This window comes from Frondihabitans sp. VKM Ac-2883 (assembly GCF_015350875.1).
In the GTDB taxonomy this organism is placed as follows: domain Bacteria; phylum Actinomycetota; class Actinomycetes; order Actinomycetales; family Microbacteriaceae; genus Frondihabitans.
This window is the reverse complement of record NZ_JADKSF010000009.1, coordinates 1-113,709: the sequence shown is the minus strand read 5'-3', so window position 1 is coordinate 113,709 and position 113,709 is coordinate 1. Positions and strand designations below refer to the sequence as shown.

The following is a 113,709-nucleotide window of genomic DNA, read 5'->3' as shown; positions in this document are numbered from 1 at the left end:
TGGGCGTCGTCCGGGGCGGTGTCTTCCGGGGTGTCCGTGGTGAGGTCGGGGTCGATGTTCGGGGAGTCGCTCATGGCGCGTTCTCTTTCAATTGGGGGTGGTGCGGGTGGTTATTCTGGGTCTCCGCCGGACGTGGTGTCACTGTCCTGGTTCGGGTCCTCGGTGGCGTTCCCCGTGGGGGATCCGTCGCTGCGTTCGTCGGTGCGTTTTCTGCTCGTCGGAGAAATTCGTGGAACCATCCGGAGTGGAATACAAACATGAGACCAAGACGACAAAGCAAGACGCCCTGGGGCCTTATGACCCACCGGTGACACCCCCGCCGATGAGACGTCTCTAAACAGTTAGTTTTGCGAGACGTAGTTCTGTCACCGGAGTGGTGAGGTACTACGCGTCTATGGGTTGGGAATGAATGCGGCGACGTGCAGGAGGTCATCTTTCGTAGAGGTGCAGACAGTGCCGTCGCCGGCGCCGGCGCCTTTGATAAAGATGGACGTTTTGTTTCCGGGCGGGTAGACGCGGAACCCGTCCGGTTGGACGGGTTTGCATTCGGCGGAGTTAAACACGGCGGAGTCTTTAATGGTGATGTAGGCCTGGGCGGAGGTGCCGTGGCGGAGGGTGACGGTGGGGTGGGGTGTGCCCCGGTCAAGGGTTGCTGCGGCGCCAATCTGGGTACCGTTGTTGTTGCCCACGAACGAGACGCCGGGCCAGCCCTGCAGGGTGCAGGCGGTGCTGCTGGTGTTGGTAAGGATGACGGAGAGGCGCTGCTGGCTCATCCCAGACCCGGAGCCGCCGGGTTGGCCGTCTCGTTGCCCGATACCCCCGGCCAGTTGCGAGGCAGCGCACGCGCTTGTGCGGGTCCCAGGGCTCGAGGTCGACGTGCTGGTGCCCGCCTTAGTAGAGCTAGTCCCGGTGCCTGGCGTTGATGTCCCGCTGGTGGGTATCGCTGTGGGGGAGGGGGTGGGGGTCGAGGTGGTGCCGCGAGTTGGTGTCGAGGTCGAGGTCGAGGTCGAGGTCGGTGTTGATGTCCCGGTCAGGGTCGTGTCGGTGAAGCTGGCTTTGGAGGCGCACCCGGTCAAACCGAGGGCCGCAACTGTAAGGGCGGCGGCGGTGAGGTGTCGTGAAGTGTGGTGGTTCATGGTGCCACTGTGCTCCGGGGTAGATGAGGAGAACATGAGGTTCTTGGAAGGGGTGACTTCATCTGTTTCTCACGTGCGTGCTGTCAGAGTGGAAAGATGACGCGGGAGAGAACAGTGTGAAGTTGTTGCTGCTTGAGGACGACTTCGACCTTGCCACACGTCTCGTGCAGGATTTGCGGCGCTCGGGTTTCGCGGTCGATCACGTCACCACGATCGCTGCGTCGGATGAGGCAGTCGCGGTCACCCCCTATGACTGCGTGGTTTTGGACCGGACTGTCCCCGACGGGGATTCGCTTACGTTGCTGCAGTCCTGGCGTAGGTCAAAGGTGCAGGTTCCCGTGTTGGTCTTGACGGCCCGGGACACGGTCGCAGACCGGGTCGACGGGTTCCATTTCGGTGCCGACGACTACCTCGTCAAACCGTTCGCCTTTGCCGAACTCGAGGTGAGAATCCGAGCACTTGTCCGTCGCCAAACTGTCGATCGGGACCCGGTCCTGCGTGCCGGGCCGATCGAGATGGATGTGCCCCGTCACACGGTCACCCAGGACGGGGTGCTGTTAAGCGTGACGGCGAAAGAGTTCGGCGTCCTAGAAATGCTCCTTCGCGCTCATGGTGCCGTGCTGACTCGCACGGACTTGTTCGAGGGATGCTGGGATGAACGCACCGACCCCACCTCCAACGTTGTCGACGTCGTCATCGGACAACTCCGCAAACGGCTCGGTGACGCCGCTTTGATCGAGACGGTTCGCGGTGTCGGTTACCGGATCGCATGATGGCGGCGCACCCGATCGACCTGTCAGGGTCCCGGCCGAATGTTCCGGCCAGAAGACGCCTTCGCCGGATCCGATGGACCATGACCCTATTTTTTGCACTCACGACCGCTGGATGTCTCATTGTCTTGGGTGTCTTCGCCGCTAGCGCGGACTCGGGAGTGAGACACCGCACCGACCAGGGCCTCCTTGCGCAGGCGAAACTGTTCTCCATCGGAGTCGAAACGGACGGGCAGGGCTTCAGGTTCCAGTACGGCACCTCGTCCGCATCCGGCACTGGTTTATCAGCGATTGGTTCTGTCCCGGCGGGGTTCATCGACTCCCAGGGCATCGCATACGCCACCCCGTCCCAGGCCGCGTTGCCAAGCTCCAAAGTCATCGACCAGCTCTACGCATCGGCCGCGCGCAACCATACGGCCGTCTACACAACGGCGGACGCAGATCACGGCCGGTCATATCGGTGGATCGCTCGCCCCATCGGTACAGCCGGTACCGCCGTAGTGCTCGTGGGTGCACCCGCCACCACCTCGTTCAGCCACGGCACTCTCGTGGGAGGTCTGGTTTTGGCCGTGGCCGTTCTGGTGCTTCTTGCAACTATCGCTGGGCATGTGTTGTCGGGTCGGGTGATGAGACCGGCCCTTCGGCAAGTGGAACAGCAAGAACAGTTCCTCCGCGAGGCCGCCCACGAAATACGTACGCCCCTGACTACCCTCAGCCTGATAGCCGAATCCGGGCTGCGGAACCCCGACACCGCCCGTGACTCCCTCCAGGGCATTCTGGATCGGCTGGCGAGAATGAACACGGTCGTCAGCACACTCCTCCTTCGAGCAGGAACAGGCACAGGCGCCTACGAGGTAGACAAGCGGCCCCTTCGTCTTGATCAGCTTATCGAGGTCACGATCGGCGACTTGAACTGTGGAGACCGGGTCACAGTCACCGCCACCCCTACCGTGATCACTGGAAACAGCGAGCTGCTGGGCCAGGCCATCCGAAACCTGGTCGAGAACGCGATCCGCCACGGTGACAACAGCCCCGTACACGTCACCGTGAACGAGCAGTCTTTGACAGTTACCGATTCCGGCCCAGGGCTGCCAGTTAGCGAAGAGGACGCGTTCGACGAACCTAGATTCCGATCGACAGCCGGAACCGGCACCGGATTGGCCATTGTGGCGTGGGTTGCCGAAATTCACGCCGCTGATTTCTACCTCACGCAAACAGCCGGCGGCGGAGTTCAAGCGGGCCTCCACTTCGCCACTACAAAGAGCTAGACGGCGAGACGGCTTTTTGGACGTGCCTGCCGACCGGTTTGGGACGTCCCGATAGCCGGTCGATGACCGGGACTCTGTTCCCATCGAGTGACGCGGCCGGCTGGCACAGAAAGCTAGGGCCACTTACCGAGATGCCCGTCCCGCAAATCTGAATGGCCGTGGTGCCCTAGTAGGGACTCGGCTGTTCTCGAAATCGATCCATTTTGGACAACGATGGGTGAACTAGCTGCCGTGGCATAGAGCCGGGGGAGTGCTCTTCTCGAATTTTGTGTCCGCAATTATTGTCAGGTCAGCACCGTTTTTGAGGTGCCTTGAAAGGTGTCTCGGTGTTGGGGCCGTAGGTGTCTCTATGCGGCGAGTTGGACCTGGTCGGGGTGGGGGATTGTAAGCCAGAGGTCGACCTCGTCGTCGGCGTCGAGGCCGAGGGCGGCGGCTGTTTCGTCGGGGGTAGACGCGACGATGGTGATGGCAGTGTCGGAGTCGGGTTGCCCGGTTCGGATGACTATGCGAGATGACCTGACGGGTTCGAGTTGCCGGGCCACATCGTCGAGAATTGCGTTCAGGACCACGTGTGAGATGCCGTCGAGTCCGCCGTCGTCGAGGACTTGAACGAGGGTGCCGCGACGGCGATGGCCGGAGACGACTTGGCGGATGGCGGGGTTGAGGAGGGCGCGGCCGCGGATCTCGTCCCGGAGGGCTTGTTCGAGGACCCGGCACTCAGTGCGGGAGGCGTTGTCGAGTTCTGCGTTGCTGTCGAGTATTTGTCGAAGCATGGGGGCGGCGGTGCCGTTGGCGTGCTGAAGTCGTTGTTGGCGTTCGTTGTTGAATGCGTCGAGCTCTGCTTGCCGAATGGTGAGGTCGTGGTGCTTTTGGGCCGCGAGCTCGGCCGCGGCAGCGATTTCTCGCAGGGCACGGTGAATGAGAAGGCCCGCCATCGCGATGACGATTTCCCCGGCAAGGCCTAGCCGGATGACACCTTCGGGTCCGGCCCAGAGGGTGATTTGGGTGACGAGGGCGGTGACGATAATGAGAGGTCCGAGGCGGCGGCCAGCCATCCACGCCATGGCGGCGCCGGCGAGGACGCCGCAGGTGAGTTTGGCGGCAGAAGCAGAGTCGAAGTTGGCAGGGTTCAGACCGATATTCGCGATGCTGCACAGCACGACGCCAACACTGGTGGTGACCCACGCCGCCCTGTTGGTCATGCTGCCTTGTTTAGCTCCCTGGATGAGGGTGGGAAGGACGGCAAGTCCCAGGGCGGAGGAGACGGCAGTGGTGTACTGGTGGGTATTAACGAACGCTTCCGCGAAAGCGATGAGGACCGCGATGATGATTAGCGCCCCAAGCACTCGGTAAAGGAGTCGTCGGGGGATGATGCTCAGCAGTGCTTGGCCTGGTCGACGAGTTGGTGCCGATTGTGGTGGGTCGGGTCGCCAGTTAAGGGTCACGGTCGTCCCTTTCCCGGGCGCCGAGCGGATGTGCGCGGTGCCCCCGATGTGCTGGACGCGCTCCAGGATCGACACCCGCACCCCAAGTCGTTCCTCCGGGACCTGGTCCAGGTCGAACCCTGCCCCGTTGTCAGACACGGTGATGTGAATACCACCGTCTTTGAGGCGGGTCCCGGTCACTGAACGGGTGGCAGCTGCGCCGGCGTGTTTGGCACTGTTCGTGAGGGCCTGCACGGTGGCTGACATGAGCGCGTCCGCCACTTCGGATGGAACCTCGAGGGTGCCAAAAGCGAGGTCAAAGGTGACCATGCCCCGAAACGGCGCGAGCTCAGCACTTGGCGCGAAGAAGAACGCTCCGACGGAAACAGATCCCGGCTGGGTTCCTGGGTCGTTGCTGGTTGAGGAGACGAGGTCAAGGGCTGCCCGGGCCATGCTGGTGGCGCGTTCTGGTGCGTGGTTCCCGGCCGCGGCGAGGAAGGCGGCAAGGACGGTGTCGTGAAGGAGCGCGTCCGTCCGCACTCGTTCCGCCTCGGTGGCTAGGAGTCGTTGCTGGTCTTCGAACAGCAGTTGCGCTTGCTGTTCTGCCGTGTCGGCTTTGTCGGCCCTGCGCCGGAGCGCCCGCACACCGACGATCAGGGCTACTGCGAGGAGGAACAGGCCGAAGAACGTGATGAAGGTGTTGCTGGCAGTGAGCGGTCCGACATACACACTGATGAGTGCTGCGGTGATTCCGGCGCACAGGATCCCCGCGCGCCACGGGTTCACCTCGGCTAGCGCTGTGCAACCGAACGTGATCAGCGACAGCCCGAGAAGCCAGGGAGCTGACCCGGTAGGGAGCGGGTTTCGGAGCGTGAACGGTTCCAAAAGAAGAAGCCCGACGTAGGCGGCTACCGGAATCCATAGCCAGAATCGGGCGGGTTCTGTGTGGAGGATGAGGGCCAGTGGGAGGGCCGCGACCATCAACCCTGCGAGAATCAAGGACACGACCATGAACGCAAATTGGTCCGGTCGGTGCGTCGTCACAAAGGCCGGCAATGCGAGCAGCAGCAGCATGACGGCCACCACGGCCAGGGTTGCTGCCATGCCCCGTTCGACTCCAACCCGGAGTGGGGCCGAACCGCCTGAGAGGCGTCGTGCCAGCGTGCGGGACTCGCGAGCATGTTCGCTCGTGATCCGGGGCCCGTCGACGACCGTAGGGTTGACAGGTCCGTTGGGCACTTACCCACGGTAAGACGGACTAAGTCGAGGCACGACTCCCCAGAAGGGGTTGCGAATCCGTCTGGCATTCCTAATTCCCATGGCTTTTGGCACATTTCAGTATTGGGACACGTGGGTGTACTGACGGGAACGCTTAGCGCTCATCCCTCGCCGTCATCGCGGCTAAGCCATCCGCCAGAGCTCGAATTGCCTCGGCGAGGGCCTAGATTCCTTGATGCTCAGGCGAGTGCCGGGCTCCGAGACCGAAGGGTTTTGCGTAGAGATCGATGGCCTTCTGTGCGCTCTCCGAGGCTGATCGAAAGGACAGATTGGCGTCATTGCTAGTCATAGCGTCAGCTTTTCATGATTCGTGAGGGGACGCCGAAGGCGGTCGCGTTCCATGAATGAAGCCGGACGTTCCCAGAGCCGGCCAGGTTGGCAGGTCTCTGCATGCCTGGAGATCCGGGCGACGTACGTTTACCCCGGGCGGTCGTAACGGGCGATGACCGGGCGACATACGCCCGGCGTTTTTGGTCGTCGGCCGCAGTGTCGAGGAAATCCCGTCCATCCAAGCTATGCCTTAGCTGGACGTAAAGGGTGGACTGTTAGAGCGTGGGTCTGGGGCCGATCCAGTTCGTTGACCGTTGCGTGCCGCCGTGTTTATGAGCCCAACGTGACGTGGCCTCGGCCACCGACATGACGAAAGCCCAGGCCGGGTAGGTCTGGGCTTTCGTGGTTGTCGGGGCTACGCGACTTCGAGTTCTTCTTTTGCGTCCGCGAGCTCGAGCTCCGCGGGGGCGGTCTCGTCGACGGGTGCTGTGGCGGCTACTCCCGCGACCTGCGCGAGTTCAGCGCCATTCGTGGCACCGGGCCAGCCAATGGCTTCGTCGGCGCCGCGGAGGTTGCGGAGCCACCAGGCCCAGTCCTCGGGAACGAGGCTGAACGGGTCGGCGTAGCCGAGGAGGCGCGCGGCGTACACGGGCCAGTGGGCATTCGCGAGGGCCGGGCGGCCGAGGTAGACCAGGTCGAGCAGTTCGCCTTCGATCACGCGGTTGGCGATCTCGGGCTGGCCGAGGTTCCAGCTCGTGGCGACCGGGATACCCACCTCCTCCTTCACGCGGGTGGCGTTCTTGACCATGCCGCCGAGGGTGCCGATGGGGATGTCCCCGCGCATGTCGTCGGTGTTGAAGCCGATGCTGAGGTCGGCGAGGTCGAGGCCGTGCTCCTTCATCCAGCCGATGGCGGTGATCGACTCGTCGACGGTGGCGCCGCCCGGGTGCAGGTCGTCGATGCCGAGCCGCATCGTCAGCGGGATGGGGTCGGGCAGAACGGCGCGGACGGCGTCGAGCGCCTCCAGGTGGAATCGGGTGCGGTTCTCGAGGCTGCCGCCGTACTGGTCGGTGCGCTGGTTGGCGAGCGGCGAGAAGAACTCGCTGCCGAGGTAGCCGTGAGCGAAGTGCATCTCGACCCACTCGTAGCCGGCCTCGACGGCACGGCGAGCCGTGTCGGCGTAATCCTGCATGAGCTGTGCGATCTCCTCGACGGTGAGCGCGCGCGGCACGTAGGGCATCGACCCGCCGTAGGCGATGGCGGAGGGAGCGCGGGTCTGCCAGCCGGCCTCGTGCTCCGGGGGAAGCATGTGGCCGCCCTCCCACGGGGTGACGAGGCTGCCCTTGCGGCCGGTGTGGCCGAGCTGGATGCCCGCGACGCCGCCCATCGACTTGATCATGTCAAGGCGAACACGACCCAGCCCACCGCGACGACACCGCCCACCACCAGAAGGGTCCAGCCAAAGATCGACCGGAGCCGGTACGGTGGCGCTTCCGATGCGAGGGCGACACGGACGGCCAGGCGGTTACGGATGTCTCCTAACATGACGGCCGCCTGCGACTCGGCCGGCAGCTGATCGGTCAGTGCCGTGAACCGCTCGAGTTTCCGCAGCTCGCCACGGTCCCGGAGGATGTTCCACCCGACTGTCACGATGCCTGCGGCACCCGTCAAAAGAGGTGCCCACACCGTGACGGACGCGGTCACTTGTCCACCGCAGCATGCGCGTCGGCAGCCAAGGGCGTCGCCGTCACGGTGGTGTGGTGCCGGTAGAGAGTCGCCCGGCTCCACCCGACCAGGGCTGCCGCCTCGGTCGCGGTGCGTCCCTCGGCACGGGCCTGGGCGACGATCGCGAGTTTCGGGCCGACCACGGCCGGGTCGCTTCTGGGCCGGCCGAACCGGGTGCCAGCTTCCTGGGCAACCGCGACCCCCGCGCGGACGCGTTCCACGATGAGCTCCCGCTCGTATTCCGCAAGAGTGGCCAGCATGTTCAGCATCAGCCGGCCCGTCGCCGTCGCCGGATCAATGCCATCAGAGATCGACCGCACCTGAATCCCCCTGTCACGAAGTCCGGTCACCGTGTTCAACACGTCAAGCAACGACCGGCCTAACCGGTCAATGCGCCAGACCACGATCGTGTCGCCCGAGACGGCATGCTCGAGCAGCTTCTGCATCCCGAGCCGATCGGTGGCGGTTTTCCGTCCTGACATGACGTCGGAGAAGATGTCCCGTTTCTGCACCCCTATAGAGAGGAGTGAGTCGATCTGCAGTTGGGGGTCTTGGTTGCTGGTGCTGACCCTGGTGTACCCGAGAAGCCTCATGATCTCATCGTGTCTCACAAAACCCTCAAGGCGCCATTCGACACGGAAATATTGTGATACAACTTTCTAAGACTGTCGGCGCGGCCGGGTTTGCGGGCCTTTTAGCAAGATGCCTCTTGCGCTCTGAGACGTTTCGAAAAACTTCAGATTTTCGAGACGTACTCGTGGGAGCGTCCGATCGGCCTCCGCGGCCATCCCCCAGTTGTCCGGGCTGGTGTCGGGGTTAGGACGGGGCCGGGTCGTAAATGTGTTTTTGGATGCGGAGGGCGAGGGTTCTGAGGGTGTCGGCGTCGTTGTCGGTGAAGGGGGTGGGCCGGGTGTCCATGAGGCAGAGGGCTCCGATGCGGTGTCCTTGGGGGTCTTGGAGGGGGTAGCCGGCGTAGAAGCGGATGTGGTGGGGGCCGGTGACGAGGGTGTAGTCGGCGTATCGGTTGTCGAGGGTGGCGTCGTGGATGACGAGGTGTCCGGTTCTGCGGATGGTGACGTCGCAAAACGACTCCGCCCGGGGCAGCTCAGATATCGTTGTCCCGGCGACGGAGCGCATTGTTTCGGTGTCGCTTCTGACGAAGGTGATCGCAGCGATCTCGGTGCCGAAAATGTTCTTCGCCTGCTGAGTAAAGCTCTCCAGATCGAGGGCACGTTCCCGGCTAATGGTTTCGAACCGCTGCAGGGCATCTTGTCGGTCTTGTTCGTCGGTTTCTTCGGTGGATCGGGTTTTCGGGCGGGCGGGGTCGAGGTTGCTGGCGATCCGGGATGCTAGTTCTTCTGCCCATTGCCGGTAGAGGTGGGCGCCTTCGAATTCGAAAGCGTGGTCGTGGGATTCGGGAACGAACACCATTTCCGAATATGCCTTCATCAGCCGGAGAGTCGCAGTGTTGAGGCGCTGCCCGTGCGCGTCCACGACTCGCGCTAACGATTTGGGGAAGTGCGGGTTGATCCCGAACGCGGGGATCGCGAGAACGAACACTTTCGTCGACGCAGGTGCGCGGGTGAGGACGTCGAGGAGAATGTTTTCGAAGCAGTGGGTCCAGGTGCGGGTGGGCATGAGGTCGAGGGTTTCGTTGGCCCCGAACGACAGGATGATGATGTCGAACCGGAACAGGTCCAGCCCTGCGAGGGTAGGCAGTCCGGTGCGGATGGTCATTGACCCGTCGACGGCGAGGTCGACGTCGGCGGCCCGGTTGGTGCGGGTCGAGAGGCTGCGGGCGAGGTAACCGGGCAGGCCGAGGTCGTGGGTGCGGACCCCGCGGCCGGTCGCTGCCCCGTCACCGATGATCAGAATCCGGTCGGGGTTGGTGCCACGGGCGTGGACATGGGGGGAGTCCGTCGCGACCGGGTGCCGGTTCCACGAATACTGGCTTGTTGCCAACCAGGCGGACACGAGTGGGCGAACAAAGAGATGGGCTGCACGGTTGAGCACGGCGACGTCCTAAACGACACGGGTGCCGGCACAATGGTCGGCGCGGGAAGGAATTCCCGCTACACGGTCAGCGGTTGGAAGTCGGAACAACGCAACTGCACTGCAACTTAGGCTCAGACGCGTCGTGCGGTGCGTTTAGCCCGGGGGCTTGACATAGCCACGGTGGAGGTGACGGAAGCACCGCGTTCCTTTTGGGCCGGGTTTCACCTGTTCCCGCCTTTAGACGTTTGAGTGCCACCGTCGGTGAGATCTTGCCTCACGCTTGTCGCCAAAGGACCTTGTCAGCCGTGGGTGCTGGTGTGGTCGGCGAGGTGTTTGCCCCAGATTTTGTAGGTGTTGGTGTAGCGGCGTTCTTCGGATTCCGGCCGCCACATGGAGTGCGTCAGCTCGGGCGGAAAAGTGACAACGCTCACGTGCGGGTATTCCGCGACCACGGTTCGGGTACGGCTGTTAAGGGTTTTCCCGTGAAGTCCTGCCGCCATGCGGGCAGGTTTTGACAGGGTTCCTGCGTTATTCAGCGGCGGGATCTCACCAACCAGGATGCGGACATCCGCGGGTGTCTTCTCGGTGAGGACGTCTAGGGTTGCCCGAAGGTGTTTGTCCCAGGTGGCCGCTGTTGTGACGGTGAGAGTGTCCGTAATCCCGGCCAGGAGGACGACGATGTCCGCACGATCGATAAAGCTTTGGTTGCCGCCAATTGTTTTTGGGGCGTCGCGGAGCAGGGCGGTGCGGATGGGTGCAATGCTCCAGATGGTTCCTCGGCCGGTGCGCTGGCTGTGGTTTCGGGCGCAGAACGCCGGCAGGGAAAGGTCGTGCGTGCGCACCCCGAGGGTGAGTTCCCCGGGTTCCCCGAGGAACACAACACGGTCAGGGTCAGGCCCTGGAACGGCGCCGGTGCTGTCGTCGTTGGGGTAGATGTCCCCGGCGGTGTCTTTGCGTCGGAAAAAGAACTCGATCAACCGTGTGTAACGCCAGGCATGAGTGAGTAGCCGTCGAAGGTGCAATGGGTTGCGATCGGGCACAGTGATTCCTTGGCCCGCTAATGCGGGCGTTTCGGGCCGCATCCCAGCGAGCGACGATGTGACCTTATTGAACCGCATGCACCAGGCCGAGGGCTGATCTTGCGGTGAACGACGCATCTCCAGTTCGCCCGTCGAGGCAGAAGGTAAGCGGGAACTGCTCAGCCGCCGGTTCGTCTCGCAGCTTGCTATCTCGACGTGTAGACCGAAGGATCCCGCAAGCGCGTCCCGCTTAGCAGGCGCTGGCATTGCACGCCGTCCGTTAAACGGTCGTTCATCGGGACACTCGCGAGCGGTCGATTTGGACGCACGAGGTGAAGCGAACGACCTTAATACCGAAGTTCCCCTAGCCGAGGCTTTCGACACCCTTGTCGCTCTGATCGGTGAGCAAAACTTCGATCTGTACGAAGGGCTCGACGGACACGTCAGCAAGGCTTAACCCCCTTCGACCGTCCGCTGACCGATCGATGTACATGCGTGCTCGCGGGTGCGTCGGGTTGACGCGCCGTCGGTTCCATGTTGTTCCAGAGGCCGAGTGGGACTACTTCCCGCTTCCGTGTGGGGGAGGGGTGGCGTAGTCGTAGATTCCGATGAGGCGATCGAGAAAGCTTTCGATGACTGCCCGGTCGGTGTCGGTCAGTGATTCGATGAGGACTTCGACGTCCTCGATGAGAGGTGTCACGTAGTCGTGAGCGCGCCCGCTTGAACTGTCGCTGGCGCTGATCATCAGCTTCCGTCGATCGGAGGGATGGGGACCTCGGATGATGTGCCCTGCTGTTTCGAGCCGGTTCAACACGAGGGTCATCGCCGCGGTCGAGATCCCGAGGTGCTGAGCAATCTGAGTCGGGGTTGTGGGCCCAACCGAGATCAGATAGTCCATCGTCTCGAGGCCCGCCCGGTCCACGTCGAGCTCGGCGGCAAGGTGGCGCTCGAAGCGCTGCTGCCGAACCGCGATCTGCTGAACCCGTGCGCGGAGATCTCCGTCGGGCAGCGGTCGACCGTCCCGACGAGCTGCGGTCCTGTCCTCACGGTCCGACCGAGGGGGTGCTGGAGAGCTGGCCTGCGCTGAGTTGACTTCCATGGTCACAACACTAATACTCGAAGTTGCCAATCTGATTGATTACCAACGAGTGGAGCGACATGGGTGAGACAACGAAAGCCACCGCGGGTCGGTGGCGGTGGCTGATCCTCGGGGTAATGCTTGCTGCGGAGATCATGGATCTGCTCGATTCCACAATCGTCAACGTCGCTGGCCCAGACCTTGAAAAGTCGTTGGGGTCATCGGCGTTGGGGCTGCAGTGGGTGATCGGCGGCTATGCGCTGACCCTCGGTGCCGGCCTCATCCTGGGTGGTCGCCTCGGCGATCGCTTCGGCCGTCGACGCATGTTTCTCGTCGGCCTCGCAGCCTTCACGGCGGCGTCCCTGCTGTGCGCGGTCGCCCCGACCATCGGGATCCTGATCGCTGTCCGCTTGGTTCAGGGCCTGGCTGGCGCGATGCTCCTGCCCCAGGGCCTCGGCCTGCTGCGCGAGAACTTCTCCGGCCCGGAGCTGGCGAAGGTGTTCGGGGTGTTCGGCCCCGTCCTCGGGCTCGGCGGCATCCTCGGCCCGCTGATCGGAGGTGGCCTCATCGAGGCGAACCTGTTCGGACTCGGCTGGCGGGCCGTGTTCCTAGTGAACGGGCCCATCGGCATCGCGGCCCTCGTCATCGCGTGGCGCATCTTGCCCCGCAAAGCCGGTGTCGCTTCGATCGGTGTCGATGTCGCGGGCGCGACGATCATCGTCGCTTCCTCGGCCCTGCTGGTGCTGCCGCTCAACCTCGGACAGGAACAGGGCTGGCCGGCCTGGACGTACGTCAGCATCGTCGCCGGCCTTGCAGGGTTCGTTCTGTTCGCTCGCCAGCAGCGCCGTGCGAACGCCGCCGGCCGGACGCCGCTCGTTGTCCCGACCATCTTCAGTCAGCCCGCGTACACCCTCGGCCTTGCCGGCATCGCCTTGTTCTTCACCGCCCTGATCGGCACCCAGCTGATCCTGACGCTGTTCCTCCAGATCGGGCAGGGCTTCACCGCGGGCCAGGCCGGTCTCGGAAACCTTCCGGTCGCCCTCGGCACCGCAGTCGGTGGCGCCATCAGTGGCGCCTTCCTCGCGGAGAAGCTCGGCCGCGCCGTCCTGCAGATCGGAGCGCTCGTGCAGATCGCCGGGTCGGTGCTGCTGTGGCTGGAATTGCAGTCGACCGACGGTTTCTCGATCTGGAGCATCGTGCCGGGTATCGCCCTTGCCGGGGTCGGGTCGGGGCTTGTGATTGCGGCCCTGTTCAGCATCATCCTCGCCGCAGTGAAGGACGAAGAGATCGGCTCGGCCTCCGGCGTCCTCACCGCCGTGCAATCCATCGCCAGCTCCATCGGCGTTGCCGTGTTCGGGTCGACCTTCTTCACCCAGATCAAGGGAGGTACCGCCGAGCACGCGTTCCAGCAGACCCTGTACATCCAGGCCGCCCTGCTTGTGGTGTTCCTTGGGCTGACGTTCCTGTTTCCGAAGAAGGGCCGCCCCGACGAATTCACCAACACCGCCACCTCCGCGACAGAAGCCTCGGTCACCGCGTGACTGCATCTCCTTCTACCGAAGCTGGTGGCCACCTCAGTGGCCGAGCGACCGCAATCCTCCATTCCCTCCTCGCACAGGAATCTGCGACTTACACCGACCTGGCTTCCCGGTTGGGCTGCTCCACCCTGGACGTCCACAACGCCCTCTGGGAGCTGCACTGCGCGCACCAAATCAACTTCCAGCTCAGCAGGCGCGGTCAGATGACCAACGTCACCGTTCGCCAACACCCCGCCAACCACACTCCGCCAACCCGATAGAGGAACACCCGTGACCGACACCAAGACTGTCTTGATCTCTGGGGCCAGCATCGCCGGCCCCGCCCTGGCCTACTGGCTGGCCGAGTACGGGTGGAACGTCACCATCGTTGAACGCGCCAACGAGCTTCGAGACGGCGAGCAGAACATCGACGTCCGCGGTGCTGGCCGCACCGTCGCCCGTCGCATGAACCTCGAAGATGCCATCCGCGGCGCCACGACCGGTGAACTCGGCACCGAGTTCGTCCGCTCCGACGGCAGCGCCATCGCTCGGTTCCCGGCCAGCACTTCGGACACCAGTGGAGCAACGGCCGAGCTGGAAATTCTTCGCGGCGACCTCGCGCGCCTGCTCGTGGATGCAACCCCCGACACAGTCGAGTACGTGTTCGGGAACAGCATCACCGCAATCGACGATCAGCCTGACCACGTCCGGGTGTCGTTCGACCACGGAGACGACCGCGCCTTCGACCTTCTCGTGATCGTGGACGGCATGAACTCCCGCACTCGCCGCCTCGTTTTCGGCACCGCCCCCACCATTCGACCGCTTGGGCTCAACACCTCATATTTGACGATCCCGCGGACCTCCGCGGACAGTGACTGGGCAAAGTGGTTCAACGCCCCCGGTGGGCGCACGATGACCCTCCGGCCAGACACCAAGGGCACGATTCGGGCCACGATGTCATTCCTCTCGCCCCCCGGCGCCCACGACGCGCTCACCCCCGACCAGCAGAAGAACCTGCTGCGGGACAAGTTCGCCCATGCCGGCTGGGAAGCACAGCGTATCCTCGACAGCCTCGACCAAAAGGAGGATCTGTACTTCGAGCACATCGGCCAGGTCAAAGCGCCCACCTGGGCCTCGGGACGTGTGGCACTTCTCGGTGACGCGGCGTACTGCGCCTCCCCGATCAGTGGCATGGGCACCAGCCTCGCCCTCGTCGGCGCCTACGTTCTCGCCGGCGAGATCGCAGCGCACGTCGACCACCGAGACGCGTTCCGCGGCTATGAGCGCATCATGCGCCCCTATGTCAACCAGGCCCAGCAACTCCCGCCCGGAGCCCCCCGCATCGCCAACCCGAGAACACGCATCGGCATCGTCGCTCTGAACGCGGCCGCGAAGATCGGCGCGAGCCGGGCCTTCAGCGCGATCGGCGGAAAGTTTTTCTCGCCCCCTGCCGACAAGATCGACCTGCCCGACTATTCCCACCTCGTCCACTGATAACAGCTACGCGAACGGCAGTCAGGTAGTCCGCCCGATAGCCGGTCGTTCATCGGGACACTCTTCGCGGGCTGCTTTCCTCCGGTCAAGGTGTGACTTTGTCTTTGCCGTGGCGGGTTTTTAGAGTTTCAGAATGGCGGTATTGCCGAGGCCGCAAGGCGGGTCTGTCAATCGAGACCGGGTTTTATGGTGGTCCGCTCGGTACTGTTGGTGAGAGGGAAGACGTGCCCCGCTGGTGGCTTCGGGCCCTGGGCCGCAGGGGAAGCGACCGGTGTCTACCGCACCGGCGATAACCTGCTGCTCGTCGACGACAACGGGGAATCAAACATCTCCGGCGCCGACCTCGGCAAGGCTGTCGTCGAAGAGATCGCGACGGCGGCGCATCAGGGCCGCCGCTTCACCGTCGCGTACTGAGCGACCGCAATGAAAAGGGGCTCGCTGCGCTCGACGACGGGTCCCTTTTCCGCAGGCAAACGGTTCTGGCTCATCGGGGCGGGGTCAGAGCGAACAACACCGGTTAAGTTCCGGTTCGCGGCTCGAAGTGTTGGCCCGTTTTGGGGCTCGTCACTGATCAGGCTGTGGCTTAACGTCAAAGTCGTGGCGGATAGGCAGAAGCAGGCGTGGCATCGCATCCGGGGAATCTTCCCCGGGGATGTGCTCACGCCGCCGCCGCCGCGTCTGGATGGGCAGTCCGTTCTGCGGATCGGAATTGAGCGGGGAATGGCGGCGACCCTCACGGTGATAGCTCCGCTGTTGGTGTTGCTGGCTTTGCCCGGGTACATGGGTGACCACGAAAACGCGCCCGTCGTTTTGGTTGCGATCGCGTGGTGTCTTGCTGGGTGCATGGCCGCTGCGCTGCCACTAACATTGGCCCAGCCCGAGGTGCGCGGGTGGGTGTGGATGTGGGTGGCGGTGGCCTGTTTTGTGGGTCTGGCCGTGTTGGAACCTTTTACCCTGCAACGGCCCCTTCCGGAGGGTGCGTCCCCCTGGCTTTTGGCCCTGTCGTACGCGGGCACAAGCTGCGTGGCTGTCGCGGCGATCAACCCCATCCGCGCGGCACTGCTCTGCGCGGGTATCGACGCGGCCGTGAGCGTCATCTACATGGGGGAATTGCCCGCCAGTCACACGATCCTCAACGCGGCCGGCCTCGCATTGAGCTCGGCCGTGTGTATCGTCACGATCCGGCTGCGGCGCTTCCAAGTCGATCGCGTCGACACCGCAGAACGGCACGCAAAACGTCGACACGAAAATGAGCACCTCGAGGCGGCACTGGAAGCAGAACGCGTCCGCACGGATGCCCTCATCCACGATTCCGTCCTGGCGACCCTTCTCGCCGCCGGGCAGCAAAGCCCCGGCACGGCTGCGGTCATGGCGCGAACCGCCCTGAATGTGGTGACTCAGACCAGCCCGCATTTACATGCCCGGCCACCACAGATTAGCCTGTCGAAAGCATTCGCCGACGCAGAACCGAGCCTGCTTTGGCCGCAGCACGCAGTCCATCCTGACCTCAGCCAAATCCATGGGATCGACCTGCCAACAGACGTCGCTGACGCTTTCGTGGCTGCGACCCTGCAAGCCGTGTCCAACAGCCTAAAGCACGCCGGCCACAACGTGCGCCGCACCGTCACCGCGACACGCACCAGCTTCGACGGTATCCGGATCACCATCGCGGACACCGGGGCCGGGTTTGACATGCAAAAGGTCGGGCACGAGCGGCTTGGCGTCCGAGTGTCGATCGTGGAACGCATCGAGCAGGTAGGGGGCACGGTCATTGTGCTCACGTCCCCGGGGAAGGGCACCGTAATCCACCTCGACTGGACGCCCATGAACGAGGCGCCGCTGAAAAAACTGGCGTCGTTCGGCCTGAGCATGAAACTTATCCCAAGACGTCAGCTCTACCGGCTTCTGGGCGTGTTCATCATCGTTGCAGGTCTGACTGCGATCGCCGAGGCTGTTCTCATCACCCGCGCCCCAGGCCCGATCATCGCCGCGACCCTCGGTCTCATCATCTTCCCGGCCCTTACTCGCGGCGCAAAAACCGGGACCATGCGCCGCCGAACCGCCTGGATCATCGCAGCAGTCGGCTGCATGCTTTGCTGTACTGCGACGACCGGCCTCGATCCCACCACCGTGGATGCCGGCTCGATCTACTGGTACCCCTGCGGCATCCTAGCCGGCGCCGTCATGGTCTGGATGGCAGGCCACAAGGCGCCACCTCTGATCGCGGTCGGTTTCCTCGCCGCCCAAATGACCCTGTGGGCAGGGCCCACCGGAACCATCCGTCTCGGGCTGGCCGCCGAGATCGTTTTGGTCGCTGCCGGCTTCCTGATGTACCGGGCGATCAGTCGGGTCACCGCCGCGGCCGATGTCGCCGCCCAGCGGCACCGCGAACTGACCGCCCTCCGAAGCGAGCAAAACGCCTTCCACCTCGAACGGCAGCGGCGCCTTGAACATGCCCGAATCACCGCCGCCCCCATGCTCCACCACATCCTGGACAGCGGCGGCAGCCTGGATGAAAACGCGCGAGCAGAATGCCGAGTCCTGGAACAAGCCCTCCGGGATGAGATCCGCGGACGCCGGCTGCTCAACGATGCCATCCGGAAAGTCGTCACTGCTCACCGCCGTCGGGGAGCACACGTGCAAGTTCTCGACGACGGCGGACTCGACGACATGCCCTTAGATCTCCTCGAGCCGCTACTCGACGACGTTGCTCGCCGCCTCGCACCTCTTCACGCCAGTCGGATTGTTATTCGCACCGGTCAACCCGACTCGAATACGGCCGTCACCCTAGTCGCCACCACCCCCGACGAAACCGCCGCCGCACTCGGCCTCGATTCCGACGAAGACGACATCGAACTCTGGGAGAACATAGCCCGGCCGATGATATCCCCTCTCGCCGCCTAACAATGCGCCTGCCCGCTTTGATGGTCGGGTCCGTCATCGCTCTTCACCATAAGGAGGTTCGCCGACGATGTCATCGAAAGACGGTGTCGGGGCGACGTGGACGGTGCCGGGGTCGATGGGGGTGTTCGCGAACTGGGTAGCGGTGCGTTCGTAACTGGCGGCCGGTTCCGCGGTGACGGGGAAGTGAGCGGGATCCGTCGTGGCGGCAGGCGCTGGGGAGTCCGACTTCGCGTCGGCCGCCAGCGCCTTCGTCAGGCGCCCGGCAAGAAGGCCAGCTCCAGCGGCGATCGCGATGAACGTTCCCGGCTTCTGGGCGGCGAATTGCTTGACCTCATCCACGAGCGAACCCGGGTCGCGGCCATCAAGCCATGATGCCGCCGATCCGGCACGGCCGGAGAGCTTCCGCACCAGTTCGGACGCTAGCCCGTTCCCGTCCGATTTCCTCGCCATCGACGACAGCTCGTCCGAGACTGAACGCAGCCCCTAGGACACGTTCTGCGACTGGGTGCCGGCCTGCTCTTTCAGCTGGGACGTCGCCTGCCCGTAAAGGTCCTTCGCCTGGCTCGTTACCTCAGAAGCGACCTGCCCGGCCTGCTCCTTCGCGGTCCCGGCAACATTGGTGGCGGCCTCTTTCGCGTCACCGGCGACCTGCGTCGCCTGCTCCTTCGCCGCACCGGCCTTGGCAGTAGCGGCGTCTTTGGCCGACGAATCGGTGTCGGAAGAATTGATGCCGGCGGCATGGGCTCCCGCGGCGGGTGTCAACGGCGGTTCGAAGCCGCTTTGGTCATACAACGGCGAACCGGAAGGCTCGTTCGGAGGAACGGTGCTCATGACGGGTCCATTCTGTTGTCCTGCGCGTGAATACCCATTAGTAGGCGGGTTCCGTGCCATTGCCTCATCGCTGCAGAATCAGCAACTAACCGCCTTGGCCGAAAGCTGCTCTCAGGGAGTCGAACGGTGACAGCTCACGACTGGTGAGCACCACTGAAAGGAAATCACTATGGGACTTCTGGATAACGCGAAGGACGCCATGAACAGCGACAAGGGCGAGCAGGTCAGCGACACCGGAATCGACAAAGCCGAAGATGCTATTTCGGACAAGACCGGTGGAAAATTCGACGACAAGACCGACAAAAGCCGGGGACATCGCCGACAGCAAGATTGGCAACGCCTAGCTCTTCATCCCCCGTTGCGAGTGTGGTGAGACGAAGATCCCGGCCCTTTGCGGGTCGGGGTTCTTCTGTGTGGATGTCAGTTATTGGCGCCGCGACAACCGGCGAGGCGGTGCCAGACCCCCCTACATTAGGCTCGCGAAGCATTATTTGAGATAATATAGATTATCGGATTTCGAGATGACCGGTGAGGGATTTGTCTAGTAGTGCTTTCTGTTGGCACAGAGAACACCTGCGAGATTTGTCCGGGTGTGTTCGGAAAGCCCGAATATCTGAGGTTCCATTCGACGCACCTGACCTCCGAATGATCCGGGAGTCATTTAGGGCCAATATGATCGAGTGGCCCCTGTTTGGGTGCCGGCAACAGGGCGGACGCGTAGGCTAAATCCACCTTGAGGTTGAGTGTTGCCGTGTAGTTGTTTGAGTTGGGGGAACCCGAATTTTTCCCACCGAACCGGCCACCCCTGAAGTTGTCACTCCTGGCAATGGAGACGTGAGTAACGCCGCTCTGACCCGAGTCCGGTATGGCTTTCTCGCCCAAGAAAATTGGAAGCATGCATGACCGCCAAGTCCCTTTTGTCCGTTCCACTTAACAAGGAAAAAGCGTCTTCGTCAGTGCGCGGAAGACTTAGGGTCCTTCCGATTCTCGCCAGCGTCGTTGCTGCCGCTGCCCTGACTTTCGGTACGACGCAGGTGGCCCAGGCCGCCGTCGTCTCTGACCCGATCACCAATGTCACGGTCACTCCGGCTGACCCTGCCCAGTACAGCCAGCTGACCACCACCATCGACTTCTGTGTTCCTAACGGAACCCAGAAGGGCGATACGTTTACTCTCACGCTCAGCCAGTACCTGACTGACCTTCCGACCGGTTTTAGTCTCAATGATCCGAGGACGAATGCGGTCGTCGCGACTGCGGCGTTGTCGGAGACCACTCCCGCCGTCATCACCTTCACCATGACCTCGTATGCCGCGACGCACCTCGACACTTGTGGCACCGCGTTCGTGAAGTCGAACTTCAACAACTCCGAGGTGCCGGCGGGTACGACAGTGCCCTTCACGTCAACCACCGAGTTCGGCAAGTCCTTCACCTCGCAAGTCACCCCAACCGGCGTAATTGGCAACCGCGCGAACCCTAACAAATACGGCATCTTTACCCGCTCGGACGAGGGCCGCACCAACGCGACCGATTTCTTGACTTACCACATCAAAACGGCCGACGGCCCGTTCAATTCCTCGGTCTTCACCGACGTCGTCCCCGCGGGCGAAAAGTGGACGTTCGACTGCGCGACACTTCGGTTCGCGAACGTTGCCACCGACGCGTCGTACAACTACGCGTCGCAGACCCCCGTGACACCGATCTCGCAGAACTGCACCCCGACGAGTTTCACCGTTTACTGGGGCCCGCAGGCCGACCTGCACCATTTCGAAGCGCTCATCTCGGTAAGCCTTCCCGCAGCGACCGGGCCCGCCGCCGAGCCGGCCACGTTTAAAAACCTTGCGAACATCACCACGGTCGTCGGTACCGTCTCGTCGAACTACGCGGCCTCGGCATCGAACGTGCAGTCGGCCGCGGGAGGCTCAGGATCCGGCACCGCCGTCCCGGTTTCACCGGCCCCATCGGTGTCTCCTAGCCCGTCTGCTTCTCCGGCCCCGTCGGCATTTCCTCCCCCGCAGACCAGCCCCGCCGCCTCGGCAACTCCCATCGCCGAAGCCGCCACCAACTCCGGTTCGGTCGATACCGAGCTCGCCTACACCGGTACCAATTTGGCCCCCGCCGCTGGTATCGCCGCAGGCGTCGTCATCCTCGGCGCTGCGCTCGTGCTCATCGACTCTCGCCGCCGTCGCTTTAGCTGAGCGAAACACCAGCCTGCCTGGCTTGGGTTGAGGCAGCTGCGTTTGGCACAATAAGAATGCTGGGTGGCGCCCTGAATCGACCTGACCGTGGCGCCGCCCGGTTCATTTCTGGGTGCTTTGTCGCCCGGGTGACGAGGGCAAGACTTTCAGGACGCGGCTGGTTCCCTGGGGCTCGATGCCGTCGTCAGTGTCGAGGTTAGGAAGTATTTATCCGAGATGGCCAACCAGGGACGCGTGGCCCGGGTGCGAGTGGTGCTCGACGGTCGAAGCATTGTGCGCTTAGTTCTGTTTCCGGACCGTAATGGCCGCCCGGGCGATACCCGTCTTTGGTTCCACGTCGGACACATCGCGGCTTCTGCACGGTTGGGATCTGCGGCCGAGACTCTCACAGTGACGTCTTCAACCTGCTGGTCGAGGTCAACCTCGAAGGTTCACCCCTGCAACGGGCACGGCTTGCAGCATCTCATGCCGACGAAGAGACCGGCCGTCTCTAGAATTTGTTCCCCGGTTCTTGGGCGGGGTGCTGTGGACTCTGGCATGTCCCCTTCTTTGGGGACCATCAACGTCGCCCGTGCTGAGTAGCCTGGCAACCAAGGGTCGCTTGCAGTTGCAGCGGGTCTCTCGTATCTCCTGACCCGACAGGATCGCTTGTGTTCTTACGTCTGAATGCACGGCATAGGGCTCGCTTGCAGTCGTTCATCGTCGTGACCGTTACTGTCGCCATGTTTGGCGTCGTTTTGGCGTCTGTTGGTTTGCGACCGGGCCGAGCTGAGGCCCAACCGGCGGCATCATCGTACGCAGCAGAGTCTTTTACGGGGCCGGCTGTCGGCGACGCTGAGTCGTGGACTAAGCCAATGCTTGCCGCCCGCGATGCCGCCGATAACCAGGCGTGCCTGACTGCAAGTGGAGACGTCACGCAGGCGGGTGTGCCGGGGTGTGGGTCAGCGGCGGATGCGCCAGGGAGGGGGGTGCTTCGGCTGACGCCTTCCGGGTACAACCAGTCTGGAGGGCTCGCTGCAGTCAAAGCAGCTCCCCTGGCGCAGGGTTTGGACGTGACTTTTCACAGCCACCAGTACGGAGGCTCCGGCGCCGACGGAATTGCGTTCTATCTCGCAGCAGTCGACCCTTTCCAGCCGGCTGTGACGAAAGCAATTGGCGCCCCGGGCGGTTCCCTTGGGTACAGCGCCAGCGGTCAAACGCCCGGACTTCCTAACGGGTATCTCGGGATCGGGCTGGATGCGTACGGGAATTTCCGTAACCAAGCCTCCCAGGGCAGCGGTTGCACTGGTCCGTCGGTGTCTGTGGTTCCTAGCGTCTCCGTTCGCGGACCCGGCAATGAGACGCAGGGTTATTGCCTATTGAGCACAAACGAAGTGCAGCCGAATCAGCTTCGAGGTGCGGACCGTGACGCATCTAGCGTGCCGGTCGAGATTGTCGTCAACCGTTCTTCCGAACCGGCAAACTCTCGCGGTCTGAGCGACGCGGACGGGACTGTCATTGGTGTACACACAATCGCACCAACATCCTTCGCAGTCTTCTACCGGCTCGCTGGCTCATCGACCGTTAGTTTCCTCAATGGAGAACTTCCGAGGGTCATGCCGGGGTCCTCTGGGTACGACGCCCGTTACTACGACGCCGAGGGTTACCCCTACAAGCTGACGTATGGGTGGGTCGCCTCAACCGGCGGATCAACCGACGTCCATGAAGTCGACCAGTTCCAGATGCGGTCTCTCAGCGGGCCCGCCCCAACGCTCGGAGTTGTTGAGGGCGGGCCCCTGACTACGACCACCGGGACCCGCGGGACCTATACGGTGACCCCGCAAACGGCATCGGCTGGCGACGACCATGGGGAAAAGATTCAGGTGACGACGACCTTCCCTCCGGGGCTGACACCCCACAGCGGCACACCAGCGACTGCTTGGACTTGCTTGGAGGACGGCCAACACAGCGTGTGCACGTCTGCCGACAACGCCAGGTCCCCGGCCGCGGCAAACATCCCGGCGTTGCTGGTGCCGTACACAGCCGACGCTGATGCCTCTCCAGCTCCCCTCACAATCTCGTCGAGCATCCGCTCCTCCTCGACAACAAACACCGTGTACACCTCCACTCGGGTGACCGTCATCCCACGAGCCACCAGCACCACCCTGCACACCTCCTCCCAGGAGAGCGTCTACGGGGACCCGGTCACACTCACGGCGCTCATTTCTTCTGAGGACGAACGAGAGCTTGCGGGCCCCGTCACCTTCACGGACAACCTCGGGAACACCCTCTGCACCGTGCCGGTCAAATCCAACGCCGCTTCGTGTACCACTGGTGCACTCGAGGTTGGTGATCGACTCGTCGTTGCTCACTACGCAGGCCAAACCAACGACGGCCCCTCGGACTCGGCCCAAGAACCGGTGCTTGTGACCCGGATACCGTCGGCATTGGTTGCCACAGTTTCCCCCGCACGATCGGAATACGGCACCCCAATTGCCTTCAATGCAACTGGCCCCACCGCCGGAAGCACGGGAACCATCACGTTCATCGACACCGAAACAGACACTGCTCTTTGCCACGTGAAAGCCGCCGGCAGCAACGTTGTTGCGTGCTCACCTACAGCTCCTCCGGGGGTGGGAGAGCATGCCTTTCGCGCCGTCTACACCCCTACGGATGCCGTCCATATAGCTCCGACAACGACACCCGACATCCCGTATCAAGTCGACCGGGTGACCTTGGCAGCAACCACCCTGATCAACGGAAACCGAACTGCAACGGCCACGTATGGTGCGCCCGTGCCGTTGAGCATCTCCGGTCTCCCAGCAACGGCAACTGGAAGTGTCAACTTCACCGAGGGTGGGTCGCTACTGTGCGTGGCCGATCTCCCGGCCAGCCATTGCACGCCCTCGAGCCGTCTCCCGACCGGAGACCACATAGTTCAGGCGTCCTATAGCGGTGACTTTGACTACGCGCCCGTTGCCGCCGCCAGCGCCACCCTCGCCGTCACCAAACAGTCCATCTCGACACCCACCGTGAGAGTGAACGCCGCCGAAACCTACGGCCAACGAACCCGCTTCGACCTCGCAGACAGCACCATTCCTACCGATGCGACCGGCACGGTGACGTATCTGCTCGACAACACCACGCCTCTTTGCTCAGTCGCCTTACCCGCCACTGCCTGCGTTGCAGCTATCCCGGTCGGGGTGGGAGTGCACGGAGCCACTGCGTTCTACAGCGGTGACGGCAACCACGAAAAAGCCACCAGCCCAACTCGATTGTTCCGCATCACGAAAGTAGCGACGGTTCTTGCCATCACCGGGACACCGACAACAGCATGGGGAACACGCTCCCACGTGGCCATCAGCGGCCTACCCCAAAAGGCCACCGGGACCATCACGGTGGCGCAGGGCAAGGAGACCCTGTGCACGGTGCACCTTCCCGACAGCACCTGCACCATTGACTCGATCGAACCAGGCACGGCCACAATCAAGGGCACCTACTCCGGAGACTCCACTTACGCCGGCTCTAGCGCAGCAACGCACGTGACCGTGACCTCCACACACACCCACAACAACAAACCCCAGGAGTCACACGATCCCAATGCGGCGGTAGCAACTTGGCCTGCGGTCCGCGGAGCCGACATGTACATGGTCAACGTATACGCCGACGCTCGACAGCGCGTTCTGCTGCGAACGGTCACCATCCCCGCGCCGCGAACATCGACCACCATCGACCAGCTTCGACCGAGTGCGTCGTATTGGTACCGAATAACGACATTTTCCGAAACTGGTGTTGTTCTTTCCATGCACGACGCCTTCCTGCGCACCGCCGACTCACCCACGCCCGTGGTCGAGAAACTCGCTGAAACGGGACCGAAGTATGAACCCAAAACGCTCGGACTGAGCCTGCTAATCCTGTTCGGAGTCGGGGGTTTTCTGCTTTACCGAAGCAAATTGCGCTTGAAGAACACGACGCGGAGGTAACCGACTTCACCCGCCAACTTGGAGGGCAGGTGCAGGTCGACCCCGCGGGCAGGTTATGGCGCCTGCTGCGTGGTGATTTGGGAACATCTGACCAGCGCTATCAACCCCTCCCGTCGTGGGAGTGGGACTGCGCGTCGCGTCGTACGGTTGAGCCGTGTTCCAATGCGATTCCTTTCACATCTTCGAGGAGATGCCCTACCAATGCGCCCTCTACCCCCACAGCCCCGAGGGCTCGCATCACATTGCTCTCACGAAGACTCCCGCCGTGGAAAGTGCGGGCGGTGAACGGTGGGGTCTTCTCACGTGGACGACGGAGATGGCGGATCGGGGTTTCGACCGGTAACTAGCTCGAAATAAGACCGGTGTTGATTATTCAAGGCGAAAGCCTCGGACCTGAATGTGGACCGGTGCAATCTCGAACGGCAGCTATGGCCGGCTTTGGGTGAAAGGGGATGCGGGGCGGCAGGCGGTGCGACTGCAGAAAGGTGGCGGTCCCCAGAAGAGGACTGGGACTTCCAATATTGGTGTCTTGCTCGGCGCCCAACTTTTTACTCCTCGCGTCGGCCGCTCTGTGTGGGCGGGAGCGGACGCGGCAGAGGAACATGGGGGTGTTCGGAGTAGGAAGAGAGGGCACTCGTGGTGGCAGAGCATTCGCCGGAAGAGCGAGACCTCGTTGAGGAAGAACTGCAGGCTCTTTTGACCGGTGATGTTTGGGACCCGACCGTTCGGGGGTCACGGGTGGAGCCGGTACGGTTTGAGGCCTGTCCGCATCCGACCCTCCATGCAGTCGTCGCTGCCCGACACGGGGACCAGATTCGCAAGCGGGTGTATTACCCGCAGCTGGACGAAATGGATGTCACTCTCGTCGACGGGAGAACGATTAAGTACAACCACGCCGGCGACGTCCTCTGTGTCACCTACCCAGGTACTCGAGGCCTCTTCCAGAAGATGTGGGCCCGCTTGACCCGACGCCGGTAAGCAAAGCGATTGTGGCCAGGCGGCTTTTCAAGCAAAGTGTCGGGACAGCAAGATCATGCGCCGCACTTCCGTCACTGCGTCGGGATGGTGCTGCCGGGTGGTGCCGTGACCCACTTTGCCGTTGCACCACCCGGTCTGCCACTTGCCAGCCTCGACGCCAAGTGCTTCAAGGCCGGCAGAGGTGTCCTACTTTGGTCCGCCCGGGATGGACGCAGCGAACAAGAGGGACGGGCGTAAGCCTGAGGCCGTAGTTTAAGGCGGTTGACTCAGGGCTTACTTGTGATCGAGATTGGTGTGCTGGCCTTAGTCTGCACGTAGTAGCCCTGTTTTGTGCCGGTCACTCGGAGGACAAGTTTGGTGCCGCGGTCTGCATCCCGAAGCGTGTAGTTGGAGCTAGTGGCGCTTCGGATAACGTGGCCGTCCCGGTACCATTGGTACGTCAGCCGGACAGCTTCTGGTCCCCAGGTTCCGGCGTGGCCAATGAGCTTCGTGTTCATTTTCTTGCTGCCGGTGACGGTAGGGGTGCTGGTGGTGAGTGCCTTGAGGAGCGTGATGCCGGTGCTTCGCAGGTCGAGCGAGTCAAACCCGTAGTTCTTTATGGTTTGACCGGCGGTGATGGTGTGGCTGGCGTCCTTCGGGGTGAGCTGATAGGTGGTGTCTGTGGCGCCGTGGATGGCGTGACCGTCGCGGTACCACTGGTAGCTCTCAAACGCTCCGGTCGGCCCGTACTGGGCCCCGATGAGGGTGAGGGTGCGGCCCATTCCGGGCGTCCCGGAGATGCGGGGGGCACGGTTGACGATGAACTGGTCGGTGATGGTCTGGGGTGAGCTGCTGGTGGTGATGGCGGTGTAGCCGGGTTTCGTGATGGTCGCCAGAACGCTTACCTCAGAGCCGGCATCGTACCAGCGGGTCAGGAACGTCTGCTTCGTGGCCCCAAAGACGGGCTCTCCATCGACGAGCCACTGGTAGGTGACCTCGGTGTCGACGGGGGCGTTAGCCAGGGTAGCTCGAAGGGTTTGTCGGGGTCGGGGTGTACCAGACAGTCTGGCCTTGAGGTTCGACGCGGTGAGATTGGCGGCTTGGATCGGGTCGCCGGTGGGGAGCCGCAGTGTTTCAGTGCGAAAGGTGTCGGTCCAGAGGGGTCTGCTGCCGGTGACTTCGGCCGTGATGACGTGTCCGAGATCGGCGGCGGCCACGGCGTAGTCAGGAGAATCTGGTGCTTTGGGAATAATGACGCCGTCGCGCATCCAGGTGTAGTGGAAGGTGAGGTTGGCGGGGGTCCAGTCGGCACCGGGGGTGGCGTGAAGTGTCTGGTCGACCATGGGGGTTCCTGTTAGCAACCCCTGTGATCCGGCTCCGACGGTGTTGCCGAGCACGACGGCCGTCGCCTGGCTTTCCACGGTTGCCGAACCGTACGTGTCGATGACATCGGTCGTCGCGGCGCTGATGGTGGTTCCCACGTCTAAGTCGGTGAGCGTGTACGTCGCACCGGTAGCTCCATCAATTGGTTGGCCGTTACGTTTCCACTGATAGGTGATCGTGCCTTGATTGCTCGGTGCCCACCGGTACAGATTCGGATCGTCCAGCGACAAGACGTCACCGGTGTGCGGTGTTGTCAGGGCGTGCTCTGAGTTTGAGTTTTTGAAGGTCACGGCTGCGGGGGTGATTGTGCCGCCCTGCACAACGCCTAGGCGTACCTCTTTCACTGTCGTGGAGCTGTTGTTGTCGATCCTCTTGCTGACGTAGGCCCGAATCTGGTAGCCCTGATCCGCTGTGGTCACATCGCGAGTAAGGGTTGTTGTGCTTTTAGCGCCGGTGCCGTACCCGCCAGCTCCCACGAGAAAGACCGTGTAGACCGACGTATCGATTGATGAATCGAATGTGAAAGTCGCAATCACCCTGGAGCCGGGCGTGGCGCTTCCGGTCAAAGTGATGCCGATGCCGGCACCAGGGTCAGGCGTCGAGGCGACCGCGCCCGACGAGCTGTCTGAGCCAGTGGCGGTCTCAGCAAACGCAGCAGAACCAAAGCCAAGGGACCCGCCCACCAAGCATGTGGTGAGGAGGACGCCCACAAGGCGCAAACGGGGAGCGAGGAGCGGCATAAGGGTGTGCTTTCTGAGTCAAGGGGCCGGCTGTCACGACCACACGCACACAAACTAAGTCCTTCAGGTCCTCATGATAAAGACCGAACCAACCCCCCTTTCGGGACGACCAAATTAATTTCGTTCGTAATCTGATCAGCATTTTTCCTATCAGGGGCTCGGTTTCCGTTTCGGTCCTCATAGCGGTCGAACCGTAGAACCAGAGCAGATGCTGCCTTGACCTGCAATACCACTGAACGGCCGAATTGAGCATTCGGCAGCTCAAACGAACTTGAATGCGGCTTGTAGGTTCGGCCGATAAGACCGTGTGGTCAGCAGATCCGGAAAGGTTCGTCAGCTTGTCCACCCGGCTGTGGTGGCGCTGGCCTTGCTGGGCAGCGAGCCGCCGCGACACCGGCGGACGCTGCGACCATGATCGAGCTATGACGCCGACTATTGCCCAGCCTCTCAGACTAGCCTCCGACCGCCCGCTGGCTAGGTGGTCGCCTTGATGTTTTCCTCGATTGCACCAGTACCCGGGCTGATTACGATGCCGGCTGTCCGGCTGTATGGACTTCTCTCGTGCCGTGCCTTTCTAGCGCGCGGTAAACCGTTGCTCGCCCGACGTGGAAAGCTTGTCAAGCTCGGCAACTAAGTGGGTGCCAGCGCGGTACAGCCTGGCTAAATATTTCTGTGTCACGCCGGGCAGTCTCACGTAGGGTCCCGGTCCCGGGAGCCTACTTCGGACGCAATTACAGACGCCAAACCGGCTCAGCTTTCCGGGCGTTTCGAAACCGCAGGGAGTCGCCGGAGTCGCCGGTTATACATCGCATGACCCCCCATTGGGGGCCAAAATGTGATCTTTTCATGAAACTCCTGACTAATACGGTTAGAAAATTGACAGCTAGCACTGTCCATCGTCTCGCCCATGGGGGCAAGGAATGCTTCCGTACGAGTGATGTCGCGCGCGGCGGCGAGGTCCATTGCACCCCAAGGAGAGAGGCTCGTCGGCTTCCGTCGTTCCCGTCACCGCGATCACCGAGTAGCAGAAATATCTCCCCAAGGGCTTGCCGGGACTTCAACCGCGCGCTGTTCTATATCCATCCGCTGAGTGTTTTACCCGTCGTCTTCGACGCTTAATTGGGAGAATTACCCCGCGTTTGCCCGATGGCAGATTGGCTTGCGCCGACGTTAGACCTCGCGTCCGGGGGCAGGCGACATGCCATGTGGGCCGAATAGCTTGTCGAGCTTTTGGTGTCTCATTTTGTCGGTCGATTTGAACCCGTACCCGGTGATGACGACGTAGCTGTCGCCATTGATGTCCTCGCGAACGACACCTGCGCCAAGCCCCCCGGTGTCGACCTCCTCGTCAAGGAAACAAGAAGCTGCCCGACCCAGTCCTCGGCATCTTCTGACCCTGCGAAGAGCCACGGCATGGGCAAACCCGACGAGGGCATATTGACCCGAACATGGGCGTTCAAAGAACCCCGGGTCAAGTGCACGTGGACTATCCCATCCACGGCGGAGATCACGCGCAAGGAATATCCGCTGTGGGGACGGTCAAGGCTTTGACCAGCTGTCGGCTGGAGTGCCTTCAAGATGTCGGCGTCATCAATCGTGATCTGAGTATCCCTGATCGAGTGACGCCAACAGCTGATGGTCGCCCGCCTCCGGCTGCGTCGTATTTTCTGCGCTGCGCGCTTTCTCGCCTGGAAGCCTGCGGCAGCATACGGGCCTCCGTCGTTCACGCAAGCGGCAAGCCGCTGCCTCCTCCGACCTTGCCGGCACGCGGTCGCTGCGCTCCCTCATTTCGCGCCGTCAATCTCTCCTCCGCCACCCTCCGGGGTGCCCTCCCGTCTGCGGCCCTGCCGGTACTTCGTACCTTCCAGGCGAAAAAGGCGTGGCGGAGGGAGTGACAGTCAGGACCAACTCGAGTCCTCGTTTCGGCTTGACAAACCTGATTGAGAATCACGGCAAAAAACGTGGAGAGGATGAGGAGCAAGAACATCACGACCATCGACACCGACACCGCGCAGGCTTTCGCAGACACGTTCAATGACGGGCTACTCATGAACCACGTTGGGCCACGGCTCACGTGCACCGAGGTGGAAGCCCTCGCCGGGATGCTCCGCACCATTGGAGCAGGCCACGCCGCAGACCGATGGGTCACCGCTCACGCAGTCGGGGACGAGGAGGGCGATGTGCACTACGAGGGTGCCGCGCCCGGGTATGTCTGCAAGACGTGTGGCGGTCCTTCTCCGGTGGGAGTCGGATACGTCAGCAATGAGCCTGGAGCAGCAGAGGCCTCCGCGGGACTGACCCAGTGCCGGTGCGGTCAAGGCCAGCTCGCCACAGAAACCAACTAATAAGCGCCTAGTCTTTTCACCTCACAGGCAAGAGGAGGCACTGCTGTTACCAAATCGAAGGACAACGAAGGGGGCCTTGATCGTTATTACCGTTTACTCCAAACCGGACTGCATGCAGTGCAAGAGGACCTATCGGGCGTTCGAGGCCAGGGGCCGCGCTTATGACGTGGTCGACGTGACCGAGAGCGACGCCGCTCTCGAATACGTCAAGGAGCTGGGCTACCTCACCGCCCCCGTCATCGTCGTTTCCGAGCACGACCATTGGGGAGGATTCCGCCCCGACCAGATTGACCGGGTGGCTGCTGGGGGAGCGGGCGACGACGAGACCGTGGGAGCGTGAATGATGGACTCGACCTCATGGGCGGAAGAGGACCCCCCCGCCACCGACTGACGCGGACGCACCCGCAGAGCACGAAGATCCCGCCGAGGGGATCGATCCGTGGGAACTCACCGAGCACGAACGGCACATCTACGAGGCCGGCTTCATGGCCGGGTACTTCACCCGCGACCCGGAAGTCGCCCAGCTCGACCGTGAAGCCGATTGGCTTTACCGGGCCGCGTTCAATCACCGCAACTGAGCGTGCTGGAAAGGGCACCGCGGCATCATCCCCAACGGCAATCCCTGGTCGACAACGGAGAACCGGTAGAGCGCACGAGGAACCCGACTCGCTATAGGTAGCCGTGTCGGTCAGCGGGCCCGCCCGTCCGCCGTCGACGGGTGGAGCCAGGGGGTTAGCGGGCGAGTGCTGCAGCTCGCTTGGCGACGGCGGCCCAGTCGTAGTCGGCGGGGTCGTCAGGGCTGAGGAACTTCACCCGTGTCCGCAACGGCAGCTCCGTCTCGATGAACAGGGCATTGCCCGTCGCCTCGACCATCGCCCCGTAGGCGTCCAGCAGCTCGAGAGTCCCGTCGACGTCCTGGTTGCTGATCTTGGCAGAGGCCGACTTGACGGCCTTTCCTAGATCTCTCGGGGCTGTCACGCCTGGCCACTGCGCGGCGAGATCGTGAAGGCCGGCGAGAAAAGCGGACGCTTCCGCGAAGGCCTCGGGGTCTTTCTTCGCAATGCGGGTGTACCGGTTCGCTTCCATCTCCACCAACCCCCAGGCGTTCAGCCGGGCGATGGCCTCCCTGATCGGAGTCCGGGACACACCAAGCCATTTGACGAGCTCGTCGTCGTTCAGGCGTTCGCCCGGTTCTAGCGTGCCATCCATGATGGCCGCCACCATCTTGTCGAACACGACATCGCGAAGGAGGCGGCGCGGCGAGGAATCTTCTACAGGCAAAGGAACTGGCATGTGAAAAGCATATACCAATGCAGTTTTGTCCACCGGTAATTCGCTAAGAGGTCTGCCGATTCGTTTCCCATGAACGGTAGAGAGAGCGCAGTAGGGCGACAACGGGCGGGGAGGCCCCGAGTTGCGGGCGATATATGTCGGGAAGGTCTTTCCTAGGACATCTCAGGCCAGTCCGCGTGTTCGGGTGGCCACACCACTGCGAAGTACTCGAAAACGATCTCATCGAGTTCTGACCAGTCGGCGCCGCGCGTGGCGCTCGTCCGTTCCCAATACAGCCGGTGCTGGATCTGCCAGCTCCTTAGGCTGCGATCGTCTTCTCCCTCTGTGTAGGCGAATGCGGCGTCGGCCCCGTCGAACGTGTCGATCCGCAGCTGCGTGCTTCGGATCACGATGCGAGGGACGCCGGCCCCGTCGCAGGCGATCCAGTGCGACCCGATGCGGGGGAGGGGGTCGCCTCGGTGGGTGAATTCGGACACGAGCTCAGAGGTGGCTCTCTTGGTTCCGGAGAGGACGATCTGCAGCAGTTCGTCGGCGAGCTTCGCGGTGTCGCCGAAGTGTTCCACCGTGTAGTCGGAGTCCACGGCGTCCTGGTGCCGTCGCGACTGTCAATAGTCCGACCACATGGCCGTCGCAGCTGCGAGGTCGGGGGCTGCTGCAGGGGTTGCAAGAGGAGTCTTGGCCATGGACTCGATCGTGTCAGAGAATTCGGCAGTGGCAACTTCAGCCAATGGGCGGTGAGGTTCTGGGCGGCGGAGAAGTCGGCGGCAGTGTTGTGGCCGTGCGGACCATGGAGACGGGGTGGCACGGACCCGAACCGGTACCACCCCGTCGTGAGCTGCCCTGGAGGGGTACAACCCGCTCCAGGAGAAGATCTCGACCGGAGTGGCGATAAACATAGACCGCTTCGACTCGGCATGTTCATATCTGTCTTGATTTCGACACGTTTCCGAAGTTCGAGGCGGTTTCAGGCCAGGCGTGTCCATGTCGACTCTCTTTTCTTGCGGAGTGCTACACCCAGAACGGGGGTCGACGGGCGGGGGCTTGGTGTACGTACGGTGAAGATGCTTCAGTCCTCGGTACGAAGGTCCCGAGGGAACACCCTGGCCCGAATCCGGTGAGTTCCTGGCCGGGACAGGAGCCAGCGCCTCTTCTGGAGGATTCACCCGCAGAGTCCTGCGACAGCTCGGCAACCGGATTGCGTCGGCGTCGCAGGACTCTAGGCGCCACCGCTTCGAGACGGGCCGACGAGTCGCAGCCACACACATCTGCACAAGCCTTGTTTCTAGTGGGCTGTCTGCGCTGTGCGGGCCGCGATCCTGGTCTGCCGCTTACCTCGGTGCGGACGACTTGCTCGAACGGAGCGGGGCCCGTCAGGGGATTCCGCGACAGTCTCTCGCGGGCTAAAACTTAGGGTGGCTGTTTTTTGCTGCGGTGTTGAGGGTCCCTGTGATGTTGTCGAGCTGGGAGAGAATCGCGGTGAGTGACCCATCGGTGTCTGCTTCACCGAGTACCTGCCGGTAACCGGTCCTCATTCTCGTGAGTGTTTCGTGCCCAGCGTTGGTAAGTTCCAGAGCTGCCGGTTGCGACGGGGCGGTGTTGGTGATGCGGCGGAGGAGTCCTGCGTCTTCAAGGTTGTCGATGAGCGCTTTCGTGTTGCCGTCGCCAATAGAGAGGTCGGCAGCGAGAGCGCTCGGGCTGATACCGGGGCTGGTCGCGATGATCAGAAGGCCGGTCAGCTCGGTGGGTGTCATGGCGAGGCTTCGGGCGACGTGACCGCGGAACCGTCGGTGTGCCTCGTCGAGCCGGTGCAATGTTTGCGACAGGGGTGCTACCTCGTCGTACGTTCTGCTTTCGGTCTGGGTGGTCATGGTGTGCTCCTTCGGACCGGGTGATGAGGGGTCGATGTAGGACGGTTGGTGTGGTCAGGATGGTCAGTGCTGCGCGGGCCGGTTGGTAGGAGTTGGCGCCGGTGTCGGCGGCGGGTTTTCGTACCGGCGGAGTTCCGTTTCCGCTTGCACGGCAAGCATTTTCAGAGCGTCCATGGAAATAGTTTCTGCAGCTTTAGGGGAGCTGTTGAACAGGCAGAAGGTGCCAATGGTTTCCCCTTCTGTGGAGGTGAGGGGATGTCCGGCGTAGAAGTCCATACCGGTGATATCGATGAACGCGTTGCCTCTAAACCGCGGGTCCCTTTGAGCGTCCTCGACCAGCAGGGGCGCTTGCTGCTGCACGACGGTGTTGCAGTACACGAGTTCAGCGGGGGCGGACTTGGGGAGTACCGCGGTGTTGACCGCGAACCAGACCCGGTCGCCATCGATCAGTGACACCCCGGCGAGGTCTACCGAGAAGGTGTTCATGGCCAGAGCGGCGAGGCGCTGCAACTCAGCGGACCCACCGTCCTCGGCCTGGTGGATGAGAGTTTCCGTCCCGGACCAGGCGTGTTGCTCGCGCGCTAATGGTTCACGGGGCACGGAATGGAGAGACCGTGCCATGTCCAGTGCGGGCAGCAGATACGCAGCAATGTCTGCCGCCCACGATCGGTACATGGACGATGACCCGAGGGGCATCCGTGGGTCCATGACCGGTTCCGGGAGGCGGAAGTAGGTAAGGGCCGAAAAGTCCGCGGCGATGTCTTCCAGGATTTTATTCATCCGGCCGCCGTGGAACGCCGCCACATTCCCCAACGGTTTGTTGAACGGGATGACGGAGCGGACAGGTTGCAACCCCACGACCACCATCGGTGTGCCGGGGGTGGTCTGCTCGGTCAAGAACTCGAGGAGGGCCCGGTAGTGCTCATCCCATTTTTTCAAAGGGGTCAGCCGAACAGCGTCGTTCATCCCCAGAACAGTCACGACGGCGTCGTATTGGGTGAGGTCGTGGTCGCCGATCCATGCCCGGGTCGACGCGATCGTCATTGCCTCATCGCCGATGTAGTGAACCGTGCAGGGGCGACCTGTTTCTGCCTGCGTTCCGTAGGCGAGGTGCCCTGTGATGCTTAACTGGTGGGTGAGGACGCCCCACCCGTGGAGTGGACCATTGCCGATGAGGAGAACCTTGTCCGCGTCGGGTTGTTTAGCAACGACCGTGGGGCTGTCGAGGGGTTTCGGGGAGGACCTCCCGGCGGCGATCTCTCGGGCGTACCAGGCTTTCATCACTGGTCGTAGAAGCTCGTACATGGACTTATTCCCTGGTCTTTCGGGTGGCAGGCTCACTTTGGGGCTCCAGCATGAAGCCGAAACGGTGCACCCTTCCGACCATTTTTGCCCGGACCGTGAAGCGGTGGAACCCCCAGAACGCGCGCCGTCAGGCCCGGGAATGGTGTTGGAGCCGAAATGCGGTGGTAGTCCGTGTGCCCAGCAGGGCCGGAAAACGCAAAGACCGTCTTGTGCGCCCGGGGAACGAAAAAATGGGTGCGCTGGTTGGTAACCAGCGAAGGCCATAGCCAGGAGACTCCACTGATCCGGTCTCTTCTCTGGGATGGCCGCGGGTCTCCTTGCCCGGGCGAGGAGACCCGCACTCACCTTCCCACCCGCCGGAGGTGCAACCGGGCGTTGCGCGCAATGTCCAGACACGAAGGCACGGGAACAGTCCGGCCCACCGAGTCAATCGACCCTCAATGGCACCAGCCAGAACCTTGGGCGTTGATCCCACGCCCGCTCGAGGCGTGCCGTTAGTGGGTGCCGGCGAGAGCGAAAGGTCAAAAAACGCATTCGGCACGGAGGTGTCAGGAGTTGCCGGAGCACGGTTGGATAATGCTGCTAAGGCGCCAATTTACGGTGGCGCTAGGGCCTTGATTCACGGCAGGACCCGACAGAGAATGTTCCCTCAGGTGGTGCAGGCCGCCGGAATCGAGATGAACGATGCTAGACCTCTATCTCTCACACCAGCGGGATCGAAGCCGCGTACACGTCTTCTTTGCCACCTCGACGATGGGCCTCACCAGCTCCCTGAATACGGGTACCCGGGGTATCCGGACGGTCACCGCGTGAGTCTTTATCTTCCCCATCCTGAGGCGAAGCCGATCCGAATTGCGGCCTACCCTAAACGTCGCCATCACCCCGACGACAGGCTGGTTCCGAAAAATCCCTCGGCCCCTGCCGGCGCCTCTCCGGGCTCGTCCTCTCCTACAGAATTCACGTACACCGATTTCCTTGCACTGCCGGCGCGCACCATCGGCGTCGCCTGATCGAAACGATCAAACCGTCCAGGGAAAGATCAGTCGAACCGATACCGCGCGGCTCTGATCATGGGCGGGTCGCCGGTCAGTCGCCCGCGAGCAGGTCTTCCCTGGAGAGCGACGCCTCCGGGTTGGTTCCTTGAAACTTGCGAAGTGTGCGAAGAAGGCCCGGGCAGATAACCGCCGGGCAGCGAAACACCTTTTCGACGCCGTCGTCTCCCTGGACGCGAAGCGTGCATGTTCCACCCGAGTGGATGTCCAGAATCGAGCGAACTTGACCGCGTTGGTAGGTTGCGACGGGTGTGTCAATTCCTGAACGGATTATCGAGATGTGCAGCTCAGTCGCTGTTTCGAGGAGCTTCACCTCGTCGTTGCCGTCTTGCCAACGCATCCAGGAAACGAGCTTCACCCAGACAGGATATTGCCGGGACGCCCTCCGACTGTGACGCCGCTAACCGACACCGAGGTTGGGGTATTGGGATAGGGCTGGCTGCATTCCCCGCGAGCAGTGCGCGGCGAACGGCCCGACAACGTGGTCGAAAGGGCGTTCATTCGTCGGATCACATCCCACCGGCGGAATTCTCTGCCACCGAGCTCGCGCCGGAGTAGGGCCGCACGGCGGCGTATGGGCTTGGTGGGGAAAACAGTATTGGCCCGTGGGTTGGGGGTGCAGAGCCCCTGCCAGGACAGGCGGGTGTTCCTTACTCTGAATGGGCGGGCCGGAGTCCCGAGTTCGGGGGTCGGAGTTATGGAGATGTTTCGCCAGATTGGGCGGATCGCGCGAGACGGTCCTGCGACGCATCTGTCCGGGGCCATCAATTCGTCCCTTACTGAGAAAGTCATCGCTCGGACGTACGCCGCGGCCGCTTTCACGTTTGGGGCGTTGTCTGTTGGTCCTGCGTTTTCCGGTCAACGCGTCATGGGTCAGGTGTGGGCGTGGGTGTTCGGGCTGTTGCTTTTCGGAGGGCTTGCCGGGAGCGCGACGGCGGGAATAGTCGGTCGCGGGGTGCGGCCGGCTGCAGGTGTTGTTGCGGTGGCGTACCTGGGCATGGTGGTGTCATGGCCCGTCGCTGTGGCAGATCCCAATGTGGTCCAGCCGGGAACGCCCTGGATTTGGGGTCTGTGCAATTTAGCGATGGCCGCAGCTGCGGTCGCGTTTTCCGAGGCGGCCGCCGGCGCCTATGTGCTGGTGGTATCGATCGCGTGGGGTGTCATTCGGATGACTCCCTCCGGCGGTCAGGCCGGGTGGGAGAAGGCACTTCAAGACTCCGGTTACGTATTTGTTCTCGGCATCGCAGTAGCTGTGGTCGCGGCGCTCCTCAGACGGGCCGCGACTCAAGTTGATGCATCGCATGCAGCGGCAACGGCGAAATACACCACCGCAACCCAAGACCACGAGAACGAGAAGCAGCGCCTGGCCGTGGACGCGTTGCTCCATGACAGTGTGCTTTCCACCCTGTTGCAGGTCACTCGCGCCGACACGGCTGAGGCGAAAAGAGTCGCCGCGCGCATGGCCCTAAAATCGTTGAATGTCATCGCGGACACCGAGGACGACATTCACCGACATAACCGGCCCATCACGGCCGCGGAAATCCGGGAGCGGTTCGAGCAACTCCGCACCGAACTCGAGGTCGACGTCGCACTCGTCACCGCGGGCCCAGACCAGCACGTGATTCCCTATGCTGCGGCGGAAGCGCTCATCGCCGCGACGCTGCAGGCACTGGTGAACAGCGCCCAGCACGCCGGCCCCACAGTCACCGAACGATCCGTCACCGTTCGCTGGTCACACACATGCGTGACGGTCGTTGTCTCCGATGACGGTCAAGGATTCGACCCCAGCATCGACACGGGAAGGCTAGGCGTTCGGGTATCGATTATCGAACGGGTAGAAGCTGTCGGAGGGCACGTGAAGATCGACTCCGCACCGGGCCGAGGGGCCCGATTCACAATGACCTGGGATCACCCCTCAATGACCGAGGGCAGCCCAGACGCCCCCACCGAAACCGTGCACGCGGCGGCGAACGGATAGCTTCGTGACCCGGTGCGGCTCCTTTATATCTCCACCACCAGGTGGCGTACCAATGCGCACTCGACAGCCACAAGGACGCCACGTCTGATCACATCGCTCTGACGAGAAAACCTGGCTCGGAGCGTCTCGGGGATGAGGAGCTGTGGGGTTTTCTCGTGTAGCCGACCGCGGTTTTCGGTAGTGATGCCACCGAAGCCCAAACACTGTCTGCCGTTCACGGTGGGCAGAACAAGACGAGCCACTTATGTCAAGCGGGAGCTGCTCCGGCCGCTAAAATCTTTTACTTGACATAACCGAAAATATCGGCCGTTTATTCGCGGCATTTTTCACCTGAACGCCGCAGGTCAACTGCCCAGAGATCCTTGGGAAACCGGCTGACCTCACGCTCCATAACGCTCTGGCCCCGACCGCCTAGGGCGGGGGCGTCGCGAGACCTCGAACGAGAAGGTCGATGGCCATCTGAGATTCTGTGATCAGCGCGGCCGTCCGATCGATGATCCGACGCCGCGCTGCACGATCATGATCGCTCCGGGCTCGGTCAGCGGATCCTCGAGTCTCAAACCGTATTCCTCTCGCGAATGGCTCCCACCGGTAGTTCGAGTGCACGCCGGATGCCCTGTACGTACTGTGACGGTTGTTCCCAGGCGGCGAAGTGTCCACCGTGGGGGAACTCGAGCCAGTCGGCGATGCTGAAGAATCGTTCGACGAACTGTCGTGGTGCGTTTACGAGGTCGGCCGGGAACACGGTCATCACGGTCGGGATGCCGATCTTCGGCCAGTCTTTCTTGGCCGCGGTCGCGTAGGGGGCGAAGGATGTTCCGATCGCTCGGCACAACCAGTACGCAGCAATCCAGGTGGTGGCCTCATCGAGGGTGAACGTTTCGGAGATGTCATCGCCGTCGGTCCAGTCGGCCAGCTTTTCGAGGATCCACGCGGCAAGGCCTGCCGGGGAATCGCCGAGCCCGACCGCAAGGGTTCCCGGTCGGGTGGACTGCTCGTGCATGTACCCGCCGGATGCGCGTTGCCACGCGTGCCCGCGCGCTAGGTATGCACGCTCGACGTCGTCGAGGTCCTCGGGCAGGTCGGCCAGGAAGTGATACTGGGACAGGTCCGTCAGATGTAGAGCACGGACCGCCTGACCGTGCCGGGCGGCGATCGCTTCTGCGACGTCGCACCCCACATCGCCGGCGGAGATGACGTAGTCGTTGTAGCCGAACTCGGCCATCGCCGCCGCCACGGCGTCACCCATTTCGATCGACGACAAGCCACCAGAAGGGACGGGTGCTGCGAAGGGGAATCCGGGGAGTGCGGGGAGGACCACGGTGACGTCTTCCAGCAAGGGGAGGAGCCGTTCGAAGCGGAGGACCGAGTCCGGCCATCCGTGTAGTAGTACGACCACGGGCGCGTCAGTACGATTTGCGGGCCTGATGACCGCTCGAATGGGGATTGGGGTGTGTTCCGTTTCCCACCAGTCCCAGCCGTGGATGCGCTGTTCGTGGCTTCGCCAGTCGAACTCGTCGCCCCAGTACTGAAGCACCCCCGCGAGCAGCTCGGGGTCGACGCCGGGGCCGAGGTCCGGCACCGGAACGGCGCGGAAGCCCCGCAGACGTGTGTTCAGGTCGGCGAGTTCCTCGTCAGTGACCTTGTCGATGCTTGCTCTGCGCATCCTCGATCCTCTCCAGCCGTATCGGCATCGCCTGCCAGTATTCCGTTGCACGCGATGCGTCGACCGAAATGGTGCTTGTCAGTTCGCGGCCAGGAGGACGGTCAGGGTCGCGGCCGAGAGCACGAGGAACAGGACCGCGCCCTGCATGGCGCGGTCGTGGGCGCGACGGTGGGCGATGATGGCGCCGGCGAAATAAAGCACGAGGCCGATGACGGCGGCGATTCCGAGGGGCGGGAACCAGATTCCGATGATGAGGCCGACGGTGCCGGCGATCTGCAGGGATCCGAGGAGGGGGAGACGGGCGGCGGGCACGCCGAGCGGTTCCATCATGGCGACGATGCGGGGCGCTCTGATGAGTTTCATGACGCCGGAGGCGAGCATCGCGAGAGCGAGGACGAGGGACAGGATGACAGCGGCGATCTGCATGGACAGCTCCAAAGGGGTGTGAGGTGAAATGGGGTGGGTTAGCGCTGCGACGCCTGGCGGAAGGCCGGGGCGACGTCACTGGCGAAGCGGTCGAGGGAGGCGAGCGCGTGCTCTCGGGGCAGTCCGCCGAGGTCGACCTGCCCGATGAACCGGTCGAGTGTGAGGAGCTCGTGTTGGCGGAGGATCTTGTCGGTGACCTCTTGCGGGCTGCCCACGACGAGGGGGCCGTGCGGGGCGGCCATCTCGTTGAAGGTGGCACGGTCCAGATGCACGCCCCGCCCGTGACGGAAATAGGTTCGATAGGCGGGATAGAACGTCTCCCGCGCCTCCTGCGAGGTGGATCCGACGAAGAAGTGGCTGACACCGGCGACACCGAGTTGCGCCGAGTCGATGTCGTTCGAGGCCGCGGCGGCTCGGTAGCGGTCGACGATCGGCCGCATCCGAGCAGGGTCCCCTCCGAGTAGAGCAAGCGTCATCGGCAGTCCCAGCGCCCCGGCGCGTACGGCGCTCTCCGGGGTCCCGCCCACCCCGACCCTGATCGGCAGCGGCCGCTCGAGACGCGGGATGATGAGAGCGTCATCCAGCGGGGACCGATATCGGCCCGTCCACGTCACCCCCTCCTGAGCTGCTCGTAGCCGTAGCAGGAGACCGAGCTTCTCCTGGAACACGTCGTCGTAATTGTCCAAGGGGATGCCGAAGATCTCGAACGGCTCTCGGTAGGCGCTGCGGCCGACCGTGACCTCCGCGCGTCCGCCGGCGACGAGGTCGAGCTGCGCGAAGTCCTGGTACAGCCGCACCGGATCCAGGACGCTCAGCACCGACACCGCGCTGGTCAATGTCACCGTCGACGTCCGCGCCGCGATCGCCGCCAACACGATGGCCGGTGACGACACCGCGAATCGAGGCGTGTGATGCTCGCCCACGCCGAACACGTCCAGGCCGAGCTCGTCCGCGTGGACGCCGAAGTCGACGATGTCGCGGACACGCTGTCCGGGTGTGACGTCGCCGGTCATGTCGGTGAGGGAGAAGACTCCGAGCTGCATGCCAGGAACGCTACGGAACCGATAGGTACCTTCTGGTACCTTTCAGGGGTGACTCTCATCGCCGGAACGGTCTTCCTCGCCGACTGCCCCGCGCGGGCAGCGATCGAGATCCTGTCCGACAAGTGGGCCGCCGTGACGCTGTTCGCACTCCAGGACGGCCCCAAGCGCCACGGCGCCCTCGTCGAGCTGATCGGCGGCATCTCACGCAAAGTCCTCACGCAGACACTCCGGCGGCTCCAAGCCAACGGACTCATCGAACGCCACGTCTACGCCGAAGCACCTCCGCGCGTCGAATACGAGCTCACCCCGCTCGGCCACACCCTCGACGAACCCATCCGGATGCTCACCCACTGGGCCAGAGAACACGGAGAAGCCGTGCTTAATTACCGCGAGAACATCCGTGACGCAAATGAGGATCGACAGAGCGGCGGCGACTTTCTAACCGTGGATGATCCCGCCACCCCTTGAACCCCCAGCACCACACAGTCTGTACGGCATCACGGATCCGACGGACATTGCTTAGCTGCGGCCGGTCTTCGGCACGGAGTCGGTCTGCTCTTTCCAGGGCCGTGTCCACCTCATCAGTTCCCAAGCGGCAACTCGAGACCGGATTCACGTGCGCTGTGTGGGGAATAGCCTGCTGGCTTCTTCCGCCAACCAGTTCCACCCATCCATGCCAACGGGCACCCAGCGCAGGTGCGCATTTCAAGTGATGACCCCGCAGCAGGTAAGGGTTTCGAGACAAGGCCGGCGGTGCGCTGTTGGCTTGTGCCAGGGCGTCATCGCGACGCACGAACACCGCGGGCGTAGCGCCCCGGCCATGACCTGGTACATGAGGCACCGCCCCAAGGGCGACGCCCGGGCTCAGGCGAGCGTGGTTCCCATCGAGGCCCTAACACCCGGAGAGGCCGTTGATAAGGCTCGAATCGCCGTTCCCGAGGGGCACGTCATTAGCCTTCTCGCGCCCTACTGAGCTAGCCGGGTGGCGTCAAGCTCCGCCCCGCGCTCCTCGGTAAGATCCAGGCCGGCATCGCCGAGAAGTTCGATACCGCGGCCAAGCCCTCGGGCTCGTGTTCCACGGTGGCTCGGGTTCGTCTTCAGCAGGGATCGTGGAGGTTGTCTCGAATGGCGGCGTGAACATCGACATCGACACCGACACCCAGTACGTCTTCTCCCGCTCGATCGCCGACACCGTGCTGGAGAACTACGACGGGTTCCTTAAGGTCGACGGCGAAGTCGGCAATAAGAAGATCTATAACCCGCGTGCCTGGGGCAAGATCGCCGAGACCGCCATGGCCGCCCGCGTCGTCAAAGCCACGAAACTGCTCTGGATCTTTTGCGCACACACAGAGCTGATTGGTGAATGGTTGCGTTGATTCTTATATGTTGAGCAAAGTAATGAGAGCCGACGAGCCCTGGCGCGGCTTGCTCGGGTAACCAGGCCTTAGATGCGGCAGCCAGAAAGTCAGAGCACTGCGGCGTCACGCCTGGCGATCACAGAACGAGAGCCGGTTCCTAAGCCTCCACAACGCCTTTTCGAAGGATGAAGCAGCCGTACGGTCCGGGGTCTGAGGTGCGTACGACGGCGAAGGCGCGTCGACCGGCTTCGTAGAACTGGAACCGCTCCAAGGCCTCGACGGTGACATGCCTGCCGGTGGCCTTATCGAGCACGGACTGAAAGCGCCGGTGGACAGGCATAACTCGTTGTGGGTCGTCTACGACGGCCATGGACTTGACCGGGGCATCGACGAAGGTGTCGAGGGGGAGCACCGAGAGGATTGCTTCGGCGGCACGGGGAACGTCGCATCCGGCCAAATCGACAACTTTGCGGTGGATGGTTGATGCGGCGATGGATGCGGCTGGGTGGTTGACGTCGCAGAGGAGTATGTCGTCTCCGTGGCCCATCGACATGAGAACGCCCAGCAATTCAGCCGTCAGTGCAGTATCGATGCCCTTTAGCATGCAGTTTTCCTCCTGAGGTTAGGTGTGATCGGCGAGAGCGGGTCAGGTCCGAGCCGAGCCGTGGGCTTCGGACCCGTCCGAGTTCCTAGTCTCGAGCCCCTGCGCGGTTGTTCAGCATGTCAAAGGCGACAGCAACGAGGATGAGCGCGCCGATTGCGATCTGCAGGTAGAAGGAGTTGACGGCGAGGAGGTTGCCGCCGTTATTGAGGACGCCGATGAGTAGGGCGCCGCAGGCTGCTCCGAGGGCGCTTCCTCGTGCCCCGGAGAGGCTTGCTCCGCCGATGACGCATGCGGCGATCGCCTGGAGCTCGAAGCCTGTTCCCGCTGTGGGTACACCGGCTCCGAGGCGCGAGGTAAGAAGGATTCCACCGAATGCGGCGAGGAGCCCGGCGATCGCGTAGACGGCGATTGTGACGAGGCGTACGGGGACTCCGGCTAGGCGTGCCGCTTCCGGATTGGACCCGATGGCGTAAACATATCGACCGAAGACCGTTCGTTTAAGGACGAACGTGGCGATGGCGGCGATGACGACGAAGATGATGAGCAGGTTTGGAATTCCGACGATGGTGCCGTTTGCGATGTCTTGGAACCCGTTGGGCAGGCCCTGGATGGTGTTGGCGCCGGTGATGACCAGCACGATTCCTCGGGCGATGCCCATCATGCCGAGTGTCGCGATGAAGGGTGGGAGCCTAAATCGGGTGACGATAAAGCCCGTAAAGACTCCAAGGACCGCTCCGACGAGAAGGCCGATCAGAATGGCGGGAACGACGGGGACTCCTGCGACGAGGAGTTGTGCGGTGACAGCTCCTGCTAGGCCGACGATCGAACCGACGGAGAGGTCGATCCCGCCGGTGAGTATGACGAGGAGTTGGCCGACGGCGAGGATGCCGTAGATGGATACCTGTCGGGCGAGATTGGCGAGGTTGTTGGCGGTGAGGAAGTCGTCGCTCAGCAGAGTGAGCGCTCCGAATGCGACGAGGAGGACGACGAGAACGCCGCTTTCTCGGCCGGCGATGGTGCCGAGGGTGGTGACTTTCGGTTTCATGGCGGTGCGGGAGGTGGCGGCCGTGGCTTCGTCGCCGGTCCGCACCACGCGAATGGTCGTTGTCTCGATGGGCTCGCGCCAGAGGAGCTTGGGCATGGGTTTAGTCCTCGATGTTCTGTCGAATGTCTGGGTTGTGGTGCACGGGAGGAGTGCTCTCGAAGTGCTCAGAGGTGGCGCCGGCCCCGCCGCTGGCAAGTTGCAACACTTGTTCCTCGGTGGCGCCGCCGGGCAGTTCGCCTGCAATTGCTTCTTCGCGAAGGACGAGTATCCGGTCGGCAAGGCCGAGGAGTTCGGGCAAGTATGACGAAACAACAATGACGGCAAGGCCCTGGCGGGCGAGGTCGTTGATGACGTCGTAAAGTTCACCCTTGGCGCCGACGTCGATGCCTTTGGTGGGCTCGTCGAACATGATTACTTTTGGTTTGGTCAGGAGCCACCGGGCGAGCAGAACTTTCTGCTGGTTGCCTCCGGACAGTGTTGAGACCGGTTGGTCGTAGGACCCGGCTCGCAGGCGGAGGCTATCGAGTAGAGCGTCAGCTTCCCGGGCTTGCGATTTTCCGGGTAGGAGGCCTCGCCGTGAGCCCTTGCGGAGGCTGGCGATTGTGACGTTTTCTCGCACGGAGAGGTCGGGAAGAAGCCCGAGCACCTTCCGGTCCTCGGTCAGCAGGGCCACGCCGGCATCCATCATGGTGCGGGGCCCGTCCGGACGAACGTTTTTGCCGTCGATACTGATAGTGCCGTCGGCAACGGGTTCCGAGCCGAAGATGCTCAGGAGCAATTCGCTTCGACCGGAGCCGAGGAGTCCGCCGATCCCGAGGATCTCTCCGGCTTGGGCGTCGAAGTTCACGGCGGGGCTTTCCGGGGTACGGCGAAGGCCCCGGACGCTGAGGCGCGCGTCTTTGATCTGCCGGGGCTCGTCGGGGTAGAGCGAGGAGACTTCGCGGCCAACCATCGCGTTGATGAGGGTCGCTTCGGTGTAATCGCTTAGGGGGCCGCTTTGAGAAACTTCGCCGTCTCGTAGAACGGTGACCCAGTCGCCGATGGTGAACATCTCTTCTAGGCGGTGCGTGACGTAGAGGATGGCGATGCCGTCTGCCTTGAAGCGTTGGATCTGCTGCAACAGGCGTTCGGATTCGGCTTCCGTGAGGGCGGTGGTCGGCTCATCGAAAACGATCACTTTGACTTGTTCGGCGGTGGTCACCTTGGCCACTTCTACCAGCTGTTTCGTGGCTGCCGAGAGTCGTTCGACGATGACGTCGGGGTCGACATCGTCAAGGCCGAGGTCATCGAGCACGGTGCGGCAGCGGCTCTTGAGTTCGTGGGCTCGGATGATGCCTGAGCGTGCCGGGAGGCGCCCCATGAACATGTTTTCGCTGACGGAAAGGTGGGGCAGGAGGCTGAGTTCTTGGTAGACGGCCTGCACGCCGGCTGCCCGCAATGAGCCAGGAGTCGCCACCGTGAGGTTCTCTCCGTCGACGGTGAACTCTCCGGTGTCTCGGTGCTCGGCGCCCGTGAGGATTTTGATGAGGGTGGACTTCCCGGCGCCGTTCTCGCCGGCGAGACAGTGCACCTGCCCCGGCACCAGCTTGAGTGACACACCATTGAGGGCTTGAACGGCACCGAAGGCCTTGGAGACGTCGGTGAGCTGAAGGACGGCTTGGCCTTCAGGTTGCCGGATGCTCATCCCTTGGCCTTTGCCGTCTGAGGCTTGAGGAGCGCTTTGATCTCCGGCGAGCTGATGTTGTCCCGGTCAGCGACAGCGACGCCAGGGTCAAGGCTGGCCGGGGGAATGCGACCCTGGACGGCCATGGCTGATTCGACAACGCCCTGGTAGCCGAGGAACCAGGGGTTCTGCAGGACGAGTGCGTCAATTTCACCCGACTTCAGGGCCGCATTTTCGGCCGGGTCGGAGTCGAACGCAACGACGGGAATCTTGTTGGCTGCCTTGTTGTCTTTGATGGCGGTTGCTGCGCCGACGCCGGAGCTGTTGTTGTCGGCGAACACGCCGACGAGGTCGGAGTGTGCAGAGATGGCGTCGTTCACCTGCGAGGCGGCGGTGCTGATGTCGTTGTTGTTGTAGCTCTGAAGCTTGGAGACGATGTTGGGGCACTTCTCGGCAAGGCCGTTGCGGAAACCGGTATCGCGCTGGGTGTTCGCTTCGATGCCGGCGATGGGCGATTCGACGAGAACCTGGCCGGTTTTGACCCCCTGCTTGGTGAGGAGTTCGCACATGCGCTGTCCCGCCGATGTTCCGGCGAGAGTGTTGTTGGTGCCGATGTGACCTTCGGTAGTGGCGGTGACGGTGGTGTCGGCCGTAATCACTTTGATGCCGGCCTTGCGGGCGTCATTAATGGCGGCGTTCAGGCCATCGCTGGAACTGGGGGCGATGAGAATGGCGTCGACTCCGCGGGAGACAGAGTTCTCGATGAGTTGCACCTCGCCGGCGATGTCGGTCTCGTCGGTCGGTCCGAACGAGCTGACTTTGACGCCGTAGTCCTTGGCTGCCGCCTCGGAGCCTGCGATCATGCTTTGCCAGTACTCAGAGCTGGTCGCGCGGATGATGACGTCGACCTTTACACCGGATGCTGCTCCGGCGGCTCCGCCGCCGCCGCTCGATGCCGAGTGCGCGACGGTGGCTCGGCCGCCGACGACACCGCCGACGACGGCGATGAGGGCGATTGCCAGCACCAGGGAAAGGGAAAATACGGTTCGAGATCGCGCCATTGCGGATTCCACCTCATGGGTTTGGGCACAGGGTGTGCCAAGTGAAAAGGGTGTTGTGGGTGTCAGCGTCGTGGCTCTGGCCGTGACGCGGGGATGGGAAGGTTCAAGAAGTTAGGGGCGGTGCGTGCTCGTCTCCAGGTCGGCGTCAACTGATTCGGCGCCCGTTTCGCTCGTAGGTCTACCGGCCCGCTGTTCTTCGGGGGTTTTGAGGAATGGGGTGAGAATGGCGCTGACGACGTAGAGGGCGGCGTAGATGCCGATGACGCCGCCGGCGCCGAGGGTGGCGAAGAACACCGCTGCCAGAGCCGGCGCCACGAAGGTGGAAAGGCCCGCACCGAGGTTCAGGATGGACATCGCTGCACCCTTGTTGTCGGGTGCCAGGAGTGGGAACAACGCTGAGAGGGGAACGAAGCCCGCCATCGTGACGCCGCACAGGCACAGGATGGTGGTCATCACCGGGAAGTTGTGGCCCACAACGTGGGGCGTGATGAAGACCACGATCAGGACGGCCGCGTATGCGATGCCGCCGACGCCAGCGATCGTGCGCCGCCAGCCGATTTTGTCGCCGACGTATCCAAAGAAGAGATTGGCGAAGATGGCAACCGTGAAGACCAGACCCCACATTTGCAGCCATTCCGTGGTCGAGAACCCGAACGTTGCCAGGTAGATCGGCATGAAGACCGGTAGCCCGTATTGGGCCAGCCCGTTGATGGTCTTGACGGCCAGGCCAAGGGAGATGACCGGTCGTTGGAGCAACGTGACCGCTTTCGATACCTCGCGCAGGCTGAACTGGTGCATTTCGGAGGTGGGGACTTTTGCTCGGTTCACGAAGACGCCCAGAACGGAGCCGACCAGGACGAAGATCCCTCCAGTCCAGAGCACGGAGATGTTGCCAATGAGGGGGATCGCGAACGATGAGTAGAACGGGCCGATGACACTCAGACCCAGGGAAAAGACGAACCAGTACCAGCCTGCCGCAAGGCCCCGTCTCTGGACGGGTGCGGAGTAATTGATCCATGTCAGGAAGGAATATGCGAACAGCGGGTAGCCGATGCCTCGGATCGCGTAGAACACGAGCATGACGGGCCAGTTCAAGTGGGGGATTCCGAGCCCAACAAAGCCGATTGTTCCCATGACGAAGGCGACCGTTCCGGCGAGCATCACGCGGCGGGGACCCATGGTTTGCACGAGGACTCCGGAGAGCCACGCTGCGATTGCGACGGTGATGCCGTAGACGGTGATCAGAAGAGCAGTTTGCGGCACGGGGATGCCGCGGGAGGCGAGGTAGGGAGAGAGCCAGCCCTGCTCGACACCGTCGCCCACCATGAAAAGGACAAGGCCGACGTAACCCCAGACGAGGTTGCTGGGCAGGCCGATACGGTTAAGAACACGGTTCATGGGTTCGGGAACTGTCCTTTCGTCACTTCGTTGTGTTTTGTGCCGGGCCCTGGCCCGGCGGCATTACGTTGAGCGGGCCGATGAGGCCCGCGGGGCCGGCCCAGACATGTCGTCTGGGCCGGTGTGCCGACCGTTAGGCGACGGGGTTGAGCACAGAGATGCCGAGGAGCTCGTTGCGGAGCTTCTGCGCGGCGACACCGTCGGCCTTCTGGATGACCTCGGTGATGTGATCGACACCGACTGCTTGGACCTTTTCGATAAGCAGCTGGATGGTGGCAAGGTTGGCGCGTGCTTCGGCTTCTGCTTCCTCGCGGATGGGAAAGGTGTCGAAGTAGATCGGGGCGTCGTAACCGTATTTGAGCAGGTAGTAGATGAACTCGAGCGTCTCGAACGGGTGAATGGAGCCGATCATGAGCCCGTCGTCGTGGGCGTTGTTTCCGTCGTTGAGGTGGACGCCCCACAGCTTGCCCTGGGCGAGCAGTTGGGCTGCGCCGAGTGCGGGGTGGTCGCCGGCCATGAGCATGTGGGCGAAGTCGAGAGTGGCTCCGACGTTGTCTCGGTCGATGAGCTTGAGGATGTTGATCGTTGCGCCGAGGCTGCCGATCATCGAATGAACGCGCTCTTCGTAAGGCTTGTACTCGATGCTGAGTCGCACGGCCGGGTTGTAGTCAGCCAGTTCCTGGAATGCCTCGACGATGCGAGCCTCGTCCGCAACGTAGTCCTTCTGGAACGTGTAGTCGAAGCCATCGAACCCGAGCCAGACAGTGACGAGGTCACTGCCGCCGGCGACGGCCGCATCGATGCCGGCCTTGGTGAGATCGATGGCTTCCTGACGGATTTTCTCGTCGACGTTGCTGTATTCACCGGCCGCGAAGTCCCTTCGGAACCTCATGGCCACACTGTTCAGAGTGAGTCCCAGCCCGTCGAGGAGCGGCTTCATGGCCTCCACGCCGACTGTCGTGAAGTGCTCGGGGTAGTTGAGGTCGACGTAGTCGATGCCTTCGATGGCCGCGACGCGGCGAAGTGCGGCGGCAGCGTCTCCGGTGCCGTTGAACGAGTTGAGGCGGGTGGCGAACTTCATGGTCAGGACCGTACACGCAATGACAATCGCGGTCAATCTTATTCATCGGTTTTCATTGTATCGAGGCGTCTGGGGCCGAATCGGCGACCCTGGCTAGCCTTTTTTGACACTTTTCGTCATTTCGCCGTACAGTCATGGACGCGGCATGCAGGCTTGCCGTCCAATGCACTCAGGGTTGGTGCTCACAGTGAGGTGGAGACGCGAATGGCAGAGGCAAGCATCCTGGTCATCGGCAGCATTAATTACGACTACTTGCTTACCCAGGAACGCTTGCCCCGCCGCGGCGAGACGTTTCCTGCGTCCTCGATGGAGGGAGCTTTCGGAGGTAAGGGGGCGAATCAGGCAATTCAGGCGGCCCGTCTAGGCGCAGACGTAGAATTCGTCGGTGCCGTCGGGCCGGACGAGAATGGTCAAAAGAGCCGCGCGAACCTCGAAGCCCACAACGTCACGGCGATCCTGCGCGACTCTGAGCTATCGACCGGCACCGGAATCGTGCACGTGACCGGTGCAGGAGACGTCTACGCGACCATTTTCGAGGGTGCCAACGGGGCAGTCGATGCCAACTGGGTCGACGCGCAGCGGCTGCGCATCTCGTCGGCTGCACTCGTGATCATTCAAAACGAGATACCCGCTGAGGCAAATGCGCGAGCGGTGACCCTCGCTCATGAAACCAACGTGCCGGTCATCTACAACGCTGCGCCTGCGCGCGAGGTCTCCTTGTTGGTCTCGAATTCGTGCACCTGGTTCGTAGTAAACGAGGATGAAGCAGCGTTCTACCTTGGGAGGGCTCTCGGGGAACCCACGAACGAGACACTCATGATGCAAGCTGCTCGAGAACTGCTCCGATATTGTCCCGGAGTGATCGTGACCCTGGGCCGCCACGGAAGTGTCGTCGCAACTCCTGACGACACAGTCTTCGTGCCGTCCAGACCGACCAAGGCCGTCGACTCAACGGGCGCCGGCGATTCTTTCGTCGGAGCCTTTGCAACAGCCGTCCTCGAAGGCAGCAGCCCGGTCCAAGCTGCCACAGCAGCGACAATCGTGGCATCACTCACGGTTCGGGGAGTCGGGGCGCAGTCGAGTATGCCGATGCGCGAAGATATACCGCATGAAGCCGTATACGCGTCACCGTCTGATTCTTGACACCGTCGGGGACCGGGACGCGGTCTCCATCGATGAACTCATCACTGCCACTGGAGCGTCACCATCCACAGTCCGACGTGACATCAAGACGATGGAAGAAGCAGGACAACTTGTCAGCCTCCGGGGCGGCGCCGTCCGATTAGACGATCGCCCCGTCGAACTACCCGTCTTCGCCAAGTCGCTGATCAAGAAAGCTGAGAAGGCGGCCATAGGCCGCGCCGCGGCGGAACTGGTCCACGACGGCGACACGGTCTATCTCGACTCCGGAACGACAGCCACGAGCATGATCCAACATCTCCGCGGCATCCGCGTCCACGTCATCACCTCGAACACCCAGGTGTTCGCCCTCCCCATCGACAAGAAAGTGCAGATCACCGTTCTGGGTGGCGACTACCTGAACGAGATCGGGTCCATCGTGGGAGCCATGACCGACCGCATGCTCGGTGACCTTTTCTTTGACAAAGCCTTCCTCGGGGCGAACGGTATCAGTCGGGATGCCGGCGTGACGACGTTCGACATCCGCGAGGCCAACAAAAAGCGGCTCGCCCACGAGCACAGCCGCGAAACCTTCGTCCTCGCCGACGGCTCAAAGCTCGGTCAGGTCTCGCTGTGTCGATCCCTCGACCTCAGCAGCGCGACGATCATCACGGACGAGTACGCAGACGTCCTCACGGCAGCTCGTGCCTATCTCGTGGCCCAAGCGACTCAGTAGGCGACACCGGGAGTTAGCATTCGGCGCGGATTCTCGACCATCATCTGATCAATCTGATCCTCAGACACGCCACGACGACGCAGCGCGGGAAGAACGCCCCTGCCGATAAACTCCAGGTCCCAATCCGGCTGCTCGCGGGCATTCCAGTCCGGTTCCATGAACGTGTTCACAAAGTTTCCGTCGTGCGCCAAGAGCAGACGATCGATGTACCCGGCATCGATAAGAGTCACGACCGTATCGATCCTCTGATCGAACGACGCACCCATGTAGTCCTGACCAAATCTGTCCAGACCGATGAACGATCCTGCATCGAGGAGTTCTTTCAAGTAATCGATGTCGGTCGTATCGCCGCAATGGCCGATGACTACGCGGCTGAGATCCACGCCCTCCTCACGAAAGACGCGCTGCTGGTCCAAGCCGCGGCGCGTGGATGAGTCGGTGTGTGTCGAGATCGGCACACCCGTTTCCCGGTGTGCCTGCGCGACAGACCGCAGAACCTTCTCCACTCCGGCAGTCACACCCGGCTTGTCCGTCGCACACTTCAGAATCCCAGCCCGAGTGGATGTTCCAAAGATCCCGTCTCGGATGTCGCCAATGAACCACTCCGTGAGAATGGACGTCCCGGCGGGGCGAGCGACATCGCGGAACTCGACCAAGCCAGAGAGATCTTGGAAGGTGTAATAACCGGTCGCGACAACGATATTTACGGACGATTGAGCCGCAACGCGCTCGATACGCTGAACGTTCCGGCCGAGGCCCACAACCGTGAGATCGACGATCGTGTCGATGCCAGACACTTTCAATTCGTTCAATTTGGAGACTGCCTGAGCCACTGCTGCTTTCTCGTCCCAACCCACGTCAAAGTTGTCGTGGATCTCGCTGTCGGTGAGGAAGACGTGCTCGTGAGGGAGAGTAACGCCCAAACGTTCAGGCTCAAGGGGCCCCATGGCAGTGCTAATTTGCGTCAATGCTCATACCTGACTAAATGTCGCTCCCGCGGTCTTCCTAAACACTCCCGTTCGAACCGCTGACCGGTGGTCAATTGGAAACTATGCGCAGATTATGTCAGATTGCCGCAACAGTCATCAAGGTGGTAAAAGAACTGGCATGGATGAGGTAAACGATCTCGCATTTTCGGTCTTGGCCGGAGTGCAAAACGAGCAGGCCGCGCCTGCTTGCTGGTCGATGACCTGATCGACACGGGCCGCACCATCGTCAAGGCGGCCGAGGCTGTGAAGGCCGCCGGTGCGATCGGCGTGGTGGTCGCGGCCACCTACGCGGTGTTCTCCGAACCTGCGCCCGAAATCCTCTCGAACGAGTTCATCGACTCGGTGGTCGCCAGCGACACTCTGCCCCTCACCGAGCACCAGCGTTTCGACCGCCTCAGTGCGTCGAGGGCTCCGTCTCGATCTCGGAGCGGTCGCCGCTCCACAGCGTGTGGAACACCTTGTCGCTGTCGGTGCGCTTGTAGGTGTGCGCGCCGAAGAAGTCGCGCTGGCCCTGGATCAGCGAGGCGGGAAGCCGCTCGGACGCGAGCGAGTCGTAGTAGGCGAGAGCCGACGAGAAGCCGGGAACCGGGATCCCGGACAGCGCCGCCTTCGCCACGATGCGCCGCCAGGCGTCCTCGCCGTCGGCGATGGCCTTGGCGAAGTAGTCGTCCTCGAGGAGGGTCGCGATCGAGGCGTCCTTCTCGTACGCGTCGACGATGCGGTTCAGGAACTGCGCGCGGATGATGCAGCCCCCGCGCCAGATCTTCGCGATCGCGCCCTTGTCGATGTCCCAGCCGTACTCCTTCGCGCCGGCGATGATGGCGTCGAAGCCCTGGGCGTAGGCGACGATCTTCGAGGCGTAGAGCGCCTTCTCGACGTCGTCCTCGAAACCGTCGCCGGCCTCCTGGATCTCGGGTCGGCCCTTCACCGTGTCGCGGACGGCCTTCCGCTGGTCGGGCTTCGACGACACCGCGCGGGCGAAGACGGCCTCGGCGATGCCGCCGACGGGGACCCCGAGGCCGACGGAGTTCTGCACGGTCCAGACGCCGGTGCCCTTGGATCCGGCCTCGTCGACGATGATGTCGACCAGGGGCTTGCCGGTCTTCTCGTCTTTCTGGTTCAGCACCTCGGCCGTGATCTCGATCAGGTACGACTCCAGCTCGCCCTTGTTCCACTCCTGGAACACCTTCGCGATCGCCTCCGGCTCGTGTCCGCCGATGCGACGGAGCAGGTCGTACGACTCGGCGATCAGCTGCATGTCGGCGTACTCGATGCCGTTGTGGATCATCTTGACGAAGTGCCCGGCGCCGTCGGTGCCGACGTGGGTCACGCAGGGCTCGCCCTCGGCGACCGCGGCGATGGACTTCAGGATCGGGCCGAGCGTCTCCCACGCCTCGGCGGAGCCGCCGGGCATGATCGACGGCCCCTTGAGCGCGCCCTCCTCGCCGCCGGAGATGCCTGTGCCGACGAAGTTCAGGCCCTGCTCGCGCAGCTCGTGCTCGCGGCGGATGGTGTCGTGGAAGTTGGCGTTGCCGCCGTCGACGATGATGTCGCCCTCCTCGAACAGGTCGGCCAGCTGCCCGATGACCGCGTCGGTGCCCTTGCCGGCCTGGACCATGATGATGGCGGTGCGCGGCTTCGACAGCGAAGCCGCGAACTCCTCGATCGACTTCGACGCGATGAACCCGGCGTCGCCGTGCTCCTTCATCAGCACGTCGGTGCGCTCCGGCGATCGGTTGTAGACCGCCACCGTGTTGCCCTCGCGCGATGCGAGGTTGCGGGCGAGGTTCGAGCCCATGACGGCGAGGCCGACGACGCCGATGTTCGCCTGAGTGTTGTTTTGCATTGAGGTTGTCCTTCGGGTGCAGTTACCGAGTTGTGTGGTCAGTCGACCGTGGTTATCAGACGCTTTGGGTGGCTAGGGCTGCCTCGTCCGTTGCTCGTCGGACGGCTGTTTTGCCGGGGAGGACGAGGCAGACGGGGGTGGCGACCGCGGTGATGCCGATGGCGAACCAGAACGCGATGCCATACCCGTGGGACGCACCGTGCGTAGAGGTGGTTTGAAGGACGACCGCCGCTACGGCGGTGCCGACGGATCCGCCGATTTGTTGGATGACCCTGGTGATGATGCTGGCGCCGGGCACTTCGTGGCCGGCAAGGCCGATAAAGGATGCCCCGGTCAGGGGAATGATTGCCGCTCCCATGCCGAACCCTCGAACAAGTAACGCAGCAAGGAGGAGGGCGTAGTTGGTGTCGGAGGTGGCGAAAGCGAAGGGGATGGTGGCGAGGGTGACGATTGCGAAGCCGATGAGGGCAACCCAGCGTGGTCCAAATTTATCGGTGAGTCGACCTGCAGGGCCCCGGGAGAGGAGCGTTCCGATGCTTTGGGGGATGAGGAGCAGGCCCGCGCCGAGGGCGGTTTGTCCGCGGGCTGCTTCCCAGTAGAGGGGGAGCAGGAACATCGCACCGAACAGGGTGGCTCCGGCGAGGAAGCCGAGCACCGAGCCGGACGCGAGGGGCCGGTGCGCGAACAGTCGGAGGTCGATGAGAGCCCTGTCGCGGCGGCGCAACGCCCAGCCGACGAAACCCGTGAGCAGCAGCAGGCCCCCGATGAACGGGGTGAGCACTTTTCCGGTCCCGAAACCGCCCGCACCGGCGGCCTGTGAGAGGCCGTAGACCACGGCGATGACGCCGGGGGAGATGAGGAGGAGCCCAATGATGTCCAGGCGCGTGCGCCGGCTGGGCGCTGAGGGGGCGAGGTTGCGAATGGCCAGCCATCCTCCAATGACGCAGAAAGGAATGTTGACAAGGAAGAGCCAACGCCAGTCGGCGGCGGCGAGGATCACCCCGCCGAGGACGGGCCCGATGATGGGGCCGAGAGCGGTCGGGAGAGTGATTGCGGCCATCACTCGTCCAATGTTGCGGCCACCTGCCGCCTGGATGATGAGGGTGGTCATCAAAGGCAACATAATTCCGCCGCCAAGGCCCTGAAGGACGCGGAACGCGATGAGGCTCTCCGCGTTCCAGGCCGCCGCGCACAGCACGGAGCCGAGGAGGAATGTCGCGAGAGCGATCAGCCATAGCCGTTTGCCGCCGAGAGCCGTTTGCGCCCAGCCGGCGATCGGGATCGTGATGAACATCGCCAGCAGATACCCCGTGCTCACCCACTGGATGGTGCTGAGCGGTGCGTGCAACCGGGAAGAAAGATCGTTGATCGCGACACTCACGATCGTGGAATCGAACACCACCGCCATCGCGCCAACAATGATCGTGAACGCGGTGACCCACACCGCGCGATCCACCCGATCCGGATCGACAGGGGAAACGGATTGATCCGTGATGGGCATGAGGAGAAGGTCCCTTTCAGTCGAGGCGAGACAACACGCGTCTCTAATCGGAGCGCGTTCCGTTCAGACTGTAACACATTGCCGGAGCACGCTCCGTTTAATCGACAAGAATCGCTCCACTCAAAGCACGAGACGAGACGCCAGTGAGTTGGATACTCAGCTATCGAGTGGGGCGGAGACCGTCGAGAAGAATGTCGAGAAGTCGATCGGTCCTGAGTGCGCCGCCGGCTTGCTTGCTGACGGTGAAGATGCCGATGAGGCTCGCAGAGACTTCGATGGCGGTCACATCGGAGCGGAGATCGCCCCGGGTAGCTCCGGCTCGGAGGATGGTCGATATCGCCTCGAGAATTTTTTCGCGTGTTTGGGCGTGCCCCAGGTCGCCGGACTCGACCATGGCAAGAAGAGTGTCGAGCATGCCGCTTTTAGCGGCGATCCACTCGCCATACAGGTCCATCCAGGCGCGGAGAGCAATGGCGGGGGAGTGCTGGGCGAGCAGCTCCTGGGCGCCGGTGGTGAGTCGGTCGACCTGATCGCTGTACACCGCCTCCACCAGGGCCTCGCGGGTGGGGAAGTGTCGGTAGAGCGTCCCAATCCCCACTCCGGCTTCCCGCGCGATCGCCCGCATCGATGTCTCGGTGCCGTCGGTCGCGAGCACCCGGGTGGCAACCAAAAGGAGTTGCTCGCGGTTGCGCACGGCGTCGGAACGAAGCGGGCGGACATCAGGACTAGTCAAAAGGAACATGCTCCGGTTATAGTGGGTTCAATACGGATCGTCGTCCGTTTAATCTATCTCAGGAGTGGTAACGCATGGCTGACCTACAGAACAACGACACACACGAGTCCTCACCCGCACGAGCGGTATTGCTTGAATCTTTCGGCGGCCCCGAGAACTTGACCCTGCAGGACGTTCCCGCACCGCACCCGGGACCCGATGAGATCCGGGTCAAGGTGACGGTCGCGGGCCTGAACCCGATGGACTGGTTCATGACTTCCGACGCGGACACAGCAGCCCGGTTTGGTTTGACGCTGCCATCCGGGTATGGAACCGACTACGCCGGCGTTGTCGATGAGATTGGCGAGGGCGCCACGGGCTATTCGGTCGGTGATCGGGTCTACGGGGCGGCACTGTCTCGGGCTCTGGCTGATTTCGTCATCGTGAAAGCGGACGGCAACATCGCGTCCGGCGTCGCTCACCACACCCCCGACGGTGTCGATGATCAAACTGCGGCAACGATCGCGATCGCGGGCAGCACAGCTGCGGCAGCTTTGGAGGTGCTGAACCTCAGCCCGAATGACACGGTCCTGGTGGGGGGCGCGGGAGGCGGCGTCGGCCTGTTCGCCGTCCAGCTCGCCCGTGCTGCAGGCGCCCGCGTGATCGGCACCGGTTCCCCGGCCACGGCGGAGTACCTGACAACCCTTGGTGCCGAGCCGGTCGCGTATGGCGAAGGGCTCACCGACCGAGTCCGCGCACTCGATGGCGGACCTATCACTGCCGCGCTCGATTTGCACGGAACTGACACGGTCGACGTTGCCCGAGAGCTCGGCGTCCCTGACAACCGCATCTGCACCATCGCAGCCATTGTCGAGGGAGTGCCCGCGGCCAATGGCGCTACCACCAGTGCCGAATCCCTGCAGGACCTCGCACAACTCATCGCAGACGGCGTACTTCGCGTCCCGATCGCGGCAGCTTTCCCCGTCGAAGAAGTCCGCGCGGCAGTAGAACTCCAAGCAGGACGCCACGCCCGAGGCAAAGTCATCGTCGAACTCTGACCACGCTAAAGAAGGCCTCCCAGCGAAAGCAGGGAGGCCTTCCGCATCGATTGTGAACACTCTTTCGGCGTCAACGCAAAAGGTGCCTTCTTCACGCTGCAGCACGCGGCACGCACCGTGAACAGAGGCGGCTCCATCGTACTGATCCGCTCGGGATCCACCAGCCGCCTTATCGCTGGTTTCGGGCTTTGTGCCTCAAGCAAGCTGGTCGGGAACTACCTAAGGCACACCTGACGATTGCGCGCGCTCGACGAGTTACGCCGCGCGATGGATCACGCCGTCCGCGTGTCGAGGCAACCCTGCACGACGCCGCGCTGGAGGTCGATGACTAGAAGCGCAGTCGTAGGAGACATCCCCAATCGTCTCAAGCGACGTGTCCGATGGCCAACCCCTTGCGATCACTATCCGCACGTCAGCGTGGAAACGCTTCGAACCGCCCTTCAGAACTCGACGGATTCCCGTGCGTCAGTCGTCAGCCAGTCCCGGAGGCGATCCGAGCGTCGTATTGGCGCTGGACAGCCTCGACTTCGTCGCTGTGCTCGACTGTCCATTCGTAGAGCCGAATGAAGGGCATCCGGAAAGACTCGCCGAGAGGCGTCAATGAGTACTCGACCCCCACCGGAGAGGTCTGGAGGACGCGTCGCGAGATCATCCCGTTGCGCTCGAGACGTCGCAGTGTCTGTGTAAGCACACGCTGGGTGACTCCTTCGAGCTGCCGCTTGATCTCGTTGAATCGCGTCGGGTTCTCCAGGACGGCGAGCACCATCATCGACCACTTGTCAGCCACCTGATCCAGGATGGGCCGGCTCGGGCAATCGACGCGGAATCGGGGGTCCGGAACGGTGTTGATTGTCGACATGGAGGTGTCCTTCGGAATCCTTGGTGCCAGGAAAGTGCGTTATTGACGGTCCTCGCCTCACCGATGAGGCTAGGTATGCAAAGCAAACGTACCTGCCTATGGACAACCATGAAAGATCTCATGAACTTCCCCACATACAGCAACCTCCATGTCACCATCGAAGCCGGGGTCGCCGCTGTCGTCCTCGACAACCCGCCCGTCAATGTCCTCGGCGCTACCCTCATCCGTGAACTCCACGATCTCCTAGGGCGCTTGCGGGACGAGGCATCGGTTCACGTCATCGTGTTCTCGAGCGCGAACGACGAGTTCTTCCTCGCCCACGTTGACATGGGAATCTTCGATCAGATGGGCGAGCTCACCCAGATCGCCGAAAGCAACCCGGGCTTGAACGTCTTTCAGAGCGTGGGCGAGCTCTTGCGGCACCAGCCTCAAGTGACCATTGTCAAACTCGTCGGCACGGCGAGGGCAGGCGGGGCGGAGTTCGTCGCAGCCGCCGACATGACATTCGCCGCTCGAGAGACGGCCGGTATCGGTCAGCCCGAGTCGCTCATGGGCATCCTTCCCGGAGGCGGGGGAACGCAGTACCTCCTTGAGCGGACGGGCCGGAACCGCGCTCTCGAGGTCCTTCTCTCGGGCGACCTTTTCGACGCGGATACGGCGGCCGCCTACGGTTGGATCAATCGCGCCCTTCCTGCCGCCCAACTCGACACGTTCGTCGATGACCTCGCCGCTCATATCGCCGCCGTCGGCGCCGACGTCATCGCGCAGGCCAAGAACCTCCTGCCTGCCTCTGATCTCACCGCGCAACTCCTCGAGGAGAACGACGCCTGGGCAAAGCTCGTTGGCCGGGAGATCACGGGAAAACTGGTGGCGGGAGCCGTCGAGCGCGGCATCCAGACGGTCGAGGTGGAACGGGACCTCGAGGGTCTCATGCGGAGCATCGCCGCGGACCTGTAGCGCGGGCCGATGCGAGTCGCAGGCGGTGGCGGCAAGAGCAGCCAGGCTTGTGGATCGCAACCCGAGAAGGCAATGTCTCCGGCGCCATCTATCTGGCCGTCGAAGTCGAAAATGGCCCTGCAGCAGGAACTACCACGCTTTTGGAAGCCGCCAGCCACCGGCAACAGGCCCCGGTGACCGTGGCGACAATGGCGATTACGTCTGAGGGCCCGAAGGTATTTTCGCCACGCTTCGCCCCACGGCTCCTCGGCTTGTTGGCGCCTTTCGTCCCGACCTGGTCGTCATCCTGACCGGCATCACCAACGCCCTCCGAGCAGCACTGCCCGCGAACGCATCGGCTTACGCTGCGGGGGGATCGGCCACGCGGGTGCGGACAGCGATGAGTGCATCGCGGCAGATGATTCCCCGCCTCGCTGAAATGACTGCGATGTTCGGTCATGGCCGCAGAGACGAATTGGGTTCATCGTTCAAGCCTGCCGGAGCCGAGAACGCTGCACCAGCACCCGCCCCTTGAGCCCCTAGCGCTCGACGTGCTCGGTCGCGGTGTGTGCTTCACGGTTCGAGATGACCTCGTCCATGTGTTCCTCTGCCCATCGTTTGAGGCCGCGGATGGTGTCCTGCAGGGAGAGGCCGAGGTGGGTCAGTTCGTAGGTGACGGTCACCGGCACGGTCGGCTCGGCTGTCCGGGTGAGGAGGCCGTCGTTCTCCAGTGAGCGCAGGGTCTGCGTCAGCATCTTCGGGCTCACCCCTGCCAGGGTTCGTGCTAGCTCGGAATAACGCATGGGTGCAGGATCCCCTACGCATTCCGGTCCGCTTCCCAACGCTGTCAGAATTAGGGTGACCCATTTGTCGGAGATCCGGTCGAGAAGCTTCTGACTCGGGCACACCGCCAGGAAAGCGTTGTACTGCGCCTTGCTCTCGGCTCGTCTCTCGGCCGCTGTCATCGTGGGCATGACGACTCCTTGTTCCGTATGGGTATCAAGGCACCTGAAGGTGCGTACTTCCCAGCCGGAAGCTACTTCCCAAGAATGGAGCATGGAGCCACAAGGCGCCACCCCGTTCCTCTGAAAGGCAGCACCATGACGACATCAGCCACCACTCTTCCCGGCGGCACTTGGCAGCTCGGCGACCTCGAAGTCACCCGGTTCGGCTACGGGGCCATGCAACTTGCTGGGCCCTGGGTCATGGGACCCCCGGCCGACCGACGTGCGGCCCATGCAGTCCTTCGCCAAGCCGTCGAGCTCGGCATCACTCACATCGACACCAGCGACGCCTACGGGCCCCGCGTCACCAACGACATCATCCGCGAAGCTCTCCACCCTTACGGCGAGTCCCTGCACATCGTCACCAAGGTCGGCGCGAACCGTGACGCCCAGGGCGGCTGGCCCACGGCCCGGCAACCCGTACAACTGCAGCAGCAGGTCCGCGAGAACCTGAAAGCCATCGGAGTCGACACCCTCGACCTCGTCAACCTGCGGGTCGGCAACGCCGAAGGTCCCGTGGCCGAATCCGTCGGCGAGGCGTTCGAGACCCTGGTCCAGTTGCAGCAGGAAGGGCTCATCCGGCACCTCGGCATCAGTAACGCCACCACCGACCAGATCGCCGAGGTCCAGGCGATCGCGCCGATCGTCAGTGTTCAGAACATGTACAACCTCGCCGTCCGCGGGGACGACGACCTCATCGACCAACTCGCGTCCGAGGGTATCGCCTATGTGCCCTTCTTCCCCCTCGGAGGCTTCAGCCCCCTTCAATCCGACACCCTCTCGGCCGTCGCAGCGCGGGTCGGCGCCACACCAATGGCCGTCGCTTTGGCGTGGCTTCTTCAGCGGTCGCCGAACATCCTCCTGATCCCAGGTACTTCCTCCGTCGAGCACCTTCGCGAGAACGTCATGGGGGCCGCTTTGACACTTGCTTCGGACGATCTCGCCGAGCTCGACCAGATCGGGCGGTGAACCGCACCCCGCAAGACGGACGGCTCCCGGGCGGCCGGAGCCCCGTTCGGAAGAGAACCCTCAACGCCCCTAAGCATTGAGAGCCGCGGAGGCAGCTGCGACTCGCCACGGGGAGGTTCGAGGGAGGGTGCTGGATCATGGCGTGTTAAGGACACGAATGAGGGGATTCACATGACTGGCTCTAGGAACGTTGCAAGCGGTCTCGCTGCGACTGGTGCCGCCGTGGCGATTGCGCTGGGCACGCCCTTTTGGGTAACGCCACGCAACCGACAACCACCCCCGCCTCGCGTGCAGGCCTTCAGCCTGCAGCCACGTATCCCGGGCTGCTGACGCGGTCTTATTGTGGGTGGGATTATGCGGGCTAGGCGAGTAGCTCGTTGTCCGAGGGAGGATGGTTGGGTGACGTCTTCGTTTCAGGAGCTGGGTGCGTTCCTCAGGCGCGCACGTGCGAACGTGCAACCCGTTGGCTCGTTGCTGGCCGATGGGCGAGTGCGTCGTGTTCCTGGGCTGCGCCGGGAGGAAGTCGCGTTGCTGGCGGGGGTGTCGACCGATTACTACACGCGCTTGGAGCAGGGGCGACGTATCGTCCCTTCTGCGCAGGTGGTGGCCGCGTTGGCGGCGGCGTTGCAGCTGGATGATGCCAGCCGGGAACACGTGCGCCACCTGGTGGCGGCGTCGGAGGCGCCGGTGGCTGCGCCGCGGACGAGTGTGCAGCGCGTTCGGAAAGGTCTTTGGCAGTTGCTTGAGGCGCTAGGTGATCACCCGGTGCTGGTCTTGGGGTACGACGCCAGTGTGCTCGCCAGCACCAGGCTGGCCAGGGCTCTGTTCGCGGATTTTGATGCTATGGCACCGAAAGAACGTAACTACGCGCGGTGGCTGCTACTCGACCCCGCAGCGAGATCGTTGTTCGTTGACTGGGAGCTGCAGGCTCGGACGGCGGTGGAGACGCTGCGATTCGCGGCGGGGAATCATCCGCACGACCGGGGCTTACAGGCCCTGGTGGGGGAGCTCATGGTCGGAAGTGCGGAATTCGCGGCGTGGTGGGCGCAGCATCAGGTGCAGCAGCGAACCTATGGAACGAAGCAGGTTGTACACCCTGTTATCGGTGAGTTGGCGGTGGAGTACGAGTCGTTCCTGCTGCCTGGCGACCGGGACCAGACCGTGTACGTGTACACGACCGCGCCGGACAGCGCCTCGCGGGAAGCGATGAGCCTTCTTGGACACTGGACCGCACCGAAACGCGTGAAGTGCACGAAGCCGGCCGCGTTGGATCCCGTCGTTCCCGATTTGGTCGACGGCGCGCCTGATTCCGCCGGGTAGGACGGTGATTCCTAGGCATTCCCGGGCTAGGTACGGGCGGCTGCGCGTCGTTCCGAATCGCGAGGCTTGGAGGTGAGCCCTTTAGGGCAGTTCACCGACAGAAAGAAGCTTCGCAATGACCTACCCCTCTGATCGACCTGCGACTTGGTTTGTTACCGGTGCCTCCCGCGGCCTCGGCCTTGCCTTGGTGAAGCACCTGCTGGGGCGTGGTGACAACGTCGCTGCGACTACCCGCTCCACTGCCCGTCTTGTCGCAGCGCTTGACGGCACTGACACGTCGAACCTGCTGCCTTTGGCCGTGCAGCTCACCGACGTCGAGGCCGTCACACGCGGCATTGCCGAGACCACCACCCGGTTTGGCGGGATCGATGTCGTCGTGAACAACGCCGGTTACGGCTACCTCGGGGCCGTCGAGGAAACTTCTGACGCGGACGTGCAAGCCATGTTTGACGTGCAGGTGCGCGGCACGTGGAACGTCATTCGCGCCGCTCTTCCGGGAATGCGCGCCGTAGGCAGTGGCCACATCATTAACGTCTCTTCGATCCTTGGGCTGCTCTCCTTCCCTGGCTGGGGTCTGTACTGCGCGGGCAAGTACGCCATCGAGGGGCTCAGTGAATCACTCGCCGCCGAGGTCGCGGACTTCGGCATCAGCGTCTCCGTCGTCGAGCCGGGTTACTTCAATACCGACTTCCTCACCGACCACTCCCTTGCGCTTCCCGAGACCACAACGGACGCGTACCCGGCGATCCGGGAGATGGTCGCCCAGCACAAGGCCATGCCCGGCACCCAGCCGGGCGACCCGGACAAAGCGGCTGCCGCACTCTCCGCCATCGCTCAGCAGGGCGGCCCACTGCGCCAGCAGCTCGGCTCGGACTCTTCAGGTCTCGCCGAGAACAAGGCCAACAACCTGCTGGAGCAGATCCGCGATGGCCGCGAACTCGCGCACAGCACCGACTACAGCAAGTAAGCACTCCTATGCGGCCGCCCGCAGCAGAACGTTACGGGCAGCCGCGTCGGATACGCAACGGAGAGCACGATGCCCGTCATTTATATCGACGCACCCGGTGGAGCAATCCACGTCCAGGATCGGCAGGGTCTCGCTCGACGTCTGACCGACAGCGCCCTGCACCACGAGGGGCTGCCCGCGACACCGTTCGTGCGAAGTACGTGCTGGATCTTCTTCCGCGACCACGAGCAAGCAGCGGTCTTCCACGGTGGAACCACCAACGGGACCCCGGTCATCACCGTCGAGGTGAACGCATTCACCGGTGGCCTCGAGGACGAGCAAAAAGCGGCGTTGATCCGCGAATTCACCGACCTAATCAGCGCGGCCGCCCGCTCAGTAAAGCCCGCCGTGTACGTGCTGTTCCGCGACGTTCCCGCCGCAAACTGGGGTGTCCTCGGCGAGACCATCACCCTGGATCAGCTCCGACACCCCGCACCGGAAGTGCAGCCGCTCTGACGATCATGCCGACCTTGGGATGTCCATTTAGAAGCACGCTGACTGCCGAGCAAAGGCCCAGGCCGGCCCGATTGTCCTGTCCAGCAATTGATCCACTACTGAATCAGCAATGCGGGCAAGATCGCCGGTCCTGATCGAGTCGGAATGGCGCATGCTCTCACGACGTTTGGTGACAGGTGCAAATTGGAGAATTGGCGAGCATTGTGAATGCCAGCGTACGAGCGATTAGGTACTACGAGGAGCAAGGCCTGCTTAGAAGCGGGCGCACAGGACGCGGCCATCGCGTCTACGACTCGGACGCAGTGTGGCGCGTTCGGACGATTCAGCAGCTGTACGCCGCTGGCCTGTCCAGCAAAACCATTCGCGAACTTGACACCTGCCTTGGGCCGCGCCTGCTGACGCCGGCGCAGATCGACGGTTTGCGCGCGGAACTGAAGCAACTTGACGCAAAGGCCACTGAGCTCGGCAAAGCACGCCGACGCTTGGCGGCCATCATTGACTCGAGCGAGCTCGTCGAGCGCGGTGTCACCGTTGCGGTTGCACTCCCTGGGCCGACCGCATGACGGACTTGCACCTACCGTCAACGTGAGCATTTATCGTCGCCAGAGGCTGACGGATCGTCGGCACTTACTGAGAGGAACGATATGACTATGCACCTTCCGACATTCGACGCTCACGAGTTCGTCCGGCGCTTTTTCGAAATGGCGAACGCTCACGATTTCGATCGACTCGCTGATTTTTTACAAGATGAGGTCGTCGTCAACGGTGTTTCGCTCGGCAGGCAAAGCATCGTCGCGCAGTTCAAGAGTTACGACGCTGCTGTTCCCGATCTTCACTGGAAAGTTCTGGATGAGGTCGCCGAAGGGGATAGCATTGCTGTCCGTCTAACGGATTCCGGCACGCCGGTGTCTGAATTCTTCGGTTTCGGCCCAACCGGAGCATCGGTCGCGTTTACGGAGACGGCGTTCTGGCGTGTAGTAGACGTGCGAATTTCCGCCATGGCATTCGTGTTCGATGTCGACGCCCTCCGCAGTCAGCTGACCGAAGCGTAATTCTCTGCGAAACCCTCAACTGTGCCGCGGGTTTCGATACTGCTGAAACGCTCTGGTTGTTCCCGCCAGGTGTCCGCGGCAGGTGCTAGCTACCATCGGCGCTCCGGACCGGAATGAGGAAGGGCCACGTCGCTTGGCGTGGCCCTTCCTCATTTTGCCGGCAACTCAGTCGGTACCGCAAAGCTTTCGCCCGACGCCACACGGACGCCTTAAACGTGAACCAGCGTCGGCAACCCTTCTGGTGGCATATGTCGCCGTCCATCCGACGAGCACACCCGCAGGACGTCATCAACGCCGGCGAGCCCGATCGCCATAATGTCGAACAACCCGCGGCGGCAGGAAGCTAATGTCATTAGAGCTTCACTGCCGCGAGGTTCGGCGCTCCGCAGTTGACAAGCAGTTTGGTCATCCGTAGACGCTATTAACGCAGAAAAACCGACGTCAGAAAGACGATCCTCTCCTAGCTGCAATGCTACCTTGCGGCGGGTTGGTCATCCTCGTGCGGGACCTGCAGCGGTGTGTAGCTTCTGCGATCCGGTACTTGCCGACTACCTTCAGGCGGATTGTTTCACCTGCGCAGCGATGCTCTCAAGTGCGAGGCAGGAGGGGGTTTCCCCGGTCCATAACATTCCAGCATCGCCTGCTTCAACGTGTTCGGCATACAACTGAGCTTTCGCCGCGATCGCAGTGAGCGTGGCGGACATTTCGTTCATCTCGGCTCGCACGCGCTCCTCGTGTTGTCGGAGGAGCGCGAGGCGCTCTTGTTCGTTTCCCGGTCCGTCGGCGACGAGTTCGGCGTAGCGGCGGATGTCGCTCAGTGGCATCCCGCAGGCTCGGAAGCGGTTGCACATCGTCAGCCACTCAATGTCGAAGGTCGTGTACAGCCGGCGCCCACCGCTGCTACGTGCCACCGATCCGAGCAGCAGACCTTCACGTTCGTAGTACCGAAGGGCGTGGACACCGAGACCTGTTCGCTCACTGACCTCGCCGATCGTCAACAGCTGCGTATTCATAAAACTCCTTCTTGATCTAGAGCGAACTCTAGGTCATACGGTGATTGACGTCCACAACAAAGAGCTAGGAGTGCACATGCCCTTGTCCCTCGATCCTGAACTCGCAGCGGTCTTCGCCGCCGCGGCCGGTGACACCCCGGCTGATCCCCTGGTCCGCGGTGACTGGGAGACCTGGCGAACCGCAGTGGCGGCGACCTACCCGCAACTGACCGCCAACCTCGACCAGCCCGAGGTCGAGCGCCAGGTCTTCACCACAGCGTCCGATGACGGCGTCGAAATCGACTTGCACTGGTACGCGCCCGTTGGTGGCGCTGCACGCGCAGACGACGCCGTAAGCGCTGCCGTTCTGCACGCGCACGGTGGTGCATTTGTCGCCGGCGAGGTCGCCCACTTCGCACCGTTCTTGGCGCAGTACGTCGCGGCGTCCGGTGTTCCGATCCTCTCGGTCGAGTACCGGCTGGCTCCTGAAGCCACGGGTTCGACAATCAGTAACGACGTCTATGCCGGTCTGACGTGGTTGATCGAAAACGCCACACGACTCAGCGTGGATCCCAGCCGCATTGCGGTCATGGGTGAAAGCGCCGGATCAACCCTCGCCGCTGCGGCGGCAATCCGTGCAACCCGCGAAGGCATCGCGTTGGCCCGCCAGATCCTCATCTACCCGATGCTCGACAACCGCGAGACGCCGCTCGATCCCAACCTTGTCCCCTTCTCGGCTGATCTCGACACCCTCAGGCACACCGGATGGATCAGCCTTTTGGGAGACGACCACGCTGGGGACCAGCCCCCCACGATCGTCCCGGCGCAGCTGGAGGACTTCTCTGGCCTGCCGCCGACGTACCTCGAGGTCGGTGAACTCGACGCGTTCCGCGACGAGACCGTCACCTACGCGCAACACCTCTGGGCCGCCGGCGTCAGCACCGAACTGCACGTCATCCCGGGACTTAACCATGGCTGGGACCACTTCGCGCCGACGATCTCGATCCGAGACGAGATCTTCGCGCGTCGCATCAGCATCCTGCACTCCCTCTAAAACGAAAGCGAACACATTATGACCAAGACCTGGTTTATCACCGGCAGCTCCCGCGGTATGGGCCGCGAACTCGTCGAGAAGCTCCTCGCCCGCGGAGACCGCGTCGCAGCAACTGCCCGCCGCCCCGAACAGCTCGACGATCTCGCCGACACGTACGGCGACCTCCTCTGGCGCCACGCCCTCGACGTCACCGACTCCGCGCAGATCCGGAAGGTCGTCGACGAGGCGTTCGCAGAGCTCGGCCACATCGACGTCATCGTCAGCAACGCCGGCTTCGGAATTCTCGGCGCCGCCGAGGAGCTCGACGACGACGACACCCGGCGGATGCTGGAGACGAACCTGCTGGGCTCCATCACCCTCGCCCAGGCGGTCACGCCGCACCTGCGTCAGCAGGGCGGCGGGCGTTTCATTCAGCTCTCCAGCATGGGCGGACACATCGCCTTCCCCGGCTTCTCGCTTTATCACGCCGCGAAGTGGGGCGTCGAGGGATTCTTCGAGGCTTGGGGTCCCGAGGTCGAGCCCTTCGGAATTACGACCACACTGGTCGAGCCTGGCCTGATCCGGACTTCGTTCTACGAGGTGATGGGTCGCAAGGAGCCGCTGCCCGCCTACGCCAACAACACCGCGATCATGCGGCAAGAGGCACCCCTGGAGGAGATGGCAGGCGATCAGTCCAAGGTGGTCGACGGCCTCATCGCCGCGGGTGAGAATCCCGAGCCCCCCCGTCGGCTTGTCATGGGATCGGACGCCTACTCGATGATCACCGACGCACTCCAGGCCCGCATCCTCGAGATCCGAGCCCAGCACGACACCGCCGGGCTGACCGACGTCGACGGTTTCGCCGCCAGCAACTGACCCACTATCGCCGGACACGGGGCGACGGTCAAAAAGCAGGCCGTCGCCCCGACAACCCGGAACTGAGAGGAAAACGCTCCATGATCACCCAACTGACGCACTTCGTCGCAAAAGACCCTGCTGCAGCCGCCCGTCTGTTCGAGGTCTTCGAGGGGCTCGCCGCGACCGTTCCCACCGAGCCCGGAAACATCTCCTACGCCATCTTCGGAGTCGATGGCCGAGCGGGAGAGTTCCGCATCGCTGAGAGCTGGGCGTCGCTCGAGGACGCCGACCGGCACGGCCGCCGAGTCATCGAGGACGGGCTGGGCGAGATCGTCCTCCCGCTGCTCACCCACGAACTCCTCACAGAGAACCTGACTCCTATCGCCCCCGCCACCCAGAGTGAGGGCATCACCGTAAAGGACAGCAAATGAAGACCACCGGCAACACCATCCTCATCACCGGAGCCGGCACCGGCATGGGCCTCGAAGCCGCACGCCAGTTCAGTGCCCTCGGCAACACCGTCATCATGGTCGCGCGCAACGCCGAGCGACTCGATCAGGAAGCAGCACCGCTGGCAAACGCGCACACGTTCGTCTGCGACATCACCGACGCCAGCCAGGTCGAGGCACTCCTGACGTATCTGCGCACCGAGCACCCCCAGCTGAACATGGCTTTCCTGAACGCCGGCGTCACTCACAGCCACCGCCTCTTCGATGGCCAGAACGCCTACACCTACGCGGCCCAGGAAGTCGAGACGAACTTCCTGTCCGCCATCCGGCTGAGCCAGGGGCTGGAGCCGTTGCTCGCCAACAAGCCAAAGGCAGCACTCATCATCACGACGTCGGCCGCCGCATACGCTCCTGACATCTCGAACCCGACGTACAGCGCAACGAAAGCAGCCCTACACTCCCTCGTCGCCTCGATGCGCGCAACGCTCGAGCGGAATGCTTCCCCGATCGCCGTCGTCGAACTCGTCGCTCCCCTCGTGGACTCCCCGTTCTCAGAGCACGTCCATTCCGACCAGAAAATGCCAGCCAGCCAGGTCATCGAAGCACTCATCGAAGGGCTTGAGCACGACGAGACCGACCTTCGCGTCGGCGCAAGCGAGGACCTCTATCAGGCTCTTCGTCGCTCACCCGAAGAGGCCATCCAGATGGCAAACGCCTTCACGAACGCGTGAACGCAACGTTGTCAAAGACCGAACCGGCTGCCGCCGGCCAAGTCCTACCTGTCGGCTTTCAGGCCAGGATTGCTTAACCTCCTAAGCCCGAAGCTGGAAATGATGACGGGTGCTAGGGCACGCGGAGCCCGACGCGTGCTCGTTCCATTCGCTCTAACCTGATCGACTCTGGGTGTGGGTCCAGAAACCTCTCGGTCTTCATAGCGCCTGATAGCCGATCACCTATTGAGGCAATCTGCCGTATGCGTCCATCGTCCCCCTCGCCGCCCGTCATCCAGCCGCAGCTGGGGCGGGCGGCGTCTCACGTTGCGGCTCCTGCTGAACGCCGCGACCGGGAAACATGGCTCGAGCAATGCCTTGCAACACTCCACCTTGGCCAAGACCGTGGTCAGGAAAAGACCGTCCTGAGGGAGTACCAATGTCGGGCTGAAGCCCGGGACGCCGTTGTGGTGCGGGTAACCGCTGGAGAAGCTCACGGCCTCATTGCCCAGATCGCCGACGGGATCACTCGCGCAAGTGCCACCTGGAACTCATCGGCCCGCGACTCGATCGCACGTTCAGTCGACTCCGTCATCGTCAAGGTCGGCATTCCCGGGGTGGCAGAAATATCTGGGACCACGCGGTCGCCTCGAACTGATACCGAACCCTCCGGCGCTCGCGCCTTCGAGGATCTCATCCGCTCCACCGCGAAAAACGCTTCCGGGCTGGTCATCATCATTGATGAAATCCAAGCCCCTATCGCGAGGTAATGATGTCGAGCGGGAGCCGCAGCTGACCGGGAGGCCGTGAGAGCCGCATTGTGGCGACAACGAGCTCACCACCGTGCTCCGTGGCCAGTCCCGGAGGCGCCAGGCTCACAATCACTCTTCAGTTCAGGCCAGTAGCCGTTCGCTGAGGGTCCAGAGCCGGAGGGCGTCTTCGGGGTCGAGCATGGCCGAGTTCGCGTCGGAGGGAATGCTGTCCGCGGTGAGGGGCCGTACTTCGTCGTCGAGAATCGCGACGTCGCTGTCTTTCAGGTACACACCACCGATGCCGTAAAGGAGTGCGCTTGCGCTGGCGAAGACCAGGTTCGCTGCCCCCTGCTCGATGGTCTTCTTACCGTTCTCCGGGTCGATGATCGTGGCACCGTTCTCGTCGACGAGCCCCTGTGCACGGTAGGAGGCCAGACGGTTCGGGTCCTGGGGTCCGGGACCGATGATGACCCCGGGGTGGGCGGCGAAAGCGCGGATGCCTTCGTCGGCGTAGCGGCGGTCAAGCTCGACCGTGAACAGGACGTTGGCGCGTTTGGATTGCCCGTAGGCGGCACCAGGGTTGTAGTCCTTTGAGAAGGCGAGGTCGTCCCAGCGGATCTGGCCGAACCGGGCTGCACCGGAGGTGACATTCACCACCCTTGCCCCGTCCGCCTGCCGAAGGGCCGGCAGGAGCGCCCGGGTGAGCTGGAAGTGTCCCAGGTGCGACGTCGAGAAGGAGATTTCGTTGCCCCGGGCGTCAAGGCTGCGCTCTGGGGTGTTGAGCATGGCGGCGTTGTTCACGAGGGCGTGCAGCGGACGGCCCGAGCTGATCCAGCGTTCGGCGAATGCGTCCACCGAGGCGGGATCGGTGAGGTCGAGCTTCTCGACCTGGACGCCGGGGATGCTTGCCACGGCGGCCCGAGCTCGGGTGGCGTCGCGCGATGCGACGGTGACGGACGCGCCGGCGGAGGCGAGTGCCCGGGTGACTTCGCGGCCGAGACGGCCATGGCCGCCGGTAACGATCATGTTGCGGCCGGTCAGGTCGACGCCGGCGAGGACGGCCGCGGCGGTCGAGGCAGCGGTAAATCCGGTGCCGATGGGGCGTTGGTTATCGATCATGATGATGCGGCCCTTCTTCGTTCGATTTCCGGTGAGCTTGGTTATTTGGAGTCGATGTGTCCGACAGGCTCCGGTGGCGTGGCTGCCATGTCGGACCACGCGGCCTCGTCGATGCCGAGGGCGGTCTTGAGGAAGGCCGTCGTGGTGCGGCGGACGAGCTCGACCCGTTCCGGGCTCTCATCGGTCGTGGCCGTCGAGGAGTAGTCCTGGATACCGCCGAGGGTGTGCTCGCCGCCGTGCAAAGTGACGAGATGCCGCGCCCCAGGGCTCAAGTGGTAGACGTCGGTGAACCAGTCCGGGCCCCGGGTGGAAAGTGCCGACTGGTCATGGTCGCCGGCGACAACGATGGACGGGGTATCGAGTTGGGTGAAGTCCGGGCTCATGAACGCGAAATTCTCCTGCGCGAAGGGAACGAGGTCGCCGCGGGCGATCCCAGTCGTGGACAGCAGCACTCCGGCCTTCACGCGCGAGTCGGTGCGGTCCTCGCCGGGTTGCCCGTCGGCGTCGAGCACCCGGGCGCCGAGCAGCATGCCGACGGACTGGCCACCCCACGAATGTCCCGCGACCGCAAGACGGTCGGTGTCGACCCGCCCAGGCAGGCCGGGAACGGCGGTGATGATGGTTTCCAACTCATCGATCACCTGCACGAGATCATCGATGCGGGTGCGCCAGATGGTCGGATACCGCGGATCAGCGGGCGTCAGGCCAAGGGCCACGGAGTCGAGGAACGTGGGTTGGACGACGACAAATCCATTCGCTGTCCAGTGATCCACGAGCGGGTCCGCAGCCAGCATGGACTGGCCAAAGCCGTGCGCGAAGACGATCACGGGAAGACCCGTCCCCGCGATCGGTGCGGTGACCCGCACCTGAAGGTCGAGACCGCGGGCCGGCACCGGCAGGGTCACCGGTCGCACGCTGATGACCTGAGAACTGGTTTCATGAGGAGACATGAGCAGCCTTTCACTAAAGACGACGGCCGAAACGGACCGCCGTTCCGAACAATACGGAACCCCGGTTCGTTTTGCAAGCCGAAACGGATCGACGTTCCAGCAGCGTGGGTTCCTGTGGGATGATCGTGGGATGACGACGCCCGCTGCTCACCTCGATGCGCCCCGTCGCCGTGACGTCGAAAGGAACGAGCGGGCACTGCTCGATGCAGCCGCGCACGTGTTCGCCTCTTCCGGTGTGAACGCCCCTGTTCGAGAAGTGGCCGCGGCCGCCGGAGTCGGCGTGGCGACTCTTTACCGGCACTTCCCGACGAGATCCGATCTCGTGGTCGCGGTCTACCGGCATCAGATCGACGCACTGGCTGAAGCAGGGCCTCTCCTGCTCACCTCGGAGACGACCCCGTTCGCCGCGACGTTGAGCTGGGTGCACGGATTCGTCGATTTTCTCGGGACCAAGCATGGCCTCGCACACGTCTGGGAAGGCGACGCAGCTGGCTTCACCGCGCTCCACGCCCTCTTCGTGGAGCGACTCGTCCCCGTCCTCGCCGAGTTGCTGCATGCGGCCCGGGAAGCAGGCGAAGTCGTCGCCGACGTGTCGGCCTACCAACTATTCCGTGCGATCGGCGACCTCGTCGCCTTCAGCCCCCGCGACCCGGACTACGACGTCCGACGAATGGTCACACTCCTCGTCACCGGCCTGAAACAGCCACAACCTCTCCAAGGCACCAAAGCGACTGGCCCGGCGGACGAAACCGCTCTACTCACAGCGCCTCAGCGTCCCTGACGAACAATCGAGGCACGCCACTGCAGAGTTACGGTTCTGCCGTCAGCTCCGCTCCGAAGCGACATCACCCGCCGCCTCGAGCACGAAGGCTTGCAGCGGGATTTAGGTGCCCCGTGCCTTTCATCCCTGCTGGGCGCCGCAGGCGCCGTGGTGCGAGCTCCGTTGAGCACCGCCGGGTGGGACAAGGGGTGGATGAACTGCGCCCCAGAAGTTGGACACTTACTGGGGCATCGACATTGTATTTTCGACGGTCGCATGTCTGCCACAGGCTTCTACAGCAGGGCTCGCAAGACCACCGCTAAAATGTATTACTTGACATAAGATACATTATCGGCGTATTCCCAGTGTTTGACAGAGGCCCAAACCAGACGAACGGCGAGCGATCACCTCAATAATGTGGGCGAAGACGTTGTCTCAATTCCAAATCCCCAGATGGTCCTTTTGCGCTTTCGCGCTCCCGTCAGATGTATGCAGCGTCTCTATTGGCATCCCGAATCGCGAAGTCATCAAGCGTCGTGATCCTCAGATTTGGTCGCCCGCTTGGCCCGGCGTGTAGGGCACCGACCGTTATGAACGTGGCTTGCTCTAGTTGGTCAACGGACTGGGCTCGAACTGTGTGAAGCACGCGGGGCATGAGACTGTCCGGCAACCACACGACCACCGAATCCGAATACCCGTCATTAGCGACGTTGAGCCAATAACCGGCCTTGCCTACCGGACCCGGTCGAACATCACGCAAAGTCCCCCAGTACAGGCGGCTCACCCCGAGTTCGAGGCGACTCCGGTCGGTTAAATCGACGCACAATCCGGCGACCGTTCCAGAAACTCCGGCAAACGCTATGCGTTGCTTTGACTCTCGTATTTCCGGCCGCCGAATCAAGTCCTTGAGGAGGTCTGCTATGGATTTCTGTTGCCTAGCCACTTGCTTTCGGCTCGGTGCCTCGTTCCGCGAGTAGGTTGCACGCGCCCGTGGCTCGACCGTCGGCCCCCTCATCGCGCCGGAATAAGCGACCTCAAAAATCCAGAGAGAGCCATCATCGTGAACAGGAGGAATGTCACTGGCTGGCGACCGCGGAGCACTCGCCTCAACGCAACCGAAGGCGTGTGGCCGGGCACCAAAACATGACGACGCGCCCGTGCGTTTTTGCCTCATAAAAAAGGCGGGTCGCCCGCAGGTTGGGCATGTCAAGCGCGGTCGCCAAAGGGCTTGTCTTCGAGGAGGTAGCAGCGAGAAGGCCATGGCGGTGACCAGCGTGCTTGTCGTATCTATTCGCGCCCGGTCCATGCCCAGCCTTCCTGAGGGAGGGCAGTCAGTCGTTTGCCTCCGTGAACAAGCTCTCCTGCTGCACCCACGCCCCTCTCGCAAACAGGGCTTTGCCTCACCGTCAGCGCCGTCTCACCGCCTGTTGCATTCCCGGCTGCCCTCAAGGAAAAATGAGGCACTGTTGAGCCCGTGCAGACAGATCGTTCCACCGCAGGGGTGAAGCCCACACGAACAGCTCCCACCGAACCAAAGTCGATGGACAAGACCCGCCGCGGATGGGTTTGGTTCGCATTGGGCGGTGCTGGATTAGTGGGCCTGGTCAACGTTCTCGCCATCTCTCTCGCCGGCCATGGGTAAGAGTCAGTCCAGCCGCAAATTAGCAACTCTGATGTACCTTTGCAAGAACAATTACTACTTCCGCCTGATAGCGTCTTTGAGTGGACCCTATGAGCGAAACTTCCGCAAAAGCGCTGCACGAAGCGCTTGCTGCCGAACTAAGAGCCTCGCAAGGCGTTGCGCAACTAAACGTGCGCGCCTGGGCCGAACAGTCGCTCATTACGCACGACACGCTCTACCGAGTGCTCAATGGGAAGCGGCCGGTAACGGTTATCGAACTCGTGACCCTCTGCCGTGCCACCGGCGACGACCCGCTTGACCTAATCGCACGGGCCGCCAAACGCGCCGGCCTCGCACTAGCTGACGACGTCGACGAAATAGTGCGAGCAGATCGCGCCCGACTAGCGCTCGAAGCCGCAGGGCTCTACGGGGATCTCGACGACGCTTACTCAACAGCGCGAACGGCCTTGGGGAAGTCGGGCCAGCTACTTTCCCTGAGGGAGTGGCGTGCCTTCCTGGATGGCGCTGGTGCCCACACGCTGGTCGTCGCCTTGGCGGAATTCCTGCAGGTCCCCGCTGACTACCTCAGCGGCCGAGTGTTCGACGAGGAAAGGGACCAAAGGATCGACGCTCAACTCCGCCTCGCACGATCCATGCGAGCCCTTGGTGTGACCAAGCTTGCGGCCCGGTCCCTGGACGACCTCGCGCCGGAGGAGATCGCGACTGTGGAGTCCGCGATCCGCACTCTTATTGCCAAGGAAGAGGGCCCTCGACCCTAGAGCGGACGGGCGGCCTGGAGGCCGCCCGGGAGGGGAGACGTTATGCAAGCAAGCTCACTGGGACGCGCGAAGCCCGAGCCTTCCGCTGACCTCGCGGCGGCGCTCGTGCTACGGACTCCCCTACCCGCGGATGCGGAGTTCCGCGACCTCTGCGACTCGGTTGAGAGCCTCTACGGCCGCCGTCTGGTCTTCGACGAGATCAAGGGCGCGTCGCTTCGCGCGACGACCGGTGTGCTGTTCGAAGCAAAGACATTCACCGGGATACTCGTCCCCGCGGAAGACAGCAATTACTACAGCCTCCTGAGTCGCGTGCACGAGCTCTGCCACCTAATCGTCAGGAGCGCGCCCGATGGGTGGTTCCCACCCGGGACCAGCCGGCCTCGCCAGCCCGAGCCGCACTCGCGGCTCTTCCTCCGTTTGTGCCCCCGGAACAGCACGGAATCTGCTGATGCTGAGACCGTTCGTGAGGAAGCCATCGTCGAGGAGATGGCGCGCTCTTTCATGCGCCGCCTCGCGGTATACGCCGACACAACCGAAGAGGAGCACTTCGGATGATCCAAGGCGTGTGTCTCCTTCTCCTCATCGTCGCCGTACTCTTGCGAGCTCGCCGGTCCTACCGGAAACCCGCGTGGTGGGCGACACTTTTCGGCCTCATCGCCCTGGGGACGTACGGCGTCGCGCCCATCTCCCCAGTAAGACTTGACGCATTACTCGGAGGCAGGAACATCCTCACCCTCGTTCGGGACGTGTCGGCCGTCACTGCGATGTTTTCGTTCCACAACGCCGTCGCGGTTGAGCGCAACTATTCGAGCCGCCGTCTCCCCTGGTGGTCCCTGTTCTTAGCAGTCGCCGCCTTCGCCGTCCCGTTCGCCTTCATCAATGACCCGGGCCACACATCGACAAGGTTCGTGCTCGACCGACTCAGTCAAACCTCTGTGTGGTTGTTCGCCACGATCTACACCGTGGTCATGGGCCTTCTCGCCGGACTAACGCTCTGGATGCTGTCGGCCAAAAGGACCGCGCCAACAGTGCTCTGGGTCGTTGGGTTATCGCTGATGATGGTCAGCGACGTACTCGAGGTGGCCTACCTTGCCGCGGCGCACTTCAGCCCTGCCAGCCAGGCGTTTCGCGAGCAGTACTACTACGTGGCCGAGCTCCCGTTCTTCTCCGGCGTTGCCCTCGCCGTCCTCGGCTTCATCTGGATTCTTGGAGCACGAGCGTTCTGGTGGACCGCGGCCCGCTGGACGCTCAGCGTCGACGCCCGCGGACAGCACTCCAGCTATCGCACACAGCGCCTCGCGCTCGCGCGATGGCGTCACTGGTCAAATCGTCAGTTGGCCTTCGACTCCGCCGCCAACGTGCGCGATCGCGTCAAGATCGGGCTGCAAGAGCTCACACTTCCCGAAACGCTCGTGTTCGGCGTCGTCGAGCGGACACTGTCGAACAAGCTGGAAGAGGTCACTCCCTAATGCTGGCTCTAACCCTCACCGCGGCCACCATCGTGCTCCTCCTCGTGCTTTATGGGTTGGCCGCTGTTCTGCTCGCACGTGCAGTGGTCTACCCGAAGCGAGCGCGCCCCACTGACATCGTCGCAGCGACCCCCACCGGGCATGTGACGCTCTCCCTAAACGCACTGACCCGCTTCGACGGAATCCTCGGACTGCTCTACGACGATGAGAGACGACTCGCAGTGCTGCAGCCTGGGGCCGACGTCGACGAAGTCCGGGGCCGCGTCACACGCAAGCTCGCAGCGCCGGCGCCGGTAGACGCAGGGGCGGTGGGACGAGCCTCTGGCAACATTTTCACCGCGTCCGACGTCACCGACCGGCCGCCTGCAGACGTCGAGATCCAAACCAACCGGGGTACTCAGCCCGCCTGGCTCTTCGCCGGCAACGGCGAAGACGCGTCCGTGTGGGTCATCCACGTCCACGGCATGCTTGCAGGGCGCGACTCCGCCTTGCGCAGTGTCAACGCCGTCACCAAGACCGGATACACCTCGCTAGTCGTTTCCTACCGCGGGGACGGCGAGGCAGAAGCCGAGAAACGGATGCCGTCCACCCTCGGACAGGTGGAGTGGGAAGACCTCGACGCGGCGGTTGCGTTCGCCCGAGCGAGCGGCGCCGCGCGCATCATCGTCATGGGCTGGTCCCTTGGAGCGACGATCGCACTCGAACAAGTGAGACGCGGCCCGCAGCGAGAGGCCGTTGACGCCCTCGTCCTCGTGTCACCGGTCATCAACTGGGCGGCGACCATCCACTACGGCATGGCACGTCAACGAGTCCCACGGTGGCTCGCCTCGAGCGCCATCGCCGTCCTCACGAGCAACGTCGGGGCACGACTCCTTGGTCTCCCCCACGCACTCGAACTGCCCGCGGCGATCCCGACCGCCCCTCGGCCAACCCTCGTCATCCACTCGACCGGGGACCTCACAACGCCATTCGCCGCGTCCCAAGCGTTCGCAGAGTCGTCACCCCTAGCGACTCTCAACGAGTTCCCCTCAAGCCCCCACGCGACGGAGTGGAACACGGCCCCTGAGCGCTTCGCGGAAGTCGCTAGCTCATGGATAATTGCGAATCTGCGAAAGAATGGCCAAGGAACGCTGCGGTAACTCGAAGCAACATCAGTCATTTGCGTTGATCTTGCAAATTTGCAACACTCATTCTCATGAGTGGTGCATTGAACACGAATTCAAGCGAAAGCTCGCACAATGCTCAGCGCGCGTGCCTCGCCTGCGGAAGCGACAAGCTCGGCCCGCGGTTCTGCGCTGAATGCGGGACCGAACTTGTCCCGCCGGTCATCGTCACGCACGCGGTCGGCCCGATGTGGGCAGTAAACGGCCACGTCATCACCGTCCCGGCAGGAGACGACCTGCGCCGAACGGTCCTCGGCACTATCGCTCGCGTCGTCAACGCGACCGCACCGGTCCGCGTCGTCGTCACCGACGGGCCGCGCGTTACACGGGTCGTGCTTCGGCTCAACGGCAGCTCGGTCGCTGAGGGAGACGACGCAACAGGTTGGGCCGGGCCTAGGGCCCAAGCCTCTCGCGAGGCTCCTTCTATCAAACGCGCCTCGCTCGTCGGCGCGCACGCCGGCTCCGGGTCGAGCATCTGGGCGCTTCTCCTCGACCTCCCCGAGGCCGCTCTCACTGACGAGCTCGCGGGCCCGGTCATTCTCGTGTGCCGCTCGACTCCCGCAGGCATCAACGCAGCAAAGTCCGCGATCCACGCGCTCGGCACAGCGGCCGTCGACGCCGTCCTAGTCGTTGCAGACGCACCAGGCAAGCCGGTCCCGGCCGCAGCGCGCGAGCAGCGCGTGCTCGCCGGCGCCGTACCGGTTGTACCGGTCCCGTGGCTTCCCCGCCTCCGGGCGGTGGCAGAAATCTCCCCTGCTTTGGCCGGGCAAGTTGCCCGACCCGTGCAGCGGGTCACCAAGGCGCTCCTGGGGGCGCAGTCGAACAAGGAGAAGGCCGAATGATCAGTCACACCATCCTCGCCGTCGCGGCGAAGTCGCCCCGCGTATTCGAGGCGACAAACCGAGCCGGCATGATCGCCGCGCAGGCGTACTGCCTTCCAGGGAAGGCTCAGGACGCGCTCGACACCGCAAGTCTCTGGACCCGCATCGTGGCGATCGCGCTCGGCGCCATCGCTCTCATCATCCTTGGCATCGGCATGTTCTTCTCTGGCAAACGCCACGATGGAGGAGAGACCCTCAAGGGTCTCGGCTGGTGGATCGGCGGTGCGGCCCTGATCGGCGCGGCCGCGGGGATGACTTCAATCTTCCTCGGGGTGACGTCGGCGAACTGCAAGACGATCCCCGGCGCCTAACCGACACCAACCCCGGGAGGCCGTCATGGCAGAACGCAACCGCAACAACAAGGGCATCGGCGAGACAGTCAAGCGCGGCTGGAACTCCAAGCCCGCAGCCGTCGCCGCAATCGTCGTCCTCGCGCTGGTCGTAATCGTGGTGATGCTCTCCACGCTGCTCGGAGTGTTCGCACCCGCGAAGAACGACGGGCAGGACGCGGCGAACAAGCCGACCCCCACACAAAGCACACCTACCAGCATCGACGGGCCGTGCAACGTCAGCGTCACGGACAGCTCGACCACACCGAAGATCCCGACGGACCTCACGTGGAAGACGGGGGCGGAAGGGCTGACGTGGCCAATGTCGAAGTCGGCCGGCCCCACGAAGACCGTCGACGGGTTCGAAGCGTGCTTCGCACGCTCACCGCTCGGCGCCGCACTCGCGGCGCAGAACGCGATCTACAGCCAGTACGACACCAGCCACAGCGTCGCGGCCTCACTGAACTTCTACATCGCCGATTCCAAGGGGAAAGCGGCGAACGTCGAGGGAACGGCAAAGAGCAGCAACGCGACCCAGATGCGTGCAGCCGGCATGAACCCCGCCGGATTCACCGTCGACGCATTCACGAAGAACCGCGCGGACGTGACTCTTGTCTACTCGAACCCGTCGACCAGTACCGGCTACGTCGGTATCGCCTGCTCGGTGCAGTGGGTCGACGACGACTGGAAGCTCTCAGTCCTCGACAACGGCGAGCTGTCATCGGGCAACCCGACGACGCCGAGCGAAGGCGACTTCATTAGCTGGGGAGGAACTACCCAATGAATCCCGGAGACATTCTCTGCTACTCAAACCCAATCTGCGCTGGCGGCAAGGCAGTAGGCGCTGTCGCGGGTCAAGCCGCGTCGAACGGCTTCAAGCAGGCCGCCGAGACGATGTTCGCCTCCTACGACGACATCATGAAGCAGTTCCTGACGAGCTGGACCACTTCCGGCTTCCTCGTGGCGCTCGACAACAAGGCAACCGCCTGGTTCCAAGACACGTCCCTGCCCATCACGATCGCCCTGCTGACGCTCGGTCTCGTCGTCGCCGGAGCCCGGGTGATGTACTCCCGCCGCGGGGAGCCATTCCAGGAAGTCATGAGCGCACTCGGCCGCGCGGTCGCGGTCATCACTTTGGGGACGGCCGCAATCCAGATCTTCGTGTGGGGCGGCGACGCATACGCGCAGTGGATTTTGAAGCAGTCTGGGGTCACCGCAGCCGGCGGTTACACAGTCGCCGGGTTCGCGGCGGCGTCTCCTGGCCTGGCCCTGATCTTCGGCCTGATCGGGGTGATGGCGGTCGGCTTCCAGTGGGTCATCATGTTCGTTCGGCAGGCGCTGATGCTGCTCCTCAACGCGTTCTGGCAGATTTCTGCCTCCTACGCACTGCTCAAGCGGGGTGAGCAGGCGTTCGAGAAAGTCACCGCCTGGATCATCGCGTTCATCATCTACACCCCCCTCGCAGCATCCATCTACGCATTCGCGTGGCGACTTAAAGATGGCGAGGACGGCGTCGGCGGCGTGCTCTACGGGCTGATGCTCATCATCCTCGCCGTCGTAGCCCTGCCGGCGATCATGCGGCTACTGGTCCCCGCATCCGGGGCGCTCGGGAGCGCCATCGGCGGAGCAATGGCGCTCGGCGTAGGCGCGGCAGCACTGCAGGCCGGCGTCGCAGTCGGTGCTGCAGTCGCCACCGGCGGCGCATCCGCCGGCGCGGGAGCAGGCACCGGCACCGCGTCGACGACCTCGACCGCGACGACCAGCACCAGCGTCGCCGAAGGTAGCGAGCTGGCCTCTGCCGGCGGCGGGCTCGGCGCCGATGGCAGTCCCACTGCCGAAGGCGGCAGCGGAGATGCCGCCGGTGGAAGCAGGTCCGGCAGCGACGGTGCCGCCGGCATGGTCGGCGGCGGGTCGGCTTCCGGCGCTGACGGCAACGACGGCTCGAACGGCAGCAGCGGGGCGTCCGCGGCAGGCGGCGCGTCAGAGTCCGGCTCCGGACCATCGTCCAGCTCACGGGCGGGATGGGCAGCGGCAGGAGCCGCAGCTGACAGCTCAGAGGGTGCAGCGAACACCGCGGAAGGAATGATCGAATGAGTGACGCAACAGCAGAGAAGCGGATCCGGTTCGGCAACTGGTTGCCGACCACGAAAGGCACCCTCGGCGGGCTGACCCTGATCGGCTGGGCAATGCTCCTGACCGGCGTGATGATCATGGTCATCTGCCTCGTCGTCGGCTGGTGGCTCGCGGGCATCCTCGCCGTCATCACCGGCGCCATCGCCAACGCGGTGTTCATCATCCGGTGGGGCGACCCGACAGCCGGCCGCACGATCGCCGCCCGCGTCTGGGACCGGTCAGTGAACCGGAAGCGTCAGCGCGCGGGAACCAACCACTACGTCACCGGGATCTTCTCCCAGCTGCCGGACGACGCGCTCACCGCGCTGCCCGGGATGCTCTCCGACCTCGAGGAGATCACCGGCATCGACGGTGAAGGCGAGGAGTACGTACTCCTGCACCACCGGAAGAACTCCCGGAACCCGCTGCTTGCCGCGACGTTCACCTGCCACCCCGACGGCACCGCCCTGCTCCCACAGGACCGCGTCAACGCGCAGGTTTCCGAGTTCGGCGGCTGGATCGCCTCCCTGTCGAGAGACACCGCAATCGAAGGGGCCGTGATCGTTGTCGACTCCGCCCAAGAGTCCGTCGACCCCCTGATCTCGAAGATCGACGGCGAAGTGTCTCCGCACGCTCCCGAAGCGGCTCAGCGGCAACTCCGCGAGGGTGCGCGAGCCCTACCGCCGGCGTACGCCCACGTTGAGGTCTTCACCTCCGTGGTGTGGAGCGTCAACGAGCTCGCAGAGGACGTCGACGAAGCGGCAGCCGACATCGCCGCGAAGCTGCCCAACCACCGAGCACTGCTCGCAAACGCCGGCGCCGGGAGCCCCGCAGTCGCCACCAGCCAGGACCTCGCCCGCGCCGTGCGCGTCGCGTACCAGCCAGAGCGGTCACGGGAGTTCGGCTCCGACGACCTCACCGGGCGACCGTTCCGCATGAAAGTCACCGAGGCGGGCCCGGACGAGTTCCACGACAATACGCGCCGCATCTGCCGCCACGACGGAGTCGCGTCCATGACGGCAATGATGGTCGCCCCGCCACAGATGCACATCACCGAGGAGTTCCTCGAGGTGCTCTTCCGGCCCAACGGAAAGTTCCTCCGCAAACGCACCGCCGTGTTCTATCGACCGCTCAGCCCCGGGGCTGCGATCAAGGCGGCGAAGAAGCTCGGCGCGAACGCCCGCCGCAACTCGACCACCGCCACCGGCCAAGACGACGAGATGGCGAAGTACCGCCGTCAACTCGCCAAGAAGACGGAGCTGGATCTCATGACCGGCGCGTCGATGACAGCGTTCGCAATCGAAGTCACGGTCACGTTCGAGGACTCCAAGCGCGGCATCCGAAACGCGACCACGGAGCTGAAGAACATTCTCGACGGCACCAACATCGCGTACCGGTTCGTGCAGACCGACGCCGCCGCCGGGTTCCACTCCACGCTCCCGCTCGGAGTGCTGCCGTGGGCGTACGCCACGGCGATCCAGGGCGTCACGGATCGGAGCGAGTGATGCGGCTGCAGGACGTCGGCACCGTCGAAACCGTCGTGCCGAAACGCGACGAGCTCGGCGACGTCCGAAAGGGCAAGCTCACCGGCCGCCTCCACGAACTCCAGGCCGCCACCAGCCAGGGCTTCGTCCTGGTCCACACCACCGTCCTCGAGGGCGAGCAGTACGCCACCTTCGTTGACACCCTCACCCAAGACAGGAGCGCTCTCTGATGGCGCAGAGCATGACGAAGCGGCTCACCCGGACCCCGTCGGGGTTCTTCGCCCCGAACGGCGGCGGCTGGGAGCAGATGCCGCAGCCGCCGCGGTGGTACGCAACCAGCGTGCAGGTGTGCGGGATCTACCCGTTCGGCGCCGGTACCGGACGCCCGATCGACGGCTCCCCGCTCGGCGAGGACATGATGACCCACACGGCCGTGTGCACCGACCACGACGCCCTCTACAGGGCCAACATCATCTCGTCCCCCTCGGCGTTCCTGTTCGGGCTGAACGGCAACGGGAAGTCCTCGACCGCGCAGACCCTCATCGGCGGTCAGGTCGGCCGCGGCCTCACACCCGCGATCTTCGACCCGATCAAGGGCGAGCATGTGCCGTGGATCGAAGAGCTCGGCGGGACCGTGTTCTCCATCGGCCCGCAGGCCCGACACCAGCTGAACTTGCTGTCGCCCGGCCCACTCGGGTACGCCGCCCGTCGCATCGGCGGAAAGGTCGGCGACGAGCTGCTCCACCTCGCACGAGCGAAGTCGATCGACCTCGTAAAGCTGTGCGTGAAGATCAGCCGCGGTAGCCGCGAGCCTCTGACCGACATCGAGGAGACGGCAGTCGAGGCGATCGTCGACACGATCCTGAACCACCGCGGCGCGAACGACACCGCCGTCACCGCCGACCTGCTGCACGCGTTCTCGGAAGTGTCCCCGCTGATGCTCGAGCGGACCGGACTTTCCTCCCCTGATGCATTCCACACCCGGTTTGCACGGCTCGGTGAATCGTTGCGATCGCTGATGACGGGACAGATGGGGCAGATGCTTTCCGGCACGAACTCGATCGAGTTCGAGCCTGGCAACCCTGGCGGTTTTTGCTTCGACACGTCCTCGATCGGCCAGGGCAATACCAAGCTGCTATCCGCCGCGATGCTGTCGACCTGGTCGCTCGGCATGGACGCGATCGACGCGCACTGGGAGCTCGCGCAGCACGAGCTCGCGAAGGAAGTCGAGGCGTACGCCAACGGCGACCGCTACCAAGCGCAGGTGACGTGGGGTGGCTACACGTCGCTGATGGACGAGTTCTGGTACCCGATCCGCGCCTGCGAGGGCATGGTCGACCTCGTCGACGGGCTCTCGCGCACGAACCGCAGCGTCGGCGCGGCCGAGCTCAAGGTCTCGCACTCGCCCAAGGACCTGCTGTCGCTCCCGAACGCGGACGACCGGGAGAAGGCCAAGGGGTTCATCGAACGCTCCGGCCTGCTGATGCTCATGGCCCTCAGCCGCGATGACCTCAACGAGCTGAGCAAGGTCCGGTCGCTGACGCCGAAGGAGATCGACCTAGTCGCGAGGTTCAACTCGTCGAAGACGTGGCGGTCCCCGCGCCGGCAGAAGGGAACCAAGGGTGCTCCTCCCGGCGCCGGGAAGGTGCTGTTGAAGATCTCCGAGCGCGTCGGAATCCCCGTGCAGATGCTCCGCACCAAGACCCAGATGGCGCTGCACGACACCGACGAGCGCTACCAGTAACCAGTTTCACCGACAGACAGGACGAACGATCATGCCCACCAGCACCGTGCACATCGACTTTGACCTCATCGCGAACGGCGACCACATCAGGATCGGAGATGTCGTGTTCACCGGCGAGACCGCCTACCCCGACGCGATCGGCTGGCTCACCTTCCGCGCGGCGAACATCGGCGCAGCCGTCGTCGTTCGCAGCTACGACGCGGCAAACGGCGCGGACACCCTGTTCAGCATCAACGGCGCCGGCACGGTCGAACCCGTCGCCGGGATCACCGCCTCGCCCTGGGATGACCCTGCAACAAGTGCCCCTCCGGCCGTCGAGCCGGCGCCGCAGGTCACCCCCGCAGAAGCAGTCGTGTCAGTCGGGGCGCCCGTCTCCTCGCCGACCCCCACCGCCGCGTCGCCCGCCGAACCGGCGCCCGTGACGCGCCGAGAGGCCCGTCAGTCATTCCTCACGCAGGAGCAGATAGAAGAACCCGCGACGACCGGCTTCCGCGGTGCCCTCACGCGTGCGGGCCTGCGCATGGCGCCGTCCGCCGCAGAGCGACTACACCGCGAGCAGGTCCACCTCGTCAGCCAGCACCACGTCGGCCCCCGCACGATCATGCTCGCCAACGGCAAGGGCGGGGCAGGAAAGACCCTCGCCACCGTCTGCCTGGCGACGATCCTCGCCCGCTACTCGGGAGCGGCAACCGTGGCCTGGGACAACAACCAGACCCGCGGCACCCTCGGTTGGTCCACCGAGGGCGCACGTCACGACGCCTCCGTGCTGGACCTCCTGCCCGACATCGACCGTCTCCTCGGCACCGACGCGCAGTCCGCCGACCTCGCCTCTTACGTCCACCACCAGACCCGAGACCGATACGACGTGCTCCGCTCCAAGCCGGAACTGCTCGCTGCCGGGCAGCGGTTCGGCTCGGAGACAGTCGACCGGGTGCACAAGGTGTTGACGAAGTTCTACCGGCTCGTCCTCATCGACTCCGGCAACGACGAAACCGACCCGATGTGGCTCGCAGGCCTCGACCGGACGGACCAGCTGGTCGTCCCGACCACGACCGACGACAAGTGGTGCGAGTCGGCGGCGCTCCTCCTCGAGCAGCTCGTCGCGGCGGGCGGCCGGTACCGGATGCTCGCGGAGAACGCCGTGGTGATCGTCGGCGTCGAGACCAGCGACGTCCGACCGCAGAAGGTCGCCGAGCAGGTGCGCCGGTTCAAGGACGCCGGCCTCGGCCGCGACGTCCTGACGATCCCGTACGACTCCGGTCTCAAGGCCCGGGTCATCAACTACGACGCTCTGCAGGAGCCCACCAAGCTCGCCTGGCTCGCCGCTGGCGCCGCGGTCGCGAAGGGGCTCTGAGCGTCCTGTGACCCGTAAACGACTCTTCCTCGTGCTGGCAGTGATCGCGGTGGCCGCGGTCGTCGCCGTGGTGATCGTCGTTGCGTCCCACCTCCCCGAACGGGGCGCCGGTGCGGCGCCGCGTCCGTCGGCGACCCCGGTACCGACGGCGACGAGTGCCGGGCCTACCCCGGCGGAGACGGCTTTCACGGTCGCTGACCTCTTCTGCCGGCCGGACGCTACCCAGAACACCTGGCAGCGGTCCCTCAGCCCGCACCTGACCGCGGACGCCGCCGCGCTGTACTCGGCCGTCCGGCCGGCAAACGTGCCCTGCCAGGGAATCCGCGACGACGCCGCCCCCGTCGGTGACCAGCAGACCGGCACCGATCGGGCGTACCAATTCACCGCGTCGACGGGCGGCCCGGTCACGATCACCCTCCACCGCGACACCCCGTCAGACCCGTGGTTGGCGTCGTACATCAACGCCGGCGGACAGGAGTAACCCGTGAACGGCAAAGGAGCAATGATCGGGCTGGTCGTCCTCGCCCCGGTGATCGGGATCGTCGTCGTCGTGCTGCTGCTGTTCGTGATCATCACCGGCGCCGGCGATGACGACGCCGCGGCCGCGACCTGCGGGGTTACCAGGGCTGTGTCCGGGACGGCCGTCGCTGTCGAGTCCGGAGATCTCCCGACGAAGGTCGGTGCGTACTCGGGCGACCAGGTGAAGAACGCGGCCGCGATCCTCTCTATCGGCAAAGAGCGCGGCCTGACCCGACATGCCCAGCAGACCGCTCTCATGGCCGCGATGACCGAATCGACCCTCAACAACCTCTCCGGCGGCGACCGCGACTCCGCGGGCCTGTTCCAGATGCGTCCCTCCCAGGGGTGGGGCACCCTCGCGCAGATCACGGACATCAGCTACGCCATCAACCTCTTCTACGAACGTCTCGTGAAGGTTCCGGGATGGGACACCAAGACCCCGGGCGAGGCGGCGCAGGCCGTCGAACGTTCAGCGTTCCCCGACGCCTATGCGACGAAGTCCGCCAACGCGGTCGAGATGATGAACGCCCTCTCCGGGGTCACTGTGTCGACGGTGTCACAGACCACTGAAGGGGCCACCTGCACCCAGGGCGGCACCGGAGCCACAGCCACGAACGCGGTCCTTTCAACCGGGGAGCAGCCCGCGTCCGGACCGCACGCCGCGCAGATCAACCAGGTCATCTCGTTCGCGAAGCAGCAGCTCGGCGAGCCGTACGTCCTGGGTGGTGCGGGCCCGAACGTGTGGGACTGCTCCGGCCTGACGAAAGTCGCGTACGCCGGCATCGGCATCAACATCGACGCCGGGCACTCCGCGACCACTCAGTGGCGCAACGGTGTTGCCCGCGGGCAGATGCACCCCCTCTCCGAAGCGCAGCCCGGAGACATGATCTTCTGGGGCGGCAACGACGCCTGGCACGTCGGGATCAGCCTCGGCGGCGACATGATGATCGCCGCCCCGAAGCCCGGCGACGTCGTGAAGATCCAGAAGGTCTGGGGCACCCCCAACAACCAGGTGTGGCGCCCCGTCGACGGCCTCTAAGCCGCTGCCTGGAAACCGACTACCAGCGAGAAAGGCTCCACCGATGACGACCACCCAGCACACCCCCGTCGATGCTCGAACAGTGACGTTCGACCAGCTCGGCTCGCTCGAGGCGGGCGCCGCCGTCTCCTGGAGCGGGTTGACCGTCACCCACGGTGTGACGTGGTCGCCCCTGCAGGGTGAAACACCCGCGGACTACACCGTTTTCGCCGACGACGCCGACCCTGCCCTGGTGCAGGTCATGCACTACACCCCGGGCGGGTTTCTCGCGGAGGCCCCCTTCCCGCTCACCCCGGCGGCTGCGACCGTCTCGGGGATCCTCGACGCGATCGCCACGCGAGGAGAGCCGGTGTGCCACTTCGCCACCGGAATGGAGCTCGACCACGACAGGCGTTCCCTGGTGCCGTGCGTCACCGTGTGGACCGGCAACGTCATCGACGCCGCGGAGATCCCGCGGCCGGCATGAGCCCCGACCTGCAGGGCTGCCGCGTCCGTTTCCGAGGCCTCCTTTCCCACCGAATGAATCTCGTCGAGGACGCCGGGGTCGACCCGTGGGAACGGCTGCACCTGCAGCAACTCCCCGGGCCCGGGGAATGGGTGCTCCGCTCGGGCGCGCACATGGGCGAATTCGTCCACGAACACACTCGGCACGTCGCCACCCTCGACGACGTCCTCCTGTGGGCGGAACAGTGGCTCCACCTGACCTACGACGTCCCCGGCTCCGTCGCAACGACGGCGTTCGCGGTCAGCAGTGTCGGACCCGGAGCGCCACTGACGGTGAGGGTGTGGTGACCATGACCGGGATTGGTCGCGCGATCACCGGCACCGCCGAGTACGTGTACGAGGTCACGACCGCCTACAAGAAGGCCCGACGAGAGCGCGACGAGGCGATCGTCGCGTCGGTCGATGTGCTCGGGCAGAAGGGCGCAGCGCTGGCGTCCGGCCTGTCTCGTCGCCGTGTGCGGCAACTCCTCGACGAGGCGAAGACGTGGGACCGGGAAGGGGACCTTCAATGAGACTCCGAACCCGTCACCAGCTCGCCGCCGCCGCAGTCCTCATCGCGGCCGCCGGCGTCGCCGCGATCTCAGCACCGTACGTGCAGTCGCCCTCGTCCCTCGGTAAGAGCACTCCCGCGTCAACGGCGCCGGTAGGACCGACCACCTCGAGCGCGGTGTCCGCCGCCTCGGCATCCGAGGCGTTGCGGGATCTCCGTGCACTGCCAGTGACGGATGCGTACGTGCCGGGCTATGACCGGGACGCTTTCGGTCAGGCGTGGGCAGATACCGACCGCAACGGGTGCGACACCCGCAACGACGTCCTGCGCCGCGACCTGACGGCCGTCGTGACGAAGCCGGGCACCCACGGGTGTGTCGTGCTGTCCGGGGCGCTCCACGACCCGTACACGGGCCGTCCGATCGCGTTCCAACGTGGGGAGACGTCAAGCCTGGCGGTACAGATCGACCACCGGTACCCGCTGGCTCTCGCGTGGCGCCACGGGGCGTCCACATGGACGGCTGAGCAGCGCGAGCAGTTCGCGAACGACCAGGCGACGAACCTCGTCGCCGTCGACGGGCCCGCGAACGAGCAGAAGTCCGACTCCGGGCCCGCGGAGTGGATGCCGCCGAACGTCGGCGACGCCTGCAGCTACTCGGCAGCGTTCGTGGCCGTGGCCACGAAATGGCGCCTGTCGATCGCCACCAGCGACGCGCACGCACTCGACCGCACCCTCGCTGGATGCGCGAGCAAGGGACGCAGCCGATGACCACTCACGATTCGGTTGATGCGTCCCAAGAGCAGCTCGGGTGTCCTGACGGCGACGGTCTGATAGCCGGGGCATCGGTCGCTGATCTGGTGCGGCTAGCGGACGCCGCGTCGACCGCCCGGGAACAGTTGGGCGCAGAGCTGCGCGCTGCGCAGCGGGTTCGCCGATGGGCGATTGCGGAAGCGGCCAGACGGGATGGCTGCACCGCGGTTGCCCGCCGGCTAGGCCTTACCCGGCAGCGGGTGTCACAGATGATGCACGAGGAAGAGAGCACTCGATGAAAACGACCACACCTGATCCGTTCCAGGCAGCGATCGAGCAGCTGCAGTGGCCCTGGTGGGGCACGCCGCTGATCGTCGCTGTCGTGGTGCTCGTGCTGGCCGGCGGGGTGGGGTTCCTGGTCCGCGCGCGAGGCGGCAACCCCGTCGACCGGATGCAGCGATACCTCCGCGCGAGCAACAACCTCGCACCGGTGCTGTACCCGCGCCGCCGAAAGGACGCCCAGCAGCTGCACCCGAACGCGGTCGACCTGCAGCCGGGGCAGAAGATCGGCACGCTCGTTGGGTCCGGGTCGGCATGGGTGTGGCAGGGATGGCGTGACATCGCGATCTACATCTTCGGGCCGGGCCGGGGGAAGACCACCGGCTCCGTGGTGCGGCACATGCTCGAAGCCCCTGGCCCTGCAGTGATGACGTCGAACAAGGTCGACGGTGTGAAGGAGGTTCTCGCCGGCCGGAAGCGCAAGGGGGAACATTGGGTCTTCGACCCGATGCAGGTCTACCGGCAGAACCGGCGCCCCGACTTCATCTACGACCCGTTGAGCGACGTCAGCGATCTCATCACCGCGCAGGAGATCGCGGCGATCTTCGAGGCCAGCACCAAGGATGCCGATAGCAAGAAGGATGCCCAGTTCGACTCTCAGGGCCTCGACCTCTTCGCCTACGCGCTCCTCGCGGCGAAGCTCGAAAGCCAGAGCCTCAGCCAGGTCTATGCGTGGATCACGCAGCAGGAGCATGCCGAAGTCCGAGCCATCATGCAGAAGCACGGGCAGGCTGGCCCGGAATCGGCGCTCGTGGGCCTGCAGGGACAGCCAGAGAAGACGCGAGGCAGCGTCTACGCCACCGCGCAGCGGATGGCCTCTGCTCTCGCCAACGACAAGCTGCTCGCGTGGACGAACACACCGGGTGTGCGCCGTTTCGACGCGGAAGCGTTCGTGCGAGGCGAGGACACCGCCGTGCTCATCTCCCGCAACGGTGCCGGCTCCGGGGGCGCATTCGTCGCCGCACTCGTGCGCTCGATCGCACGAGCCGGCGAGCGGGCCGCGGCGGCCGACGGCGGACGGATCACTACCCCGGTGGTGTTCGAGCTCGACGAGGTCGCAAACATCGTCCGGTGGCCAGAGCTCCCCGACCTGGTGTCGTTCTACGGGTCGATGGGGCTGATCCTCGGCATGTACTTCCAGTCGTGGGGGCAGATTGTCCGCACGTTCGGCAATGAGGGCGCCGACACCCTGTGGAGCGCATCGTCGATCCGCGTCTACGGCGGTGGCGAGTCGACACAGTCGCCGTTCCTCAAGCGGTTCAGCGAAAGCATCGGGAACTACGACGAGTGGACTACGAGCACCTCCTACGGGCGCAATGGGAGCTCGAAGTCGCGATCGTCGAAGTCGAAACCGATCCTCCCGGCTGACGTGCTCGCCCACCTGCCGAAGTGGCGGGCCGTGTTCGACGCCTCGGACGTCGGCCCTGTCCTGATCCGGACACGACCGTGGTTCCTCGACAAGGTGCTCCGCGCGATGATCGAAGGCCGCGAGGTCAAGAACGGCAAGATCGTGAAGGAGAAGCAGGCGCCGACGGAACGGCCGTCGACGTCGGAGGGGACTCCTCGTGTCGACCCCGTTTGACCCGAACGCCTGGCCTGCGGGCTTTGGGCCCGGCCAGGGCCATGACGGGGGCGCTGGCGGCGGCGGAGACGTGCCACCGCCCTACGATGACGCCGATGCGCCATCGGACGGGGACGAAGCACCTCCCGCGGACCCGGGGACGGGAGAGGTCGTTGACGCTCCCCACGGTGGCGAGACGCCCGCGGCCGAGGTGGCGCAGGAAGACCAGCGGGAAGCGTTCCTCAACTGGGTGACGCTGCAGCTGAGCCGCGTCGAAGCGTACTCGACACCGTTGCGGTCAAAACCCGCCTGGTGCGCTGAGTGGTGGAAACACCCTGAGGTGGTGCAACGGCTCTACGTGTCGTGGAAGGGCTACGTCCACGCCTCCCGGCTGCAAGCCGAGGGCGACGGCCTGGCCAAGTCGGGTTGGTGGGCGCAGCACTGGGACCACCACGCCCGGATCATCTTCGACAAAGAGCGGGGGCCGTTCCGCGCCTGCAACCAGGCAGGTCACCTGGCCGACAACAAGGGCGAACCTTTGTGTGTCGTGCCGGAGATCCCGCCGGCGGACTTCAACCTGATGTGACAGCGAAGGCCGGGCACCGCGAGGTGCCCGGCCTTCATGCTGTCCGCTCGAGGTCAGCGTTCGATGCCCTCGTCGCCGCGGGAGATCTCCGGCGCAGGGAACTGGTTCAGCGAAGACGACCCGCCGGACTCAGAGCCAGTGGTGGGCGCGTCGGGGTCGATACCGGCCTGTCTCATCAGCTCCCGGTCCTCGGCCTCGAAAGCGTCGTACTGCGGCGTGTCTTTCGCCGGAGTCGCGGTGCCGGCTGCGGCGGCCGCGTCTGCGTCAGCAGTGCCCTCCGCGGCGATCGCGGACATCTCTGCCTGCGTGTTGTCGCGACCGTCGGAGGAGATCACCGCAGTGTCGACGTCGGTTGCCGTCGCGATGGCTTCCGTGGCGGCGGTCGCCAGCACGGCCGTCTCAGCTGCCACTTCCACACCATCGCGGTCCGCGCCAGGACGACCGTAACGGGCAGCGAGACGATCGGCGCGCTCCTGCTCGCGAGCGGCCTTCTGCTCGGCCAGCTCCTTCTCGCGATCCGCTTTCCGCTTAGCGTCGCGCACGGCGGCGTCGCGATCGCGGTCAGCCTTCCGCTGCACCTCCTGCAACTCGCGGCGGCGCTCGTCGTTGCTCCGTTGGATCTGCCGGCTGACTTCGGACACAACGTTCTGCCCAGCCCGGCCCGTGTGGCGGCCAATCTGCTCGAATGTGTCGTCGAGGGGATCGCTCATGATGGTTCCTTCCTGTGCGGTGGTGGGCGACGCCGCGGCCACGGGCGTGGTCTCGGTGCCGGTCGAGGACGCGGGCGCGGTCTCGACGGTGGACGCCGACGGAGAGGCCTCCGCGGTGGTCTCGGTGATCGTGGCCACGACAGCCGGAGCATGCTCGGCAACCGCCGTGGCGGCCGCGACAAGCGCAGTCCGCGTCTCGGCCGCGACACCGGCGGCGTGAGCTGCGTAGAACTCCCGTTGCGCGTCGGTGACGGGCGGTGCCGTGCTGAGGGATGCGGCCTTATGCAGCGCGGTCACGCGCTCCTGCAGCCGGTCGGCGACGGGGTTGCCGCGGAGCTTGTCGGGGATCGCCTGCAGCTCGGACGGGTCGACGCGGTACTTCGTGCGGAGGACGTCGACCTCGGCCGCGGTGCGGTGCCAGTCGAACATGCGCCACGGCTCCGACGGAAGCCGGCCGAGATCTTGCGTCCATGCCGGCTGCTCGAGGGCGAGGGCGGCGCCGCTCTCGCGGAGACGGACACCGATGTAGTGGTGCCGCTCGGCGAGGTGATCGCGCCACTCCGCGGGGAGGAGTTCGTCCTGGTGGCGGCGTCCGTCGGCGATCCACGCGGGAACGCCGTCGACGGGCTCGCGGTCGATGGTGAGGACCACGGGCTGGTCGATGCCCTCGAGGGCCTTCTCGATGCGCCAGTGCACCACGGCGGGGACGTCGTCGGCGGTCCCGAGCTCACGCTGCGCGTAGGCGGCCTGCAGGGTCGCGACGGGGTCGTGGCCGTAGTCTTCCGCGTGCCGGAGTGACGTTGCGAGAGCGCCCCACGACTCCTGCCCGTGCATCGACGTCGCCGCGTCCTCGCCGAGTGCGAGGGAGACGATCGCGCCGGCGCGGAGCTCGTCGGCGCGGGTGGCGACGTCGGCGTGCTGGTCGATCAGGGTCACGAGATCCTCGACGCGTTCCTGCTCGGCCCGGATCGTTTCGTGGGCGGAGAGGAGCCGCTCGGAGCGGGCGGCGATCTGCTCGAGGGCGTCGGGGACGGTCGCGGCGTCGTCGAGGGCGAGATACAGCCGGTTGCTTTCCTTACCGCGGGACAGGGCGGTGTAGGCGTCCTCGCGGCTCATGGTGGCGTCGCCGAGGACGTGGGTGTTCTCGGTGGTGAGGCCCTGGGAGCGGCTGATGGTGCGGGCGTAGCCGATCTCGACGTGCTGGGCGACGTAGCCGGCCGGCAGTTGGATGACGGCGCCGTGTTCGGCGTGGGCGACGTCGAGAGCCCCGTCACGGCCGATGCCGGTGACGGTCCACAGGTCGCCGTTCTTGACCCGGTCGCGGCCGCCCTGGATGCGGAGGTCGGATTCGTTTCGGCGTGTGACGATCGTGTCGCCGATGTGCGCGGCGAGCCCGTCGCGGAGGTTTACGGACTGCGACGTGTCGACGTCGCCGGTGGAGATCCGGAACGCCTGCGCGCGGGCGTTGAGGTCTGCCACGGCCGTCGCGGTGGGGGCGAGCATGAGCGATCGCGTGCCGGCGAGGGTGTCGTGCTGCCAGCCCTCGAACACGGTGGCAGTCATCCGCTCGCTGTCGCCACCAACGACCCGGTTGTTCTCCTGGTACCAGGAGAACGGGTCGCCGGGACGCATGGGGTCGCGGAGCCGCAGCGACGCTTCTGCTTCGTCGGCGTCGCGGAACCGGTGGACGTGCTCGAGCTGCACGGACCCGACCTCACGGTCGATGAGGCGGAGGGCACCGCCTGCTTCGACGGCGGAGAGCTGCCGGTCGTCGCCGATGAGTCGGACGAACGCCCCGTGCTCTTGGGCGAGCTTGGTGACGTCGCGGAGGCGCTTCGTGCCCGCCATGCCGGCCTCGTCGATCACGACAACGTCGCCCGGTCGGAGTGCGTATTTCTCAGGCACCTCGTCCTGCTGATGCGCGACGAGAAACCCGTGGATGGTGGTCGCCTCGACACCCACAGCTTCGGAAAGCACCGCGGCGGCGGGGGCGGACGGGGCGAGTCCGATCATGCGGACACCACCCGCCTCGAGGGCGTCTGAGGCGAGCTTGAGAGCGGTGGTCTTACCTGCGCCGGCGGGCCCGATTCCCGCTACGAGCTCGACGTCGGACGTGGCGAATGCCCGGGCAAGGTCACGCTGCCCGGCGTCGAGGGGTCCCGTGTTCGCCGCGGCGACGCGCTCGAATACATCGCGGGACACCGGCGCAATCTTCCGGTAGCGGGCCGCCTGCAGCAGCCCGTCCTCGGCTTTGAGAATGCCGCTGGACGTGAACACGGTCTTGCCCTTGTGCTCGAATACCGACTCGCCGGTCGAGCGGGTGAGGGGCCTGAACGCGCCGTGCGGGGACGGCGGCGTGAGGGACATCGACGACTGCAGGGCAGTCCTCGCGACCTGCTGCACCAGGGGCTCGGCGACGTCTTGGTCGGGAATGAGTGTGGCGAGCTGGCGGCGGGCCTCGGCTTCGATGACGCCGGCACCCCAGACGGCGTAGTGTTCCTCGACGGTAGTCAGAACGAGAGCGGCGTGTTCCTCGACGTCGATGACGGGCGTCTCAAAACCGTCACGGGCGCGGGCCGCGGCAAGTCGCTGCGCCTCAGGAAGAACCTGTCCGGCCCGGCCCTGCCCGACCCGCTCCACAGCCGCATCGTGGGTGGCCCGTGGTGACCGACCATGTTCTTTCTGCGGTCGCGTTTCGAGGGTCGCTTGCTGCGCGATCCTGATCTGGGCTTTCTGATCGGGGGCCCTCCCGTGGTCGCGCTGGTACTCCGTGGTGAGCCGCTCGACCTGCTCGCGGATCGACGCCGACCGGGAGGAGAACGTCTCTAGGAGGTCGGTGTCGACACCGGCGATCTCCATCACCGGACGCTTGCCGGCGGACACGGTGCGGGCCTCGGTGGTGACGTCGAGGGCCTTCGTAACCTCGGACATGATGGCCGCGTTGTAGTACTCCGAGATGGGCACGTTCATGCGGTGCAGCAGCTTGGAGTCGATGGTGCGCCACTTACCATCGGAGCCCTTGACCTTGTTCGCGACCACGAGGTGGTCGTGCAGCTGAGGGTCACCGTTCCGGGACTCGAAGTGTCGGAACGCGGTCACGGCGACGCCGCCCTCGACCTCGATCTGCTCGACACCGTTCGTGCCGGCGCGGGTCGCAAGAGCCTCCCGCTCGAGGTACGCGACTGTCGAGGCGACGGCGCGGTCCTGCGCCTGCTCGATGGCCTTCCGGGTGTCGTCGTCACCGAGCGCCCAGAGAACCGAGACGCTCTTCGCGGGCGAGCAGACAAGGTCGAACCCGGCGACGGCCTGCTGATCAGGACGGGTCGCGGCGGTGATGTAGCGGCCGATTTCTTCCTTGTCCGCAGGCTCGCGGCCCTTCGCATCGCGGAACGCCTGCGCGCCCTCACGGGAGCGAATGAGGCGACGTTCCTCAGTGTTGGGCTCGTGGCCCTCGATGCGCTGGAACGCCGCGTAGCCGCCCTGAATGCGCCCCTGCAGCGAGTTCTCGTCTGCCTTGTAGACGTAGTAGGACCGACCGAGCTTCGCCGCCTCCTGGGCCTGCTGACCGGTCTTCCCCTCGGCAAGGGCCTCGGCGATGATGCGGTCGGCGTCAGGGTGAAGGCCCTCCCCAAAGAGGGCTTTCATCTGTTCTTCGGTGACCGTCCCGGAGACGCCGAGGACAGCGGCCCCACCGCCCATCCATTGTCCGGGAGGATTCCCGTCGGCGGTGTAGTAGTCGCCCAGTTCGCGTTCGTGGTCACGGCGAGCGTCACCCGTGGCGACCTCGGACGTGTAGTACGTGTACCCGTCTCCTGCGGACAGGACGTGCATCGTCATCATGCGCGGCAACCGCCCGTCGCGGGGCCGAGAAAGGCCGCGCTGGTGCCGCGAAGCGTGGCCCACGACGCGGTCTGCATGGGGCAAGTCTACCTTATTCATCTTTAATGCCTGAGGTGTGACGCGTAGATGACCGAAGGGCTGAGCGAGGGACGAGCGAAGTCCAGAGGGAGAGAGGCGTGGCAGGGAGGATCGGAGTTGGTGGAGCGAAGCGGAGACAGCGGAGAGACGAGCGCGGTAGACAGCGGGAGACCGGGAGGGGCGCACAGCGACGAGGAACGAGGAGCGTGGGTGCGTTCCCATCCGGGGCGATCGATGTCACCGATGGCGCCGGAGGTGCAAGGTAGGCTGGGCGACATCAGGAGCGCCACAAGCTCGCGTCTTGGGGGCTGTGGCCGTTAGGGATTGGGGAGAGCGATGGCAGAGATTCGCAAGTCCGGCAAGCAGGCCGCGGCGCGTAAAGCGGCACGCGAACGGGCCGTAGAGCGTGCGGCCGAGTTCCGTCGCCGGCAGGAGCAGCTCGAAGAGCTCGCGGCGGAGTACTTCGTCGCTGCGGACGCGGCCGACGGAATCAACGAGGATGCCGAAGCGCAGATCGTGAAGATCCGCGAGGCGCAGGCCGCAGCGATCGCGGATGCCGATCGACGTTCGCAGGAGATCGTGCAGAAGATGCTCGACACCAAGGTCACCCGCGATGAAGTCGCGGAACGCCTCGGCGTTCCTGTCCGCGAGATCAGGCGTGCAAAGCCGAAGGCCGGCGCACCCACCGAGTCGCCGGCGCCGGAAGGTGAATCGGAGACCGCAGCTTCCAGCGTTGGTGATGCCGGTGCTGACGAGGGCGACGCGGAAGAGTCACACGCGGCGTAGAGCTGCACGAGCTCTGGGTGCATCCCAGTGCGCGACGTGAAGAGCCCCGACCGTCACTGACGGTCGGGGCTCTTCGTTGTCGAGACGACGTCGAACGTCAGAGGAGGTTGACGTTGTACGACCAGATGCAGATGGCGATGAAGCCGCACCACACGGGAAGGAATGTCGCCCCGAACGCGATGCCTACCGTTGCACGTCCTGGAAGGGCGGTGCCTCGGGCAAGCGCGACGATGCCGAGCACGATAGCGAGGATGGGGATCGGGAGAAACGCCCCCATGAGGACAGACTGAATGCCGAGGAACACGCTCCACCTGGCCATTGCCGTGCCGGGCCGGCGGGCCGGTGCAGTGGTCGCTTGTGCCGGTGCGTGGTTGCTCATGGTTCCGTTCCCCTCGTTGGTTGCGGCGACGCTACCGCGTGCGTCCGACATCACCAGAGCGTTGGTGTCGTCGATGCGATGCCGGTCTTGCACGCACGGACGGCGTCCGCGTCCCAACCGTGATCGCGGAACGCTTCGCGGAGATCTCGCGACAGCCGGACACGTTCTGATCGGGGGAAGTTGATCGTTCGTGTGGCGGTCGAGGCGTTGCGGTGCCGGCCGCGCTGCACTCGCTCGATCATGTTCCCCCGGTGCGATCCTGTCGCAAGGTGCGACAGTGCAGGGTCCGTCTCCACGTGGACGCACAACGGCACATCGCACCCGTGCAACAGCAGAACCTCGGGATGGAGAAAGACGCCTGTCAGGTGCTCGTAGAGCCACCGCTGCGGCCTCATGGCACGCTGCCCGCCGCCGTCCTGTGGCACCCAGAAACGGCCGTACCCGTCATCCCCGACGGCCCCAGTCCAGATCCAGCAATCGGTCGGGGCCGGCCCCTGAACAACGTGGGACCAGAACCTCTCCGACGCGCTGACGGGGACAGGGCCGCTCATCGCTCGAGGCCGTCACCGTCGCGCGATTGCTCGGACGCCGGCGCCCACCCTGTGCGCGACGACGTGGGCGCACCGCCGCTTCCGCTGGTGGTGGGCTCGTCAGGGTCAATGCCCGCTGCGCGCATCAGGCGTCGATCCTTCCGCTCGAATGCGTCTAAGCCACTCTCGCCGGCGTCGACGATTCGGGCGGTCCGATCTTGCGTACCGATCCGAGGGCCCGAAAGGTCCATGTCGGCTGCAACTGCACGGTCGGTGTCGACCAGGTGCTCGCGCAGGTAGCCGGCGAGTGGGCGGTCGTTCCCGGCGACGGCCTGCAGCCGGAAGGTGCGGAGCTCGTCGACGTCGACGCGCTCCCAGTCGATCGGGTGCCCGGCACGTTCCGCGATCGCGGACACGTAGGTGCTCTGCGAACGGGTGTTGCCGTCTCGGTACGGGTGGACAGCGGAAAGCTCTCCCCACCTGTCCGCAAGGCGGTCGGCGAATGTGTTCGCGTCAAGGCCGGTCAGGTAGTCCTCACGGTCGAGCTTTTGAAACAGCGTCGTGAGGTTCGCGTCGATGAACTCGGGCCGGCAGTACGGGATGCCGGTGCCGGTGGCTTGCACGTCGACGTCGCGGATCTTCCCGGCTATGCCCGGCAGGAGATCTCCGAACATGCGTTCGTGGATGCCCTGCAGGTAGTCAAGCCCGGGCCGATCGGGGACGCGTTCTGCGCGGACCTCGGCCATAGCGATCGACGCGACATCGTTCATTGCAGCGTCTAGCTGCGACTGGTCGCGGATGCCAGCGGTGTTGATGAGTACCCCACCGCTGTCCGGGTAGGTGTACTTGTCGTCGACGCTCATGCGCTCCCCCGGGCGGCGTAACGGGTTAGCGCTGGCGGAGCGGAAAGCCGTGCTTCGCCGCGACCTCTGCGCGTGCGTCGTCAGCGGACAGGGTTCCCTCGAGGATGCGACGAGCTCGGCCGAGAGCTTCGGCGTCCGGGAAGTGGCCGGCGAGCTGCTGGCCCTTCTCGACCATCGCCATTTCCTGGTCGACGTCGATCTGACGGGTGGTGCTGTGCACGGTCTTCGTGGCCATGATGACTCCCCTGCTCGTGGTTGATTCTATCGCTGCGTGTCTTCGCGGCCCAGGGTGACGGGCGTCTCCTCAGATCAGGCGCGGGTGCCGGCGTACTGGGGGAACATCTCGGCCATGCGCTTGTCGTGGCGGTCGGCGCGGTCGTGCTCGCCGCGGATGCGGGACAGTTCCGAGAATGACTGTCGTGCCGGTTCGGCCGGGGCGGGACGCCGGCACATCTCGGCGTAGTACCGGTCTGCGTCGCTCTCGGCTTGCTCGAGCAGCTGCTTGAGACGCTCGACCTCGGCCACGAGCTGCGGTTCGGCGGTGCGGTATCCGACCATGTAGCCGGCCTCCCACACGTGGCGGCCATTGGCGTCGAGCTCCCACTCGCGGACGTCTTCGGATGGGTCGGTGGTCGCTTCCGCGATCGTCGGCCGGCTGGTCTGCGTGGTGGCGCCGGCCCACTCGGTGGTGGGGCGTTCCATCGTCATCGTCATCACGCGGCTGCAGTCAGGGTGGCGACGAGCTGGTCGATCTTGTCGGGGCGGAACCCGGACCAGGAACCGGGCTCGGTGTCCGTGACGACGATCGGAGCGTTAGTGCCGAGGGTGGTCTTCCACTCCTCGATCTGCGCCTGGTCGATGTCCTCCAGGGCAACCTCCGTGAACGAGATCCCGCGGGCCTCCAAGGAGCGGACCGTGGCGCGGCACATGCCGCAGAATGAGGCCGACTCGCTATAGACCGTGATGCTCATTGGGATCACCTTCCATAAGACTGTGATGGCGGGGAACCCCTCCCCGTTCATGCTTCTATTCTACAACGCAAATGCGGTTCTGACCAGGCCTTTCTACCAATTCGAGGCCCTTTTTTCTCCCCTTCGGCACCGCTTTTTCCCGGCCGTGTGATTCACCAAATCTGGCACCATCGCGGGCCTTGAGAGGGTGACTTCGGTTCGCGAATGACGGCGGAAGGGCTGGTAATCCCCTGGTGCCTTGAAACCCTTTCCGCACCCGTCGGGAGCTGACAACACTCCCCCGCTTCGCATCCCCACTGGGTCGTCCCTGCCGCCGCGCAGCGGCCTCGCACTTCCGGCGGGTGGGCGAGGGCGGCAGCCTTCGCGGCCGGCCCCCTGGGTCGGCCCCGCGCGCCCTCCGCGCGCGAGGCCTTACCGTCACGCAGCGGCGGGGTTGCGAAGTTCTTGAATCTCGGCGTAGGGGACGGTGTCGGTCCAGGAGTAGTCAGTGCTCACGCTGACCGTCTTGGCGTTGACCCGTACGACTTCGTGCCAGTGCCCGCGGACCTTTACCCGGTCGCCCTTCTTCACGGTGGCCCGGTCGTACCCGGTGGCTTTGCCGGTTTCGATCTGCGCGGCCCGGACGCCTTCCCAGTACCCCAGCTGGTTGCGCTTCTCTTCGATGTAGGGCGTGAGGCGGGCGAGGCGTCGTGCGTGCTCGTCGGCGGTCGCCGGGCGAATACCTGTCGCCCCGTAGACGGGCCCCTCGGTCTGGCGTTGCATCTTGCGGATCTCCGCGCCGAGTTTCTCGATCCGGTTCGCCACGGTCACGGGTGCGTAGCGGGCGTCGGTGGTGTGGGCGGCGGCCTCGGCGCGGCCGCGCGCGATTTCAGCATCCCGGAATGCCTCGACGGATCGCCGCATGGCCGTATCGGCTTTCGCGATCGCGGCCCGGTGTCCCCGCTCGGAGTGGTGTCCGACGTGGATCGGCTCGCCACCCTCGGGCAACCGGTTCAGCGCGGCTTCCGCGCGCTGGGTGGCGGCCTCTTCCGCGGTGGCTTTCCGGTCGGCTTTCGCGTCGAGCGCGTCGACGCGGCCCTGCTGCCGCTCGATCTTCCCGGCCTCGACCTCGGCGGTGGGCCGGTGCTCGTAGCTGACGTCGGTGTCGACGTCGAACCCTGCTGCGCGGAGGGCGGTGGCCGTGCGGTTGATCTTCCAGCCGTTCGGCAGGTGGTCGCGGCTGTTCGGGATGAACCACGCCCCGATACTGCGGCCCCAACGCCAGCCGGTGGCCTTGAGGACTTCGGCGGTGCCGTCGCCCTTGGCGGTGCCGTCGATGAGGGTTCCGGTTTCGTGGGTGTGGGTGATGGTGAGCATGAGTGGTCTTGTCTCCTGTCGGTGGGTTTGTGATGCTGGTGGGGCGGGACGGACCCACTTCGTTTAGGTCCGTCCCGCTTCTCGTGCCTGCTACTGGTTGCGGGTGAGGGTGTCGACGAATGTCACGCGCTCGGTGCCGGTGATCGTCTGGGTGTTGTGGAGCACGTACCCGGCCCGACCGTGGGCGGCGAGGTCCTCGTCCCGGGCGACCAACTGACGCACCCGCTGGGGGCCGTCGTCGTCTCCAATCGGAACCGTGCTGATGACGGTGGTGATCTGCTGCATTCGCTCTTCCTTCCCTCTCGTTTTTTTGCCGTGAAGGCGGTTTTCCGCCTTAGCAACCGGAGGGCGCAGTGCAACCCGAAGGGCGGTGGGGGAGAGAATTTCGGCGCGAAATAAGGGAGCTTGCGACCGCTTGCCGAAAATCTCGGAGGAGCCGGCCGCGCAGCGGCTTGAACGGAGACCCGGAGGTGGCTACGAGGGAGCGCAGCGACCGAGCCGCCGAAGGCTTCACGGCAAAACAACGGCCCGCCAGGGCCACACAGGGCAGCGCAGCTGCTCCACCAAGAGCGAAGCGACCTCCCCGGCCCCCTCGAGCACGGGAGCCGCCCGAGATCCCCACGCTGTTGCTGCTGTCCCTGCTGGGCGCCGGAGGCGTCGTGGTGCGAGCTCCGTCGAGCATCACCGGGTGTGACGAGGGGCGGAGCCCTTCGTGTCGCGGCGCAGCCGTGACGCCTGCCGCGGACACAGGGCCGGCTCTTTGGGACATTCCCGGCCTCGGATGCGACGCCCGGAGTGGGGAGCGGGACTCTGTGGCCCCGCTCCCCCGGCCCTGGGTTAGGCCGTCTCGGTGTTCTCCTGGTCACCGTCGCTGGTGGGCTCCTGACCGGTGGCGATCTTCTCCACGTCGGTCAGCCGGTACCCCCACGTTTCCAACTGCGTCAGGTACGCCTTGCCTTCGTCGCTCGGGTAGCGCCACCAGTTGCGGTCGGCGGCGTTCTCGAATGCCGACACGGCGTGTGCCAACACCACATGCGCGGCCTTCGTGGGGTTTTTCTCGACCCACTCGGCTACCCCCTGCGACCCGGCCCGGTTGTCCGGGTCAAGGCCCATCAGGTCGCGGGTTCCGTAGGACACATCGTTGCGGATGGTGAACGAGAACCGGGCCGTGGTGACGGCGACGAACAACGTCCAGTCCTTCGGGAGCGTCTTCCGCTGGAAGAGCGACCTGACGAACTCGCGGCGCAGGGCGTCGGCGGCGTCCCATGCTTTGTTGTTGGCGATCAGCTCGCGGCGTGCGGCCTTGTCGGCGTCCTTCTGCGCCGCTTCCTCTTCCGGCGTCGCCGGAGCCGACTTCACGACCGTGCCCCGATAGGACGGGTAGCGGCGCTGGTGCGCTTCCGGGGTCGTGCACACCTCGAACGGCACCGGCTCACCCCAGGCGCGGATCGTGACCGCACGGCCCGCGCAGGCCGCGTGCGACTCCGCGTCGAGTGCGGGTCGCTCGTCGGCACCCTCGGGCGCGTCGGTGAGGTTCGACAGGCTCTCGCAGTCGGCCTCGTCCCCGACGACCGGGACGCCCTTCGCTTCCCACTCGGCGGCGATCGCCTCGACGGCTCCACGGCGGGCGGCGTCCTGGCGGATGCGCTCCGCGAAGTACGGCAGGTCGTCGGTGCCGCCGTCCTCGACCACCTGGCGGAGGCTCGCGAGGGCCTCCGGGTTGCCCTCGAACTCCGCGAACAGCAACGCGTCATCGAACGTCAACGCCTGCTCGGTGACTGCGAGGGTGGCGGCTTCGGAGTTCGCGACGGCGAGAGTCACTTTCACAGTCTCCCGCTTGGTGCCCGTCTCCCGGGCGATAGCGGCCTCGGACATGCCCGCAAGCTCCAACTGGCGGTACGCCGCCAGGCGGTCGCCGGTGGTCAACGCGGTGCGCTGCTCGTTGGCGACCAGCTGCTCGGTGACGCGCTTGGCGTCGGTGGTGTCCCGGTCGGTCACGAGCACCGGGACGCTGATCCCGGCCTCTAGCGCCGCCAGCACGCGCATCTGCCCGTCTCGGACGATGATCCGGCCTTTCTCGTCACGGTAGCCGATGACGGGCAGGAGCACGCCGTGGCGCTTGATCGAGGACAGGAACCCCTTGTCGAGGTCCGCGACAGAGCGCACGTTGCTCTCAAGGGCGACGTTCGCGGCGGGAACGTGGACCAACTCGCCCGCGACCACCTGGGCGGTGTCGGTGTCGGCGGGCTGGGTTGTGGGCTTGTCGGTCAAGTGGGTGATGTGGACGTTTTCGGTGATGCTCATGAGTTGATACGCTTTCCGGTAGTGACCGGGTGCGGGTCCTGGCAATTACAGGTTGTCGGGAATTCCGCACCCGGTCTTTTCTCTGGGTGGGTGTTACAGGAATGCCAGCGGCGACGCGGGGAACCAGGCCGCCGCGACGGTGGCCCGCTGGGCCGGGGTGAGGGCGAGGGTGTCGCCCTCGTCGTTCGACCCGAGGAACAGCCCCGCGCCGTGGAGCCGGTAGTCGAGCGGCGCGTCGAGGCTGTGGCGCACCATTTCGGACAGCACCGGGTTGTGCTCGGCCCGGTAGAGGCCCTCGTCGTCGACGAACACGTCGATGCCGTCCGGGAGGCCGACGACGTCGAACACGTCGCACCCGATGGCCTTGGTGATCCCCAGGAAATCGGGGGCACCCTCGGTCGCCGGAATGCGAACGTCCTGGATCGAGCCGTCGATGCTGACCCGGATTCCGAGCAGGAACCCGGTACCTGTCTCGGTGGTGGGGTTGGTGGTGGTGGTCATGTTTTCCTTCTCTCTTCCTCGTTGTTTTTGCCGTGAAGGCACGAAGTGTCGAGCAGGAGGGGCGGGGTGTGTGCAACCCGAAGGGCGGTGGAGGAGAGAAGTTCGGCCGAAATAAGGGAGCCCCGCGACCGCGGCCGCACTTGTCGGGGGAACCGGTGGCGCAGCCACTTGAACACACCCCGAACCGACGTACGATGCCGCAGGCTTCACGGCAACAACAACAAGGCCCGCAGGGCCAGACAGGGCAGCGCAGCTGCTCCACCTGGGAGCGCAGCGACCGCCGGCCCCGCCGGCACGGGGTGCCCCGCCCCGCTCGTACGGGACACTGGTGCGGTGGACAGACACTGGGACCCCGAGCAGCACACCTTCACCTCCCCCGATCCCGCACGCGGTCCCACAGCCTCACGGGAAAAGATCCTCGAGGCCGCCACCAAGGCCTTCAACGAAGACGGCATCCTCGCCGTCGGTATCGACCGGATCATCAGCGACGCCCAGACGACCAAAACCACGTTCTACAAACACTTCGGTTCACGCGCGAACCTCGAGCTGGAGTACGTCGAGCTGCTGTGTGCTCGCGACCGGGAGGCGCTTGCTGCGGTCGCGGCGACCGCTACCTCCGCGGCCGGCGCCGTGGAGCTGCTCCTGGAACAGGTCGAGGCCGAGATCCACGATCCCGGATATCGCAGGTCAGCGCTTCTGAACGCCGCCGCCGCGTTCCCCGACCAAGGCCACCCCGTACGAGCGGCGATCGCTGCCCACGAGCTACACCGGCGGGTCGCCCTCGAGGCGATCCTCGCCGACGCAGGTCACGTGGTTGCGGCCGAGCTCGCGGCGACGGTCTCGTTCCTCTGCGCGGGCGCTCACGCAGCGGCCACGATAGGGAGCCGCAGCATGGCCCTCGCGACCTTCCGCACCGCCGTGCGGGCCCTCTCCCTCACCTGAGGCCTGGAGTGGCCGGCAACTCCAGGTCAACGAGCACCCTCAGATCGAGAAAGCGGGGACGATGACGGCAAGAATTGCCGCGGCGGTGATGAGTACCAGGGCGGACACGGTCGCGATCAGAGCAACGGTTCGTCGGCTTGCACTCATGAGATCCCCATCCCTAGCTCTCGACAGTAGTGCGACCGTAGTCCACGGCAGGAAAGCCGGGTGGGCGCGGGAAAGCCCCTGGGTAGTCAGGAATCTGGGGAGGTCGTGACGCCCGGGGGCTGCAATAACCGAAGGGGGTCGGTCGAGAACCACGGTATGCCCCATACGAGCGCCATGGAACGGGGTTCGAGAATGTTCTGGCAGCGACCACCTGGTAGCCGATGTGCAGCGAATCTCAAGCGATCGGCGAGATGGTGATCCGGACCGGAAGTGTTCCAACGCTCCGGTTGGGATCAGGGTTTGCCGCCGTGTTCGGGCACGGCAGGCATCGGTCTCCGGAGGGGGCCGGGATGGGTACCCGCCCCTCCACTCCCCCGCCTTTACGCCGGCCACACATCTGGTTCTACGTCGTGCCGGCCGTTGAAGGCCACCAGCTCGTCCTCGTGCTGAATCATCCACGCAACCGCTGAATTCAAGCTCTCGAACGTCCTCAGCCACGGACGTTTCCTGCCACCATCTCGGCAGTGGGCGTAGGCGTCGTAAACGGTGCGCCCGTCGAGGGAGCGATTCACGACGTACCCGAGCGGGTTCTTCCGGTCCCGCCGCACCTGCCACGCCCCGAACGTGTTCTTAACCGCCGGGACCGCGAGCGGGTGCGACGGATTCGGCCGACCAATAAACCGGTCGACGCTCTCCCCCGGACCCTGCACACCCATGGGCCGAACAGTACGGGCGACCACCGACACGAGGCTTGTACCGTGGCAGGCATGCGCCCCGTCGTCTCGCTCCTCTCTCGGAGCACCCTCACGTGGCTCCGGGCGTCCTTGGAAGAGACGGGCCAGGCCCGGTGCGACCTGACGCAGCTTCGCGTCGACGTGGACGAGTGGCGGAAACTCGCCCGGCAGGCCGGCCGCGAGCTAGGGCGGTCAGTACAGACGATCGAGGCAGACCAACAGGTGGCGGCGGTCTTACGTGACTGGCCGCAAAACGATGCGGAGCGGGCCGTCACCCTCGCACGACTGCGGAAAACAATCGAAGCAATCCAGCACCCGGGCACGTAGCCTTATGCCGTCTGGTTGGTAACCGGGCAAGGGCCTAACCCCGGTGCGGTCGCTGATCCGCCGCCCGGGTCTGGGATGGCCGTGTGACTCTCGGCCTGGTCGGTCGGGAGTCACACACTCATCAGCGGCGCAGAAGAGCGCTGCACGGCCGTCTACCGATCCCTAATGGGCCTCGTAAACCCGCTTGACCTCATCATCGACGTCTGAATAGACGGACGATCGGATGCGCACGTACACCTTGAACATGCCGTCCTGGAACCGATACAGGCCCCGCGTTTGCTGGGGGGAACGCACGAGAACTGCCCCCGAATCCGAGTGGGTCAAATGCCCGACGTAATTAGACGGAGCATTGATACCAAGTGCATACGCCATCGGATAAATTTCACTTGTTGGGATGTCCTCAGCAGTCCAGTGGGCGAATAGTCTGAGCACGATTTCTCGTGGCCGGGAGTCTCGCACTGCGTGCATGTACTGGTCGTAATAGTGACGGGCCATGCGCTTATCGGCTAGCTGCTTTACGGCTGCGGTGATATCAGCCGATTTGATTTCGTGCTTTCCCTGCTCCTGTGCCGCGATCAAAGCTCTTTGCCCAATAATGTGGACGAACCAGGGAAAGCCCGAGGCGAGGCGAGCAATGGCCCGTTTGGCATTGTCCGTGAAGGTGTACGGGAGACCTTTTTCTGCGAGGAACACCTCTGTCTGGGCGACGATCGATTCCAGTTCATGGACGTTCATCGTCGGAAGCTGCACCGGAGCAAGCTGCCTAATGAGGGATTTGTGATCCTTTAAAAGCTCGCCTTGGGTAGTTCCGATCCCCACGAGCGCGAACTTCAATATGGCGCTCGAATTTGCCTTCAGAAAGCTCGATAGTCCTTTGATTCCCCCGAGGCGGTCGAGCTCGTCAATCACGAACAGAACCGGTTGTTGGTAAACGTCCGTCAACGTTTCGGCGAGCGTCACCAGCTTTTCCGGTAACGACAGGTCACTAAGGTCTCGATCCTTGACCTTGGCCTCGTATGTCTTGGCGGTCTCCGTCTTGAACATCTTGATGGAAAGAGCCCGGGTTGTTTTCTTGTCGACTAGTCGGAACTCGCCCTTCGACCCGTCGGCAGTGCGAGCATGCTTGAGAGCATCAACAGCATTGATCATGAGCTTCAAAAGACCTTTGAGGTTCCGTGTTGAATCCTCACATGTCACGTAAAAGGTGATGAAGCGTTGATCCTCGGGAAGCGCGAGCTCCGGTGCATCGATGACACTAAGTAGTTCGACATCGCCTTGCGCAATTCTGCTCAGTTGGAGCGCCAGGGAAGACTTCCCAAGGCCTCTTTGCCCGTAAATGAGAGGAACACTTCCCACGGTTTGAAGGGAATCGGCGAGGTCCCTTACCTCGGACGCTCGGCCCGAGAATCGAAACGGGTCGTCCACGCTTTCGGACGGCGTAAACGCGTTGAGTAAATCTGCTCTAGACACTTCCCCTCTTTCTTCCGGCTACATCATCTCGGAAACAACTACCGCAGCCAAGGTTCAATGCGTCCGATAGGCGATCGGTCACCGGTCACTTGCCATCGCTAGCGTGTGACCATGCTTTCTCTTTCAGTCGCGCTGCCCCCAGGGGGCGGAGACTCCCTCCCCGCCTGGATTTGGATTCCGATCGTCGCGGTAGTGATCGTCGCAGCGGTCGTCTCGTTCTTTCGCCGAAGCCGTTGATGACGTCTCGATAGCCGATCGGTCGGTGAGACAGTGGCTGCCGGTCAGTGGCCCGCGTGCAGGAGTTTGTCGTATCCGGCATCCTCATCACATGGAGTTCTCGTGGTGGACCTGGTCGGGGCTCGTAATTGTCGCCCTCGTGGGACTTGGGCTGATCGGACGCGCTTGTGCGATGGCCGTTCGTAAAGACGGCATCGCGCGGGCTAGGGCGGAGCGCGGTCCAAGCGCTCCGTGGTTCTGGTCTGGAATCGCATTGCTCGTTGCGACCGGTGTCTTACTGGTCCTCTGGGTCCTCGCGCTCGACAGCTGACTGGCTCACTTGCAGCTCTAACCGGCCGGGCGAAAGCTGTCCCGGTAGAGGATCCTGCACCGGGCGCAGGAGCTCGCACGCTGCGATGTCGGAAATCCGCCAGCGACCACGACCGCCGATCACGAAACTGGCTAGGAGCTCGCGACCGCTGCGACGCCCTGACAGAAAGCGCCCCATGGAGCACAGCCTCATCGACCCTGCCATCCTCTACTTCGGCACTCCCGTCGCACTACTGAGCACCATCGCCGACGACGGCACAACGAACACCGCCCCCATGTCCTCGATCTTCTGGCTCGGACAGACCGCCGTACTCGGGATGGGAAGCCGGTCTCAGACTGCCCAGAACCTTCTCGCCACTGGCGAATGCGTCATCAACCTTCCGTCCGTCGACCTCGTCACCGCGGTGGACATGCTCGCCCTCACCACGGGCCGGTCCCCCGTTCCCGCTGGCAAAGCCGATGTCGGGTATCGCCACGAAGCGAACAAACTTCGTCACGCCGGCCTTCACGGCCGACCCGGGGACACTGTCCGTGCGGAACGGATCGACGAGTGCCCAGTGAATCTCGAGGCCCGCATCATGCAATCGCGACCGCTCACACACGATGACGGGACGTTGGTGTTCGAAGCCACGATCAGCCGTGTCCACGTGCACAACTCGATCCGCATGCCTGGAACGGCCCACCGGGTCGATCCAGACCGATGGCGTCCACTGATCATGAACTTCCAGCGTTTCTACGGCCTCAGTGACGCGCTCCACCCGTCACGGCTCAACAGCATCGACGAGGAGTGGTACCGGTAACGACTGACCGCGCCAACTTGAGCACAGACCTTATCTTCGGGACCCAGTGCGACCAAGCCCTCGGTACTCGTCCCGATAGACGATCGGCCACCGCGCGCGCTCGGTGCCCGATCCTCTACCGGGCGTCGAGTTCGAGGTAGTCGAGGGCCTGGCGGACCATCTCTTCGAGGGGGCGGGTGCTGTCGATGACGAGCCGATCGTCCGTCCGGGGCTCGTACTCGTCAGTGGTGCGCTGCACCTCGTCCCACGTCGGCAGGGTGAACCCCGGCAGGTCGTTCGCACGCTGTTCCACGCGGCGACGGTGTTCGTCGACGTCCGCACACACGACCTCGATCACGCGCAGCGGCACCCGAGCGGCATCCGCTGTCGACGCCCATCCAGCCCGAGCGGGTTCAACGCCACTCACCGCGTCCGCGATGACCACCTGTCCTCGCCGCAGATTCGGTACCGCGATGGCATGCATGACCGAGCACGCGGCGATCCCGGACCGCTCGCGCGGAATCTGGTACTTCCACATCGCGCCCTCGATCGCATCAACACGAAGCACCAGACAGGGCGTCAACTCTGCGATCGCAGCCGACAGAGTCGACTTCCCTGCACCGGGAAGACCACAAACCTGAACCAGCATCCACAACTCCCTCGTTGTCCGTAGCTCCCTGTCTATCGGTCATGGACGCGGTGCACCAGCGAAGTGGATACATCCGCTGCTCCTCCGATGGCGTGACCGAATCCCGATCGGCTATCAGGACGGCGCTCTGCCCTTGTGCGTCATCACCCAAGTGTCTGAGGAGCCTGCTAGGTTGAACTCAATCGTTCAGCCCGCCCGGAGTTCCGGTGTGGGCTGGATTTCTTTAACCTGGCAGGATCGGGTCTGTGCCCACGTCCCCAAAGCAGTACCTGACGATCGATGAGCAGGTCGAACTTCTCGGAAGTCGAGGGCTCGAGCTTGACGGAGAAGCACAACGATGGCTCCGTGTTGTGAATTACTACCGACTCAGCGGCTACTGGTACATCTACCGGCAACTAGTTATGACCGATGAGGGCCGACTCGGTCGCTCGGACCAATTCGACGTCGGAACGCGGTTCTCCACAATCGCCGGACTGTACGAGTTTGATCGCAAGCTACGCACCCTCGTACACGACGGAGTCGAGCGGGTCGAGGTAGCACTGAGGAGCCAGGTCAGCTACATCCTTGGCGCCCGTGGCCCGCTCTCGTACACCTCTCCATCTACTTTTCGAGATGGCTTCGACCACGAATCCTGGAACTCCAAGGCAAGGACCCGCGTGCAGCGAGCTGCACGACGGTCACCGTTCATCAAGCACCACATCGACCACTACGGCGGGGTCATACCTATCTGGGTACTCGTGGACGTTCTCGATTTTTCCGATGTATCCATGCTGTTCGAGGGCCTGAGGGCGACTGATCAGTTCGCCGTAGCCGAGGGGCTGGGCATTGACCTCAATCTGGACCGAGTCACTCCAAATCAGCGAACCAAAGCTCTAAAGAACCACCCCCTGACTCGCTGGCTTGAGCAGCTCACGGTTGTCCGAAATATTGCAGCCCACCACGGCAGGCTATGGAATCGAACGGTGGTCCCAGCATCAACGGGAGCTATGCGGACCGTCGCTGGTCTTCAGTGCCTTCCGCCGGGACAAAGCGAGGACATCTTTGGCGCCCTGACGGTCATCGCGAAGATCCTTGAGACATCATCGCCTGGCTCGAGTTGGGTTGAGAAAACGGGTGCCCTAGTGGAGCAGGCCATTGGTGAGCTGCCCGGACGATCTGTGCGGGAGCTGGGATTTCCGGACGACTGGCGCACACTGGAAATCTGGAACACCTAGCTGCCCGGAGCACGATCCCGAATCGGATGGTCGCTGGCGGACTGTTTTGCTTGAGGCACGCCTTCTAGGCTTGCCACGTGACTTCGGATATCGCGCCGCGCCCCTTCCGTCCCAGCGATGCTGCGGAGCTGACGACCCTTCTCAACTCGGCCTATCAAGAGCTCGAAGACGCAGGATTGAACTTCACCGCAGCGACCCAAAACGTCGAGACGACTCGACAGAGGGTGGCAGAAGGCGTGTGCTGGGTGGTGGAGCACAACGGTCGGGTGGCCGCGAGCATGACCATGTCCGTGCCTCCGCCGGAGGACGTCCGATCACTCTCCGAGCACGCTCAGGAGCCAGCCACCGGATGGTTGTGCCAGGTGGCAGTAGGGCCGGAACTGCGCGGTCGCGCTGTCGCGAAGACACTGTTCGACGGCGCCTGCGCATGGGCCACGAAGCACGGCCTTACGAAAATTGGACTCGACACTGCAGCACCCGCAAGACACCTCGTCGCCATGTACGCGCGCTGGGGTTTTGAACACGTCGACAGTGTGCGCTTCCCCGACAAGCGCTACGACAGCGTCGTTATGACGCTAAAAGTGATCGACGAGTAGCGCCAGCGAGAAGATCTCAATAGCCGATCGGCTATCGGGACGCGCGGAACGGGGCGATGGTGAAGCTCAGTTCAGCTCGGTATTCCTGAGGGCGGCTTGCAACGCGTGGATCGTATTTCCCAGCGCACCAGAAGCCAGGAGCCCCGAACCGGGAGGATCCGACGAGTTCTCTCCGAGAAGCGGCAGGGTTCGGAGCGCGGCCCGTACTGAGCGGCTCATGTGCTGCACCTGCCATCGGACCTCAGCCTCCCCGCCACCCGGTGCCGCCAGCTCGGCCGCTTTCGCCGCATAGGCGGCTGCGCCAAGAGCATGAGCGCCCATGTGCGCTACGCCAGCAGCCTGCCCCGCGGACCACGCCGCTGCTTTGCCCGCCGGGGAGGCCGCCGATTGCGCGGCCCGACCCGCGACGAAACGACGCCGAATCTCTCCTGCTGCACTTAGCTCACCGCGCGAGAATGCTCGCGCTCGAGCAATCCCGTCCCGTGGTCGGTCGTCCTCCGGCACCTCGGCCTCAAAAAGAGGCAAGACCCTCTCTGCGCAATCCGCAGCCCACGCTGCGACAAGACGACGATCATTCTCGGACAGTGACTGCGGAGAGAGCATGCCAGCACTCTCGCAGACGGTCCGGTCGACGATCCCCTATCGGGCCGCCGACATGAGCGCGTAACCGAGCCGGTCGAAACCCTGCACTACGGTTCGAGGATGGAGACCGTTCCCCTTGTCATGACCATCATCGGCGCTCTGATCGTCGTGGCAGGTTTCACCTATGCCCTCAACCTCAGGAAGCGAGGCGGGGTCCGAGTAGGAAGTCGCCCCTTTCTTGCCATGACCATCACAATCGGACTCGGGACCGGAATCCTCGTAGCAGGCGTCATCGCTGCCCTGAGCTGACTCATGAGCAGCCAGACCGATGGCCGATGGCCGATCCCCTATCGAGAAGGCGACCGCCAGCTAATTACCTCGCTCTTCGCCGTGCCGCCTAAACGCAGACGACAGCCGTTTGCGGGTGGGCCTGCTTGACTAGGGGCCGAGTTACCAGAAGCAAGGATCTGCGCTTTTGCTTAAAGCTAAGAAACCGAAGACCGCCATTGCTTTGGGGCTGTTCTTCGTACTGTTCGGAATCGCGGAGATGATTTTCAGCCCCACTAATGCTGCGGGGAAGTTCATCTTCGCTGTTGTCCTGATCGTCCCCGGGTTGCTGTTCATCGCGGCCGGCCTGAGGGCATTGGCGCGCGGAGACCACTCCTAGGGAGTCGGCACGCGGCGCCTCTCCGGAGGTTGAATATCCGCCGGTCCGCTCAACGGTCGTGTACCAGGACAAATCGCGGCTAAGAGGGTTTCGGGAACGGCAGTCAGCGATCTGCATTGCACTGCTCCTTGAACTGCGAGCGTTCCATCGGATGCTCCCCGGCACCGCAGCCGTCCTAATGTTGGCGTATGGGAATAAGGGATCTCAGCACACCGCGGCTCACTTTGCGCGAACCAGTCGACCGCGACGCGGGCTCCATCGCAGCAGCGTGGCAGGATCCTGCAATACAGCGGTGGCTTGGAGTGCCAGTGCCATCCGACGATCTGTCCGCGCAACGCTACATCGATTCCATCGTCTCGCCTGGTTGGGCTAACCAGTCAGTCTTCACCTGGAGCGTTATCGATCGAGGCGAGCTAGTGGGGCTCGTCTGGGTCGACGCAATTCTGGAAGGTGTCGGTCGAATCGGGTTCTGGACATCACCAGAGCACCGAGGCCGCGGCATTATTACAGAAGCCGCGGCTTGCGTCATCGATGCATGCTTCTCGCCTGACAGCCCACTTCACCGGATCGAATGGCGTGCCTTCGCGGGAAACGTTGCCTCAGCTCAAGTGGCGCAACGCCTTGGATTTCAATTCGAGGGAACGCTTCGGTCCGGCGCTGTGGGTCGCCAGGGCCGCGAAGATGAGTGGTTGGCGTCTCTCTTGGCCTCTGATACCCGATCTCCAGGCGCTTGGCCGGAAACAGTTCTCCCTTCTTAAACAACACTCAGTAGTTCCGCCAGCCAATCGGCTATCGAGACCGTCGCAGCGCCCGGGGCACGGCGCACGGCGGCCTACCGGCCGTCCCGGGGCCCGAAAGCAGCGATGACGTCGATATCGGTTGCTGGCCGGCGAACGCCGTCCTCCAACCATGCTGAGACGCCCGGCATCGTTGAAGCCGCGGTGACATCGCGGATCAGGTCATCCGGGTCGATGCGGGACCTGCTGAGGGTGACCGATCCGTTGTCCAGGACCGCCCAGTGTGCGCCGGCGCGCCCGTAGGGAAGCCCCACGCTCCCTGGATTGACGACCAGGCGTCCATCGACAAGCCGGGCGAAGGGCATGTGAGTGTGCCCGCACACAACGGTTTCCACATCCGTGGGTAAGTCTCGGTAGACCTCGGCCCACCGGTCGAGGCGGCTGTCCACGAGGACGACTTCTTCGTCGTTCCGCGGAGTTGCGTGCGAGAAGAACACCGGGCCGAACCCGTCTACGTGGACAGTGGCGCGTTCGGGCATCGTGTCCAGGAGGGATTGGTGTGCGGGAGTGAGCTGCGCTGCGCCCCACACGGACACCGGGTCGTCGTTGAGACCGACGTCGATGCCGCGCGACATGGAGAGCAGTTCTCGGTCTGCGTTCCCTCGAATCAGGAGGGCACGGTCTCCCAGCTCGGTGAGGCGGTCCAGGACGTCGGCTGGTTGCGGCCCCCAGGTGTGGTCGCCAGTCACGACGATCAGCTCTGCGCTCCGCACGACCGGCTCGTCGAGCACCCGGTCGAGTGCGGGCAGCATTCCGTGGATATCCGAAAGGACAGCGACGCGCGACACCATGCACGCAACCCTGCCACTCACGTCCGCTGACCGACCGGCTACCGGGCACCTGCAGGAGGCGTGCTTTTTCTAATGGCTCGTTCTGCGATGACCGGCGGCGGTACTGAG

The 113,709-nt window shown here is 64.1% G+C and carries 108 protein-coding genes and 4 pseudogenes (1 of these 112 only partly in view); 60 read left to right on the top strand and 52 right to left on the bottom strand.

Translation table 11 applies throughout. From position 1 onward, the window contains the following. Together ITJ49_RS15530 and ITJ49_RS17695 are read right to left on the bottom strand one after the other, a co-directional pair. Positions 1-74: the 5' end (the start) of a hypothetical protein gene (locus tag ITJ49_RS15530; RefSeq protein WP_194606482.1), read on the bottom strand. 100 nt of this gene lie to the left of the window's left edge; 74 of the gene's 174 nt are visible here — the first part of the coding sequence; its start codon is at positions 72-74; its stop codon lies beyond the left edge, outside the window. 318 nt (positions 75-392) lie between these two features. After that, a complete protein-coding gene (locus ITJ49_RS17695; protein ID WP_370544565.1) occupies positions 393-941 on the bottom strand; it encodes a DUF4232 domain-containing protein in 549 nt (182 codons plus the stop codon). On the opposite strand from ITJ49_RS17695, the gene ITJ49_RS17690 reads away from it, so the two are divergent. The 3 genes from ITJ49_RS17690 to ITJ49_RS18295 all read left to right on the top strand — a co-directional run bounded on the left by ITJ49_RS17690 (position 877) and on the right by ITJ49_RS18295 (position 3,174). Then, a complete protein-coding gene (locus ITJ49_RS17690) occupies positions 877-1,236 on the top strand; it encodes a hypothetical protein (RefSeq protein ID WP_228514606.1) in 360 nt (119 codons plus the stop codon). The genes ITJ49_RS17695 and ITJ49_RS17690 overlap by 65 nt on opposite strands. After that, the gene (locus ITJ49_RS15520) at positions 1,214-1,909 is read left to right on the top strand and encodes a winged helix-turn-helix domain-containing protein (protein WP_370544560.1); all 696 of its coding nucleotides are present in this window, start codon (positions 1,214-1,216) and stop codon (positions 1,907-1,909) included. The genes ITJ49_RS17690 and ITJ49_RS15520 overlap by 23 nt, the downstream gene beginning before the upstream one ends. A 158-nt stretch (positions 1,910-2,067) precedes the next feature. Beyond that, complete coding sequence (locus ITJ49_RS18295) at positions 2,068-3,174, top strand: HAMP domain-containing sensor histidine kinase (RefSeq protein WP_194606480.1); 1,107 nt, start codon at positions 2,068-2,070, stop codon at positions 3,172-3,174. Positions 3,175-3,521: 347 nt separating this feature from the next. Here the strand turns inward: ITJ49_RS18295 and ITJ49_RS15510 are convergent, their stop codons facing one another. The 7 genes from ITJ49_RS15510 to ITJ49_RS15480 all read right to left on the bottom strand — a co-directional run bounded on the left by ITJ49_RS15510 (position 3,522) and on the right by ITJ49_RS15480 (position 11,984). Continuing rightward, the gene (locus ITJ49_RS15510) at positions 3,522-5,702 is read right to left on the bottom strand and encodes a sensor histidine kinase (RefSeq protein WP_194606479.1); all 2,181 of its coding nucleotides are present in this window, start codon (positions 5,700-5,702) and stop codon (positions 3,522-3,524) included. 859 nt (positions 5,703-6,561) lie between these two features. Beyond that, positions 6,562-7,545 (bottom strand): NADH:flavin oxidoreductase/NADH oxidase, encoded by a 984-nt coding sequence (locus ITJ49_RS15505; RefSeq protein WP_194606478.1) that lies wholly within the window; start codon positions 7,543-7,545, stop codon positions 6,562-6,564. Continuing rightward, positions 7,542-7,850, bottom strand: coding sequence for a hypothetical protein (locus ITJ49_RS15500; protein WP_194606477.1), 309 nt, complete (start codon positions 7,848-7,850; stop codon positions 7,542-7,544). The genes ITJ49_RS15505 and ITJ49_RS15500 overlap by 4 nt, the downstream gene beginning before the upstream one ends. Further along, positions 7,847-8,464 carry a recombinase family protein gene (locus ITJ49_RS15495; RefSeq protein WP_194606476.1) on the bottom strand — a complete coding sequence of 206 codons (618 nt, stop codon included), beginning with the start codon at positions 8,462-8,464 and terminating at the stop codon, positions 7,847-7,849. Before ITJ49_RS15495 ends, ITJ49_RS15500 begins: the two co-directional genes overlap by 4 nt. Before the next feature lie 223 nt (positions 8,465-8,687). Continuing rightward, on the bottom strand, positions 8,688-9,884 hold the full coding sequence (locus ITJ49_RS18290; RefSeq protein ID WP_194606475.1) for a GAF domain-containing protein: 1,197 nt from the start codon (positions 9,882-9,884) through the stop codon (positions 8,688-8,690). A 281-nt stretch (positions 9,885-10,165) separates the two neighbouring features. Further along, positions 10,166-10,906, bottom strand: coding sequence for a hypothetical protein (locus ITJ49_RS15485; protein WP_370544559.1), 741 nt, complete (start codon positions 10,904-10,906; stop codon positions 10,166-10,168). 538 nt (positions 10,907-11,444) lie between these two features. After that, positions 11,445-11,984 carry a MarR family winged helix-turn-helix transcriptional regulator gene (locus ITJ49_RS15480; RefSeq protein ID WP_194606474.1) on the bottom strand — a complete coding sequence of 180 codons (540 nt, stop codon included), beginning with the start codon at positions 11,982-11,984 and terminating at the stop codon, positions 11,445-11,447. Between the two features lie 59 nt (positions 11,985-12,043). Here ITJ49_RS15480 and ITJ49_RS15475 point away from each other — a divergent pair, with 59 nt between their 5' ends. The 4 genes from ITJ49_RS15475 (at position 12,044) to ITJ49_RS15460 (ending at position 17,878) form a co-directional block, all read left to right on the top strand. Continuing rightward, on the top strand, positions 12,044-13,504 hold the full coding sequence (locus ITJ49_RS15475) for an MFS transporter (protein ID WP_194606473.1): 1,461 nt from the start codon (positions 12,044-12,046) through the stop codon (positions 13,502-13,504). Between the two features lie 267 nt (positions 13,505-13,771). After that, positions 13,772-14,974 carry an FAD-dependent monooxygenase gene (locus ITJ49_RS15470; RefSeq protein WP_194606472.1) on the top strand — a complete coding sequence of 401 codons (1,203 nt, stop codon included), beginning with the start codon at positions 13,772-13,774 and terminating at the stop codon, positions 14,972-14,974. Between the two features lie 210 nt (positions 14,975-15,184). Beyond that, a complete protein-coding gene (locus ITJ49_RS15465) occupies positions 15,185-15,388 on the top strand; it encodes a hypothetical protein (RefSeq protein ID WP_194606471.1) in 204 nt (67 codons plus the stop codon). A gap of 183 nt (positions 15,389-15,571) precedes the next feature. Continuing rightward, positions 15,572-17,878: an ATP-binding protein gene (locus ITJ49_RS15460; RefSeq protein WP_194606470.1), complete on the top strand. Its 2,307-nt coding sequence runs from the start codon at positions 15,572-15,574 to the stop codon at positions 17,876-17,878. A gap of 33 nt (positions 17,879-17,911) precedes the next feature. On the opposite strand, the gene ITJ49_RS15455 is transcribed toward ITJ49_RS15460, so the two are convergent. Continuing rightward, entirely contained in the window at positions 17,912-18,286 is a 375-nt protein-coding gene (locus ITJ49_RS15455; RefSeq protein WP_194606469.1) for a hypothetical protein, read from the bottom strand. Between the two features lie 75 nt (positions 18,287-18,361). Then, positions 18,362-18,709: a hypothetical protein gene (locus ITJ49_RS15450; RefSeq protein WP_194606468.1), complete on the bottom strand. Its 348-nt coding sequence runs from the start codon at positions 18,707-18,709 to the stop codon at positions 18,362-18,364. Between the two features lie 169 nt (positions 18,710-18,878). Here ITJ49_RS15450 and ITJ49_RS15445 point away from each other — a divergent pair, with 169 nt between their 5' ends. Both ITJ49_RS15445 and ITJ49_RS15440 read left to right on the top strand, forming a co-directional pair. Then, complete coding sequence (locus ITJ49_RS15445; RefSeq protein ID WP_228514585.1) at positions 18,879-19,082, top strand: antitoxin; 204 nt, start codon at positions 18,879-18,881, stop codon at positions 19,080-19,082. Between the two features lie 583 nt (positions 19,083-19,665). Then, a complete protein-coding gene (locus ITJ49_RS15440) occupies positions 19,666-20,904 on the top strand; it encodes an Ig-like domain-containing protein (protein WP_194606467.1) in 1,239 nt (412 codons plus the stop codon). A 1,858-nt stretch (positions 20,905-22,762) separates the two neighbouring features. Here ITJ49_RS15440 and ITJ49_RS15435 read toward each other — a convergent pair. Next, the gene (locus ITJ49_RS15435; RefSeq protein ID WP_194606466.1) at positions 22,763-23,026 is read right to left on the bottom strand and encodes a hypothetical protein; all 264 of its coding nucleotides are present in this window, start codon (positions 23,024-23,026) and stop codon (positions 22,763-22,765) included. Between ITJ49_RS15435 and ITJ49_RS15430 the strand changes: the two genes are divergently transcribed. Beyond that, positions 23,016-24,866, top strand: a complete 1,851-nt coding sequence (locus tag ITJ49_RS15430; protein WP_194606465.1) for an Ig-like domain-containing protein — start codon at positions 23,016-23,018, stop codon at positions 24,864-24,866. The genes ITJ49_RS15435 and ITJ49_RS15430 overlap by 11 nt on opposite strands. Positions 24,867-26,110: 1,244 nt before the next feature. Here ITJ49_RS15430 and ITJ49_RS15425 read toward each other — a convergent pair. After that, a complete protein-coding gene (locus ITJ49_RS15425; protein ID WP_194606464.1) occupies positions 26,111-27,772 on the bottom strand; it encodes a hypothetical protein in 1,662 nt (553 codons plus the stop codon). Positions 27,773-30,370: 2,598 nt separating this feature from the next. Between ITJ49_RS15425 and nrdH the strand changes: the two genes are divergently transcribed. Continuing rightward, entirely contained in the window at positions 30,371-30,631 is a 261-nt protein-coding gene (gene nrdH / locus ITJ49_RS15420) for a glutaredoxin-like protein NrdH (RefSeq protein ID WP_194606511.1), read from the top strand. Positions 30,632-31,023: 392 nt separating this feature from the next. Here nrdH and ITJ49_RS15415 read toward each other — a convergent pair whose 3' ends face one another. The 5 genes from ITJ49_RS15415 to ITJ49_RS15395 form a co-directional block, all read right to left on the bottom strand. Then, positions 31,024-31,617 (bottom strand): GntR family transcriptional regulator, encoded by a 594-nt coding sequence (locus tag ITJ49_RS15415; protein WP_370544557.1) that lies wholly within the window; start codon positions 31,615-31,617, stop codon positions 31,024-31,026. Positions 31,618-31,736: 119 nt separating this feature from the next. Then, on the bottom strand, positions 31,737-32,165 hold the full coding sequence (locus ITJ49_RS15410; RefSeq protein ID WP_370544556.1) for an ASCH domain-containing protein: 429 nt from the start codon (positions 32,163-32,165) through the stop codon (positions 31,737-31,739). 819 nt (positions 32,166-32,984) lie between these two features. Next, a complete protein-coding gene (locus ITJ49_RS15405; protein ID WP_194606463.1) occupies positions 32,985-33,452 on the bottom strand; it encodes a MarR family winged helix-turn-helix transcriptional regulator in 468 nt (155 codons plus the stop codon). A 63-nt stretch (positions 33,453-33,515) separates the two neighbouring features. Beyond that, on the bottom strand, positions 33,516-34,757 hold the full coding sequence (locus tag ITJ49_RS15400) for a GAF domain-containing protein (RefSeq protein ID WP_194606462.1): 1,242 nt from the start codon (positions 34,755-34,757) through the stop codon (positions 33,516-33,518). A gap of 1,086 nt (positions 34,758-35,843) precedes the next feature. Further along, complete coding sequence (locus ITJ49_RS15395; RefSeq protein WP_194606461.1) at positions 35,844-36,167, bottom strand: hypothetical protein; 324 nt, start codon at positions 36,165-36,167, stop codon at positions 35,844-35,846. A 339-nt stretch (positions 36,168-36,506) separates the two neighbouring features. Here ITJ49_RS15395 and ITJ49_RS15390 point away from each other — a divergent pair, with 339 nt between their 5' ends. Then, complete coding sequence (locus ITJ49_RS15390; protein ID WP_228514581.1) at positions 36,507-37,787, top strand: sensor histidine kinase; 1,281 nt, start codon at positions 36,507-36,509, stop codon at positions 37,785-37,787. A 556-nt stretch (positions 37,788-38,343) separates the two neighbouring features. On the opposite strand, the gene ITJ49_RS15385 is transcribed toward ITJ49_RS15390, so the two are convergent. The 3 genes from ITJ49_RS15385 to ITJ49_RS15375 all read right to left on the bottom strand — a co-directional run bounded on the left by ITJ49_RS15385 (position 38,344) and on the right by ITJ49_RS15375 (position 40,922). Next, positions 38,344-39,453, bottom strand: a complete 1,110-nt coding sequence (locus tag ITJ49_RS15385; RefSeq protein WP_194606459.1) for an epoxide hydrolase family protein — start codon at positions 39,451-39,453, stop codon at positions 38,344-38,346. Between the two features lie 78 nt (positions 39,454-39,531). Continuing rightward, the gene (locus tag ITJ49_RS15380; protein ID WP_194606458.1) at positions 39,532-39,879 is read right to left on the bottom strand and encodes a DoxX family protein; all 348 of its coding nucleotides are present in this window, start codon (positions 39,877-39,879) and stop codon (positions 39,532-39,534) included. Positions 39,880-39,917: 38 nt separating this feature from the next. After that, the gene (locus ITJ49_RS15375) at positions 39,918-40,922 is read right to left on the bottom strand and encodes an LLM class flavin-dependent oxidoreductase (protein ID WP_194606457.1); all 1,005 of its coding nucleotides are present in this window, start codon (positions 40,920-40,922) and stop codon (positions 39,918-39,920) included. Between the two features lie 48 nt (positions 40,923-40,970). Here ITJ49_RS15375 and ITJ49_RS15370 point away from each other — a divergent pair, with 48 nt between their 5' ends. The 3 genes and pseudogenes from ITJ49_RS15370 to ITJ49_RS15360 all read left to right on the top strand — a co-directional run. Further along, entirely contained in the window at positions 40,971-41,390 is a 420-nt protein-coding gene (locus tag ITJ49_RS15370; RefSeq protein ID WP_194606456.1) for a helix-turn-helix domain-containing protein, read from the top strand. Between the two features lie 352 nt (positions 41,391-41,742). Further along, a complete protein-coding gene (locus tag ITJ49_RS15365; protein ID WP_194606455.1) occupies positions 41,743-41,895 on the top strand; it encodes a hypothetical protein in 153 nt (50 codons plus the stop codon). A 5-nt stretch (positions 41,896-41,900) separates the two neighbouring features. Then, positions 41,901-42,298: pseudogene (locus tag ITJ49_RS15360) on the top strand (class II fructose-bisphosphate aldolase); the annotation flags it as partial. 139 nt (positions 42,299-42,437) lie between these two features. Here ITJ49_RS15360 and ITJ49_RS15355 read toward each other — a convergent pair. The 6 genes from ITJ49_RS15355 to ITJ49_RS15330 all read right to left on the bottom strand — a co-directional run bounded on the left by ITJ49_RS15355 (position 42,438) and on the right by ITJ49_RS15330 (position 49,132). Further along, entirely contained in the window at positions 42,438-42,884 is a 447-nt protein-coding gene (locus ITJ49_RS15355) for an RbsD/FucU family protein (RefSeq protein ID WP_194606454.1), read from the bottom strand. An 85-nt stretch (positions 42,885-42,969) separates the two neighbouring features. Then, positions 42,970-44,025 (bottom strand): ABC transporter permease, encoded by a 1,056-nt coding sequence (locus ITJ49_RS15350; protein WP_194606453.1) that lies wholly within the window; start codon positions 44,023-44,025, stop codon positions 42,970-42,972. 4 nt (positions 44,026-44,029) lie between these two features. Then, on the bottom strand, positions 44,030-45,613 hold the full coding sequence (locus ITJ49_RS15345) for a sugar ABC transporter ATP-binding protein (RefSeq protein WP_194606452.1): 1,584 nt from the start codon (positions 45,611-45,613) through the stop codon (positions 44,030-44,032). Next, entirely contained in the window at positions 45,610-46,617 is a 1,008-nt protein-coding gene (locus ITJ49_RS15340) for an ABC transporter substrate-binding protein (RefSeq protein WP_370544555.1), read from the bottom strand. Before ITJ49_RS15340 ends, ITJ49_RS15345 begins: the two co-directional genes overlap by 4 nt. Before the next feature lie 147 nt (positions 46,618-46,764). Continuing rightward, positions 46,765-48,051, bottom strand: a complete 1,287-nt coding sequence (locus ITJ49_RS15335) for an MFS transporter (protein WP_194606450.1) — start codon at positions 48,049-48,051, stop codon at positions 46,765-46,767. A gap of 133 nt (positions 48,052-48,184) precedes the next feature. Beyond that, positions 48,185-49,132 (bottom strand): sugar phosphate isomerase/epimerase, encoded by a 948-nt coding sequence (locus tag ITJ49_RS15330; RefSeq protein ID WP_194606449.1) that lies wholly within the window; start codon positions 49,130-49,132, stop codon positions 48,185-48,187. Positions 49,133-49,336: 204 nt separating this feature from the next. Between ITJ49_RS15330 and ITJ49_RS15325 the strand changes: the two genes are divergently transcribed. The 3 genes and pseudogenes from ITJ49_RS15325 (at position 49,337) to ITJ49_RS15320 (ending at position 50,987) form a co-directional block, all read left to right on the top strand. Further along, positions 49,337-50,275, top strand: a complete 939-nt coding sequence (locus tag ITJ49_RS15325; protein WP_194606448.1) for a ribokinase — start codon at positions 49,337-49,339, stop codon at positions 50,273-50,275. Beyond that, a pseudogene (locus ITJ49_RS18285) lies at positions 50,241-50,360 on the top strand (DeoR family transcriptional regulator); the annotation flags it as partial. The gene ITJ49_RS15325 and the pseudogene ITJ49_RS18285, both read left to right, overlap by 35 nt. A 6-nt stretch (positions 50,361-50,366) precedes the next feature. Beyond that, positions 50,367-50,987 (top strand): DeoR/GlpR family DNA-binding transcription regulator, encoded by a 621-nt coding sequence (locus ITJ49_RS15320; RefSeq protein ID WP_255521783.1) that lies wholly within the window; start codon positions 50,367-50,369, stop codon positions 50,985-50,987. Here ITJ49_RS15320 and ITJ49_RS15315 read toward each other — a convergent pair. After that, positions 50,981-51,910, bottom strand: coding sequence for a phosphotriesterase (locus ITJ49_RS15315; RefSeq protein ID WP_255521782.1), 930 nt, complete (start codon positions 51,908-51,910; stop codon positions 50,981-50,983). The genes ITJ49_RS15320 and ITJ49_RS15315 overlap by 7 nt on opposite strands. 237 nt (positions 51,911-52,147) lie before the next feature. Between ITJ49_RS15315 and ITJ49_RS15310 the strand changes: the two are divergent. Further along, positions 52,148-52,375, top strand: a pseudogene (locus ITJ49_RS15310) (phosphoribosyltransferase family protein); the annotation flags it as partial. On the opposite strand, the gene gndA reads toward ITJ49_RS15310, so the two are convergent. From gndA to ITJ49_RS15295, 3 genes are all read right to left on the bottom strand, one after another. Then, positions 52,371-53,822 carry an NADP-dependent phosphogluconate dehydrogenase gene (gene gndA / locus ITJ49_RS15305; protein ID WP_194606445.1) on the bottom strand — a complete coding sequence of 484 codons (1,452 nt, stop codon included), beginning with the start codon at positions 53,820-53,822 and terminating at the stop codon, positions 52,371-52,373. The pseudogene ITJ49_RS15310 and the gene gndA overlap by 5 nt on opposite strands. A 55-nt stretch (positions 53,823-53,877) precedes the next feature. Beyond that, complete coding sequence (locus ITJ49_RS15300) at positions 53,878-55,266, bottom strand: MDR family MFS transporter (RefSeq protein WP_370544554.1); 1,389 nt, start codon at positions 55,264-55,266, stop codon at positions 53,878-53,880. Between the two features lie 217 nt (positions 55,267-55,483). Beyond that, on the bottom strand, positions 55,484-56,065 hold the full coding sequence (locus ITJ49_RS15295) for a TetR/AcrR family transcriptional regulator (protein ID WP_194606443.1): 582 nt from the start codon (positions 56,063-56,065) through the stop codon (positions 55,484-55,486). 65 nt (positions 56,066-56,130) lie between these two features. Here ITJ49_RS15295 and ITJ49_RS15290 point away from each other — a divergent pair, with 65 nt between their 5' ends. Next, complete coding sequence (locus tag ITJ49_RS15290; protein WP_194606442.1) at positions 56,131-57,093, top strand: NADP-dependent oxidoreductase; 963 nt, start codon at positions 56,131-56,133, stop codon at positions 57,091-57,093. 472 nt (positions 57,094-57,565) lie between these two features. On the opposite strand, the gene ITJ49_RS15285 is transcribed toward ITJ49_RS15290, so the two are convergent. Next, on the bottom strand, positions 57,566-57,952 hold the full coding sequence (locus tag ITJ49_RS15285; protein ID WP_194606441.1) for a helix-turn-helix domain-containing protein: 387 nt from the start codon (positions 57,950-57,952) through the stop codon (positions 57,566-57,568). A 120-nt stretch (positions 57,953-58,072) separates the two neighbouring features. On the opposite strand from ITJ49_RS15285, the gene ITJ49_RS15280 reads away from it, so the two are divergent. Then, positions 58,073-58,909: an enoyl-CoA hydratase/isomerase family protein gene (locus tag ITJ49_RS15280; RefSeq protein ID WP_194606440.1), complete on the top strand. Its 837-nt coding sequence runs from the start codon at positions 58,073-58,075 to the stop codon at positions 58,907-58,909. Between the two features lie 518 nt (positions 58,910-59,427). Here ITJ49_RS15280 and ITJ49_RS15275 read toward each other — a convergent pair. Next, entirely contained in the window at positions 59,428-59,862 is a 435-nt protein-coding gene (locus ITJ49_RS15275) for a helix-turn-helix domain-containing protein (RefSeq protein ID WP_194606439.1), read from the bottom strand. A 126-nt stretch (positions 59,863-59,988) separates the two neighbouring features. On the opposite strand from ITJ49_RS15275, the gene ITJ49_RS15270 reads away from it, so the two are divergent. From ITJ49_RS15270 to ITJ49_RS15245, 6 genes are all read left to right on the top strand, one after another. Then, positions 59,989-60,861: an oxidoreductase gene (locus ITJ49_RS15270; protein ID WP_194606438.1), complete on the top strand. Its 873-nt coding sequence runs from the start codon at positions 59,989-59,991 to the stop codon at positions 60,859-60,861. 399 nt (positions 60,862-61,260) lie between these two features. Beyond that, a complete protein-coding gene (locus tag ITJ49_RS15265) occupies positions 61,261-62,181 on the top strand; it encodes a helix-turn-helix domain-containing protein (protein ID WP_370544553.1) in 921 nt (306 codons plus the stop codon). 115 nt (positions 62,182-62,296) lie between these two features. Beyond that, a complete protein-coding gene (locus ITJ49_RS15260) occupies positions 62,297-63,148 on the top strand; it encodes an SDR family oxidoreductase (protein WP_194606436.1) in 852 nt (283 codons plus the stop codon). 69 nt (positions 63,149-63,217) lie between these two features. Further along, on the top strand, positions 63,218-63,643 hold the full coding sequence (locus ITJ49_RS15255) for a 4-oxalocrotonate tautomerase family protein (RefSeq protein WP_194606435.1): 426 nt from the start codon (positions 63,218-63,220) through the stop codon (positions 63,641-63,643). Positions 63,644-63,819: 176 nt separating this feature from the next. Next, positions 63,820-64,206 (top strand): MerR family transcriptional regulator, encoded by a 387-nt coding sequence (locus tag ITJ49_RS15250; RefSeq protein ID WP_194606434.1) that lies wholly within the window; start codon positions 63,820-63,822, stop codon positions 64,204-64,206. 87 nt (positions 64,207-64,293) lie between these two features. Further along, positions 64,294-64,695 carry an ester cyclase gene (locus tag ITJ49_RS15245; protein WP_194606433.1) on the top strand — a complete coding sequence of 134 codons (402 nt, stop codon included), beginning with the start codon at positions 64,294-64,296 and terminating at the stop codon, positions 64,693-64,695. 554 nt (positions 64,696-65,249) lie between these two features. Here the strand turns inward: ITJ49_RS15245 and ITJ49_RS15240 are convergent. Next, positions 65,250-65,708: a MerR family transcriptional regulator gene (locus ITJ49_RS15240; protein ID WP_194606432.1), complete on the bottom strand. Its 459-nt coding sequence runs from the start codon at positions 65,706-65,708 to the stop codon at positions 65,250-65,252. 76 nt (positions 65,709-65,784) lie between these two features. Between ITJ49_RS15240 and ITJ49_RS15235 the strand changes: the two genes are divergently transcribed. The 4 genes from ITJ49_RS15235 (at position 65,785) to ITJ49_RS15220 (ending at position 68,758) form a co-directional block, all read left to right on the top strand. Next, positions 65,785-66,741 (top strand): alpha/beta hydrolase, encoded by a 957-nt coding sequence (locus ITJ49_RS15235; RefSeq protein WP_194606431.1) that lies wholly within the window; start codon positions 65,785-65,787, stop codon positions 66,739-66,741. 18 nt (positions 66,742-66,759) lie between these two features. Next, the gene (locus ITJ49_RS15230; protein ID WP_194606430.1) at positions 66,760-67,596 is read left to right on the top strand and encodes an SDR family oxidoreductase; all 837 of its coding nucleotides are present in this window, start codon (positions 66,760-66,762) and stop codon (positions 67,594-67,596) included. A gap of 80 nt (positions 67,597-67,676) precedes the next feature. Further along, the gene (locus ITJ49_RS15225; protein ID WP_194606429.1) at positions 67,677-68,009 is read left to right on the top strand and encodes a putative quinol monooxygenase; all 333 of its coding nucleotides are present in this window, start codon (positions 67,677-67,679) and stop codon (positions 68,007-68,009) included. Continuing rightward, positions 68,006-68,758, top strand: a complete 753-nt coding sequence (locus ITJ49_RS15220) for an SDR family oxidoreductase (protein WP_194606428.1) — start codon at positions 68,006-68,008, stop codon at positions 68,756-68,758. The genes ITJ49_RS15225 and ITJ49_RS15220 overlap by 4 nt, the downstream gene beginning before the upstream one ends. Before the next feature lie 872 nt (positions 68,759-69,630). Here ITJ49_RS15220 and ITJ49_RS15215 read toward each other — a convergent pair. Next, positions 69,631-70,608, bottom strand: coding sequence for an SDR family NAD(P)-dependent oxidoreductase (locus tag ITJ49_RS15215; protein ID WP_194606427.1), 978 nt, complete (start codon positions 70,606-70,608; stop codon positions 69,631-69,633). 41 nt (positions 70,609-70,649) lie between these two features. Continuing rightward, positions 70,650-71,558 carry an alpha/beta fold hydrolase gene (locus ITJ49_RS15210; RefSeq protein ID WP_194606426.1) on the bottom strand — a complete coding sequence of 303 codons (909 nt, stop codon included), beginning with the start codon at positions 71,556-71,558 and terminating at the stop codon, positions 70,650-70,652. A gap of 130 nt (positions 71,559-71,688) precedes the next feature. Between ITJ49_RS15210 and ITJ49_RS15205 the strand changes: the two genes are divergently transcribed. From ITJ49_RS15205 to ITJ49_RS18280, 21 genes are all read left to right on the top strand, one after another. Continuing rightward, a complete protein-coding gene (locus ITJ49_RS15205; protein ID WP_194606425.1) occupies positions 71,689-72,339 on the top strand; it encodes a TetR/AcrR family transcriptional regulator in 651 nt (216 codons plus the stop codon). 1,710 nt (positions 72,340-74,049) lie between these two features. Then, complete coding sequence (locus ITJ49_RS15200; RefSeq protein ID WP_194606424.1) at positions 74,050-74,718, top strand: XRE family transcriptional regulator; 669 nt, start codon at positions 74,050-74,052, stop codon at positions 74,716-74,718. Between the two features lie 42 nt (positions 74,719-74,760). Then, complete coding sequence (locus ITJ49_RS15195; RefSeq protein WP_194606423.1) at positions 74,761-75,273, top strand: hypothetical protein; 513 nt, start codon at positions 74,761-74,763, stop codon at positions 75,271-75,273. A gap of 191 nt (positions 75,274-75,464) precedes the next feature. Beyond that, positions 75,465-76,187 carry a hypothetical protein gene (locus ITJ49_RS15190; RefSeq protein ID WP_228514579.1) on the top strand — a complete coding sequence of 241 codons (723 nt, stop codon included), beginning with the start codon at positions 75,465-75,467 and terminating at the stop codon, positions 76,185-76,187. Further along, positions 76,187-77,326 carry a S9 family peptidase gene (locus ITJ49_RS15185; protein ID WP_194606421.1) on the top strand — a complete coding sequence of 380 codons (1,140 nt, stop codon included), beginning with the start codon at positions 76,187-76,189 and terminating at the stop codon, positions 77,324-77,326. Before ITJ49_RS15190 ends, ITJ49_RS15185 begins: the two co-directional genes overlap by 1 nt. Positions 77,327-77,538: 212 nt before the next feature. After that, on the top strand, positions 77,539-78,192 hold the full coding sequence (locus ITJ49_RS15180; protein WP_194606420.1) for a hypothetical protein: 654 nt from the start codon (positions 77,539-77,541) through the stop codon (positions 78,190-78,192). Continuing rightward, a complete protein-coding gene (locus tag ITJ49_RS15175; RefSeq protein WP_194606419.1) occupies positions 78,189-78,542 on the top strand; it encodes a hypothetical protein in 354 nt (117 codons plus the stop codon). Before ITJ49_RS15180 ends, ITJ49_RS15175 begins: the two co-directional genes overlap by 4 nt. 25 nt (positions 78,543-78,567) lie before the next feature. Further along, complete coding sequence (locus tag ITJ49_RS15170) at positions 78,568-79,344, top strand: hypothetical protein (protein WP_194606418.1); 777 nt, start codon at positions 78,568-78,570, stop codon at positions 79,342-79,344. After that, positions 79,341-80,654, top strand: a complete 1,314-nt coding sequence (locus ITJ49_RS15165) for a hypothetical protein (RefSeq protein ID WP_194606417.1) — start codon at positions 79,341-79,343, stop codon at positions 80,652-80,654. Before ITJ49_RS15170 ends, ITJ49_RS15165 begins: the two co-directional genes overlap by 4 nt. Continuing rightward, positions 80,651-82,177, top strand: a complete 1,527-nt coding sequence (locus ITJ49_RS15160; protein ID WP_194606416.1) for an SCO6880 family protein — start codon at positions 80,651-80,653, stop codon at positions 82,175-82,177. Before ITJ49_RS15165 ends, ITJ49_RS15160 begins: the two co-directional genes overlap by 4 nt. Continuing rightward, positions 82,177-82,386, top strand: coding sequence for a hypothetical protein (locus ITJ49_RS15155; protein ID WP_194606415.1), 210 nt, complete (start codon positions 82,177-82,179; stop codon positions 82,384-82,386). The genes ITJ49_RS15160 and ITJ49_RS15155 overlap by 1 nt, the downstream gene beginning before the upstream one ends. An 11-nt stretch (positions 82,387-82,397) precedes the next feature. Continuing rightward, a complete protein-coding gene (locus ITJ49_RS15150; RefSeq protein ID WP_228514578.1) occupies positions 82,398-83,900 on the top strand; it encodes an ATP-binding protein in 1,503 nt (500 codons plus the stop codon). 31 nt (positions 83,901-83,931) lie between these two features. After that, positions 83,932-85,254 (top strand): AAA family ATPase, encoded by a 1,323-nt coding sequence (locus ITJ49_RS15145; protein ID WP_194606413.1) that lies wholly within the window; start codon positions 83,932-83,934, stop codon positions 85,252-85,254. Between the two features lie 7 nt (positions 85,255-85,261). Beyond that, on the top strand, positions 85,262-85,735 hold the full coding sequence (locus tag ITJ49_RS15140; protein WP_194606412.1) for a hypothetical protein: 474 nt from the start codon (positions 85,262-85,264) through the stop codon (positions 85,733-85,735). A gap of 3 nt (positions 85,736-85,738) precedes the next feature. Continuing rightward, a complete protein-coding gene (locus ITJ49_RS15135; RefSeq protein WP_370544551.1) occupies positions 85,739-86,812 on the top strand; it encodes a C40 family peptidase in 1,074 nt (357 codons plus the stop codon). 43 nt (positions 86,813-86,855) lie between these two features. Further along, a complete protein-coding gene (locus ITJ49_RS15130; RefSeq protein ID WP_194606411.1) occupies positions 86,856-87,278 on the top strand; it encodes a hypothetical protein in 423 nt (140 codons plus the stop codon). Between the two features lie 53 nt (positions 87,279-87,331). Further along, a complete protein-coding gene (locus ITJ49_RS15125) occupies positions 87,332-87,604 on the top strand; it encodes a hypothetical protein (protein WP_194606410.1) in 273 nt (90 codons plus the stop codon). Positions 87,605-87,606: 2 nt separating this feature from the next. Then, entirely contained in the window at positions 87,607-87,828 is a 222-nt protein-coding gene (locus ITJ49_RS15120; protein WP_194606409.1) for a hypothetical protein, read from the top strand. Further along, a complete protein-coding gene (locus ITJ49_RS15115) occupies positions 87,825-88,574 on the top strand; it encodes an HNH endonuclease family protein (RefSeq protein ID WP_194606408.1) in 750 nt (249 codons plus the stop codon). The genes ITJ49_RS15120 and ITJ49_RS15115 overlap by 4 nt, the downstream gene beginning before the upstream one ends. 277 nt (positions 88,575-88,851) lie before the next feature. Further along, positions 88,852-90,477, top strand: coding sequence for a type IV secretory system conjugative DNA transfer family protein (locus ITJ49_RS15110; RefSeq protein ID WP_194606407.1), 1,626 nt, complete (start codon positions 88,852-88,854; stop codon positions 90,475-90,477). Further along, positions 90,461-91,042 carry a DUF4913 domain-containing protein gene (locus tag ITJ49_RS18280; protein ID WP_370544550.1) on the top strand — a complete coding sequence of 194 codons (582 nt, stop codon included), beginning with the start codon at positions 90,461-90,463 and terminating at the stop codon, positions 91,040-91,042. The genes ITJ49_RS15110 and ITJ49_RS18280 overlap by 17 nt, the downstream gene beginning before the upstream one ends. 53 nt (positions 91,043-91,095) lie before the next feature. Here ITJ49_RS18280 and mobF read toward each other — a convergent pair whose 3' ends face one another. Next, positions 91,096-95,589: a MobF family relaxase gene (mobF, locus tag ITJ49_RS15100; protein WP_228514577.1), complete on the bottom strand. Its 4,494-nt coding sequence runs from the start codon at positions 95,587-95,589 to the stop codon at positions 91,096-91,098. 417 nt (positions 95,590-96,006) lie between these two features. Here mobF and ITJ49_RS15095 point away from each other — a divergent pair, with 417 nt between their 5' ends. Further along, positions 96,007-96,456 carry a hypothetical protein gene (locus ITJ49_RS15095; RefSeq protein ID WP_194606405.1) on the top strand — a complete coding sequence of 150 codons (450 nt, stop codon included), beginning with the start codon at positions 96,007-96,009 and terminating at the stop codon, positions 96,454-96,456. A gap of 97 nt (positions 96,457-96,553) precedes the next feature. Here ITJ49_RS15095 and ITJ49_RS17675 read toward each other — a convergent pair whose 3' ends face one another. The 9 genes from ITJ49_RS17675 to ITJ49_RS15050 form a co-directional block, all read right to left on the bottom strand. Further along, on the bottom strand, positions 96,554-96,733 hold the full coding sequence (locus ITJ49_RS17675; RefSeq protein ID WP_228514576.1) for a hypothetical protein: 180 nt from the start codon (positions 96,731-96,733) through the stop codon (positions 96,554-96,556). A 649-nt stretch (positions 96,734-97,382) separates the two neighbouring features. After that, positions 97,383-98,228 (bottom strand): Fic family protein, encoded by an 846-nt coding sequence (locus ITJ49_RS15085; protein WP_194606403.1) that lies wholly within the window; start codon positions 98,226-98,228, stop codon positions 97,383-97,385. Positions 98,229-98,253: 25 nt separating this feature from the next. Continuing rightward, positions 98,254-98,463 carry a hypothetical protein gene (locus ITJ49_RS15080; RefSeq protein ID WP_194606402.1) on the bottom strand — a complete coding sequence of 70 codons (210 nt, stop codon included), beginning with the start codon at positions 98,461-98,463 and terminating at the stop codon, positions 98,254-98,256. A 74-nt stretch (positions 98,464-98,537) separates the two neighbouring features. Next, positions 98,538-98,930, bottom strand: a complete 393-nt coding sequence (locus ITJ49_RS15075) for a hypothetical protein (RefSeq protein WP_194606401.1) — start codon at positions 98,928-98,930, stop codon at positions 98,538-98,540. An 11-nt stretch (positions 98,931-98,941) separates the two neighbouring features. After that, positions 98,942-99,199, bottom strand: coding sequence for a glutaredoxin domain-containing protein (locus ITJ49_RS15070; protein WP_194606400.1), 258 nt, complete (start codon positions 99,197-99,199; stop codon positions 98,942-98,944). 417 nt (positions 99,200-99,616) lie between these two features. Beyond that, positions 99,617-100,555, bottom strand: coding sequence for a DUF3560 domain-containing protein (locus tag ITJ49_RS15065; protein WP_194606399.1), 939 nt, complete (start codon positions 100,553-100,555; stop codon positions 99,617-99,619). Between the two features lie 90 nt (positions 100,556-100,645). After that, positions 100,646-100,840, bottom strand: coding sequence for a hypothetical protein (locus ITJ49_RS15060; RefSeq protein WP_194606398.1), 195 nt, complete (start codon positions 100,838-100,840; stop codon positions 100,646-100,648). 552 nt (positions 100,841-101,392) lie between these two features. Next, positions 101,393-102,859 (bottom strand): ParB N-terminal domain-containing protein, encoded by a 1,467-nt coding sequence (locus ITJ49_RS15055; RefSeq protein ID WP_194606397.1) that lies wholly within the window; start codon positions 102,857-102,859, stop codon positions 101,393-101,395. 93 nt (positions 102,860-102,952) lie between these two features. Further along, positions 102,953-103,360 (bottom strand): DUF3846 domain-containing protein, encoded by a 408-nt coding sequence (locus ITJ49_RS15050; RefSeq protein WP_194606396.1) that lies wholly within the window; start codon positions 103,358-103,360, stop codon positions 102,953-102,955. Between the two features lie 333 nt (positions 103,361-103,693). Between ITJ49_RS15050 and ITJ49_RS15045 the strand changes: the two genes are divergently transcribed. Next, entirely contained in the window at positions 103,694-104,302 is a 609-nt protein-coding gene (locus ITJ49_RS15045; protein WP_194606395.1) for a TetR/AcrR family transcriptional regulator, read from the top strand. A gap of 527 nt (positions 104,303-104,829) precedes the next feature. Here ITJ49_RS15045 and ITJ49_RS15040 read toward each other — a convergent pair. Beyond that, positions 104,830-105,165 carry a hypothetical protein gene (locus tag ITJ49_RS15040; protein ID WP_194606394.1) on the bottom strand — a complete coding sequence of 112 codons (336 nt, stop codon included), beginning with the start codon at positions 105,163-105,165 and terminating at the stop codon, positions 104,830-104,832. A 507-nt stretch (positions 105,166-105,672) separates the two neighbouring features. Further along, positions 105,673-106,980, bottom strand: coding sequence for a P-loop NTPase fold protein (locus tag ITJ49_RS15035; RefSeq protein WP_194606393.1), 1,308 nt, complete (start codon positions 106,978-106,980; stop codon positions 105,673-105,675). Positions 106,981-107,702: 722 nt separating this feature from the next. On the opposite strand from ITJ49_RS15035, the gene ITJ49_RS15030 reads away from it, so the two are divergent. Further along, positions 107,703-108,326: a flavin reductase family protein gene (locus tag ITJ49_RS15030; protein ID WP_194606392.1), complete on the top strand. Its 624-nt coding sequence runs from the start codon at positions 107,703-107,705 to the stop codon at positions 108,324-108,326. Positions 108,327-108,441: 115 nt separating this feature from the next. Here ITJ49_RS15030 and ITJ49_RS15025 read toward each other — a convergent pair whose 3' ends face one another. Then, entirely contained in the window at positions 108,442-108,954 is a 513-nt protein-coding gene (locus tag ITJ49_RS15025) for an ATP-binding protein (protein WP_194606391.1), read from the bottom strand. 245 nt (positions 108,955-109,199) lie between these two features. Here ITJ49_RS15025 and ITJ49_RS15020 point away from each other — a divergent pair, with 245 nt between their 5' ends. Beyond that, positions 109,200-110,168: an Abi family protein gene (locus tag ITJ49_RS15020; protein WP_370544547.1), complete on the top strand. Its 969-nt coding sequence runs from the start codon at positions 109,200-109,202 to the stop codon at positions 110,166-110,168. Between the two features lie 77 nt (positions 110,169-110,245). Continuing rightward, on the top strand, positions 110,246-110,764 hold the full coding sequence (locus tag ITJ49_RS15015) for a GNAT family N-acetyltransferase (protein ID WP_194606390.1): 519 nt from the start codon (positions 110,246-110,248) through the stop codon (positions 110,762-110,764). A gap of 66 nt (positions 110,765-110,830) precedes the next feature. Here ITJ49_RS15015 and ITJ49_RS18275 read toward each other — a convergent pair whose 3' ends face one another. Together ITJ49_RS18275 and ITJ49_RS15010 are read right to left on the bottom strand one after the other, a co-directional pair. Next, positions 110,831-110,983 (bottom strand): hypothetical protein, encoded by a 153-nt coding sequence (locus tag ITJ49_RS18275; RefSeq protein WP_370544566.1) that lies wholly within the window; start codon positions 110,981-110,983, stop codon positions 110,831-110,833. A 6-nt stretch (positions 110,984-110,989) separates the two neighbouring features. Next, positions 110,990-111,367: pseudogene (locus ITJ49_RS15010) on the bottom strand (putative immunity protein); the annotation flags it as partial. A gap of 99 nt (positions 111,368-111,466) precedes the next feature. Between ITJ49_RS15010 and ITJ49_RS15005 the strand changes: the two are divergent. The 3 genes from ITJ49_RS15005 (at position 111,467) to ITJ49_RS14995 (ending at position 112,771) form a co-directional block, all read left to right on the top strand. Next, entirely contained in the window at positions 111,467-111,655 is a 189-nt protein-coding gene (locus tag ITJ49_RS15005; RefSeq protein ID WP_194606388.1) for a hypothetical protein, read from the top strand. Between the two features lie 166 nt (positions 111,656-111,821). Then, a complete protein-coding gene (locus ITJ49_RS15000) occupies positions 111,822-112,013 on the top strand; it encodes a YtpI family protein (RefSeq protein ID WP_194606387.1) in 192 nt (63 codons plus the stop codon). A 188-nt stretch (positions 112,014-112,201) separates the two neighbouring features. Further along, positions 112,202-112,771, top strand: a complete 570-nt coding sequence (locus ITJ49_RS14995; protein ID WP_194606386.1) for a GNAT family N-acetyltransferase — start codon at positions 112,202-112,204, stop codon at positions 112,769-112,771. Positions 112,772-112,845: 74 nt separating this feature from the next. Here the strand turns inward: ITJ49_RS14995 and ITJ49_RS14990 are convergent, their stop codons facing one another. Then, the gene (locus ITJ49_RS14990) at positions 112,846-113,601 is read right to left on the bottom strand and encodes a metallophosphoesterase (RefSeq protein WP_194606385.1); all 756 of its coding nucleotides are present in this window, start codon (positions 113,599-113,601) and stop codon (positions 112,846-112,848) included. Positions 113,602-113,709 lie beyond the last annotated feature (108 nt).

Bases quoted from the DNA above. Each gene is read 5' to 3' on its own strand.
- ITJ49_RS15110 (WP_194606407.1), top strand. From the start codon at position 88,852: ATGAAAACGACCACACCTGATCCGTTCCAGGCAGCGATCGAGCAGCTG.
- ITJ49_RS15150 (WP_228514578.1), top strand. From the start codon at position 82,398: ATGACGAAGCGGCTCACCCGGACCCCGTCGGGGTTCTTCGCCCCGAAC.
- ITJ49_RS15510 (WP_194606479.1), bottom strand. From the start codon at position 5,702: ATGGCAGCAACCCTGGCCGTGGTGGCCGTCATGCTGCTGCTGCTCGCA.
- ITJ49_RS15155 (WP_194606415.1), top strand. From the start codon at position 82,177: ATGCGGCTGCAGGACGTCGGCACCGTCGAAACCGTCGTGCCGAAACGC.
- ITJ49_RS15060 (WP_194606398.1), bottom strand. From the start codon at position 100,840: ATGCAGCAGATCACCACCGTCATCAGCACGGTTCCGATTGGAGACGAC.
- ITJ49_RS15205 (WP_194606425.1), top strand. From the start codon at position 71,689: ATGACGACGCCCGCTGCTCACCTCGATGCGCCCCGTCGCCGTGACGTC.
- ITJ49_RS15130 (WP_194606411.1), top strand. From the start codon at position 86,856: ATGACGACCACCCAGCACACCCCCGTCGATGCTCGAACAGTGACGTTC.
- ITJ49_RS15505 (WP_194606478.1), bottom strand. From the start codon at position 7,545: ATGATCAAGTCGATGGGCGGCGTCGCGGGCATCCAGCTCGGCCACACC.
- ITJ49_RS15125 (WP_194606410.1), top strand. From the start codon at position 87,332: ATGAATCTCGTCGAGGACGCCGGGGTCGACCCGTGGGAACGGCTGCAC.
- ITJ49_RS17675 (WP_228514576.1), bottom strand. From the start codon at position 96,733: ATGGGGGCGTTTCTCCCGATCCCCATCCTCGCTATCGTGCTCGGCATC.
- ITJ49_RS15405 (WP_194606463.1), bottom strand. From the start codon at position 33,452: ATGACCACCCAGACCGAAAGCAGAACGTACGACGAGGTAGCACCCCTG.
- ITJ49_RS15065 (WP_194606399.1), bottom strand. From the start codon at position 100,555: ATGCTCACCATCACCCACACCCACGAAACCGGAACCCTCATCGACGGC.
- ITJ49_RS15270 (WP_194606438.1), top strand. From the start codon at position 59,989: ATGACGACATCAGCCACCACTCTTCCCGGCGGCACTTGGCAGCTCGGC.
- ITJ49_RS15005 (WP_194606388.1), top strand. From the start codon at position 111,467: ATGGAGACCGTTCCCCTTGTCATGACCATCATCGGCGCTCTGATCGTC.
- ITJ49_RS15075 (WP_194606401.1), bottom strand. From the start codon at position 98,930: ATGGAACGCCCCACCACCGAGTGGGCCGGCGCCACCACGCAGACCAGC.
- ITJ49_RS15230 (WP_194606430.1), top strand. From the start codon at position 66,760: ATGACCAAGACCTGGTTTATCACCGGCAGCTCCCGCGGTATGGGCCGC.
- ITJ49_RS15255 (WP_194606435.1), top strand. From the start codon at position 63,218: ATGCCCGTCATTTATATCGACGCACCCGGTGGAGCAATCCACGTCCAG.
- ITJ49_RS15095 (WP_194606405.1), top strand. From the start codon at position 96,007: ATGGCAGAGATTCGCAAGTCCGGCAAGCAGGCCGCGGCGCGTAAAGCG.
- ITJ49_RS15400 (WP_194606462.1), bottom strand. From the start codon at position 34,757: ATGTACGAGCTTCTACGACCAGTGATGAAAGCCTGGTACGCCCGAGAG.
- ITJ49_RS15160 (WP_194606416.1), top strand. From the start codon at position 80,651: ATGAGTGACGCAACAGCAGAGAAGCGGATCCGGTTCGGCAACTGGTTG.
- ITJ49_RS15365 (WP_194606455.1), top strand. From the start codon at position 41,743: ATGACCTGGTACATGAGGCACCGCCCCAAGGGCGACGCCCGGGCTCAG.
- ITJ49_RS15120 (WP_194606409.1), top strand. From the start codon at position 87,607: ATGACCGGGATTGGTCGCGCGATCACCGGCACCGCCGAGTACGTGTAC.
- ITJ49_RS15040 (WP_194606394.1), bottom strand. From the start codon at position 105,165: ATGGGTGTGCAGGGTCCGGGGGAGAGCGTCGACCGGTTTATTGGTCGG.
- ITJ49_RS15380 (WP_194606458.1), bottom strand. From the start codon at position 39,879: ATGCAGATCGCCGCTGTCATCCTGTCCCTCGTCCTCGCTCTCGCGATG.
- ITJ49_RS15235 (WP_194606431.1), top strand. From the start codon at position 65,785: ATGCCCTTGTCCCTCGATCCTGAACTCGCAGCGGTCTTCGCCGCCGCG.
- ITJ49_RS15480 (WP_194606474.1), bottom strand. From the start codon at position 11,984: ATGGAAGTCAACTCAGCGCAGGCCAGCTCTCCAGCACCCCCTCGGTCG.
- ITJ49_RS15375 (WP_194606457.1), bottom strand. From the start codon at position 40,922: ATGCAGCTCGGAGTCTTCTCCCTCACCGACATGACCGGCGACGTCACA.
- ITJ49_RS15030 (WP_194606392.1), top strand. From the start codon at position 107,703: ATGGAGCACAGCCTCATCGACCCTGCCATCCTCTACTTCGGCACTCCC.
- ITJ49_RS15320 (WP_255521783.1), top strand. From the start codon at position 50,367: ATGGAAGAAGCAGGACAACTTGTCAGCCTCCGGGGCGGCGCCGTCCGA.
- ITJ49_RS15295 (WP_194606443.1), bottom strand. From the start codon at position 56,065: ATGTTCCTTTTGACTAGTCCTGATGTCCGCCCGCTTCGTTCCGACGCC.
- ITJ49_RS15175 (WP_194606419.1), top strand. From the start codon at position 78,189: ATGATCAGTCACACCATCCTCGCCGTCGCGGCGAAGTCGCCCCGCGTA.
- ITJ49_RS15080 (WP_194606402.1), bottom strand. From the start codon at position 98,463: ATGGCCACGAAGACCGTGCACAGCACCACCCGTCAGATCGACGTCGAC.
- gndA (WP_194606445.1), bottom strand. From the start codon at position 53,822: ATGCAAAACAACACTCAGGCGAACATCGGCGTCGTCGGCCTCGCCGTC.
- ITJ49_RS15350 (WP_194606453.1), bottom strand. From the start codon at position 44,025: ATGCCCAAGCTCCTCTGGCGCGAGCCCATCGAGACAACGACCATTCGC.
- ITJ49_RS15385 (WP_194606459.1), bottom strand. From the start codon at position 39,453: ATGCGCAGAGCAAGCATCGACAAGGTCACTGACGAGGAACTCGCCGAC.
- ITJ49_RS15495 (WP_194606476.1), bottom strand. From the start codon at position 8,464: ATGAGGCTTCTCGGGTACACCAGGGTCAGCACCAGCAACCAAGACCCC.
- ITJ49_RS15240 (WP_194606432.1), bottom strand. From the start codon at position 65,708: ATGAATACGCAGCTGTTGACGATCGGCGAGGTCAGTGAGCGAACAGGT.
- ITJ49_RS15070 (WP_194606400.1), bottom strand. From the start codon at position 99,199: ATGAGCATCACGGTCTATAGCGAGTCGGCCTCATTCTGCGGCATGTGC.
- ITJ49_RS15050 (WP_194606396.1), bottom strand. From the start codon at position 103,360: ATGACCACCACCACCAACCCCACCACCGAGACAGGTACCGGGTTCCTG.
- ITJ49_RS15345 (WP_194606452.1), bottom strand. From the start codon at position 45,613: ATGAGCATCCGGCAACCTGAAGGCCAAGCCGTCCTTCAGCTCACCGAC.
- ITJ49_RS15145 (WP_194606413.1), top strand. From the start codon at position 83,932: ATGCCCACCAGCACCGTGCACATCGACTTTGACCTCATCGCGAACGGC.
- ITJ49_RS15180 (WP_194606420.1), top strand. From the start codon at position 77,539: ATGTGGGCAGTAAACGGCCACGTCATCACCGTCCCGGCAGGAGACGAC.
- ITJ49_RS15390 (WP_228514581.1), top strand. From the start codon at position 36,507: ATGGAGATGTTTCGCCAGATTGGGCGGATCGCGCGAGACGGTCCTGCG.
- ITJ49_RS15200 (WP_194606424.1), top strand. From the start codon at position 74,050: ATGAGCGAAACTTCCGCAAAAGCGCTGCACGAAGCGCTTGCTGCCGAA.
- mobF (WP_228514577.1), bottom strand. From the start codon at position 95,589: ATGACGATGCACGTCCTGTCCGCAGGAGACGGGTACACGTACTACACG.
- ITJ49_RS15325 (WP_194606448.1), top strand. From the start codon at position 49,337: ATGGCAGAGGCAAGCATCCTGGTCATCGGCAGCATTAATTACGACTAC.
- ITJ49_RS15285 (WP_194606441.1), bottom strand. From the start codon at position 57,952: ATGTCGACAATCAACACCGTTCCGGACCCCCGATTCCGCGTCGATTGC.
- ITJ49_RS15280 (WP_194606440.1), top strand. From the start codon at position 58,073: ATGAACTTCCCCACATACAGCAACCTCCATGTCACCATCGAAGCCGGG.
- ITJ49_RS15195 (WP_194606423.1), top strand. From the start codon at position 74,761: ATGCAAGCAAGCTCACTGGGACGCGCGAAGCCCGAGCCTTCCGCTGAC.
- ITJ49_RS15435 (WP_194606466.1), bottom strand. From the start codon at position 23,026: ATGACGGTCACCCGAGTGGAGGTGTACACGGTGTTTGTTGTCGAGGAG.
- ITJ49_RS15260 (WP_194606436.1), top strand. From the start codon at position 62,297: ATGACCTACCCCTCTGATCGACCTGCGACTTGGTTTGTTACCGGTGCC.
- ITJ49_RS15165 (WP_194606417.1), top strand. From the start codon at position 79,341: ATGAATCCCGGAGACATTCTCTGCTACTCAAACCCAATCTGCGCTGGC.
- ITJ49_RS15275 (WP_194606439.1), bottom strand. From the start codon at position 59,862: ATGCCCACGATGACAGCGGCCGAGAGACGAGCCGAGAGCAAGGCGCAG.
- ITJ49_RS15450 (WP_194606468.1), bottom strand. From the start codon at position 18,709: ATGAGCACCGTTCCTCCGAACGAGCCTTCCGGTTCGCCGTTGTATGAC.
- ITJ49_RS15245 (WP_194606433.1), top strand. From the start codon at position 64,294: ATGCACCTTCCGACATTCGACGCTCACGAGTTCGTCCGGCGCTTTTTC.
- ITJ49_RS14995 (WP_194606386.1), top strand. From the start codon at position 112,202: ATGGGAATAAGGGATCTCAGCACACCGCGGCTCACTTTGCGCGAACCA.
- ITJ49_RS15445 (WP_228514585.1), top strand. From the start codon at position 18,879: ATGGGACTTCTGGATAACGCGAAGGACGCCATGAACAGCGACAAGGGC.
- ITJ49_RS15475 (WP_194606473.1), top strand. From the start codon at position 12,044: ATGGGTGAGACAACGAAAGCCACCGCGGGTCGGTGGCGGTGGCTGATC.
- ITJ49_RS15330 (WP_194606449.1), bottom strand. From the start codon at position 49,132: ATGAAGTTCGCCACCCGCCTCAACTCGTTCAACGGCACCGGAGACGCT.
- ITJ49_RS15055 (WP_194606397.1), bottom strand. From the start codon at position 102,859: ATGAGCATCACCGAAAACGTCCACATCACCCACTTGACCGACAAGCCC.
- ITJ49_RS15170 (WP_194606418.1), top strand. From the start codon at position 78,568: ATGGCAGAACGCAACCGCAACAACAAGGGCATCGGCGAGACAGTCAAG.
- ITJ49_RS15215 (WP_194606427.1), bottom strand. From the start codon at position 70,608: ATGATCGATAACCAACGCCCCATCGGCACCGGATTTACCGCTGCCTCG.
- ITJ49_RS15335 (WP_194606450.1), bottom strand. From the start codon at position 48,051: ATGAACCGTGTTCTTAACCGTATCGGCCTGCCCAGCAACCTCGTCTGG.
- ITJ49_RS15220 (WP_194606428.1), top strand. From the start codon at position 68,006: ATGAAGACCACCGGCAACACCATCCTCATCACCGGAGCCGGCACCGGC.
- ITJ49_RS14990 (WP_194606385.1), bottom strand. From the start codon at position 113,601: ATGGTGTCGCGCGTCGCTGTCCTTTCGGATATCCACGGAATGCTGCCC.
- ITJ49_RS15115 (WP_194606408.1), top strand. From the start codon at position 87,825: ATGAGACTCCGAACCCGTCACCAGCTCGCCGCCGCCGCAGTCCTCATC.
- ITJ49_RS15210 (WP_194606426.1), bottom strand. From the start codon at position 71,558: ATGTCTCCTCATGAAACCAGTTCTCAGGTCATCAGCGTGCGACCGGTG.
- ITJ49_RS15025 (WP_194606391.1), bottom strand. From the start codon at position 108,954: ATGCTGGTTCAGGTTTGTGGTCTTCCCGGTGCAGGGAAGTCGACTCTG.
- ITJ49_RS15355 (WP_194606454.1), bottom strand. From the start codon at position 42,884: ATGCTAAAGGGCATCGATACTGCACTGACGGCTGAATTGCTGGGCGTT.
- ITJ49_RS18275 (WP_370544566.1), bottom strand. From the start codon at position 110,983: ATGAGCCGCTCAGTACGGGCCGCGCTCCGAACCCTGCCGCTTCTCGGA.
- ITJ49_RS15185 (WP_194606421.1), top strand. From the start codon at position 76,187: ATGCTGGCTCTAACCCTCACCGCGGCCACCATCGTGCTCCTCCTCGTG.
- ITJ49_RS15290 (WP_194606442.1), top strand. From the start codon at position 56,131: ATGGCTGACCTACAGAACAACGACACACACGAGTCCTCACCCGCACGA.
- ITJ49_RS15225 (WP_194606429.1), top strand. From the start codon at position 67,677: ATGATCACCCAACTGACGCACTTCGTCGCAAAAGACCCTGCTGCAGCC.
- ITJ49_RS15085 (WP_194606403.1), bottom strand. From the start codon at position 98,228: ATGAGCGTCGACGACAAGTACACCTACCCGGACAGCGGTGGGGTACTC.